Origin of the sequence: Dorea amylophila, from assembly GCF_025567265.1 — a bacterium.
Taxonomy (GTDB): Bacteria; Bacillota; Clostridia; order Lachnospirales; family Lachnospiraceae; genus Dorea_A; species Dorea_A amylophila.
In genome coordinates this window covers 57,672-156,954 of the sequence record NZ_JAOQJW010000007.1, presented here as the reverse complement: position 1 = coordinate 156,954, position 99,283 = coordinate 57,672, and the positions used below count along the sequence as shown (strand labels likewise).

The 99,283-nt window shown below is 41.3% G+C and carries 95 protein-coding genes and 1 tRNA gene (1 of these 96 running past the window's edge); 84 read left to right on the top strand and 12 right to left on the bottom strand.

Annotation, left to right across the window (positions count from 1 at the left end):
• Nucleotides 1–167: 167 nt before the first annotated feature.
• A complete protein-coding gene (locus OCV72_RS06175; RefSeq protein WP_055282698.1) occupies nucleotides 168–1,799 on the bottom strand; it encodes an ABC-F family ATP-binding cassette domain-containing protein in 1,632 nt (543 codons plus the stop codon).
• Between the two features lie 190 nt (nucleotides 1,800–1,989).
• Here OCV72_RS06175 and OCV72_RS06170 point away from each other — a divergent pair, with 190 nt between their 5' ends.
• Nucleotides 1,990–2,847, top strand: a complete 858-nt coding sequence (locus tag OCV72_RS06170; protein ID WP_055282695.1) for a patatin-like phospholipase family protein — start codon at nucleotides 1,990–1,992, stop codon at nucleotides 2,845–2,847.
• A 7-nt stretch (nucleotides 2,848–2,854) separates the two neighbouring features.
• Nucleotides 2,855–3,883, top strand: a complete 1,029-nt coding sequence (locus OCV72_RS06165) for a bifunctional HD family hydrolase/N-acetyltransferase (RefSeq protein ID WP_055282693.1) — start codon at nucleotides 2,855–2,857, stop codon at nucleotides 3,881–3,883.
• Between the two features lie 19 nt (nucleotides 3,884–3,902).
• Here OCV72_RS06165 and OCV72_RS06160 read toward each other — a convergent pair whose 3' ends face one another.
• Nucleotides 3,903–4,547: a GntR family transcriptional regulator gene (locus OCV72_RS06160; protein ID WP_055282691.1), complete on the bottom strand. Its 645-nt coding sequence runs from the start codon at nucleotides 4,545–4,547 to the stop codon at nucleotides 3,903–3,905.
• Nucleotides 4,548–4,899: 352 nt separating this feature from the next.
• Here OCV72_RS06160 and garR point away from each other — a divergent pair, with 352 nt between their 5' ends.
• The 7 genes from garR to OCV72_RS06125 all read left to right on the top strand — a co-directional run bounded on the left by garR (nucleotide 4,900) and on the right by OCV72_RS06125 (nucleotide 13,399).
• Entirely contained in the window at nucleotides 4,900–5,796 is an 897-nt protein-coding gene (garR, locus tag OCV72_RS06155; RefSeq protein WP_044925025.1) for a 2-hydroxy-3-oxopropionate reductase, read from the top strand.
• A gap of 13 nt (nucleotides 5,797–5,809) precedes the next feature.
• Nucleotides 5,810–7,243 carry a four-carbon acid sugar kinase family protein gene (locus OCV72_RS06150; protein ID WP_055282689.1) on the top strand — a complete coding sequence of 478 codons (1,434 nt, stop codon included), beginning with the start codon at nucleotides 5,810–5,812 and terminating at the stop codon, nucleotides 7,241–7,243.
• Nucleotides 7,244–7,461: 218 nt separating this feature from the next.
• Complete coding sequence (locus OCV72_RS06145) at nucleotides 7,462–8,766, top strand: four-carbon acid sugar kinase family protein (RefSeq protein WP_055282687.1); 1,305 nt, start codon at nucleotides 7,462–7,464, stop codon at nucleotides 8,764–8,766.
• A gap of 15 nt (nucleotides 8,767–8,781) precedes the next feature.
• Nucleotides 8,782–9,783: a 4-hydroxythreonine-4-phosphate dehydrogenase PdxA gene (gene pdxA / locus OCV72_RS06140; protein ID WP_055282685.1), complete on the top strand. Its 1,002-nt coding sequence runs from the start codon at nucleotides 8,782–8,784 to the stop codon at nucleotides 9,781–9,783.
• An 87-nt stretch (nucleotides 9,784–9,870) separates the two neighbouring features.
• On the top strand, nucleotides 9,871–11,283 hold the full coding sequence (locus OCV72_RS06135) for a GntP family permease (protein WP_055282682.1): 1,413 nt from the start codon (nucleotides 9,871–9,873) through the stop codon (nucleotides 11,281–11,283).
• 192 nt (nucleotides 11,284–11,475) lie between these two features.
• Nucleotides 11,476–12,585, top strand: coding sequence for a cation diffusion facilitator family transporter (locus tag OCV72_RS06130; protein ID WP_055282680.1), 1,110 nt, complete (start codon nucleotides 11,476–11,478; stop codon nucleotides 12,583–12,585).
• A gap of 67 nt (nucleotides 12,586–12,652) precedes the next feature.
• A complete protein-coding gene (locus tag OCV72_RS06125) occupies nucleotides 12,653–13,399 on the top strand; it encodes a DeoR/GlpR family DNA-binding transcription regulator (protein ID WP_055282677.1) in 747 nt (248 codons plus the stop codon).
• A gap of 607 nt (nucleotides 13,400–14,006) precedes the next feature.
• On the opposite strand, the gene truA is transcribed toward OCV72_RS06125, so the two are convergent.
• Nucleotides 14,007–14,744 carry a tRNA pseudouridine(38-40) synthase TruA gene (gene truA / locus OCV72_RS06120; protein WP_055282675.1) on the bottom strand — a complete coding sequence of 246 codons (738 nt, stop codon included), beginning with the start codon at nucleotides 14,742–14,744 and terminating at the stop codon, nucleotides 14,007–14,009.
• Between the two features lie 112 nt (nucleotides 14,745–14,856).
• Between truA and OCV72_RS06115 the strand changes: the two genes are divergently transcribed.
• Nucleotides 14,857–15,327, top strand: a complete 471-nt coding sequence (locus OCV72_RS06115) for an acyl-CoA thioesterase (RefSeq protein WP_226851036.1) — start codon at nucleotides 14,857–14,859, stop codon at nucleotides 15,325–15,327.
• Nucleotides 15,328–15,345: 18 nt separating this feature from the next.
• Here OCV72_RS06115 and OCV72_RS06110 read toward each other — a convergent pair whose 3' ends face one another.
• The 4 genes from OCV72_RS06110 to OCV72_RS06095 form a co-directional block, all read right to left on the bottom strand.
• Nucleotides 15,346–15,675: a hypothetical protein gene (locus OCV72_RS06110; protein WP_055282672.1), complete on the bottom strand. Its 330-nt coding sequence runs from the start codon at nucleotides 15,673–15,675 to the stop codon at nucleotides 15,346–15,348.
• On the bottom strand, nucleotides 15,668–16,144 hold the full coding sequence (locus OCV72_RS06105) for a hypothetical protein (protein WP_055282670.1): 477 nt from the start codon (nucleotides 16,142–16,144) through the stop codon (nucleotides 15,668–15,670). Before OCV72_RS06105 ends, OCV72_RS06110 begins: the two co-directional genes overlap by 8 nt.
• A 98-nt stretch (nucleotides 16,145–16,242) precedes the next feature.
• Complete coding sequence (locus OCV72_RS06100; RefSeq protein ID WP_081021018.1) at nucleotides 16,243–16,542, bottom strand: chorion class high-cysteine HCB protein 13; 300 nt, start codon at nucleotides 16,540–16,542, stop codon at nucleotides 16,243–16,245.
• Between the two features lie 68 nt (nucleotides 16,543–16,610).
• Entirely contained in the window at nucleotides 16,611–17,273 is a 663-nt protein-coding gene (locus OCV72_RS06095; RefSeq protein WP_055282666.1) for a DnaJ domain-containing protein, read from the bottom strand.
• 181 nt (nucleotides 17,274–17,454) lie between these two features.
• Between OCV72_RS06095 and ylxM the strand changes: the two genes are divergently transcribed.
• The 14 genes from ylxM to OCV72_RS06025 all read left to right on the top strand — a co-directional run bounded on the left by ylxM (nucleotide 17,455) and on the right by OCV72_RS06025 (nucleotide 26,861).
• Nucleotides 17,455–17,799, top strand: a complete 345-nt coding sequence (gene ylxM / locus OCV72_RS06090; RefSeq protein WP_028087456.1) for a YlxM family DNA-binding protein — start codon at nucleotides 17,455–17,457, stop codon at nucleotides 17,797–17,799.
• Nucleotide 17,800: 1 nt separating this feature from the next.
• Nucleotides 17,801–19,150, top strand: coding sequence for a signal recognition particle protein (gene ffh, locus OCV72_RS06085; RefSeq protein WP_028087457.1), 1,350 nt, complete (start codon nucleotides 17,801–17,803; stop codon nucleotides 19,148–19,150).
• Nucleotides 19,151–19,272: 122 nt separating this feature from the next.
• Entirely contained in the window at nucleotides 19,273–19,518 is a 246-nt protein-coding gene (gene rpsP / locus OCV72_RS06080; RefSeq protein ID WP_028087458.1) for a 30S ribosomal protein S16, read from the top strand.
• Between the two features lie 24 nt (nucleotides 19,519–19,542).
• Nucleotides 19,543–19,773, top strand: a complete 231-nt coding sequence (locus OCV72_RS06075) for a KH domain-containing protein (RefSeq protein WP_006427257.1) — start codon at nucleotides 19,543–19,545, stop codon at nucleotides 19,771–19,773.
• Between the two features lie 151 nt (nucleotides 19,774–19,924).
• Nucleotides 19,925–20,431: a ribosome maturation factor RimM gene (gene rimM, locus OCV72_RS06070; protein ID WP_055282664.1), complete on the top strand. Its 507-nt coding sequence runs from the start codon at nucleotides 19,925–19,927 to the stop codon at nucleotides 20,429–20,431.
• A gap of 14 nt (nucleotides 20,432–20,445) precedes the next feature.
• Nucleotides 20,446–21,255: a tRNA (guanosine(37)-N1)-methyltransferase TrmD gene (gene trmD / locus OCV72_RS06065; RefSeq protein ID WP_055282662.1), complete on the top strand. Its 810-nt coding sequence runs from the start codon at nucleotides 20,446–20,448 to the stop codon at nucleotides 21,253–21,255.
• A gap of 155 nt (nucleotides 21,256–21,410) precedes the next feature.
• On the top strand, nucleotides 21,411–21,758 hold the full coding sequence (gene rplS / locus OCV72_RS06060; RefSeq protein WP_022415029.1) for a 50S ribosomal protein L19: 348 nt from the start codon (nucleotides 21,411–21,413) through the stop codon (nucleotides 21,756–21,758).
• 113 nt (nucleotides 21,759–21,871) lie between these two features.
• A complete protein-coding gene (lepB, locus tag OCV72_RS06055; RefSeq protein WP_055282660.1) occupies nucleotides 21,872–22,531 on the top strand; it encodes a signal peptidase I in 660 nt (219 codons plus the stop codon).
• Nucleotides 22,532–22,553: 22 nt separating this feature from the next.
• Nucleotides 22,554–23,402 carry a ribosome biogenesis GTPase YlqF gene (ylqF, locus tag OCV72_RS06050; protein WP_028087462.1) on the top strand — a complete coding sequence of 283 codons (849 nt, stop codon included), beginning with the start codon at nucleotides 22,554–22,556 and terminating at the stop codon, nucleotides 23,400–23,402.
• Between the two features lie 17 nt (nucleotides 23,403–23,419).
• The gene (lepB, locus tag OCV72_RS06045; protein ID WP_055282658.1) at nucleotides 23,420–23,989 is read left to right on the top strand and encodes a signal peptidase I; all 570 of its coding nucleotides are present in this window, start codon (nucleotides 23,420–23,422) and stop codon (nucleotides 23,987–23,989) included.
• Entirely contained in the window at nucleotides 23,982–24,641 is a 660-nt protein-coding gene (locus OCV72_RS06040; RefSeq protein WP_055282656.1) for a ribonuclease HII, read from the top strand. Before lepB (OCV72_RS06045) ends, OCV72_RS06040 begins: the two co-directional genes overlap by 8 nt.
• A 57-nt stretch (nucleotides 24,642–24,698) precedes the next feature.
• Entirely contained in the window at nucleotides 24,699–25,076 is a 378-nt protein-coding gene (locus tag OCV72_RS06035; protein WP_055282654.1) for a YraN family protein, read from the top strand.
• A 33-nt stretch (nucleotides 25,077–25,109) separates the two neighbouring features.
• The gene (gene pgeF / locus OCV72_RS06030; protein WP_055282652.1) at nucleotides 25,110–25,964 is read left to right on the top strand and encodes a peptidoglycan editing factor PgeF; all 855 of its coding nucleotides are present in this window, start codon (nucleotides 25,110–25,112) and stop codon (nucleotides 25,962–25,964) included.
• Between the two features lie 3 nt (nucleotides 25,965–25,967).
• Nucleotides 25,968–26,861 (top strand): mechanosensitive ion channel family protein, encoded by an 894-nt coding sequence (locus OCV72_RS06025; protein WP_055282650.1) that lies wholly within the window; start codon nucleotides 25,968–25,970, stop codon nucleotides 26,859–26,861.
• Nucleotides 26,862–26,965: 104 nt separating this feature from the next.
• Here OCV72_RS06025 and OCV72_RS06020 read toward each other — a convergent pair whose 3' ends face one another.
• Nucleotides 26,966–29,419: a glycoside hydrolase family 94 protein gene (locus tag OCV72_RS06020; RefSeq protein ID WP_055282648.1), complete on the bottom strand. Its 2,454-nt coding sequence runs from the start codon at nucleotides 29,417–29,419 to the stop codon at nucleotides 26,966–26,968.
• 181 nt (nucleotides 29,420–29,600) lie between these two features.
• On the opposite strand from OCV72_RS06020, the gene OCV72_RS06015 reads away from it, so the two are divergent.
• From OCV72_RS06015 to OCV72_RS06000, 4 genes are all read left to right on the top strand, one after another.
• Nucleotides 29,601–30,671: a LacI family DNA-binding transcriptional regulator gene (locus tag OCV72_RS06015; RefSeq protein ID WP_262568953.1), complete on the top strand. Its 1,071-nt coding sequence runs from the start codon at nucleotides 29,601–29,603 to the stop codon at nucleotides 30,669–30,671.
• Between the two features lie 17 nt (nucleotides 30,672–30,688).
• Nucleotides 30,689–32,095, top strand: coding sequence for an ABC transporter substrate-binding protein (locus OCV72_RS06010; protein ID WP_055282644.1), 1,407 nt, complete (start codon nucleotides 30,689–30,691; stop codon nucleotides 32,093–32,095).
• Nucleotides 32,096–32,194: 99 nt separating this feature from the next.
• Complete coding sequence (locus tag OCV72_RS06005; RefSeq protein ID WP_055282642.1) at nucleotides 32,195–33,136, top strand: carbohydrate ABC transporter permease; 942 nt, start codon at nucleotides 32,195–32,197, stop codon at nucleotides 33,134–33,136.
• A gap of 1 nt (nucleotide 33,137) precedes the next feature.
• A complete protein-coding gene (locus OCV72_RS06000; protein WP_055282641.1) occupies nucleotides 33,138–34,001 on the top strand; it encodes a carbohydrate ABC transporter permease in 864 nt (287 codons plus the stop codon).
• 65 nt (nucleotides 34,002–34,066) lie between these two features.
• Here OCV72_RS06000 and OCV72_RS05995 read toward each other — a convergent pair.
• A tRNA-Thr gene (locus OCV72_RS05995) sits at nucleotides 34,067–34,139 on the bottom strand.
• 151 nt (nucleotides 34,140–34,290) lie between these two features.
• Here OCV72_RS05995 and OCV72_RS05990 point away from each other — a divergent pair.
• The 11 genes from OCV72_RS05990 (at nucleotide 34,291) to OCV72_RS05940 (ending at nucleotide 47,330) form a co-directional block, all read left to right on the top strand.
• Nucleotides 34,291–35,439, top strand: coding sequence for a ComEC/Rec2 family competence protein (locus OCV72_RS05990; RefSeq protein WP_055282639.1), 1,149 nt, complete (start codon nucleotides 34,291–34,293; stop codon nucleotides 35,437–35,439).
• Nucleotides 35,440–35,473: 34 nt separating this feature from the next.
• A complete protein-coding gene (locus tag OCV72_RS05985) occupies nucleotides 35,474–35,920 on the top strand; it encodes a prepilin peptidase (RefSeq protein ID WP_049947107.1) in 447 nt (148 codons plus the stop codon).
• Between the two features lie 245 nt (nucleotides 35,921–36,165).
• Nucleotides 36,166–38,277 (top strand): NAD-dependent epimerase/dehydratase family protein, encoded by a 2,112-nt coding sequence (locus tag OCV72_RS05980; protein WP_055282637.1) that lies wholly within the window; start codon nucleotides 36,166–36,168, stop codon nucleotides 38,275–38,277.
• Nucleotides 38,274–39,167 (top strand): hypothetical protein, encoded by an 894-nt coding sequence (locus OCV72_RS05975; RefSeq protein WP_055282635.1) that lies wholly within the window; start codon nucleotides 38,274–38,276, stop codon nucleotides 39,165–39,167. The genes OCV72_RS05980 and OCV72_RS05975 overlap by 4 nt, the downstream gene beginning before the upstream one ends.
• The gene (locus tag OCV72_RS05970) at nucleotides 39,155–40,999 is read left to right on the top strand and encodes a DUF2194 domain-containing protein (RefSeq protein ID WP_242859226.1); all 1,845 of its coding nucleotides are present in this window, start codon (nucleotides 39,155–39,157) and stop codon (nucleotides 40,997–40,999) included. The genes OCV72_RS05975 and OCV72_RS05970 overlap by 13 nt, the downstream gene beginning before the upstream one ends.
• A 39-nt stretch (nucleotides 41,000–41,038) precedes the next feature.
• Nucleotides 41,039–42,463 carry a GT4 family glycosyltransferase PelF gene (gene pelF, locus OCV72_RS05965; protein WP_055282633.1) on the top strand — a complete coding sequence of 475 codons (1,425 nt, stop codon included), beginning with the start codon at nucleotides 41,039–41,041 and terminating at the stop codon, nucleotides 42,461–42,463.
• Nucleotides 42,444–43,913 (top strand): exopolysaccharide Pel transporter PelG, encoded by a 1,470-nt coding sequence (gene pelG, locus OCV72_RS05960; protein WP_055282631.1) that lies wholly within the window; start codon nucleotides 42,444–42,446, stop codon nucleotides 43,911–43,913. The genes pelF and pelG overlap by 20 nt, the downstream gene beginning before the upstream one ends.
• Nucleotides 43,900–45,678, top strand: a complete 1,779-nt coding sequence (locus OCV72_RS05955) for a CotH kinase family protein (RefSeq protein ID WP_055282630.1) — start codon at nucleotides 43,900–43,902, stop codon at nucleotides 45,676–45,678. Before pelG ends, OCV72_RS05955 begins: the two co-directional genes overlap by 14 nt.
• Nucleotides 45,668–46,417, top strand: coding sequence for a polyphosphate polymerase domain-containing protein (locus tag OCV72_RS05950; protein WP_155515211.1), 750 nt, complete (start codon nucleotides 45,668–45,670; stop codon nucleotides 46,415–46,417). Before OCV72_RS05955 ends, OCV72_RS05950 begins: the two co-directional genes overlap by 11 nt.
• The gene (locus OCV72_RS05945) at nucleotides 46,414–47,085 is read left to right on the top strand and encodes a DUF4956 domain-containing protein (protein WP_055282628.1); all 672 of its coding nucleotides are present in this window, start codon (nucleotides 46,414–46,416) and stop codon (nucleotides 47,083–47,085) included. The genes OCV72_RS05950 and OCV72_RS05945 overlap by 4 nt, the downstream gene beginning before the upstream one ends.
• Nucleotides 47,086–47,144: 59 nt before the next feature.
• The gene (locus OCV72_RS05940; protein ID WP_055282626.1) at nucleotides 47,145–47,330 is read left to right on the top strand and encodes a response regulator; all 186 of its coding nucleotides are present in this window, start codon (nucleotides 47,145–47,147) and stop codon (nucleotides 47,328–47,330) included.
• Between the two features lie 41 nt (nucleotides 47,331–47,371).
• Here OCV72_RS05940 and OCV72_RS05935 read toward each other — a convergent pair whose 3' ends face one another.
• Both OCV72_RS05935 and OCV72_RS05930 read right to left on the bottom strand, forming a co-directional pair.
• The gene (locus OCV72_RS05935) at nucleotides 47,372–48,259 is read right to left on the bottom strand and encodes an ABC transporter permease (RefSeq protein WP_242859224.1); all 888 of its coding nucleotides are present in this window, start codon (nucleotides 48,257–48,259) and stop codon (nucleotides 47,372–47,374) included.
• Nucleotides 48,231–49,025, bottom strand: coding sequence for an ABC transporter ATP-binding protein (locus tag OCV72_RS05930; RefSeq protein WP_028087695.1), 795 nt, complete (start codon nucleotides 49,023–49,025; stop codon nucleotides 48,231–48,233). The genes OCV72_RS05935 and OCV72_RS05930 overlap by 29 nt, the downstream gene beginning before the upstream one ends.
• 143 nt (nucleotides 49,026–49,168) lie before the next feature.
• Here OCV72_RS05930 and OCV72_RS05925 point away from each other — a divergent pair, with 143 nt between their 5' ends.
• From OCV72_RS05925 to OCV72_RS05730, 40 genes are all read left to right on the top strand, one after another.
• The gene (locus OCV72_RS05925; RefSeq protein WP_055282624.1) at nucleotides 49,169–49,825 is read left to right on the top strand and encodes an epoxyqueuosine reductase QueH; all 657 of its coding nucleotides are present in this window, start codon (nucleotides 49,169–49,171) and stop codon (nucleotides 49,823–49,825) included.
• A gap of 146 nt (nucleotides 49,826–49,971) precedes the next feature.
• Nucleotides 49,972–51,348 carry an argininosuccinate lyase gene (argH, locus tag OCV72_RS05920; RefSeq protein ID WP_055282623.1) on the top strand — a complete coding sequence of 459 codons (1,377 nt, stop codon included), beginning with the start codon at nucleotides 49,972–49,974 and terminating at the stop codon, nucleotides 51,346–51,348.
• Nucleotides 51,349–51,375: 27 nt separating this feature from the next.
• Complete coding sequence (asd, locus tag OCV72_RS05915) at nucleotides 51,376–52,461, top strand: aspartate-semialdehyde dehydrogenase (RefSeq protein ID WP_055282621.1); 1,086 nt, start codon at nucleotides 51,376–51,378, stop codon at nucleotides 52,459–52,461.
• A gap of 385 nt (nucleotides 52,462–52,846) precedes the next feature.
• Complete coding sequence (ppk1, locus tag OCV72_RS05910; protein WP_055282619.1) at nucleotides 52,847–54,985, top strand: polyphosphate kinase 1; 2,139 nt, start codon at nucleotides 52,847–52,849, stop codon at nucleotides 54,983–54,985.
• Between the two features lie 71 nt (nucleotides 54,986–55,056).
• Entirely contained in the window at nucleotides 55,057–57,102 is a 2,046-nt protein-coding gene (locus OCV72_RS05905) for a DNA topoisomerase (protein ID WP_055282618.1), read from the top strand.
• Nucleotides 57,103–57,117: 15 nt separating this feature from the next.
• Entirely contained in the window at nucleotides 57,118–57,795 is a 678-nt protein-coding gene (locus OCV72_RS05900) for an acyltransferase (protein ID WP_055282616.1), read from the top strand.
• A gap of 22 nt (nucleotides 57,796–57,817) precedes the next feature.
• The gene (locus OCV72_RS05895) at nucleotides 57,818–58,693 is read left to right on the top strand and encodes an NAD(P)-dependent oxidoreductase (protein WP_055282615.1); all 876 of its coding nucleotides are present in this window, start codon (nucleotides 57,818–57,820) and stop codon (nucleotides 58,691–58,693) included.
• Nucleotides 58,694–59,078: 385 nt separating this feature from the next.
• Nucleotides 59,079–59,804, top strand: coding sequence for a CpsB/CapC family capsule biosynthesis tyrosine phosphatase (locus OCV72_RS05890; protein ID WP_055282613.1), 726 nt, complete (start codon nucleotides 59,079–59,081; stop codon nucleotides 59,802–59,804).
• Between the two features lies 1 nt (nucleotide 59,805).
• Nucleotides 59,806–60,594 (top strand): YveK family protein, encoded by a 789-nt coding sequence (locus tag OCV72_RS05885; protein ID WP_055282611.1) that lies wholly within the window; start codon nucleotides 59,806–59,808, stop codon nucleotides 60,592–60,594.
• A gap of 5 nt (nucleotides 60,595–60,599) precedes the next feature.
• Nucleotides 60,600–61,310, top strand: coding sequence for a CpsD/CapB family tyrosine-protein kinase (locus OCV72_RS05880; RefSeq protein ID WP_055282609.1), 711 nt, complete (start codon nucleotides 60,600–60,602; stop codon nucleotides 61,308–61,310).
• Between the two features lie 12 nt (nucleotides 61,311–61,322).
• A complete protein-coding gene (locus OCV72_RS05875; protein ID WP_055282605.1) occupies nucleotides 61,323–62,054 on the top strand; it encodes an immunoglobulin-like domain-containing protein in 732 nt (243 codons plus the stop codon).
• Between the two features lie 16 nt (nucleotides 62,055–62,070).
• Complete coding sequence (locus tag OCV72_RS05870) at nucleotides 62,071–63,510, top strand: LCP family glycopolymer transferase (RefSeq protein ID WP_242859223.1); 1,440 nt, start codon at nucleotides 62,071–62,073, stop codon at nucleotides 63,508–63,510.
• Between the two features lie 65 nt (nucleotides 63,511–63,575).
• Nucleotides 63,576–64,835 carry a sugar transferase gene (locus tag OCV72_RS05865; RefSeq protein ID WP_081021017.1) on the top strand — a complete coding sequence of 420 codons (1,260 nt, stop codon included), beginning with the start codon at nucleotides 63,576–63,578 and terminating at the stop codon, nucleotides 64,833–64,835.
• Nucleotides 64,836–65,470: 635 nt separating this feature from the next.
• Nucleotides 65,471–66,730, top strand: coding sequence for a sugar transferase (locus tag OCV72_RS05860; protein WP_242859222.1), 1,260 nt, complete (start codon nucleotides 65,471–65,473; stop codon nucleotides 66,728–66,730).
• Nucleotides 66,731–66,964: 234 nt separating this feature from the next.
• Nucleotides 66,965–67,471, top strand: a complete 507-nt coding sequence (locus OCV72_RS05855) for an LbetaH domain-containing protein (protein ID WP_055282600.1) — start codon at nucleotides 66,965–66,967, stop codon at nucleotides 67,469–67,471.
• A gap of 71 nt (nucleotides 67,472–67,542) precedes the next feature.
• Nucleotides 67,543–69,486 (top strand): polysaccharide biosynthesis protein, encoded by a 1,944-nt coding sequence (locus tag OCV72_RS05850; RefSeq protein WP_055282599.1) that lies wholly within the window; start codon nucleotides 67,543–67,545, stop codon nucleotides 69,484–69,486.
• Between the two features lie 30 nt (nucleotides 69,487–69,516).
• Nucleotides 69,517–70,800, top strand: coding sequence for a DegT/DnrJ/EryC1/StrS family aminotransferase (locus OCV72_RS05845; RefSeq protein ID WP_055282597.1), 1,284 nt, complete (start codon nucleotides 69,517–69,519; stop codon nucleotides 70,798–70,800).
• Nucleotides 70,801–70,822: 22 nt separating this feature from the next.
• Nucleotides 70,823–71,569: a sugar transferase gene (locus OCV72_RS05840; RefSeq protein WP_055282594.1), complete on the top strand. Its 747-nt coding sequence runs from the start codon at nucleotides 70,823–70,825 to the stop codon at nucleotides 71,567–71,569.
• A complete protein-coding gene (locus OCV72_RS05835) occupies nucleotides 71,569–72,333 on the top strand; it encodes a glycosyltransferase family 2 protein (RefSeq protein WP_055282591.1) in 765 nt (254 codons plus the stop codon). The genes OCV72_RS05840 and OCV72_RS05835 overlap by 1 nt, the downstream gene beginning before the upstream one ends.
• A 2-nt stretch (nucleotides 72,334–72,335) precedes the next feature.
• Entirely contained in the window at nucleotides 72,336–73,493 is a 1,158-nt protein-coding gene (locus tag OCV72_RS05830; protein ID WP_055282590.1) for a hypothetical protein, read from the top strand.
• Entirely contained in the window at nucleotides 73,490–73,987 is a 498-nt protein-coding gene (locus tag OCV72_RS05825; RefSeq protein WP_055282588.1) for an acyltransferase, read from the top strand. Before OCV72_RS05830 ends, OCV72_RS05825 begins: the two co-directional genes overlap by 4 nt.
• 12 nt (nucleotides 73,988–73,999) lie before the next feature.
• The gene (locus OCV72_RS05820) at nucleotides 74,000–75,307 is read left to right on the top strand and encodes a glycosyltransferase family 4 protein (RefSeq protein ID WP_055282586.1); all 1,308 of its coding nucleotides are present in this window, start codon (nucleotides 74,000–74,002) and stop codon (nucleotides 75,305–75,307) included.
• A gap of 38 nt (nucleotides 75,308–75,345) precedes the next feature.
• Nucleotides 75,346–76,569, top strand: a complete 1,224-nt coding sequence (locus OCV72_RS05815; protein ID WP_055282583.1) for a hypothetical protein — start codon at nucleotides 75,346–75,348, stop codon at nucleotides 76,567–76,569.
• Nucleotides 76,562–77,986: a lipopolysaccharide biosynthesis protein gene (locus OCV72_RS05810; protein ID WP_055282582.1), complete on the top strand. Its 1,425-nt coding sequence runs from the start codon at nucleotides 76,562–76,564 to the stop codon at nucleotides 77,984–77,986. Before OCV72_RS05815 ends, OCV72_RS05810 begins: the two co-directional genes overlap by 8 nt.
• A gap of 12 nt (nucleotides 77,987–77,998) precedes the next feature.
• Entirely contained in the window at nucleotides 77,999–79,138 is a 1,140-nt protein-coding gene (locus tag OCV72_RS05805; RefSeq protein ID WP_055282580.1) for a polysaccharide pyruvyl transferase family protein, read from the top strand.
• 3 nt (nucleotides 79,139–79,141) lie between these two features.
• Complete coding sequence (locus OCV72_RS05800) at nucleotides 79,142–79,942, top strand: DUF2334 domain-containing protein (RefSeq protein WP_055282578.1); 801 nt, start codon at nucleotides 79,142–79,144, stop codon at nucleotides 79,940–79,942.
• A gap of 1 nt (nucleotide 79,943) precedes the next feature.
• The gene (locus OCV72_RS05795) at nucleotides 79,944–81,080 is read left to right on the top strand and encodes a Coenzyme F420 hydrogenase/dehydrogenase, beta subunit C-terminal domain (RefSeq protein ID WP_055282576.1); all 1,137 of its coding nucleotides are present in this window, start codon (nucleotides 79,944–79,946) and stop codon (nucleotides 81,078–81,080) included.
• A 1-nt stretch (nucleotide 81,081) separates the two neighbouring features.
• A complete protein-coding gene (locus tag OCV72_RS05790; protein ID WP_055282575.1) occupies nucleotides 81,082–81,720 on the top strand; it encodes a hypothetical protein in 639 nt (212 codons plus the stop codon).
• Between the two features lie 371 nt (nucleotides 81,721–82,091).
• Nucleotides 82,092–82,712: an acetyltransferase gene (locus OCV72_RS05785; protein ID WP_055282573.1), complete on the top strand. Its 621-nt coding sequence runs from the start codon at nucleotides 82,092–82,094 to the stop codon at nucleotides 82,710–82,712.
• A 2-nt stretch (nucleotides 82,713–82,714) separates the two neighbouring features.
• A complete protein-coding gene (gene neuB / locus OCV72_RS05780) occupies nucleotides 82,715–83,746 on the top strand; it encodes an N-acetylneuraminate synthase (RefSeq protein WP_055282571.1) in 1,032 nt (343 codons plus the stop codon).
• Complete coding sequence (locus OCV72_RS05775; protein ID WP_055282569.1) at nucleotides 83,739–84,419, top strand: acylneuraminate cytidylyltransferase family protein; 681 nt, start codon at nucleotides 83,739–83,741, stop codon at nucleotides 84,417–84,419. Before neuB ends, OCV72_RS05775 begins: the two co-directional genes overlap by 8 nt.
• Nucleotides 84,420–84,431: 12 nt before the next feature.
• Entirely contained in the window at nucleotides 84,432–85,574 is a 1,143-nt protein-coding gene (gene neuC, locus OCV72_RS05770) for a UDP-N-acetylglucosamine 2-epimerase (protein ID WP_055282566.1), read from the top strand.
• A gap of 42 nt (nucleotides 85,575–85,616) precedes the next feature.
• Nucleotides 85,617–86,855 carry a nucleotide sugar dehydrogenase gene (locus tag OCV72_RS05765; protein ID WP_055282563.1) on the top strand — a complete coding sequence of 413 codons (1,239 nt, stop codon included), beginning with the start codon at nucleotides 85,617–85,619 and terminating at the stop codon, nucleotides 86,853–86,855.
• Nucleotides 86,856–86,882: 27 nt separating this feature from the next.
• On the top strand, nucleotides 86,883–87,059 hold the full coding sequence (locus tag OCV72_RS05760) for a hypothetical protein (RefSeq protein WP_155515210.1): 177 nt from the start codon (nucleotides 86,883–86,885) through the stop codon (nucleotides 87,057–87,059).
• A gap of 106 nt (nucleotides 87,060–87,165) precedes the next feature.
• On the top strand, nucleotides 87,166–87,483 hold the full coding sequence (locus OCV72_RS05755) for a serine O-acetyltransferase (protein WP_172677210.1): 318 nt from the start codon (nucleotides 87,166–87,168) through the stop codon (nucleotides 87,481–87,483).
• Nucleotides 87,484–87,517: 34 nt separating this feature from the next.
• Nucleotides 87,518–89,386 (top strand): glutamine--fructose-6-phosphate transaminase (isomerizing), encoded by a 1,869-nt coding sequence (glmS, locus tag OCV72_RS05750; protein ID WP_055282560.1) that lies wholly within the window; start codon nucleotides 87,518–87,520, stop codon nucleotides 89,384–89,386.
• Nucleotides 89,387–89,464: 78 nt separating this feature from the next.
• Nucleotides 89,465–89,788, top strand: coding sequence for a hypothetical protein (locus OCV72_RS05745; RefSeq protein WP_055282559.1), 324 nt, complete (start codon nucleotides 89,465–89,467; stop codon nucleotides 89,786–89,788).
• Nucleotides 89,757–90,488: a helix-turn-helix domain-containing protein gene (locus OCV72_RS05740; RefSeq protein WP_055282558.1), complete on the top strand. Its 732-nt coding sequence runs from the start codon at nucleotides 89,757–89,759 to the stop codon at nucleotides 90,486–90,488. Before OCV72_RS05745 ends, OCV72_RS05740 begins: the two co-directional genes overlap by 32 nt.
• The gene (locus OCV72_RS05735; protein ID WP_055282557.1) at nucleotides 90,457–90,990 is read left to right on the top strand and encodes a VanZ family protein; all 534 of its coding nucleotides are present in this window, start codon (nucleotides 90,457–90,459) and stop codon (nucleotides 90,988–90,990) included. The genes OCV72_RS05740 and OCV72_RS05735 overlap by 32 nt, the downstream gene beginning before the upstream one ends.
• Before the next feature lie 82 nt (nucleotides 90,991–91,072).
• On the top strand, nucleotides 91,073–91,366 hold the full coding sequence (locus OCV72_RS05730; protein ID WP_055282555.1) for a hypothetical protein: 294 nt from the start codon (nucleotides 91,073–91,075) through the stop codon (nucleotides 91,364–91,366).
• A 75-nt stretch (nucleotides 91,367–91,441) separates the two neighbouring features.
• Here OCV72_RS05730 and OCV72_RS05725 read toward each other — a convergent pair whose 3' ends face one another.
• Entirely contained in the window at nucleotides 91,442–92,509 is a 1,068-nt protein-coding gene (locus tag OCV72_RS05725) for a helix-turn-helix domain-containing protein (protein WP_055282553.1), read from the bottom strand.
• A 648-nt stretch (nucleotides 92,510–93,157) separates the two neighbouring features.
• Here OCV72_RS05725 and OCV72_RS05720 point away from each other — a divergent pair.
• The 5 genes from OCV72_RS05720 to OCV72_RS05700 form a co-directional block, all read left to right on the top strand.
• Nucleotides 93,158–93,403, top strand: a complete 246-nt coding sequence (locus OCV72_RS05720; protein WP_147364210.1) for a hypothetical protein — start codon at nucleotides 93,158–93,160, stop codon at nucleotides 93,401–93,403.
• Nucleotides 93,404–93,553: 150 nt separating this feature from the next.
• Nucleotides 93,554–94,006 (top strand): helix-turn-helix transcriptional regulator, encoded by a 453-nt coding sequence (locus OCV72_RS05715; protein WP_055282548.1) that lies wholly within the window; start codon nucleotides 93,554–93,556, stop codon nucleotides 94,004–94,006.
• A 188-nt stretch (nucleotides 94,007–94,194) separates the two neighbouring features.
• Nucleotides 94,195–94,332 carry a hypothetical protein gene (locus OCV72_RS05710; RefSeq protein WP_172677209.1) on the top strand — a complete coding sequence of 46 codons (138 nt, stop codon included), beginning with the start codon at nucleotides 94,195–94,197 and terminating at the stop codon, nucleotides 94,330–94,332.
• Between the two features lie 107 nt (nucleotides 94,333–94,439).
• Nucleotides 94,440–95,165, top strand: coding sequence for an RNA polymerase sigma factor (locus OCV72_RS05705; RefSeq protein ID WP_055282546.1), 726 nt, complete (start codon nucleotides 94,440–94,442; stop codon nucleotides 95,163–95,165).
• Between the two features lie 471 nt (nucleotides 95,166–95,636).
• On the top strand, nucleotides 95,637–99,283 hold the 5' portion of the coding sequence (locus OCV72_RS05700; RefSeq protein ID WP_055282544.1) for a SpaA isopeptide-forming pilin-related protein. 2,248 nt of this gene lie beyond the right edge of the window; the window shows 3,647 of its 5,895 coding nt (coding positions 1–3,647); its start codon is at nucleotides 95,637–95,639; its stop codon lies off the right edge, out of view.

Here is a 99,283-nt window from a genome sequence, read left to right as displayed (position 1 = left end):
GTGTTTGAGGCGAACGCCGAGTTTGAGCGTAGTTCCTTTGCTTTTAGGTGATTCTGACTCTCTTAGTGTTTCTTATGGTATGGAACCTGAACAAGAAGCCTTATCTATTGTTTCCTTCATGGACTGAGAGGCCGCTTCCCCGTTCATAAATTAAATTCCAAATCAATTTAATTATCTTCCTCCTGAACAGTATAAGTCTGTCTCTTACGAGCCATCTCATCACTTTCAAGATATTCATCATAAGTAGTGATCTTATCGATCAGTTTACCGCCCGGAACAATCTCCATGATACGGTTGGCAGTAGTCTGTACAATCTGGTGGTCTCTGGAAGAGAAAAGAAGTACACCAGGGAATTTTGTCATTCCGTTGTTCAGCGCGGTGATGCTTTCCATATCCAGGTGGTTGGTAGGCTCATCAAGTATCAGTACATTTGCACCACTGATCATCATCTTGGATAACAGACAGCGTACCTTTTCACCTCCGGAAAGAACACGCACCTTCTTCACACCGTCATCACCGGAGAACAGCATACGACCGAGGAATCCACGTACATAAGTGGCATCCTTTTCTTCGGAATACTGGGTCAGCCAGTCTACGATGCTGTAATCATTGTCAAATTCACTTCCGCTGTCAAGTGGGAAGTAGGCCTGGGTTGTTGTGATTCCCCATTTATAAGTACCCTCATCCGGTTCCAGCTCTCCGGCAAGAATCTGGAAGAGTGTTGTCTTTGCGAGCTCATTGCTTCCGACAAATGCAACCTTGTCATCGTGGTTCAGAGTAAAGGAAATGTTATCCAGAACTTTTTCGCCGTCGATTGTTTTGCTTAATCCCTCTACCGTAAGGACTTCATTACCGATCTCGCGGTTTGGACGGAAGTCGATGTAAGGATATTTACGGCTGGATGGCTGGATGTCATCAAGCTGGATCTTTTCCAGTGCACGTTTTCTGGAAGTAGCCTGCTTGGATTTTGAAGCATTGGCACTGAAACGAGAGATGAATTCCTGCAACTCTTTGATCTTTTCTTCCTTTTTCTTATTGGCTTCTTTCATCTGACGGATCAGAAGCTGGCTGGATTCATACCAGAAGTCATAGTTACCGGCATAGAGTTTGATCTTGCCATAATCGATATCTGCGATCTGTGTGCAGACCTTGTTCAGGAAGTAACGGTCATGGGATACAACGATGACAGTATTGTCAAAGTTGATCAGGAATTCCTCGAGCCATGCGATCGCATCAAGGTCTAAGTGGTTGGTAGGCTCGTCGAGGAGCAGGATATCAGGATTACCGAACAGTGCCTGTGCAAGCAGGACTTTTACCTTTTCCGGACCATTTAAGTTCTTCATCATCTCATAATGCATCTCAACCGGAATGCCGAGACCATTTAACAAAGTTGCGGCATCGGATTCTGCTTCCCATCCGTTCATGGCTGCGAATTCGCCTTCCAGTTCGCTGGCTTTCATACCATCTTCATCGGTGAAATCCTCTTTTGCATAGATGGCTTCTTTTTCTTTCATGATCTCATAGAGTCTTGCATTTCCCATCATAACAGTATCCAGTACCGGATATTCATCATATTTGAAATGATCCTGCTGCAGGAAAGAAAGACGCTCACCTGGTGTGATGATAACTTCACCGTTCGTTGGTTCAAGCTGTCCGGACAGGATTTTTAAAAATGTAGATTTACCTGCACCGTTTGCTCCGATCAGACCGTAACAGTTTCCTTCTGTAAATTTAATATTAACATCTTCGAACAGGGCTTTTTTACCAACCCGTAATGTTACATTACTTGTACTAATCATATTGGTTTATATTCTCCTTGTCGTTTGAATCTCTGTTGATAGTGACTGCGTCCGGATTTGCAGACGCCGACTAGCATATAGTATCAAATATATGGGAAAATAGCAAGGGAAGTTCCTCTTTTCCTTCTATGAAAAAGGGTATATAATGGTAACTACGAAGAATAGAAAGCAAAAGAGAGGTATGAAGTTTATGATAAAAGCAACATTAGTATTGGAAGGCGGAGCCAACCGCGGAGTATTTACATCGGGAGTCCTTGATTATCTGATGGGAAAAGAACTTTATATGTCCAATGTGATCGGTGTATCTGCAGGTGCCTGCAATGCAGTTGATTATGTATCAAAACAGGCTGGACGGAGCAGGGAATGCGTGATTCACCGTGAGAAAGAATATGATTATGTATACGGATTGAAGAAGACATTGAAAGAAAAAGCACTGATGGATATGGATATGTTGTTTGATAAATTTCCGAATGAAATCTATCCATTTGATTTCGAGACGTATTTTGCATCCGAGATGGAATGCGAACTGGTTGTTACGAATTGCATCACAGGAGCTGCAGAGTATCTGTCAGAAGATAAGGATCCGGAACGTCTGATGAAGATCTGCCGTGCATCAAGCAGTATGCCGCTTGCAGCACCGATTGCAAATGTAGACGGAATTCCGTATATGGACGGGGGACTTGCAGACTCCATTCCGATCGAGTATGCATTGGAAAAAGGGAATGACAAGATCGTTGTAGTGCTGACGAGAAATCCGGGCTACCGCAAGAAGAGAGCGCTAAAAGCAACAGAACAGCTTTATAAAAGAGCCTATAAAAAATATCCGAATCTGGTACGTGCGATCATGACAAGAAATGCGGTATATAACAGGCAGATGAAGCTGATCGAAAAGCTGGAAGAAGAAGGGAAGATTTTTGTGATCCGTCCACTGATCCCGACCGTATCACGTATGGAGAAGGATTACGATAAGCTGCAGCATTTCTATATGCATGGAAACAGATTAATGAAAAAAGAATATCAGGGCCTGTTGGAATATCTGAACGAGTAGAGGAAGAATGAGACCAGAAACATTATTAGACTTTATGGGTGTGGCAGAACACCTGAAATGTAATATGCGCCATTCCAGAATGACAGATCACAGGCGGGAAAGCGTGGCAGAACACACGTATCGTCTATGTGTATTTGCGTGGCTGGTAAAAGAAGAATTTCCGGATTGTGACATGGATAAGGTGATGAAGATGTGCCTGTTCCATGATCTGGGGGAAGCGCTAACCGGTGATATTCCGGCATTTGTGAAGACGGATGACGACCGGGAAACAGAAGGAGATGCGCTCACACTGCTGACCGCAATGCTTCCGGGAAAAGAGCGGCAGGAGTTGGATGAATTGTTCGGGGAACTGGAAAGAGAAGAGACAATGGAAGCGAAGATCGTGCATGCCCTGGATAAGATGGAGACTTTGATCCAGCATAACGAGGCGGATATTGCAACCTGGCTTCCACTGGAATATGATCTTCAGATGACTTACGGGGAAAAAGAATGTATGGCAGATCCATATCTTACGAAGCTGCGTGAAGTGATCCGGCAGATATCGGAAGATAAGATCACCGCAGAAGGAGAAGACAGAGAATCGTCTTACTATATCAGAAAAGATATAGAGAATATGCATCTGTCGGAAGTGACAGATCTCTTACGGAGTACAGAATGGGCAGAAGACAGAACGGAAGAGATGATCCGGAAAAGTATGGAGAATTCTTGTCCATATGGTCTGTTTCTGAAAGCCGGCACCGGTGAAGGCAGAATCAAGGAAAGCAGTATGGCCGGAAAAGACAGACAGATTGGATTTGCAAGGGTTCTGACAGACGGCGTCACGACGTTTTATCTGATGGATTTCGTTATAGAAGAAAAGTACCGCAGTCAGGGATTCGGAACCATTTTGATGGATCGGATCATGAAAGAGAATGGGCACCTGTATGGAATGCTGCATACAAAAGATGCAAAAGCCTTTTATGAAAAATATGGCTTCCGTGCAATCGGAGATACAAAGAAAACAGAAGAAATATATATGGAAAAACCGTGCAGTTGAAAATAGCTGCGCGGTTTTTTTACAGATCTTCCAGATTGATATCACGCGGTGTTTCCATATGTTTCAATGTAATCTCATAGATGCGTGAAGTATCGCCATTCTTCATACAATCCAAAATAGCCATATGTTCCTCGTATGTCTGTTCCATACGTCCTTTATGTGCAAGAGAAAGTTCTGCCAGACGTTTCATACGGTACATGAACATGGCAAATACATTTGAAAACTGTATATTTTCCAGATAATCTATGATTTTTGTGTGGAACTGAAAATCATATTCGGAAAATTCTTTGATGGAATGTGTGGTTTCCATAATATCTTTCATACATTCCATGATCCAGTCAAGATCTTTAAAAAGCTTTTTTGCCTTACGGGAAGAGAACTCTTTACAGATCTGGACGGTACAATATGTTTCCAGCGCGGAACGTACCTGAAATGTTTCGTTTACATCTTTGCGGTTCATCTGATGCAGCATAAATCCTTTGCTGGGAATGATATCAATATAACCTTCCTGCGCAAGCCGGTGCACGGCATCTCTTAACGGAGTGCGCGAAATTCCAAGTTCTTTTGATAATTTTGTCTCGGAATAGACTTCCTGATAAGAAAAATGATTCTCCAGGATGAGCTTCTGGAGATAATTGTAGGCCTGTTCATTGAGTGGTATCATAGTAACTCCTTATACTTCATGATAATTATTTATTTAACAAAAATCATACATTTTTTCTATCAATATCATACAATACAGTCGCAAAATGGTCAAGAGAAAAGGAAAATAAGGGCTAAAAAAATTGTATATAATGTTAAGAAAATAACAAAAAGAAAATCGACTATATGTTAAAAATACACAAAAATAAAACGAAAAAACTGTTGAAATAAGAGAAAGATAAATAGCACCTTGACCGGTATACCGGTATGTAGTAAAGTGAAGACAGAAACAAGAAAGAACGATACATTTCGATGATACAAACAGAAATGAACATATGTGAAAATGTCATGTGAAATGGAAAAAGAAAGGATGTATGAAAATGAAAGTAGGATTTATTGGACTTGGTATCATGGGAAGACCGATGGCAAAGAACTTATTGAATGCAGGTGTAGAACTTATGGTATCAGACCTGAACAAAGAGGCAGTTGCAGATGTTGTGGAAGCAGGAGCAAAAGAAGCTTCTTATGCAGAGATTGGTGAACAGTGTGAAAGAATCATTATCATGGTTCCAAGCGGTGCAATTTCAAAATCTATCTTATTTGATGAAGATGGTGTTGCATCTACGATCAAAGAAGGAACTGTTGTGTGTGACATGAGTTCCGTAACACCGGTAGAATCCAAAGAATGCTATGAAGGATTAAAAGCAAAAGGTGTAGGATTTGTAGATGCACCGGTATCCGGTGGCGAGCCCGGAGCTGTCGCAGGAACACTTGCGATCATGGCCGGTGGAGATCAGAAAGACTTTGATGCAATGAAAGAGTATTTTGATATTCTCGGATCTTCTGCACTGCTGATCGGCGGAAGCGGAAGCGGAAGTGTTACAAAGCTTGCCAACCAGGTTATTGTTAATAACACGATCGCAGTAGTATCCGAAGCATTTGTTCTGGCAACAAAAGCGGGCGCTGATCCGGAGAAAGTATACCATGCGATCCGCGGCGGACTCGCAGGAAGTGCAGTACTGGATGCCAAGATCCCGATGATCATTGAACGTAACTTCAAACCGGGCGGACCGATCAGAATCAACCATAAGGATATCAAGAATGTCGTAAATACAGCACATTCGATCGATGTACCGATTCCATATACAGCGCAGCTTTATGAGATCCTTCAGACACTGAAGATCCATGGACATATGAATGATGACCACGGCGGAATTGTTCAGTATTTCGAAAAACTTGCTGATGTAGAAGTAAAAAAGACGGAAGAGTAAAGGAGAAGGAAACATGGCATTGAACGCAGAAGTATTAACTTCGTATAAGCAGATAGACGAAGCTTATATCGATGAACTGTTAAAGAAAGAAATTGAAAAAAATAATAAAAAGATTGTTGTTTTAGACGATGATCCGACTGGTGTCCAGACAGTGCATGATATTTCCGTATACACAAACTGGGAAAAAGATACCATCCGTCAGGGATTTGATGAGGAGAATAATTTGTTCTATATCCTGACTAATTCCAGAGGATTTACAGCAGAACAGACAACCAAAGCACACAATGAGATTGCCGCTGTGGTTGATGAAGTTGCAAAAGAGACCGGAAAAGAATATATATTCATCAGCAGAAGCGATTCCACTCTCCGTGGACATTATCCATTGGAGACAGAACTTCTGAAGAAAAATTACGAAGCCAATACCGGAAAGACGATTGACGGAGAGATCCTCTGCCCGTTCTTTAAAGAAGGCGGAAGATTTACGATCGATAATGTACATTATGTAAGATACGGCGAGGATCTGATTCCTGCAAATGAGACAGAATTTGCCAGAGATAAGACATTCGGTTACAGCGCAGCAACGATGCCGGAATATGTAGAAGAGAAGACAAAGGGAGCATACAAGGCTTCCGATGTTACATGCATTTCACTGGAAGATATCCATGATATGAATATCGACAAGATCGAAGAAGCATTGATGGCGGTGAAAGATTTTAATAAGATCATTGTAAATGCTGTGGACTATGCCGATGTGAAAGTATTCTGCGTGGCACTGTACAGAGCAATGGCAAAAGGCAAGGTATTCATGTTCCGTACGGCAGCGGCTATCGTAAAAGTTATGGGCGGAGTAACCGATCAGCCGCTTCTTAGCAGAGAACAGATGGTAGTAAAAGAGACAGATAACGGAGGAATCATCGTTGTAGGTTCTCATACGGATAAGACGACAAAACAGGTAGAAGAACTGAAAAAATTGACAGATATTGAATTCATTGAACTGGATGCAACACTTGTAAAAGACGATGAAGCATTTGAAAAAGAAGTAAAAAGATGTCTGGATCTGGAAGAAACATGTATCAAGGCAGGAAAGACGGTCTGCTGCTATACGACAAGAGCACTGATCACTGCAGATACAGGAGATAAAGAAGATGAATTAAGATTATCCGTAAAAATCTCAGATGCAGTACAGTCGCTGGTCGGCCGTTTAAGTGTGACACCAAGCTTTGTAATTGCAAAGGGTGGAATTACATCCAGTGATGTGGGAACAAAGGCACTGGCAGTAAAGAAAGCCAACGTTCTTGGCCAGATCAAACCGGGAATTCCGGTATGGCAGACAGGAGAAGAAAGCAAATTCCCAATGACACCATATGTGATCTTTCCGGGAAATGTAGGTGAGATCACGACATTAAGAGAAGCAGTAGAAGTATTAACATCCGACAAGCTTGCGTAAAGAATATCTGGAATCCTTTCATAGATTTATATACTTATATACGAAATGAACTGACTGAGAATGAAAAAATAAACAAAAACGAACACGATATACTGTGGAAATAAACAAAAAGATTGATAAAAAATAGATTATATTGACAAAAACGAACAATAGATGTAACATGTAAACATAACAGAACAACAATAAATGTTTGAAAATGTGAAAAAAGGAGAATGATTATGCCACAGTGTGTTGTGATCGCAGATGACCTGACCGGGGCTAATGCGACGGGAGTACTACTGAAAAAGATGAATTATAAAGCATACACAGTCATGAATACAGAACGGATCGAACTGTCGACCTTATCGGATTGTGACTGCGTATTATATCCGACAGACAGCAGAGGAGTGGATGCACAGATCGCATATAACCGGGTACACAATGTCTGTAACCTGCTTAAGAATGATAATGTAAAAGTGTATGCCAACCGGATTGACAGTACACTTCGCGGAAATCTCGGAAGTGAGACGGATGCGATGCTGGACAGCCTGGGAGAAGATTACATAGCAATTGTTGCACCGTGTTTTCCGGCTTCGGGAAGGATCATCTGTGGAGGATATATGCTGGTAGATGGGCTGCCGTTACATAAGACGAATATCGCCGTGGATCCGAAGACACCGGTAAAGATATCGGAAGTAGGGGAACTTTTCAGACAGCAGAGTAAATATCAGGTGTCAACGATCTGTATGAAAGATCTGATGTATGGGAAGCATTATCTTGCGGATCTGATGAAAAAATGCGTTGAAGAAGGGAGCAGGATCATTACACTGGATTGTATTACACAGGAAGATCTGGATCTGATTGCAGATGCAGTGATCACCAGCGGATTAAAAGTCATCGCCGTAGATCCGGGAGTATTTACCGCAACGCTATCCAGAAAACTGATCACTCCGAACAAGAAAAAGCAGAAGACAAAGATTCTTGCAGTGGTAGGAAGCGTGAATGCCAATACCACAGCCCAGATGGAAGAACTGTGGCTCTCACAGAGAACACATAATGAATTTGTTCATACAAGAGAACTTCTGGAAGGTGAAAAACGCAGAGAACTGGAGATACGCAGAGTGGTCAATTCTATCCTTGGTGAATGTGACAGAAATAACATTTCAACAGTAACCGGAGACGGAATCTATCCGGAGAACAGAATTGATTTTGCTCCATATATGGAGAGATACCAGTGTTCATTAGATGAAGTAACAGGAATGATCAACAGCGCATTTGCGGAGATCACATACCGGATCTTCAAGGCAGAAGACACATTCAAGGGACTGTATACTAGTGGCGGAGATGTCACGGTTGCTGTCTGCAAAAGGTTTGATACCGCAGGATTAAGTCTGCAGGATGAAGTACTTCCGCTTGCCGCTTACGGACAATTCTTAAAAGGCGAATTCGAAGGTGTACATATCATTACAAAAGGCGGAAGCCAGGGAAATAAAGATGCAATCAATAAGTGTATTACTTATTTGAAAGAAAAATTATATATCTAAGAAAGGATGAGAGAAATGAAGAAACCAGTTATTGCAATTCCAATCGGGGATCCGGCAGGTGTAGGACCGGAGATCGTGGCGAAATCCATTGCATCCGATGAGGTGTTCCAGATTGCAGTCTGCGTCATTGTCGGTGACAGAAAGATTTTGGAAAAAGCAATCGAGATCACAGGAGAGAACTTAAAGATCAATGAGATAAAAGAGCCGGATGAGGCAGTGGATGAAAAGGGAGTGCTGAACCTGATCGATCTTGACAACGTGGATATGGATACATTTGCTTACGGAAAAGTAAGCGGCATGTGCGGAAAAGCGGCATATGAATATATCGCTAAGAGTATCGAACTGGCAAATGCGGGCCAGGTTGATGCAGTTGCAACGACACCGATCAACAAGGAATCTCTTCATGCAGCAGAAGTTCCATATATCGGTCACACAGAGATATTCGGGGCACTGACACATACGGAAGATCCGCTGACTATGTTTGAGACGAATGGAATGAGAGTATTCTTCCTGACACGTCATGTATCACTGAGACAGATGTTAGATATGATCAAAAAAGACAGAATCATTGATTATGTCAAACGATGCACAAAAGCATTGGAAAGACTTGGCGTGAAAGAAGGGACTATGGCAATTGCAGGATTGAATCCGCACAGTGGAGAACACGGACTCTTTGGCTGGGAAGAAGTTGAAGAGATCATGCCGGCAATTGAAGAACTGAAAGCAGAAGGCTATGATGTGGCAGGACCGATCGGGGCGGATTCGGTATTCCATCAGGCTGCGCAGGGCAAATATACCAGTGTATTATCGCTCTATCATGATCAGGGACATATTGCAACAAAGACGCTGGACTTTGAAAAAACGATTGCGATCACAAATGGTATGCCGATCCTTCGGACATCTGTGGATCACGGAACCGCTTTCGATATTGCGGGAAAAGGAATTGTAAGCGCAGTCAGCATGATCGAGGCAATCAGACTTGCAGCGAAATATGCACCGAATTTTACCGGAAAATAAGTAAAAGAAAACAAAAAAACAAAACGTAAAAAAGGATGGCAGCAAAAACTGCAAAAACAAAAAGAGAGAACGTAGGAGGTCTGAATTATGGTAAACGGACTTAGTGGGGAAAGAATGCTTATCGGACTGGCAATAGGTATCGCAGTCCTGATATTTTTAGTATTAAAGACAAAGATCCAGGCATTTCTCGCCTTGATCATCAGTACAGTTGTAGTCGGCGTGATTGGCGGCATGCCGCTTACAAATATTACAATTGAAGTAGACGGTGTCGAGAAGACATTTGGTATCGTGAATTCGATCACTTCAGGGTTTGGCGGAACTCTGGGAAGTATCGGAATCATCATTGGATTCGGTGTTATGATGGGCCAGATCTTTGAAGTGACAGGTGCGGCCAAGAGAATGGCACATACATTCTTAAAACTCTTCGGTAAGAAGAGAGAAGAAGAAGCCCTTGCACTGACAGGATTCCTGGTATCGATTCCAATCTTCTGTGATTCCGGATTCGTTGTACTGGCACCGATTGCAAAGGCAATCTCCAAAGCAACGAAGAAATCTGTGATCGGACTCGGAACAGCACTGGCAGCAGGTCTTGTAATCACACACTCCCTGGTACCACCGACACCTGGCCCGTTAGGAGTCTGCGGAATCTTTGGAGTAGACGTAGGAAAATTCATCCTGCTGACACTGGTACTTGCACTTCCGATGGCAATTGCATGTATCGCATATTCAAGATTATATCTTTCAAAGAAATACTACAGAATCCCGAACGAAGAAGGCGAGATCGTAGAGATGCCTTACCAGGAGCCTAATTACGAAGCAGCATTTTCAATGGATATGACAGGTGTTCCGGGAGCATTGGAATCCTTTATGCCTCTGATCATCCCGATCATTCTGATCCTGATCAATACCGTGGCAACAGCGATGGGCAAGACAGAAGGATTCATGAATGTACTTGTATTCCTCGGCCAGCCGATCGTAGCAGTCGGACTGGGACTGATCGTAGCAATTCTGACACTTGGAAGAAGCCTTGACAGACATGAAGCTCTTACAGAAATGGAAAAAGGAATGGCTTCAGCCGGAATCATCATGCTGGTAACAGGCGGAGGCGGAGCTCTTGGACAGATCATCAAAGATTCAGGACTTGGAACATTCATGGCGGAAGGACTTGCAAAGACAGCAATCCCGATCATTATCCTGCCGCTTCTGATCGCGACAGCAATGAGATTCATCCAGGGTTCAGGAACAGTAGCAATGACAACAGCAGCAAGTATCACAGCACCGATCATCGCAGCATCAGGTGTAAGTCCGATCCTCGGAGCAGTAGCATGCTGTGTGGGCTCTCTGTTCTTCGGATACTTCAATGACAGTTACTTCTGGGTAGTAAACAGAACGCTGGGCGTGAGTGAAGCGAAAGACCAGCTCCGCATCTGGTCTGTGACATCAACGGTGGCATGGGCAGTCGGAGTAGTAGAAGTGTTGATACTGAATATATTCATGTAATGTATACGGATTATATAAGGATCATAGAAAATAATAAGAAAAGCCTGAGACGGCTGGAAGGAGCGTGTACCGGTTCTTCCAGCTGTTTTTGCATGCCGGAGAATGTAAGAGAACGAACATTCTGTGTTATCTTGTAAATGAAATGCCGGCATGTTATCATAAATACAGAAAAAAAGAAGGAACAGGTGTATTATGAATGAATCAAGCCGTCAGGAACGGATAATCAGAACGTCTGTGATCGGAATATTAGTGAACTTACTGATCGCAGCAGTGAAAATAATGATCGGGACACTGGCATCGTCCATTGCGATCGTGTCGGAAGGTATCAATAATGCAACGGATGCGGGATCTTCGTTTCTGACTTATATAGGAACAAAACTTTCCGGGAAACATCCGGATGAAAAGCATCCATTTGGGTATGGAAGAATAGAGTATCTGACAGGTATGGTGGTCGGCGTCCTGATATTATATGCCGGACTGGGGATGCTTAAGGAGTCTGTGGAAGGAATCCTTCATCCGTCAGATATGAATGTCAGTATACTGACGGTACTGATCGTTGCAGGAACAGCCGTAACCAAATTTATTCTGGGAATGTATACGATAAAAGTAGGAAAATCCGTAGAATCAGAAGTATTACTGGCAGTGGGGGAAGATGGAAGAAATGATTCGTATTTCTCAGGTCTGACAATCCTGTCATCTGTGATATTTTTATTTACAGGTTTCTCGCTGGATGCTTATGCAGGTATTGTGTTTTCTTTTGTCGTGATAAAGAGCGGAGTGGACACGCTTAAGAATACGGCATCCGATTTGATCGGACGTTCAGGGAAAGAAGAACTTGCGAGAAAGCTTTATAAAGAAATCCGTGCAACAGATGGAGTGATCAGTGCGATCGATATGATGCTGCACGATTATGGACCGGACCGCTATTCAGGTTCAGTGAATATCGAGATCGATCATAAAAGAAGCATCGGAGAAGTCTATGAAGAGATTCATAGATTGCAGCTTCGGATCATGGAAGAGTATCATGTGACGATGGTGTTTGGAATCTATGCGGTCGATGAAGATACTGCGGCTATCGTTGATATCCGCAGATACATTGGGAAATTCGTACGCGTAAATGAGCACGTGAAGAGTTTTCATGCGTTATATCTGAGCAAAGAGACCGGTACACTCTACTGTGATCTCATCGTGGACTATGCACTCAGAGACTGGGAAGAGTTGAGGGAATCTTTTGTAGAATACATGAAGAAGCAGTATCCGGAATATGAGATATCACTGACAATAGAGACAGAATTTGTATGATTTTTATAAAGTGGAAGAATAAAAGGACTGCAGGTAGCAGATCCGGCATAAGTTAGGAGGGAATAATATGCTTGCGGCAGAAAGACAGGCCATGATCGTTGAACTGATCAGAGAGAACGGAAGTGTGCAGGTAGACGAACTGGCCAGAGAACTAAATGTAAGCTCCATGACGATCCGAAGAGATCTGGTAAAGCTGGAAAACAGCAATATGATCGAACGATGCCATGGAGGTGCGGTTGCAAAGCAGGAAGTGGCTTATGAGAAAAAGCAGACTAGCAACAAAAAAAGCAAAGCAGCAATTGCAGGAAAATGTACGGAATTCGTACATCCGGGAGATTCGGTATTCCTGGATGCCGGAACGACAACCTGTGAGATCGCAAAACGGATCTGTGACATCCCGGATATCATCGTTGTGACAAATGATCTGGAGATTGCACAGGTATTAAAAAACAGCAATGCGAAAGTATATATCTGTGGCGGTATGCTGCAGAAAGAAACGGGCAGTCTGTTCGGCAGATATGCTACAGAGATGTTAAAGGACTTCCGGTTTGATGTGGGATTCTTTGGAGCGGCTTCCATTAACGAAGACTTCCAGGTGACGACACCGACACATGAAAAAATGTGGCTGAAACGGCAGGTGCCAAAGCAATGCGCAAGATCCTATCTGGTAGTAGATCAGTCGAAATTTGGCAAACAATCTATGACCTGGATCAACCAGCTGGAAGACTACACCGGTGTAATTACGGACCGGCAGTTCACATCGGAGGAAATAGAAGTATTAGAGATGCGGGGAGTAAGGATTATTGGGATTTAATTCAGGAAGGCTGTGGATACCCGAACCGGAATAAAGCTTGGAAAGGCGTTCCTGCTCAGGTTCCATCGGCGGGTCAATTCTAAAGGGGCAAAATTCTGCTAAAAGCAGGCTTTCAAAATTTGAAACTCGGCATACGCCTCAGACAGTCAAATTTTGAAAACCTAACGCAGAATTTTACCCCTTAAGAATTACCAACGCCTCTTTCACATTCACTGGAACGCCTTTCCAAGTTTTATTCCGTGTGTATCAAATGCCTTACGAATGAATGGCAAATACGTAACCGTAGTGGCTTCCACCGGGTTACACTTCCGGGCATTTCATTTATTAACATCCGCTGCCAGTCACGACTTGAAGAAAACAGTATAAAGTGGTTCTGGTGAATGTGAAATGCTCTTAGAAAAAGTTAGAGAGTCAGAATCTCCGTTAAAGGAACGAAGCGAACGTGTTTGAGGCGAACGCCGAGTTTGAGCGTAGTTCCTTTGCTTTTAGGAGATTCTGGCTCTCTTAGTTTTTCTTAGAGCGTGGAACCTGAACCAGAACCACTTTATACTGTTTTCTTCAAGGATCGAGAGGCCAACTACGTTAATAAATCAAATCCCAAATCAAATTAATAGGTAACCTCCTGCAAATACAACCCCTTCGGATCGCAAGGCGCACTGGCTTCCAGGATTCCGGCAAAGATATCATCGATATCCTGCACAGAGCGGTTGCCGAGTCCGATATCCATCAGTGTACCAACGATGATGCGGGCCATGTTGTGAAGAAAATCATCAGCATGGATCAGGATCTGCATTTCCTCAATGTCTCCATAGATATCAATATCAAAGATCTCTCGGACTGTAGATTTCGTCTTCTTCGCACTGGAGAAATTGCGGAAATCGTGACGTCCGGTGAGTTTCTCGGCAGCCTGCTGCATCGTGCGTTTGTCCGGGATACGGTAGCAGTGGTAGGTATATTTACGGTCAAAGACACTTGGCACATCATCAATAGTCATGCGGTATACATAAGTCTTGGATGTAGCATTGAGCTGTGCGTGGAAACGTTCCGGCACTTCTTCCACTTCGATGATCGCAATATCCATCGGAAGATAACGGTTCAGATAGTGCTTGATGTTCTGTGTGCTGATAGAACAGGATGTCCGGAAGTTGGCAATCTGCGCATAAGCATGTACGCCGACTTCGGTACGGCATCCACAGAAAAGTTCCAGATCATCTTCTTCTGTCATTTTCTTTAAAACTTCTGTGATTTTATTCGATATGGTATTGCCGGATTCGTCTTTTCCCAGTCTTGTCCATCCCTGGTAACGGCTTCCATCGTATTCGATCGTTAATTTTATATTTCTCATGAGAACTCCATTCCGCTGTGAAACAGCTTTTATTGAAATTAGTTTAAGTATAACAAATACGGTGCTATAATAAAAGAGTTTAAAAAGAAAAGAGAGGTGTTTTTTTGTGGAAATGGAAAAAAGAAAGGTATCGGATTCAATTGTAGAGACGGTTCATATGGTAAGACCGCAGCACCTGAATGCGTCTGACCGTTTGTTCGGAGGGGCACTTATGCAGTGGATCGATGAAGTGGCAGGTATGGTGGCAAAACGCCACACAAGGAGAAATGTGATCACAGCATCTGTAGACAGTCTGAGTTTCCTTAGGGGTGCATATGTCAAAGATACAGTTGTGATCATTGGAAAAGTGACTTATGTCGGGAATACCTCTATGGAAGTAAAGGTAGATACTTATGTAGAGGCATTGAGCGGGGAACGTACGCCGATCAATCATGCGTATTTTACAATGGTGGCACTGGACAAGAATGACAGGCCGGTAAGAGTACCGAGACTGGAACTTGAGACAGAAGAAGAAAAAGAAGAGTGGGATAAGGGAGAAAAGAGAAGAGAACTCCGTATGATGCGTAAAGAAGAAGGACTTTAAAGCCCTTCTTCTATTTTGTTATGTATGATTCTTCATATGTGTGCGGACCATCTGCACCATCTGGTCAATCTGCTCCTGCTCTTTGGCGGGGCGTCCCTCTTTCAGGATGTCGAGGATGAGAGACATTTCCTGAGGAGTGAACTGGATTCCTTTTTTGTTTGCGCTGGTGATGAGTGCCATCATCACAGGAGCCAGTGATCTTCCGCTTTTGCCGGCAGTCTGTTTTGCGGCGAGCCGGATCAGCTCCAGTTTGACAGGATCCATTCCATTTATAGCCGGATGATCCATCCAGCTGTTGCCGGTGTTGTTTCCGGAAGAGTCCGTTGTATGAGTGGTTCTTTCATTCATGTGAAGAGTCTCCTTTCTTTGCCGGTGTTCCAGATGCGGAAAGTTCCTCGTCGAATAGTTCCATGTAATTCTGGAACATTTCCATATCTTCGCCGGACATCATTGCTTTCATAAGATCAACAGGGTTTGCAGGACCGGAAGCACCGGGATCTCCGGTTGTGGAACCGGCCTGCGCCATCGCCATCATTTCCGCCATCTGCATCACAGAAGTCATCTGATTCATCATATCCCGTTCATTTTCATCCATATAAGGCGCAAGCTCGCTGATCGATTGAAAAGAAAATGCATGGAAAGGAAGTCCCCGGAAATAGTCCATCGTATACCGGAATTCGGTAAATTTGATGTAGACGGCAAGAAAGCGCTGAATGGAAGGAGGCAGGAAGGCAAGAAACAGCTTCCATTTATATAAATAGGAGGGTGTGACAGATTTATCGAAGGGTGTCATTGGTTTAGAAGGTTTTCCGGCCATGGTGACTCCTTCCGGTATCAGCGTTATAAATATATATGAAAAAAGAGACGGGAAAATGACTCCGTCTCTTAAGTCCTATACAGGAAAATGTAAGTTGTCTAGCATCCACATCCACAGCCGTTGCCGCAACCATTGCCAAAGCCGCCGCAGCAGCAGAGAAGAAGGATGATCCACAGGCAGCTGTCGTTACCATTGCCCCATCCACATCCATTGCCGCATCCATTGCCAAAGCCGCCGCAGCAGCAGAGAAGAAGGATGATCCACAGGCAGCTGTTGTTGCCGAAGCCGCATCCGCTGTTACTGCATCCACAACTGCATCCGCCGCATCCACAGTCCCCGCCGAATCTGTCGCGTCCTTCGCATCCGCATCCACAGTTTGCTGTACTCAAATCGCTCATATTGAATCCTCCAATAATGATGTTTACAGTACATAATATGCAGACGGTGCAGATGTGTGAGCGGAATATTAAGTATAACTGACCAGCCGTTTCAGAGAATACTGGAAATGAAGCAGTTCTTTCTGAAGCTTCACACGTTTGAATCCACTGAGTTCTTTTTTTGAATAATCATCGTAAACCTTCAATAGATAAGATACCGGGAGATTCCGGTTCTTATACCAGGTGAAAAGCAGCCAGTCCATGATCGGAGGCAGCCAGTACTTTTCGGGAATCTCTGCCTCTCGCAATGTTATGGCATAGCGGAGTGCCTGAGAGGAAAGATCCGACAGCCGGTCCGCTGCCTGTTTCTTATTTTTTTCTTTGAAAAGCTGTTCGCTTTCCAGCGTGATATCATATAAAGAATCAGCTGCCCGCCAGTAATTCACAAATGGTGTACCGGTGACCGGCGCTGTTTCTTCCATATTATGAAGATTGAACAGATCAAAGTTCCGGTCTGCACCTGCAGATGGCTTTCCGAATACTTTGCGGTCATAAGAAGCACGTTTCTTCGGATCGGAAAGTATTCGGTAGGCTTCCAGGATCTGCTGCATTTTTCTGGTTGTATCGATACCATTCTTCATGTTGGCATCGGGATGATATTTTTTCGCAAGTCTGTTCTTGGCGGCAGAGATTTCTTCAGGAGAAGCCGTTCTTGACACACCAAGCATCTTGTAATAATTCTTTTTTGCCATTATATTCTCCCCTTATAATATATGGACATGATCGGAAGATACTGCATCCGGCAATATCTCCCATCAGATATATTACGACAAAGCCGGTGGGAAATCAATTTTATTTTGAAAAAACAAAGGTGTAAAGAAAAAATACTTGACACCCATCCGGAAGTGTTATATGATATCGGAGGTGAAAGACATGAATGAAATATTAGAACAGGCATTATTATATGATTTTTATGGAGAACTTCTTACGGATCATCAGAAAGAAGTGTATGAGCAGTTTGTCCTGGAAGATTTATCACTCGGCGAGATCGCAAGAGAGGAAGGAATCAGCAGACAGGGTGTACATGATCTGGTAAAGAGATGTTCCCAGACACTGAAAGGCTACGAAGAGAAACTTCATCTGGTAGAGAAATTCGTGTCGGTCAGAGAAAAAGTAAAGCAGATTGATGAATTGCTGGATGGATATGAGAAGGAGAATGCAGAAGAACTTGTTGCAGACATCCGGAAGATATCCGATGAAATTATAGAGGAGTTATAGCATGGCATTTGACAGCTTGACAGAGAAACTTCAAAACGTATTTAAGAACCTGCGAAGCAAAGGACGTCTGACAGAAGATGATGTCAAAGAAGCTTTAAAAGAGATCAAGCGCGCATTACTCGCAGCGGATGTTAACTTTAAAGTGGTAAAAGATTTCATCAAGAGCGTGCAGGAGCGTGCGATCGGTCAGGATGTAATGAATGGTCTGAATCCGGGACAGATGGTGATCAAGATTGTAAATGAGGAACTGATCAACCTGATGGGTTCGGAGACTACAGAGATTCAGCTTCAGCCTGGAAAGGCCATCACGGTCATCATGATGGCAGGTCTTCAGGGAGCAGGTAAGACGACCACGACAGCAAAGCTTGCCGGAAAGTTCAAGTTAAAGGGCAAGAAACCACTGCTGGTTGCATGTGACGTCTACAGACCGGCTGCGATCAAGCAGTTACAGGTCAATGGTGAGAAGCAGGGTGTGGAAGTCTTCTCCATGGGAGAGAACCACAAGCCGGCGAATATCGCCAGGGCGGCGATCGAACATGCGCAGAAGAATGGCAACGACCTCGTGATCCTCGATACAGCCGGACGACTTCACATCGATGAAGATATGATGGCAGAGCTTGAAGAGATCAAAGAGGAAGTAGAAGTACATCAGACCATACTTGTTATTGATGCAATGACCGGACAGGATGCCGTGAATGTGGCAAAAGAGTTCAATGAAAAGGTCGGCATCGACGGTGTGATCGTTACCAAATTAGATGGTGACACAAGAGGTGGTGCGGCACTGTCCGTAAAAGCAGTTACCGGAAAGCCGATCCTGTATGTAGGTATGGGAGAAAAACTTTCGGATCTGGAACAGTTCTATCCGGACCGTATGGCATCAAGAATCCTCGGAATGGGAGATGTCCTGTCACTTATCGAGAAGGCAGAGGCCGAGATCGATGAAGAGAAAGCCAGAGAGATGACCCAGAAGCTTAAGAAGAACCAGTTTGATTTTGACGATTATCTGGAAAGCATTAAGCAGATGAAGAATATGGGTGGTCTTGGAAATATCATGAACATGCTGCCGGGTCTTGGAGGCATGGGCAGTAAGATGAAGGGATTGGACGACGAGCAGACAGCGGAAGCCGAGAGGAAGATGGGAAGGATGGAAGCGATCATTCATTCCATGACACCGGCGGAAAGAGCTAATCCGGATATTCTTTCTCCATCCAGAAAGCACAGAATTGCCAAAGGTGCAGGGGTGGACATCAGCGAAGTGAACCGCATGATCAAGCAGTTTAACGAGATGAAAAAGCTGATGAAACAATTTGGCAAGCCGGGAAAGAAGAAAAAATTCGGATTCCCGTTTTAAACATGATATACCGCGGATCCCGCGTTATATAGATTCCAGATTATACATTAGAAGATGCCAAAGGCAGGTTCTGGGTATAAGAATAAACTATGAATATTATAATTTTACGGAGGTAAACTAACATGGCAGTAAAAATGAGATTAAGAAGAATGGGACAGAAGAAGGCTCCTTTCTATAGAATCATCGTAGCAGATTCTAGAGCACCAAGAGACGGAAGATTCATCGACGAAATCGGAACATACGATCCGAACTGTGATCCAAGTGCTATCAAAGTTGACGAAGAAGCAGCTAAGAAATGGCTTGCAAACGGAGCACAGCCTACAGAAGCAGTTGCAAAGATTTTAAAGGCAGCAGGCATCGAGAAATAATTATGCCACTGGAGGTGTGCATTTATGAAGGAATTAGTTGAAGTAATTGCGAAAGCATTAGTCGACGATCCAGAAAGCGTTGTTGTAAATGAACGCGAAGAGAAGAAGACGACAGTTCTGGAAGTACGGGTTGCTGAATCTGATATGGGAAAAGTAATCGGAAAACAGGGCCGTATTGCGAAGGCGATCCGCTCAGTTGTGAAAGCCGCAGCAGCGAAGGAAGATAAGAAAGTTATCGTAGATATCATGGACTAGAATAATAATGGGGATTCCCATTTTGTCCCGGGACAGGCCCGTTTGTGGTCTGTCCCGCTTATCTTATATCAGAGTATGTGAACAGTATCTGTTATGAAAGAGGAAAAGAGCGGTATAGAAATGCCCGCAACATATAAGAAAAGGAGTATCTATGGAAGAATTGTTACAGGTAGGCGTCATCACTTCGACACACGGAGTGCGCGGGGAAGTCAAAGTATTTCCGACTACAGATGACCCGGAGCGTTTTAAGACGTTAAAGCATGTGCTGTTAGACACCGGGAGAGAAAAAAAACCTCTGGAGATTCAGGGGGTCAAATTCTTTAAACAGTTTGTGATCCTGAAATTCAAAGGAATTGATAATATAAATGATATTGAGCGTTACAAGAGATGCCCGCTTCTGGTAGAACGAAAAGATGCGGTGGCACTGGAAGAAAATGAATATTTTATCGCCGATATGATCGGTATCCAGGTTGTAACAGAGGACGATGAACCATTCGGAACATTAAAAGATGTCATGGAGACCGGTGCGAACGATGTCTATGTGATCGATACCGAGGAACATGGAGAAGTGCTGGTTCCGGCAATCCGCGAATGTATCCTGGATGTTGATATAGAGAATCAGAAGATGAAGATCCACCTGATGGACGGGCTGATCTAGAAAGAGGATAGTATATGAATTTTTATATTATGACATTATTTCCGGAGATGGTCATGGACGGGCTGAACACCAGTATCATCGGGCGTGCGGTGAATAAAGGACTTCTGTCTATAGAGGCTTTGAATATCAGGGATTATGCGTTCAATAAGCATCACAGCGTGGATGACTATCCGTATGGCGGCGGTGCAGGGATGCTGATGCAGGCGGAGCCGGTATATCAGTGCTATGATGCACTTGCAAGACAGATCCGGGAAAGGAAAGCCGGGGAAGAAGAAGGATCCGGAGAACAGCCGGACATGGCGTGCGGAAAGAAACGCACAAGAGTCATCTATCTGTCCCCGCAGGGGAAGACATTCAACCAGTCTATGGCAGAAGAATTCGCACAGGAAGAAGATCTTGTATTCTTATGCGGACATTATGAAGGGATTGACGAACGTGTGCTGGAGGAGATCGTGACCGATTATGTATCCATCGGGGATTATGTCCTGACCGGGGGAGAACTTCCGGCGATGATCATGATCGATGCGATATCCAGACTGGTTCCTGGAGTCCTCCATAACGATGTATCTGCCGAATTCGAAAGCTTTCAGGATAATCTGCTGGAATACCCGCAGTATTCCAGACCGGAAGTGTGGCATGACAAAAAAGTACCGGAGATATTGATGTCCGGTCATCATGCCAATATTGAAAAATGGAGACGCGAACAGTCTGTGATCCGCACTGCGAAGAACCGGCCGGATCTGCTTGAAAAGGCAGAGCTTACCGAGAAAGAAAAAAAGCTGGCAAAGGAAATACAAAGAGACGGGCAGCCGGTTACAGAGTAGGATCATATAAAGCAGAAAAGAGTGCAAAAAACAAGAAAAAATCCTTGTAATTTTGCACCGGGTATGATAGAATATAGCGTGTTGTGAAGAAAAATAGATGGTCCTCTGGTACAAATGTATTAAGAACATCCAAGTAAACAAGGAGGTCACACATAATGAACGATATTATTAAAAACATTGAAGCTGCTCAGTTAAAAGAAGTAGCACCAGAATTCCACGTTGGAGATACTGTTAAAGTTTACGGAAAGATCAAAGAAGGAAACCGTGAAAGAGTACAGATTTTCGAAGGAACAGTCCTGAAGAGACAGGGTGGCGGAGCAAGAGAGACATTTACAGTTAGAAAGTTTTCTAACGGAATCGGTGTTGAGAAGACTTGGCCGGTACACTCACCAAACGTTGAGAAGATCGAAGTAGTAAGAAGAGGTAAAGTAAGAAGAGCAAAACTGAACTACTTAAGAGACCGCGTTGGTAAGAAAGCTAAAGTAAAAGAATTAGTAAAATAATCAGGAAAATGAATGTAAAAAGGACAACTACATAATGTAATTGTCCTTTTTTGATATTGCCATGTATTTCGCAAGGAGCTGCCCGTGGCAAGTCATGAAGATAAGGGGATTATATGAGACGCAGAAGTAATCTGGATTTTGAAAGACGAAGAAGATCCCGGAGATCAAGTTACCGCAGACGTCAGGCAAAAAAGAAACTGTTGGGAAAACTTCCGAAGGAGAAGAAAAAGATTCATCTGAATCTGGAAAAGATCGTATCCGGCATAAGCTGGGTGTTTAAGATCGCAGTCACCTGCCTGATCGCATTTGTCGCAGTATGGTACTGGGGACAACAGGTGAGTACCGTGGGAGATTCTATGAGACCGGTACTTAAGAATGCGGATAAAGTGCTGGTAAACCGTATTGTATATAATGCATCTTCTCCAAAGCGTGGAGATATCATTGTCTTTAAGCCGAAGGGCAATGAAAGTTCGCATTATTATACGAAGAGGATTGTTGGACTTCCGGGAGAAACGGTACAGATCGTAGAGAACCGGATTTATATCAATGGAGAGAAACTGGAAGAAGATTATACAACCACGAAGATCGATACCGCAGGCATCGCAGCCGAGAAGGTTAAGCTTGGCGGGGATGAATATTTTGTGATGGGTGATAACAGAAAGAACAGCGAAGACAGCCGGAGTGCAGATATCGGAGCGGTAAAACGGTCTTATATTTACGGAAAGGCCTGGTTTGTGGTATCACCGAAGAAGAATTTCGGATTCGTGAGATAATAGATAAGAGGAGAACAAAGATATGCATTTTCAATGGTATCCAGGGCACATGACGAAAGCAAAGCGCATGATGCAGGAGAATATCAAACTAATAGATCTGGTCATTGAGCTGGTTGATGCCAGAGTACCGATTAGCAGCAGGAACCCGGACATTGACGAACTTGGAAAGAATAAAGCAAGGCTGATCCTTCTGAACAAGTCAGATCTGGCAGAAGATAAATGGAACGATGCCTGGTCGGAATATTTCCGCGAAAAAGGGTTCTCCGTTGTAAAAGTGAACTCTAAAAAAGGCGGGGGGATCAAGTCTATCAACGGCGTGATCCAGGAAGCATGTAAAGAAAAGATTGAAAGAGACAGAAAGCGCGGTATCCTGAACCGTCCGGTCAGAGCCATGGTAGTAGGAATCCCGAATGTCGGAAAGTCAACATTCATCAATGCACTGGCAGGAAAAGCCTGTGCGAAGACGGGCAACAAGCCGGGTGTGACCAAGGGAAAACAGTGGATCAGACTGAACAAGAATGTAGAACTTCTTGATACACCGGGAATCTTATGGCCAAGATTCGAAGATCAGGCAGTAGGTCTTAAGCTTGCATTTATCGGTTCGATCAAGGATGAGATCCTGCAGACGGAAGAACTGGCAGCAGAACTTGTGACATTTATGAACAAGAATTATCCGGGAGTTTTGGAGAGTAAATATAACGTAGAAGAAGATGCGGATCCATACGGCATGATTGCAAGGATCGCTGAAAGCAGACATTGCCTGGTGCGTGGAAATGAACTGGATACAGAGAAAGCATCTGTCCTTCTGATGGATGATTTCCGTAACGGACGCCTGGGAAGACTGACTCTGGAATATCCGGATGCATATTAGAAAGGATACGCACGAATATGTCCAGACATTCAAAGAGAGAGGAAGAAGAAAGAGACATCCTGGGGGAACTCGGCGGATGGCTTGTGTATATACTGCTTATCATCGGTCTGACCTATCTGATCATCACCTTTGTCGGACAGCGGACGATGGTAAGCGGATCTTCCATGGAGACGACATTACAGGATGGAGACAATCTGATCGTTGATAAGATCAGTTACCGGTTCCGGGATCCGAAACGCTATGATATTATTGTATTTCCGTATAAATATGAAGAAGATACATATTATATCAAACGTATCATCGGAATGCCGGGTGAGACTGTGCAGATCCGGGACGGATATGTGTATATCGATGGAAAACGCCTGACCAGTGATATCTATGGGAAGGAGAAGATCAAGGATCCGCAGACGGCTGCAGAGCCGGTTACGCTGGGAGATGATGAATACTTTGTGATGGGAGATAACCGTAATCACAGTATGGACAGCAGAGATCCGGGGGTAGGAGTGCTGACCCGGAAGGATCTGATCGGCAGAGCCTGGGTGCGTATCTATCCATTTGACAATATAGGAGTGATCCGACATGAATAAACGAGAAGAAGAAAAACTGAAAAAACAACAGGAAAAGCTTCAAAAAGAACTGGAGCGTACCGAAGCAATGAGCGTCTATGAAAAAGAATACAGCGACTGTACCTATATCTGTGGGATCGATGAAGTCGGCCGCGGTCCATTTGCCGGTCCGGTGGTAGCGGGAGCAGTCATTCTGCCAAAAGATGATCCGATCCTGTATCTGAATGATTCGAAAAAGCTTTCGGAGAAGAAGAGGGAGGCACTTTACGATGAGATCATGGAGCGTGCAGTGGCGACAGGAATAGGGATCGTAAGTCCGGCAAGGATTGATGAGATCAATATCCTGCAGGCGACTTATGAGGCGATGCGCATGGCGATAGGGAACCTGAAGGTAGAGCCGGATCTGCTTCTGAACGATGCTGTGACGATACCGGGCGTCGATATCCGGCAGGTGCCGATCATCAAAGGAGATGCCCAAAGTGTGTCCATTGCAGCGGCAAGCATCATTGCCAAAGTGACCAGGGACCGCCTGATGGTAGAGTATGATGCAGTGATGCCGGGGTATGATTTCGCTGCCAATAAAGGATATGGCACGAAGAAACATATCGAAGGCCTGAAAGAATTAGGACCATCACCGATCCACAGAATGACATTTATAAAAAAATACATATAAAAATATATCACAGACAGCAAAGTTGTAAGAATGTTTGCTAAAATGAACGGGAGGACTATGGCCGGAGATACAGGAAGAGAACGGAAGAATAACCGGGAGACCGGAAGCCATTATGAACGGCTTGCCGGTGCATATCTGGAGCAGGAAGGATATGAGATCCTGGAGTATAATTACCGGTGTAAGACCGGAGAGATTGATATCATAGCAAGAGAAGCGGGATATCTGGTCTTCTGTGAGGTGAAATATCGCGCTTCAGATAAAAAAGGACATCCGGCGGAGGCTGTAAATCCAGCCAAACAGAGAACCATTTCCAAAAGTGCACTTTGCTATATGACGGTCAACGGAATCGATGAGGTACCATGCAGATTCGATGTGGTGAGCATCGAGAATCATGAGGTGACACTTTACCGGAATGCATTTGATTATACAGGATAGGAAGAGATCCGGAACAGAAAGGATGAATATGGCATGAATCTGGGCTTACATTATAAAAATCAGGACCATATATTTGATGAAAAAGAAGTGAACGGTGTCCCGTTCTTAAGTTATCCGATGCTGGAAGAGACCGGAATCGTGAATCATGGATTCTCGACCAGACTTGGCGGTGTCAGCAAAGGATGCTGGGCAACGATGAATATCAGTACAACCAGAGGTGACGATCCGGAAGATGTCAGGGAGAATCAGAGAAGGATTGCCGGAGCTATCGGTGTACAGCCGGAAGATATGACATTCACCAATCAGACCCATACGACCAATGTAGCGGTAGTAAAAGCCGGAGACAGGGGAAAGCGTTTTCAGGAGACCGATGGAATGATCACAGATGTGCCGGGAATCTGTCTGGTTACATTTTACGCAGACTGTGTGCCGTTGTATTTTGTTGATCCGGTGAAGAAGGCGATCGGTCTTTCACATTCCGGATGGCGAGGAACCGTCGGTAAGATAGGAAAAGTTACCATAGAACTGATGCAGAAGACATATGGCTCTGATCCGGAAGATATCATTGCGGCAATCGGTCCGTCCATCTGCCGGGACTGCTATGAAGTGAGCGGGGATGTGATACAGCAATTCAGGGAAAGCTTTGACGAAGCGTACTGGCCGGAGCTGTTTTATAAAAAAGAAAACGGGAAATACCAGTTGGATCTCTGGCGTGCCAATGAACGGATATTCACAGAAGCCGGAATACGCGAAGATCATATTGCGGTAACCAATGTATGCACACACTGCAATCCGGATATTCTGTTCTCGCATAGAACTACCGGAGATAAAAGGGGAAATGTAAGCGCATTTCTTGCGCTGAAACAGATGACAACAAGAGGAGTATAACATATGACAGATACAACAATTGCAGATACGACGCAGGAAGTAACCGATGCGACCCAGGAAGCGGTCAAACAGGTTAATCAGCTGACACAATATGTACAGGACAGCATACCGGGACTGATCACGTTCGGATTGAAAGTGCTGGCGGCACTGGTGGCATTCTTTATCGGCCGGCTGGTGATCCGGTGGATCCGGAAGATCGTCAGACGTTCCTTTGAGCGCTCCGGTGCGGACAAAGGAGTGGAGCAGTTTGTAGATTCCCTGCTAAAATATGGACTGTATGCCCTGCTTGTCTTCAGTCTGATCTCCAGTCTTGGATTCGATACAACGTCCGTAGCGGCAGTACTGGCATCCGGTGGTGTGGCAATCGGTCTTGCATTACAGGGAAGCCTTTCGAACTTTGCAGGCGGAGTCCTGATCCTTTTATTAAAACCGTTTGTAGTCGGAGATTATATTATCGAGGATACCAACGGAAAAGAAGGAACCGTAAAAGAGATCCAGATCTTCTATACCAAACTCAGTACAATTGATAACAAGACGATCGTAATCCCGAATGGAATGCTGACCAACAACAGTATTACCAATGCAACGGCAAAAGATGAAAGGCAGCTGGATCTGCGTGTGAGTATTTCTTATGATGCGGATATCCGACAGGCAAAATCAGTGATCGAAAATCTGCTGATCAAAGATGAATGTATCATCAAGAACGAACAGATCAATGTATTTGTTCATGAGCTGGCAGACAGTGCGGTTGTACTGGGAATCCGTGCATGGGTGAAGAATGAGGAATATTGGGAAACCAGATGGAGACTGCTCGAAGAGATCAAGCTTTTACTGGATGAGAACGGTATCGAAATTCCATATCCGCAGATGACTGTACACATGCAGAAGAACACATAGAAACATATCGAAACATATAAAAAAATATGCCATACAATACAGGAAGCAGATCAGCAGGCAATATGCCTGCGGCAGGCTTCTATATTGTATGGCGTATTTTGTAATTATCCTAAGACAACCTCTACCTTACAGGTCTTCTTGCCGGCATCGAACGGAATAAGAGTTCCTGTTACCGGCTGTCCGTCAACCGTGACAGACGCGACTCCGGACTCTACATGTGCACTGTTATCAATCGTAATATCGTAAGAGACACCACGGTAAATACGGCGGCAGGTATAGCCGCTCCAGTCAGACGGAATACATGGATTGATACGCAGTCCCTGTAAAGTCGGCTGGATACCGAGAATATACTGGCTGATACAGGTAAATGTCCAGGCGGCTGTTCCGGTAAGCCAGCTGTTCTTGCCTTCTCCGTGAGTCGGAGCATCCCGGCCGGCCATCATCTGACAGTAGACATACGGCTCGGTCCTGCGGATCTCACTTTGATCTTCCAGATAAGCAGGACAGGTCTTTTTGAAGACCTCGAAAGCCCGGCTGCCATGACCGAGAACCGTCTCGGCACAGCTGATCCATGGATTATTATGGCAGAAGATTCCGGCATTTTCCTTATATCCCGGCGGGTAAGAAGAGATCTCTCCAAATTCTACATGATAGGTTGTATAAGCAGGAGTCTGCAGGATAATGCCGTATCTGGTATCCAGGCGTTCTTCCACACTTCTGAGCGCACGGGCAGCAGCAGACGGACTTCCATCTTCCGTAATATCCGTGCCGATTCCGGCCATCACACACATTCCCTGTGGTTCGATAAAGATCTGGCCTTCTTCGCAGACCTTGCTTCCTACCGGATTGGACATGGCATCATAAGCACGCAGGAACCAGTCGCCGTCCCAGCCGGCATCCATAACAGTCTCTTCCATAGCAGCCACTTCTTTTAATACAGCATCCCGCTCATCGTTCAGGCGGAGGGCATCACAGATCTCTGCATATTCCCGTCCGTATTTTACGAACATACCGGCGATGAATACACTTTCGGCTACCGGTCCGTCGTTCGGTCCTGTCGTCTGGAAACTCTCACCCGGTTCTTCGGAAAAGCAGTTCAGATTCAGACAGTCATTCCAGTCTGCACGTCCGATGAGCGGCAGTCCGTGAGGACCTTTATGGGTTGCGGTATACTGAAAACTCCGTCTTAAGTGTTCCATCAAAGGAGCAGTGTTATTCTCGTCATTATCGAATGTACAAGGTTCCTCAAGGATAGAGAAATCCCCTGTTTCGCGCAGATAAGCAGCAGTTCCCGCAATCAGCCACAAAGGATCATCGTTGAACCCGCTTCCGACATCCATGTTACCGCGCTTGGTGAGCGGCTGATACTGGTGGTAAGCGCTTCCGTCAGGAAATTGCGTGGCTGCAATATCCAGGATACGCTGGCGGGCGCGTTCCGGGATCAGATGGACAAAGCCGAGCAGATCCTGGCAGGAATCGCGGAATCCCATCCCGCGTCCCAGTCCGCTCTCGTAGTAGCTTGCACTGCGGCTCATGTTAAATGTAACCATGCACTGATACTGGTTCCATATATTCACCATACGGTTCAGTCTGACATCTTCGGTCTGAACCGTATAAGCGGATAGAAGCGTTGTCCAGTAATCTTTCAATTCCTGAAATGCGTTCATTACCTGTTCCGTTGTCTGGTATCTGGCAAGCAGTCTGTCAGCAGGTTCTTTATTGATGACGCCAGGTGCACTGAACTTTTTATCCTTTGGATTCTCGCAGTATCCCAGGACAAAGACCAGAGATACCGAATCGCCGGGGCTTAGCTTCAGGTGGATATGGTGGCTCGCAACAGGAGCCCATCCATGTGCAATGCTGTCGGAGCAGGAGCCGTTTCTGACGGCCTGCGGATCAGCAGGACTGTTATACAGTCCGATAAAGGCATCTCTGGAAGTATCAAATCCGTTGACCGGATGATTGACCGAATATACCGCATAGTGATTGCGGCGTTCCCGGTATTCCGTCTTGTGATAAATGGTACTTCCGGCAACCTCCACTTCACCCGTAGAAAAATTCCTCTGGAAGTTCGAAGAATCGTCCGCTGCATTCCAGAGACAGAATTCAATATAGCTGAAAAGATCGAATTCCTTTTCCACATCCGTATAATTGGTCAGTGTAAGAAGATTGATCTCACAATTGTCATGGACGGGAACGAAAGCAAGAAGCTTCGCATACAGGCTGTTCTTTGAACTTTCAAAGACGGTATATCCGAGTCCGTGGCGGCACTGGTAAGAATCTAACGGTGTCTGGACCGGCTGCCATCCGGGATTCCAGATGGTATCTCCTTCTTTGATATAGTAATAGCGGCCGTTCTGATCCATCGGACTGTTGTTATAACGGTAGCGCGTCAGCCGGAGAAGCTTGGCATCTTTATAGAATGAATAGCCGCCGGCAGTATTGGATATCAGGCTGAAAAAGTCCTGAGTACCAAGATAATTGATCCAAGGCAGCGGTGTCTTAGGTGTGGTGATGACGTATTCTTTGTTGACATCATCGAAGTAACCGAATTTCATATAATAGCCCCTTTCTAATAAAAATATTCCGAACACGATTTCGTAATCTATTTTTATTATAAGAGCGTTGTAGTCAAAATGTAAACAAAAATAATAGTATAAAAGAAACCTTTGTGCAAAATACACAAGAAAAATGTGAAAAAATTGTGTATTTAAAAGGATTGACGAAATTGTATAGACGATTTATTATAAAACTACGAAAACGTATTCGGGACGTTCGAAAAACCGGGAAAGGAGGAAACGCATGGTAACGATCAAGGATATATCGAAGCGCTGCAACGTGTCACCTGCTACCGTTAGTAAAGCACTGAATGGTTATGAAGATATCAGTAAAGAGACAATAGAGCTGGTAAAGCGGACGGCACAGGAGATGCACTATATGCCGAATGCAGCAGCAAGACAGTTGAAGACGAATTTTTCACATAATATCGGAGTACTGTTCGTAGATGATACCATGTGTGGACTGACACATGAATATTTCTCGGCAATCTTAAACAGCACGAAAGAAGAAGCAGAACGGCTTGGGTATGATATAACATTTATCAGCCAGAACATAGGAGGTGAAAAGATATCATTTGCCGAACATTGCCGGTACCGCAAGTGTGACGGAGTGGTAATAGCAAGCGTAGATTTTTATAATCCGGGAGTTGTCGAACTGATGAGGAGCGACATCCCGACTGTTACTATTGATTTCGCAGCAGATAATCTGAACTGTGTCATGTCGGATAATGTTGACGGCACATGCAGTCTGGTGAATTATCTGGCAGGAAAGGGACACCGCAAGATCGCATTCATCCATGGAGAACATACATCCGTTACAGAAAAGAGACTGCTCGGATTCTACAGAGGATGTGAACAGAACGGAATAGAGGTTCCGGAAGAATATGTTATAAAAGCGGTGTATCATGATCCGAAATCCAGTGCAAGGGCGACAGAGTATCTGATGCAGCTTGACGATCCGCCGACGGCGATCATGTATCCGGATGATTTTTCTTATATTGGAGGGATGAATCAGTTAGAAAGAATGGGGCTTTCCATTCCAGATGATGTAAGTGTGACAGGATATGACGGAATTACATTATCTGAAGTGTTGCGGCCGAAGCTGACAACTTATTATCAGGATGCAGAAGCGATCGGAAGAGAATCGGCAAGAAGACTGGTGGATGTAATTGAGAATCCAAAGACCAGCATACCGGAGAAAATAATGGTAACAGGACGGCTGATAGAAGGAAAAAGTGTAAAACAAATTTGAAAGGGAGGTACATCTTTATGAAAAAAAGAACAAAAAAACTCATTAGTATGTCATTGGCATCTATCATGGCACTTTCTCTTGCAGGATGCGGAGGTAGCAGCGGTGGAAGCGACAGCTCGAAAAAAGACGATTCGGGCGATGCCGGCAAGACCTTGAACATCTGGTGCTGGAACGATGAATTCCAGAGCAGGTTCAATGATTACTATCCGGAAGTGAAGAAAGTTGCAAAGGATAAGTCCACAACAACATTAAAGGACGGAACCGTTGTAAAATGGACGATCAATCCGAATGAGAACAACAACTATCAGAACAAACTGGATGAAGCTCTCCTGAATCAGGAGAAAGCATCTGCAGACGATAAGATTGACATATTCCTGATCGAAGCAGACTACGCATTAAAGTATGTAGATTCTGATTACACAATGGATATCAAGGATCTCGGACTTACAGACGATGATCTGTCAGAACAGTATCAGTATACAAAAGATATCGTAACTGTAGACGGAACACAGAAAGGTACGACATGGCAGGCAACACCTGGACTGTTCGCATACCGCCGTTCCATTGCCAAAGATGTTCTCGGAACAGACGATCCGGAACAGGTACAGGCAGCAGTTGCTGACTGGGATAAGTTCAACGCAGTTGCTGAAAAGGCAAATGAAAAAGGATACAAGATGTTATCCGGATATGACGATGCATACCGTACATTCTCAAACAACGTAGCTGCTCCTTGGGTAGATGGCAAGACAGTAAAAGTTGATGAGAACATTATGAAATGGGTAGACCAGACCAAGACATTTACAGATAAAGGTTACAACAATAAGACATCTCTGTGGGATGACGCATGGGCAAAAGATCAGGGACCAGAAGGAAAGGTATTCGGATTCTTCTATTCAACATGGGGAATCAACTTCACACTTCTTGGCAACTCTCTTGCAGATCCTGACGGAGAGAAAGAAGTCGGAAATGGTATCTATGGTGATTACGCAGTATGCCAGGGACCGGAACCATATTACTGGGGCGGAACATGGATCTGTGCAGCAACAGGAACAGACAACAAAGACGAAGTTGCTGATATCATGAAGAAACTGACATGTGACAAAGATATCATGAAACAGATCACACTTGATACAGAAGATTATACAAATAACAAATCAGCTATGAAAGAGATCGCTGACGATCCGGATTATGGCTCAGCATTCCTCGGTGGACAGAACCACATCAAACTTTTCGCAGAACAGGCTGAAAAGATCGATATGAGCAATGCAGGCAAATACGATCAGGGATGTAACGAAAAGATTCAGGCTGCATTCAAAGATTACTTCGATGGCAAAGTAGATGAAGATACTGCTAAGAAGAACTTTGAGAAGGCAATCACAGAGCTTTATCCAAATCTGGAAAAAGTTGAGTGGCCATCTAACTAACAGTAAGACCGGACAGGGTGGGCATCATCGCCCACTCTGTTTTGCTTAAAAATGGAAAGAATATTCATATTTTATATACGGCAAGAAAGGAGGATGCACATGAAGGCAACAGCAACGAAAAAGAAAGTAAGTTACGCAAAATGGGGATACCTCTTCATCTTGCCGTTTTTCCTTGTGTTCCTTGTGTTCCAGCTGATACCACTGGTATCTACATTCTACTATAGTTTTTTCGAATATTACAGAGACGGACTTACCGTAGTAGGACCGAATTTTGTAGGACTTAAGAATTATCAGGAACTTCTGTCCGCGGATCTGCCGAAATACATCGGTAATACGATCATCATGTGGCTGGTCGGATTCATTCCACAGATTATTGTATCACTGGTTCTGGCAGCATGGTTCACGGATGTAAGGCTCCGGATCAAAGGAAAGACATTTTTTAAGGTTGTGATCTATCTTCCGAACCTGATCATGGCAAGTGCATTCGCAATGCTGTTCTTCGCTCTGTTCTCTGTGAACGGTCCGGTAAATGGATTGCTGAAATCTATGGGTGTGATACATACACCGATCCGGTTCCTGTCAACGGTTGCGGGAACGAGAGGTCTGGTAGGACTGATGAACTTCCTGATGTGGTTTGGTAATACGACGATCCTTCTGATGGCGGCAGTCATGGGAATCAGCCCGTCGATGTTCGAAGCGGCAGAACTTGACGGCGCAGATCACAGACAGACATTCTTTAAGATCACACTTCCGCTGATCCGGCCGATCCTGGTATATGTACTGATCACATCCATGATCGGAGGTCTGCAGATGTTCGATATTCCACAGATCCTGACAAACGGAAAAGGAAGTCCGAACCGTACTGCAACAACCGTTATCATGTATCTGAATAACCATTTATATAGTAAGAACTACGGGGCAGCGGGCGCAATATCTGTAGTATTGTTCATCATTTGTGCAATTCTGTGTGTAGGTGTCTACTTCACACTGAATCAGGAAGATGAGAAGAAGAAACATCATCACAAGAAGGGAGGAAAATAACATGGCTGAAAAGAAAACGAACGGAACTAACAGAGTTCATAAAGGAAGAACGACGCTTGCCTATGTTGTGCTGATCATACTTTCCTTCCTGTGCCTGTTCTTCTTCTATGTATTGCTGGTCAATGCGACAAGGAATCATTTCCAAATCCAGAAAGGATTCTCGTTCATTCCGGGAAAATCTCTGATGCGGAATCTGAAAGCGGTTCTGAATGATGCCAACATCCCGGTACTTTCGGGAATTAAGAACAGTCTGATTGTGTCCGTATGCACGGCGGCACTGTCTACATACTTCTCTGCAATGACCGCTTATGGGTTATATGCTTATGATTTCAAATTAAGGAAACCGGCATTTTTATTCATCCTGCTGATCCTGGTAATGCCGACACAGGTATCTGCACTTGGTTTTGTTAACCTGATCACCAAGATGGACTTAATGGACAGTCTGGTTCCGTTGTTTCTCCCATCGATTGCGGCACCGGCGGTATTCTACTTCATGTACAGTTACATGCAGTCATCACTTCCGCTGGAACTGATCGAAGCAGCAAGGATTGACGGAAGCGGAGAATTCCATACATTTAACAAGATTGTAATTCCGATCATGAAACCGGCGATGGCAGTACAGGCGATCTTCACATTCGTTCAGGCATGGAACAACTACTTCCTGCCGGGACTGATCTTAAGCAGCAACGAGAAGAAGACGCTTCCGATCCTGATCGCATCTCTTCGAAGTGCAGACTTCCTGAAGTTCGATATGGGTAAAGTATATATGCTGGTAGCGATTGCGATCGTGCCGATCATTATCGTATATATCCTGCTTTCCAAATATATTGTTGCAGGTGTGACACTTGGCGGTGTAAAAGAATAAGAAATAGAAGAGACGTTGTGGATAACAACAAAAAAGGAATCCTGATCAAAGGATTCCTTTTTTTAAGCTGGAAATCGGATTTGAACCGACGACCCCTTCATTACGAGTGAAGTGCTCTACCGACTGAGCTATTCCAGCATGTGTCTGTGACAGCCACGAATATAATTATACTGCATTTTGCCAGATTTGCAAGTGTTTTTTTAAAATATTAAATGGGATATGAAATGATGTGAAATGGCAGGAGATTTTGTGTATAATAGCAATGTGGGTGTGAAAGGGGAAAGATAAAATGATACAAGTATTAAAGAAAACATGGAGACAGAGACTGATGTCCCTGCTGCTTCCGGTCCTCCTGGTATTTGCAATGGCAGGTGTGGGAATGAAGGTTCCGGTACAGGCCGCCGGGAACACGGCAGGAGCGCAGACAGGAGAGATGAAAGTACATTTTCTGGATGTGGGTCAGGGGCTGTCCATTCTGGTACAGTCGGAAGGAAAGACGATGATCTATGACGGCGGTGACAAAAAGACATCGAGATTCGTCGTGGCTTATCTGAAAGAACAGGGAGTGACAGAGATTGATTATCTGATCAGCAGCCACTATGATGCAGACCATATGGCGGGACTGATCGGATGCCTGAACGTATTCGACGTGAAGAACGTCATATCCAGCAACTATGTCCACACAAGCAAATTATATAAATCTTTTGTGAAGGCAGTAAAGGCTGACGGGCTGAAGATGAAGCATCCGGCAGTCGGAAAGACGTATGAATTCGGAAGCGGATCATTTGAGATCCTTGCGCCGGCAGTTATCGAGAAAAACGGAAGTAATAACAACTCGGTAGCAATCAAGCTTACAAATGGCGGAAACAGCTTTGTATTTACCGGAGATGCCGAACATGAAAGTGAAGAAAGGATGTGCAGTTCAGGGGTAGACTTAAGCTGTGACGTGCTGGTTCCGGGGCATCACGGATCGGCGACAGCAACGTCCTGGGATTTCCTGCAGAAGACGGTTCCGGAGTATGCGGTGATAAGCTGCGGGGCAGATAATAAATACGGCCATCCGGATAAAGATACCATGGATAAATTAAAGAGTATGGAGATCCAGGTATACAGAACGGATAAGCAGGGAACCATCACCGTGACCAGCAACGGGACAGATCTGAGCTGGAGCGCATCGCCGTGCAATGATTATACGCCGGGAGATGCATCGGATCAGGGGACACAGGTACAGCAGACAGAAGCACAGAGCGTGCAGGGGCAGGCTGGACAACCGGCTGCATCACAGGCGGCGGAAGGAGAGAAAGTATGGGTTTCGGCAACCGGTTCCAAATATCATAAGACGAACCATTGCGGCAGCATGAATCCGGACACAGCGAAGCAGGAGACGGAAGCAGAAGCCAAAGCCCAGGGACTTGAACCATGTAAGAAATGTTACTAAATGAGATAAACAGTGAGAAAACGGAAAGGAATGTTTGAAAATTACAGAGTATGGAATTACGGTTGTTTACCTGATGATCTTATGCCGTATTGCTTATGCGGACTGGAAATATCAGATCATTGAGCCGTGGACACATATAGGAATCCTGACACTTGCCTGTATGGAAATGTTATTCCGTGTGGGAGTGTCTGTCCAGGAACGGTGTCTGGGTGCTGTGGTCATTGCAGTACCAATGCTGGTGTTGACAGTTCTGTTAAAAGGCGGATTTGGAGGCGGCGATATAAAGCTGATGGCGGTATCCGGTTTCCTGAACGGCGTGAAAGTTATCACATATGCAGGAATGCTGGGAATCATATTGAGCGGTATATATGTAAGCATGATGCTGGCAGCAGGAAAGATGGGACGAAAGGACAGTTTTGCTCTTGGTCCCTTTCTTGTTATGGGAATTATTGGAATGAAATTATGGACTTCAATTAGTTGATATGGTAGTATATTATATTGGAGAATATATTTTTAGACACAATTAGAGGAGAATATAGATAAATGGGAGCGTTAAGTATCAAGCGTGGGACAAAGATGCAGAGGAAAAGAATCTGCCGGAGCTGATCCATTGTGCTGCCGAGAAGATGTATAAAGACAAAAAGAGGATAAAAGAAAATACACCTTCTGCATAAATGATAGTTTGGAAATGATAGAAATGCGCAATGTATGATTACGAGGTGACGTATGAAATTACTGGTGACCGGAAATATCGGATATATTACAACAGAATTTATCGAGGAGGCTTTCCCTGAGTGTCAGATCCTTCTTCTTGGAGAGACTGAACAAAAGTCAAATCGTAATAAGAGCTTATCGGTATACCCGATGCCGAAGACGGAGGAAGAATTCAAAGACATTTTCAAGACGTATGAATTTGAGGGAGTGATTTATTTTTCTAATTATCTTACATTTCATGGGACGATGGAGGGTGAGATTGAGACTTTACGCAAGCTATTACATTACTATAAGGGGAATCTGAATTCCAGGCTTCTGTATATTACAGGACCGGATAGTTTATATGAAGATACAACAGGAAAGACGCTGATGGTCCGCTCGGCAGAAGAGTTCTGCAGGCAATACGGTGAGCTGCATCAGATCGCTGTCAAGATTCTGCGTGTGCCGTATCTTTATTCCGGTACTTATGAGGAGGATTATTTTTTCAAGCTGTTCTCAACTGTGATCAATAAGAAGCAGATTACATTTGAAGAAGCACCGGCACAGGAGATGCATTTTCTTGCTTTGAGTGATCTTGGGGATTTATTATACAAGATTTTTGATAACTGGGGAGAGGGGAGCGCCTGTCTTCAGGTTCCGCAGGTATTTCATTTTACTTTTCAACAGTTCGGGGAGAGACTGGCACAGATGTTTCCGGCTGCAAACATTACCTATTTGTCAGAGGTGCTGATCCGGGATGGGATATCTGATGACCACGTTCTGAGAAATGAATACGGTTGGTTTCCGAAGATTTCTCTTTTGGAGGAACTCACAGAAATTTATGAGGATTATTGTGAGAAAACGAACCATAAGACACGGAAGATCGATGTAGTAAAAACTTTTTTGAAAGTACATGATAAAATCGTGAAAATCGCGGAATTGCTGCTCACATTTTTTGTTTTTGAAGCACTGAACCGGGTGGCGGGAAATCAGGTGCAGTTTCAGATGATCGATCTGAGGCTTGTTTACATCGTGCTGTTCAGCAGTCTGTACGGCATTAATTACGGGCTTGCGGCAGCGGGGCTGGAAACACTTTCATTGCTGGCAGCATATACGAAAACCGGGATCGGCTGGACGACACTTTTCTACGAACCTTCGAACTGGATTCCGTTTATCTTCTATTTTGCAGTTGGCGCGATCTGTGGTTACATCCGACTGAAAAACAGAGATAATATTCAATTCATGAAAGAGGAGAATAAACTGATCCTGGATAAATTTCTGTTTATGAGAGAAATGTATCAGGAGACGCTTTCTGATAAACGGCAGTACAAGAAGCAGATTCTGGGAAGCCGTGACAGCTTTGGTAAGATTTTTGATATTACGAAAAAACTGGATATCATTCTTCCGCAGGAGCTTTTTATTGAAACTCTGCATGTGATGGAATCAGTTCTTGAGAATCATACATTTGCGATTTATTCAGTTGGAAAGAATCAGAGCTATGGACGTCTTGAGATCGCATCCCAGGGAATGACAGATGTGTTGAAAAAATCCATTTGTCTGGATGATTATCTGGAAGCGAAAGAGACGATTGTGTCCGGAAAGGTGTGGGTAAACCGGAATTTCCTGGACGGCTATCCGATGTATATGAACGGGATTCACAAAGATGGAGAGCTCGTGATGCTGATTTTCATTCAGGAAGTGGGAAATGAACAGCTTTCCCTCTATTATCTGAATCTGTTCCAGATTCTCTGCGGTCTGGTAGAAACAGCACTTTTGCGCGCATTGGAATATCAGGAGGCAATCAAGAACAGGCAGTACGTGCAGGGTACACGTATATTGAAGCAGGAGTATTTTGAAGAACGGCTGTATTCCTTCCATTCTATGAGGGAGGAGAATCGGGCATCCTATGTGCTTTTGAAGCTGGAGTATCCGAAGATGACACTGGAAGAGGCAGACACAGCGCTACAGGCTTCGGTCCGTGAAAATGATGTCAGGGGGATTTCTGAAAAAGGAGAGCTCTTCCTCATTCTTTCACAGACGGACAGAAGTTCCTTGCCGATCATTCTTGCAAGACTGGAAAATAACGGCTTCGTCTGTCATGAGATCGATACCATGGAGAATGCAAATACAGGAGAAAAATTATGATTCAGACAGTGCTTGGAGTATTCCTGATCCTGTTACATATTGTCTGCTGTGTGCTGGTCTGGCTGGGGATAAAGACACATCTGCTGAAGGTGAAAAAATATCTGATGGCACTTGTGATCTTCGTTCCTTTCTGGGGAACAGTGTGCGTGCTGCTTTTGCATTTGCAAATGCTGACCAGAAGAGACAATAGGATAGAACCGGGAGTGGAAAAGCTTCGTGTAAATGAAGAGATTTATAAAAATATTTTTCAGGCAGTTTCGGATACGGACAAAAAGATCGTTCCGTTAGAGGAAGCACTTTTGATTAACGAACCGGGAGTGCGCCGTGAACTGATCATGGATGTGTTAAATGATGATCCGGAAGAATATATGGATCTTCTGAAACAGGCCCGCATGAATGAAGATGTAGAGGTTGTCCATTATGCGATCACAGCCATGGTTGAACTTTCCAAGGAATATGATTTTCGTTTGCAGAAGATGGAGAAGCTGTATGCGGCATCACCGGACGATCCGGAGATCCTGGAGCAGTACTGTGATTTTATGGAAGAGTATCTGAATCAGGGGATTCTGGAAGCCCAGATGGAGAGAGAACAGAGAAAACGTTATATCCGTCTTTTAAGACAAAAGCTGAAGGTGAAAACGACGCTTTCCACATGTGTGCGTCTGTTCCAAAATCTGATGAAAACAGGAGATTATGTTCAGGCGGAAGAGATTCTAGGGCTGATGGATCAGAAATGGCATCGGAAAGAGGAGTTCTGGATTTTGAAGATCCGGTATCTGGCAGAACGAAAAAAGGGAGCGGAGTTGCAGCAGTGTTTAAGACAGATGAAAGAGGAGCAGATCTATCTGTCGTCTAAGAGTAAGGAGGTATTGGCTTTTTGGCTGGATTAAAATCATTGAAAACATTTCCGTTTAAAAGTATGCTGGTGATCCTGGGTGTATTTCTGATGATCGCGGTCTTCCTTTTTGCTGAACGAAGTGGAATTCAATATACTGAAAAAAACAGAAAAGTCGCATATCTCAGTCAGGAAGAAGTGGTTACGGAACAGATGGCTGCGAAATCACTGCCGAAGACCTGTCTGGTACTTCGTAACAGTGAAGATGAGGCGAGTGTGGCTGCATGGGAGCAGTTTCAACAAATTTTTAAAGATATGAAGGTTGGAACAGATGTGGTAGACCTGCAGAGTGCATCCTCTATTCCAGATTATCATGCTTATGAAACGGTTGTTGTATTACTGAGCGATGTAAGTCCGTTGAAAGAGAATCTTATGGAACTGTGTGATTGGGTGTCAGAGGGTGGGAATGTACTTTTTGCCCTGACACTTCAGAAAACAGCGTATTCATCAGTGATTGAGCAGAAGCTTGGAATCGTTTCTTCCGGATATGACAATATACGTGTAGACAGTATTTATTTTGAACCGGAATTTATGCTTGGCGGCGGACAGGCTTATGCAATCACGGATCCGTATGACTCTGCCTGGGCAGTGCAGCTGAGTGAGAATGCGAAGGTTTATGCGCGTGTTAATGAAAAAAACGGTCAGCCTGTCATTTGGGAGAACCAATATGGAAAAGGGAAGTTTGTAGTAGACAACTTTGGACTGTATGAGAAAGCGGTGCGTGGATTCTATGCGGCTTCCTACAGTCTCCTTACTGATGTGGGGGTTTATCCGGTGATCAATGGATCAGCATTTTATCTGGATGACTTTCCGTCACCGGTTCCGGAGGGAGATGGTACTTATGTGAAGCGGGACTATGGAATGAGCATTAGTGATTTCTATATGGATGTGTGGTGGCCGGATATGCAGGAGCTTGCATCTGATCACAACGTTCGCTATACCGGTGTGATTATTGAAAATTATGAGGATGCGACGGATGGAACGATTAAGAAACAGAAGGATACCAGACGTTTTCAGTATTTTGGAAATATGCTGCTTCATCAAGGTGGAGAACTCGGGTATCATGGATACAATCATCAGCCGTTGAGTCTTTCAAATGTAGATTATGGTGACGCGCTTCCGTATGATACATGGAAAAATGAGGCGGCCATGAAAAAGGCTGTAAAAGAATTGATCCATTTTGGAGAGGATACATTTCCCGGTGTATCAATGTCAGTCTATGTACCGCCGTCCAATGTATTGTCAGCAGAAGGAAGGGAGATGCTCGCGAAAGATTTCCCGGAGATCCGGACGATCGCCAGTAATTATTTCACCGGTGAGTTTGCGTATGTGCAGGAATTTGAAGTTGCAAAGGATGGGATTGTAGAACAGCCGCGTATCATCTCCGGTGCAATTATCGATAATTATATGAAGATGGCGGCACTGTCGGAATTAAATATGCATTTTGTGAACAGTCATTTTATTCATCCGGATGATCTTCTGGACGAAGACCGCGGTGCGGCGCTTGGCTGGGAAAAGATGAAGGGCAACCTCGCTGATTATATGGACTGGCTGGTGGATTCGGCACCGTCCTTGAGACAACTCACCGGTTCAGAACTATCCGGTGCGATCCAGCGTTATGGAGCGGTTACATTCACAAAGACAGTGACAGAGCGGTCTATAGAATTGAAGCTTAAAAACTTCTATGATGAAGCATATTTTATGGTGAGGATCAATGAAGGAACACCGGGTGAAGTTTCGGGAGGAAAACTTACACATCTGACAGGAAATCTCTATCTGCTTCAGGCAAAGGAACCAACAGTAACTATTGAGAAATTAGAAGATTGAAATACAAAGCGGTAACACGCGACAGATAAGGAGTTAATTGTGAGAATCTGTCTCATATTGGAGGGGTGTTATCCCTACATATTTGGAGGTGTATCCACCTGGATGCACCAGTATATCAATGAAATGAAAGAGCATGAGTTTGTTCTGTGGGTGATTGGGGCAAATGCGAAGGATAAAGGGAAATTTGTCTACGAGCTTCCGAAAAATGTTGTAGAAGTTCACGAGGTCTTTCTGGATGACGCTTTGCGGCTGAAGGATTCTGGAAAAATGCTTCATGCCTTTACAGAGGAAGAGACGAACAGCCTGAAAGAGCTGATGCTGTGTAGACGCCCGAATTGGGAAATCTTGTTTCGGCTCTATCATGACCAGAAGCTGAATCCTATGTCTTTTTTAAGAAGTGAGGAATTCCTGAATATATTGACGGAGTGCTGTATAAAAGATTATCCATATACTCCGTTTGCGGATGCATTTCACACAATGCGTTCTATGCTGCTTCCGGTCCTTTATCTAATGGGAAGTGAAGTGCCCAAGGCAGATGTCTATCATGCAATCTGTACAGGATATGGCGGACTTCTTGCATGCCTGGGCGGGCATGTTTATAAGAAGAAAGTGCTGCTGACAGAGCATGGAATATACACAAGAGAGCGTGAAGAAGAGATCATTCGTGCAAAATGGGTACAGCCGGCATTTAAAAAGCAGTGGATTTCTTTCTTCTATATGCTGTCGGATATTATTTATACGAGAGCGTTTCTAGTCTCAGCATTATTTACCAATGCCATGCATGCACAGATCCAGATGGGATGTGACAAGGGGAAATGTCGTGTCATTGAGAATGGAATCAACTATGAAAGGCTTTCCCCTATTCCATTGAAAGAGGAAGACGGATGGGTTGACATCGGTGCGATCGTGCGTCTGGCACCGATCAAGGATATCAAGACGATGATCTATGCGTTTTATGAGCTTTGCACGACAAGAGAGCATGTGCGTCTCCACATTATGGGAGGCGTCGATGATGAGGAGTATGCGCAGGAGTGCTATGCGCTGGTCGATCAGCTTCATCTGGAAAATGTGATCTTTACAGGACGAGTGGATATCATCTCTTATATGGAGAAGCTGGACTTTACAATTTTGACGAGTATATCGGAAGGACAGCCGCTGTCTGTTTTAGAATCATTTGCTGCAAGGCGGCCTTGTGTGACTACAGATGTAGGATGCTGCAGGGAACTTCTGAATGGTAACGAGGAGGATCGATACGGAAAAGCAGGATATTGTGTTCCACCGATGTATCGAGAGGGGCTCGCGCAGGCAATGGATCGTATGTGCGCTTCCAGAGCTCGGAGACTCCGCATGGGGGAGAATGCACAGAAACGAGTGAAAGCATATTATCGAAAAGAAGAAATGATTGAAAAGTACCGGAAGATGTATCAGGAGGTGGAAGAGGCAGATGGCCGGAATCGGATTTGAGTTAAAAAAGTTATTCCAGAAGCGCGGACTTGCAGCGACGGCAAAAGCGTATGGGTATGCAGGAGTGATCTGTACAGGTCCGATGCTGCTCGGTATCGTGCTGTTGGTAGGAATCGCTTTTATCTGCGATCATACCGGTGCGACGAGACATAACCGGGAACTTCTGAACTGTATGATTACTTACACACTTCTCGCTTCGTTGACCGTGACCAGTTTCTTCTCTATGGTCGTGACGAGATATATTGCGGATATGCTGTATGAAGAACGCCACGAGGCGGTGCTTTCTTCTTTCTGGGGCTCAACAGCGCTCCTGCTTGTAGTCGGCGGAATCATGTATGGGATTTTTCTTCTGTTTTCAGGAATCAATCTGATCGATCAGTTTTTGTGCCTGGAGTTTTTCGGAGAATTGATCGTCACCTGGAATGCGATGAGTTATCTGACAGCGATCAAGGATTACAAAGGGATTCTTATTTCATTTATTACAGCGGTAGCGGTATCATTGTTGGTCGGATTCCTATTGATCCTGATTGGGATTCCACATGTAGAGGCGTTGATGATCGCAGTTACGATCGGTTATGGAATCATGCTGCTTTGGGATGTGACGCTGTTGTACCGTTATTTTCCGCAGAGAGAGATCAGTGCATTTTTCTTTTTACGCTGGGTGGATCAGTTCCTTCCGCTTGCGTTTACAGGCTTGTTCACAAACATCGGACTATTTGCACATCTTGTTATCATGTGGTGCGGACCGATCCGTGTACATGTTCAGGGATTATTTTATGGTGCACCGTATCATGATGTACCTGCGATGATCGCCTATTTGACGATTCTTATTACAACCGTTAATTTCGTTGTATCTGTGGAAGTGAATTTCTATCCGAAATATCGGAATTATTATAGTTTGTTTAATGACAAGGGAGAAATCAAGGATATCCTGCAGGCGGGAAATGAGATGAGAAAGGTCTTAAACATGGAGCTGAAATATACGGCGTTAAAGCAGCTACTTACAACGGCACTGGCTATTTCGATCGGACAGCTGCTTTTGACATATCTTCCGCTTGGATTTAATGATCTTATGGAAGGATATTTTAGGACACTCTGTGTCGGCTATGGACTCTATGCAATTGCTAACACAATGATGTTGATCTTACTTTATTTTACAGATTACAAGGGAGCATTATTTGCAACAGGAATGTTCGCCGCATGTACGACGACATTTACCTGTGTGTCTTTATTCTTCCCACAGGTGTATTATGGGTTTGGATTTTTACTGGGAAGTGCAGTGTTCTTTTTGATCTGTACACTGCGTCTTGGATATTTTATAAAAAAACTTCCGTATTATATTTTGAGTGTACAGCCGATTGTGGCAGAGGATAAAACAGGTTTCTTCACACGGCTTGGATGCTTTTTGGAAGAGAAAATAGAGAGGGGAGATAAGCTTGAAAAAATATAAATTACTTGCGTTGGGATGTGCCCTTTTATTAGGAATGTCCTGTTGCCTGACGGGATGTACCACCCCGGAGAAAACAGGGGATACTTCAAAGAAACAGACAGAACAACAGGAAGAGATAAAAAAGGCAGAGACACAGGATATCAACGACGTTCACCTCAGGGATAAGGATAGGCTCTATGAAAATGATGACGAGACAAGTGTTGTGACGATGTATCTCACCGTTTCCCGCGGAAATTCTTCAGAGGGTACGGATCACACCTGGAAGGAGATCAACAGTTATTCGGCCTATGATTATGACAAGATGGGAGTAGACCGTTACCAGACAGCGGCGCTTCTTCAGGTTGGTGATGAGTCAGGTCCGCAGAGCGGGGAGGTTGGATATGGTGAAAATGTGCCGAATGCTACCGTGCAGATCAGAGGACAGACATCGAGCCGTAATTCGCAGAAAAACTATAAGATTGAGCTGAAGAAGAATAAGGGAACTTGGCGTGGACAGCGCACGATCAATCTGAATAAACATCAGACAGATGGAATGCGTTTCCGTAATAAGCTGTCCTACGATCTTCTGAAAGGGATACCGCAGCTGATGTCACTTAGAACCCAGTTCGTACATTTATATGTAAGAGATCTTACTGAAGGAAACAGCGCAGAGTTTCAGGATTATGGATTGTACACACAGGTAGAACAGCTGAACAAGACAGGAATGGAGAATCACGGAATGGATTCGAAAGGACAGTTATATAAGATCAATTCGTTTGATTTTTTCCGTTATGAAGATGTAATAAAAAAAGAAGACGATCCGACCTATGACCAGAAAGCCTTTGAAAAGCTCCTGGAGATCAAAGGAAATTCAGATCATACGAAACTGATTCAAATGCTGACAGATCTGAATGATATTTCTCAACCGATTGCGGATATCCTGAATCAATATTTTGACAGAGAAAATCTGACGTACTGGATGGCGTATCAGATACTGACCGGAAATGTAGATACACAGAATCGTAATACATATTTATATAGTCCACAGAATTCGGACACATGGTATCTGATCGCGTGGGATAATGACGGCTCTTTCATGAGAACCGAATACAACATTCAGAATCGTTTCGATCAGGGAAGTTGGGAATGTGGAGTCAGCAATTACTGGGGAAATGTTCTTTTTCAAAGATGTCTGCAGTCCGAGGATTTCCGTGAGGAACTTGACGCGGCGATCCAGGATCTGAGATCCTATCTCAGTGTGGATCGGATCAGTAGTATGATAGAGGAATATCGTACAGTTACTCAGAAGTATTTAAATCAGATGCCGGACCAGATGTATGCACCGTTGACTGAAGCGAAGTATGAAACAATTGCATCGGCAATCCCTTCAGAGGTAGAACAAAATTATAAACTTTATAAGGAGAGCCTGGAAAAGCCAATGCCGTTTTATATCGGAAAACCGGTGATCAAGGGAAATATTTTGAAGTTCAACTGGGACGCATCGTATGACTTTGATGCAGAGACGATCACTTACACAGTTGAACTGGCAAAAGATTATAAGTTTAATGAGATTGTATTTCGTAAGGATAATATTCAAATTCCGGAAGCGGAGACTACAGTTCCGGCAGATGGTCAGTATTTTGTGCGTATCCGTGCGACAAATACATCTGGACAGACGCAGGATGCTTTTGATTATTATGTAACAGACGCTGGAAAGAATTATGGTATGAAATGTTTCTACATTACAGGCGGCCAAAATGTTGAGGAAGATATTTATGAGGAATGATTTATCAAAAGAACGCTTCCGTAATGAATGGAAATATCTGATCAGTACCAGTGAGAAAGAATTGCTGGAGCTGAGGATGAAGCATTTGCTGAAAAAGGATCCAAATGCAAAGGGAAATGGCTACATGATCCGCAGTCTCTATTTTGATGATTATTTCAACAGTGCCTATGCGGAAAAGGAGTCAGGTGTTCTGATGCGTAAAAAATACCGAATCCGTATATATGACTGTAGTGACCGTTCGATCAAGCTGGAGCGGAAGAAGAAATTCGGAAGTTATATTTATAAAGAAAGTGCTCCGCTGACAAAGGAAGAATTCTATAAGATCCTTGATGGAGATTATAAATTTTTGTTAAGCAGTCCGTATTCATTGTGCAGAGAATTTTATGTGGAATGTGTCAGCAATCTCATGCGTCCATGCACGATCGTTGACTATGACCGTGTACCGTGGATCATGGATGAGGGGACAGTCAGGATTACATTTGACAGTGATGTGAGGGCTGCGGTCGGAAGTTATGACATCTTTGATCCGTCCCTTCCGACACTTCCGGTGCTTGAACCGGGAAAACTGGTTATGGAAGTGAAATTCACAGAGATGCTTCCACAGATCGTGCGTGACTTGCTTCCACCAAATGCACAAGAATTCACAGCAGTATCAAAATATGTACTTTGTTATGAAAAATCGCAGTATTTGCATGGATTTGAATATTGGAATGAAACACAGGAGAGAAAACTATTATGAGTATACAAGATATGATTAAGAAGTCGGTGCTGGAATCCGGCGTATTTGACAGCTTTAATGCACCGAAGATGGCAATTTCGCTGATCGTGGCGTTGCTTCTCGGAGCAGTGATCTATATGGTTTACAGCAAGTTTTATGTAGGGGTGATCTTCTCTCGGAGCTTTGCAGTTACGTTGGTCGGCATGACACTTCTCACTTGCATGGTTACTCTGGCAATCAGTACGAATATCGTGATTTCCCTTGGTATGGTCGGTGCATTGTCTATCGTACGTTTCCGTACGGCGGTGAAGGATCCGATGGATCTGCTCTATCTTTTCTGGGCAATCACGACAGGTATCACGACTGGAGCGGGAATGTATCCGTTGGCACTGATTGCAGCAGCGGTTATGATCATTATGATTTATCTGTTTTATCATAAGCAGCAGAAAGGCAGAATCTATATCGCCGTGATCCATTATCAGGGAGATGAAGCCGGTGATGAGATCATCCGCAGCTTTGGCAGAATGAAATACTTCATAAAGTCAAAGACGATGCGTGGGGAGAAAACAGAGATGGCAGTTGAGGTATTCTGTCGGCAGAATGATCTCGATTTCACAGAGAAGATCCGGAAGATCACAAATGTAGAAGATATTACATTGATCCAGTATAATGGAGAGTATCACGGATAAAATGAAAAGACTATAACTGGTTGATTCATTAAGAATATATATTCCCTTTCGTGGACAGAATGGATGGAAGTGCAATCCGGTCACTGAAACATCCAGATGCTGAGACGATCCCGATTGTTGCCATGACTGCCAATGCTTTTGAGGAAGATAGAAAAAAGGCATTTGAAAAAGGAATGAACGGACATATTGCAAAGCCTGTTGATGCAGAAAAGGTTAAGAAAACCATTCTTTCAGCTATACGATGAGATGAAGGGAATGAGGAGAAATAAGAGATGAACGGAGAGGCTCATCTCTTATTTCTTTTTAGGTAGCAGGATTCAAGTTGATTGATGAGTGCATACAAACACATGGCAAACAGGCAGAGAAGACAGATGCTCATGAGGAGCCAATCCATTTTGAACACCTGACTGGAATAAATAATCAGATACCCCAGCCCTTCTTTCGCAGCAAGAAATTCCCCAATGATCACCCCGACCAGACACAATCCGATATTTACCTTCATATTGCTGATGATCGCTGGAATCGAACTTGGAAGCACAACTTTAGTCAGTACCTGATGCCGTTTCCCGCCAAGTGTATAGATCAGCGTCATCTTTCCCGGGTCCGCGGACATAAAACTGGTATACAGATTCAGGATGCTTCCGAAGATAGCCACCGACATACCGGCAACAATGATGGTGGTACGTGTGGCACCGAGCCATACGATGAGAAGCGGGGCCAGGGCGGATTTTGGCAGACTGTTTAGAACAACCAGATACGGCTCCAGGATCTCTGAAAGCTTCTTACTGAACCACAGAAGCACCGCCGTCAGGATACTGAAGACGATAACCAGAAGGAAACTTACGATCGTCTCATATAAGGTGACGCCAAGGTGCAGGAAGATGCTGCGGTCTGCGACCATGTCGAGAAAACACCGGGCAATCTTAGAAGGACTGCTAAAGATAAATGAATCGATGATTTGATGTGAGGCGGTCAGTTCCCAGACAGACAGGAAGGCAACCAGAAGGAGAACCCGGGCAGCAGCTATGAACTTTTTGTGCAGCCGGTACTTTGATAAAAAGGTTCTTTGCGCTGTAGAAGATGAGGCGGCGGTAGAGATGGCACTTGCATTGGAAGTGATATTTGTGCCAGAGGCAGCAGGAATCTCAGTCTTTGACATTCGGTTCATCTTCATTTAACTCCTTCCATATCAGATTAAAATAATTCTTGAATTCCGGCGCACTTCTGCGGTTCAACGGAGTATCGTGCTCCAGATGGAACAGCAGAGGAATCGTTTGTTTGATTGTTGCAGGACGATTAGAAAGGACAATGACACGGTCGGCAAGTGAGATCGCTTCCGACAGGTCGTGCGTGACCAGAAGTGCAGATTTTCCTTCATTCCGGATGATCTGCCCGATGTCATCGCCAACCTGAAGCCTGGTCTGATAGTCCAGGGCGGAAAAAGGTTCATCCAGAAGAAGAAGCTCTGGCTCCAGGACGAGTGTGCGGATCAGGGCAGCACGCTGCCGCATCCCGCCGGACAACTCCGAAGGCCTTGCATTCTTAAAGTCACCGAGTCCATAGATGTCAAGAAGCTCATGTGCCCGTTGCTTCGTACGCGCTGTCAGTGCGTGCTGGACTTCCAGCCCAAGGATTACGTTATTATAAATCGTGCGCCATTCAAAGAGTTCATCGTGCTGCAACATATAGCCGACATTTGTCGTGCTCTCTTTCAAAGGCTTTCCGTTGATCTTAATCTGCCCCTCTGTACAAGGCAGCAGTCCGCAGATCAGCGAAAGCAGTGTGGATTTGCCACACCCGGAGGGTCCCACAATGGCGGCAAATTCGCCCTTTTTCAATGAAAATGAGATATCAGACAGAGCCAGGGTCTCCCCTTGCAGAGTATGATACGTGTAAGAAATGTGCTGTAGATTTAATATCTGTTCCCGAACCGGTTCCATAGAAGACCTCCTACAAGCGAAAAATAACCTATATAAGTAAGATATGCCGCAGACAGAAAACAGGTGAATAAATGTGGTGTGTGTGGTAAAATGCTGATATGGAAATGCTAGAAAGACATTAACACACCAGGAGAGGTCATTACATGTTACAAAAAATAAATTATCAAAAAGAACTGGATAGATTAATCACGGATCTGCAAAAAGAAGAAAAAGTCCCGACGCTTCTGCTTCACAGCTGCTGCGCCCCGTGCAGCAGTTATGTGCTGGAATACTTAAGCAATTACTTCAAGATCACGGTACTTTATTACAACCCGAACATTTACCCGGAGAGTGAATACAGCAAGCGCATCATCGAACAGCAGACACTGATCGGGGCGATGCATACGAAATATCCGGTGCAGTTCATTGCGGGCAGCTATGAGAAAGAGAAATTCTATGCGATGGCAAAAGGACTGGAAGAAGTAAAAGAAGGCGGCGTGCGCTGCTTCAAATGCTATGAACTCCGCTTAAGAGAGGCCGCAGAGATTGCAAAAGCCGGAGGATATGAGTACTTCACGACGACGCTCAGCATCAGCCCGCTTAAGAATGCAGCAAAATTGAATGAGATTGGATTAAAACTTGCAGAAGAGTATGGCGTGGCATATCTGACGTCAGATTTCAAAAAGAAGAACGGATATAAGCGGTCCGTAGAATTATCCGCACAGTACGGGCTTTACCGGCAGGATTACTGTGGCTGTGAATTCTCCATGCGTCAGCGTCTGGAAGAACAGCAGGCGGAAAAAAACAGTGAAAATGCATAAATCAAATTAGAAAATTGCATGGATTAAGAAAAAAATCACGTTTCAGGGTGAATAAATATGTAAATTTCTGTAATAATATTTGCTTTTACGCGGAAATGTGTTAAAATCGGAAACAGTAAACTTAAAAATGAAAGGAAGAAATCCATATGGCACAGTTATGGGGAGGCCGTTTCACAAAAGAAACAGACCAGTTAGTATATAATTTCAACGCTTCCATTACATTTGACAAGAGATTCTATAAGCAGGATATCAAAGGCAGTCTTGCACATGTAGCAATGCTTGCAAAGCAGGGAATCTTAACGGAAGAAGAAAAAGAACAGATCACAGACGGACTGAATGGCATCCTGGAAGATGTAGAATCCGGGAAATTAGAGATATCAGATAAATATGAAGACATCCACAGCTTTGTGGAAGCAACACTGATTGACCGCATCGGCGATCCGGGAAAGAAGCTTCACACCGGACGGAGCAGAAATGACCAGGTTGCATTAGATATGAAACTTTTCACCAGAGACGAGATCCATGAGATCGATGCCCAGGTAAAGGAACTTCTGGAAGTGATCCTTCACGTGATGGAGGAAAATGTCGAGACATACATGCCTGGATTCACACACCTTCAGAAAGCGCAGCCAATCACACTGGCCCACCACATGGGAGCATATTTTGAAATGTTCCGCAGAGACCACGAGAGACTGCAGGACATCGCAAAGCGTATGAATACCTGTCCGCTCGGTTCCGGAGCACTTGCGGGGACAACCTATCCGCTGGACCGTGAGTACACAGCCGAATTACTTGGATTCGACGGACCGACACTGAACAGCATGGACGGGGTGTCTGACAGAGATTACTTATTAGAACTGTTATCTGCACTCAGCATCATCATGATGCACCTGAGCAGATTCTGTGAGGAAGTCATCATCTGGAATTCGAATGAATACCAGTTCGTGGAGATCGATGACGCATACAGCACCGGAAGCAGTATCATGCCGCAGAAGAAGAACCCGGATATCGCAGAACTCGTAAGAGGTAAGACAGGACGCGTATATGGTGCATTAAATGCACTGCTTACAACGATGAAAGGTATTCCTCTTGCATACAATAAAGACATGCAGGAAGATAAAGAATGGGCATTCGATGCCATGGATACCGCAAAGGGATGCATCACATTATTTGCCGGTATGTTAAAGACCATGCAGTTCAACAAAGATCGCATGGAAGAAAGTGCAAAACACGGATTCACCAACGCAACAGATGCAGCAGACTATCTGGTAAATCACGGTGTACCATTCAGAGATGCACATGGCATCGTAGGAAAACTAGTGCTGACCTGTATCGAGAAGAAGATCCCGTTAGATGCACTTCCGCTGGAAGAGTACAAGAAGATCTCACCGGTATTTGAAGAAGACATATATGAAGCAATTGATCTTGAGACATGTGTGAATAAGCGTATCACGATCGGAGCACCGGGAAAGGATGCGATGGAGAAGTCGATCGCAGCTTATAAGAAATATATGGCTGAATAAAAAACAAAAGAAAGGGAGAGAAAGAAGATGGAGAAGAAATTAAGAGTAGGTATTTTAGGAGCAACAGGAATGGTTGGACAGCGTTTTATCTCATTGCTTGAAAATCACCCTTGGTTCGAAGTAGTAACAGTAGCAGCAAGCCCGCGTTCAGCAGGAAAGACATACGAAGAGGCAGTCGGCGGACGTTGGAAAATGGATACACCAATGCCGGAAGGCGTTAAGAAACTGATCGTAAAGAATGTAAATGAAGTAGAAGAAGTATCTTCTACCGTAGATTTCGTATTCAGTGCCGTAGATATGACAAAAGACGAGATCAAAGCAATCGAAGAAGCATATGCAAAGACAGAGACACCGGTTGTATCAAACAACAGCGCACACCGTTGGACAAAAGATGTACCGATGGTAGTACCTGAGATCAACGCAGCGCACTTCGACCTGATCAAGACTCAGAAAGAGCGTCTCGGAACAACACGCGGATTCATCGCAGTAAAACCAAACTGCTCAATCCAGAGCTACACACCTGCACTTGCAGCATGGAAAGAATTCGGACCAAAAGAAGTTGTTGTTACAACATATCAGGCAATCTCCGGAGCAGGTAAGACATTCAAAGACTGGCCGGAAATGATCGAGAACATCATCCCGTACATTGGCGGAGAAGAAGAAAAGAGTGAGAAAGAACCTCTGCGTGTACTCGGAACACTGGAAAATGGTGAAATTAAACTTGCAGAAGAGCCAAAGATCACATGCCAGTGCTTAAGAGTACCTGTACTGAATGGACATACAGCAGCTGTATTCATCAACTTCGAGAAGAAGCCAACCAAAGAACAGCTGATCGAGAAACTGGAAAGCTTCAAGGGATTCCCACAGGAAGCAGAACTTCCAAGTGCTCCAAAGCAGTTCATCCAGTACCTGTCAGAAGACGACAGACCGCAGGTAAAAGCAGATGTTAACTACGAAAACGGAATGGGTGTATCTATCGGACGTCTGAGAGAAGACAGCATGTATGACTACAAATTCATCGGACTGTCACACAATACTGTCCGTGGTGCAGCAGGCGGAGCTGTGCTTTGTGCCGAAGCACTTACTGCTAAGGGATATATCCAGGCGAAGTAGCCAGGGGGACGGGAAATCCGGCTTTTTTAGTGTCCCTGGTGGTACACTCACCTGCTTAGCATTCATAAGGCGAAGACATAAAAAGGCAAAAACATAAAAAAGATGAAAGCATAAAATATAAAAAGGCGGGAACTGCAACATGTAAAAAGGCGCAGTTCCCGCCCTTTTTATACGTTATATCTCCAGAAAAGAAGCCGGTCCCGCCTGCCGATACAAAATCCGATCACAAGTCTGAACACGATACATCTCAGTGTTGAGAATAAAAGATGGTTTTGCTATAATAAAGTATACAATAAACTCGCTGATTACAAAGTGCCGGTGGGGACACTGAAAAAACCAAAAACACCGTCCCCATGGCCCATGGCAAGAAACGGAGGAAGCCCCTATGGACCGAGAATTATTGAACTACACACAGAACCGAGAACTTTCCTGGCTGAGATTCGATCAGCGTGTATTGGAAGAAGCAAGAGATAAGAGCGTGCCGCTATTAGAACGTATGAAATTCGTAGCCATCTTCACCAGTAACTTAGATGAATTCTTCATGATCCGTGTCGGAAGTCTCTATGACATGGTGCAGACAGACGACAGACACAGAGACAGCCGGTCGGGAATGACACCGCAGGAGCAGCTGGATGCGATCTACGCAGCAGTTGCCCCGTTATATAAAGAACGTGACAAGACCTACGCCGGGATCAAGAAAGAACTGTCCCCATACGGAGTCTGCGGACTGGACTTTAAAGAACTGGAGACAGACGAGAAGAAATATGTTAAGAAATGTTTCAAAGAGCAGATCCTGCCGGTACTGTCTCCGCAGATCGTAGACAGCAGCCACCCGTTCCCGCATCTTATGAATAAAGATATCTACGTAACAGCCAATCTGAAGCATATCAATAGCAGGAAGAATAAAGACGACAAAGAAAAAGAACAGATCCTCGGAATCGTACCGGTTCCGACCTATGTATCCGATATCCTGATGCTTCCGGGACATGACATCCGTTATATCCGCATGGAGAAAGTCATCATGGAATACCTGGATCTGGTATTTGACCAGTACGAAGTATCCGACCCGAACTACATCTGCGTGACAAGAAATGCAGACGTATCTCCGGACGATGAGGCACTGGAGGTTACCGATGATTTCCGGAAACTCATGCAGAGTACCCTGCACAAACGCCGCAGGATGGCGGTAGTAAGATTAGAAACAGCGGAGAAACTGACACCGGAAATGCAGGAATACTTCTGTAAGAAATTCAAGATCACACCGGAGCAGATCTTCCGCACGAAGATGCCGATGAAACTGGATTATATGTTCTCCATCGCAGGAAATCTCCCGGAGTCCATGAAGAAAGCACTGGTCTACGAACCATTCTCCCCGCAAAAATCAGCACATGTACAGGACGGAAACATGTTAAAACAGGTGAAAAAGAATGATATCCTGTTGTTCTACCCATACGAAAGCATGGATCCATTCCTGAAGCTGATCAAAGATGCCGCGGCAGATCCGAACGTTATGACGATCAAGATCACCATCTACCGCCTGGCGAAGAAGGCAAGACTGGTGGAATACCTGTGCGCAGCTGCGGAAAATGGAAAAGAAGTCACCGTGCTGATCGAGCTGCGTGCAAGATTTGACGAGCAGAACAACATCGACTGGTCGGAACGTCTGGAAGAAGCCGGATGCCGTGTAATCTACGGATTCGACGGTTACAAAGTGCATTCCAAGATCTGTCTGATCACATACAGGAACCGCAATGACATCCAGTATATCACACAGGTCGGAACCGGCAATTATAACGAGAAGACAGCTGCCATGTATACCGATCTGTCCTTGATGACTGCTGATCCGCGAATCGGACAGGACGCCGCAGAATTTTTCAAGAATATGTCCATCGGCAATCTGCAGGGCAGCTATCAATACCTGATCGTATCACCGGTCAGCCTAAAAAGCCGTATCTTACAGATGATGGACGAGGAGATTACAAAAGGAAACGAAGGACGCATCATTATGAAGATGAACTCCGTGACAGATGTGGACTTCATAAAGAAAGTATCCGAGGCCTCCTGCGCCGGAGTAAGGGTAGACTTGATTGTTCGCGGAATCTGCTGTATACTACCGGGAGTGCCTGGATTTACGGAAAATGTCAGAGTGATGAGTGTGGTTGGCCGCTATCTGGAACATCCACGTATCTTCAGCTTCGGAACTGGCAAAGAGCAGAAGATCTATATCGGCTCCGCAGACATGATGACAAGGAATACAGAAAAAAGAGTAGAAGTAGCCTGCCCGGTATTAGACGGGCAGATCAGACGCCAGATCAACCATGACCTGAAGATCATGTTAAGTGATAACGTGAAAGCAAGGATCATGCAGAAAGACGGCACATATATGAAACGGACCGGCGGCATAAAAGCTGTGGACTCCCAGGCAGTCTTCATGGAAGAAGCACAGCATGGCGGCCGAGAAGAAGACCAACGGGGACGGGGATTACTGGCTTTTTTCCTGTCCCTCCGGCACAGAAAAAAATAAAAGCCATCAGGGACAGGAAAAAAGCCAGTAATTCCCGTCCCCATCGGCTCACCAAGGAGTAACACAATTACATGGGAAAATCACTATACATTGCCGAAAAACCCAGCGTAGCGCAGGAGTTCGCCAAGGCATTGCATATCAATACACAGAGAAAAGACGGATATCTCGAATCAGCAGAAGCAATCGTAACATGGTGCGTCGGACACCTGGTCACAATGAGTTATCCGGAAGAATACGATCCGGCATTAAAAAGGTGGAGTCTTGAGACTCTGCCTTTTATCCCGCAGGAATTCAAATACGAAGTCATTCCGGCAGTGTCAAAGCAGTTCCGAATCGTATCGGGACTGCTGAACCGCACAGACGTAGACACCATCTACGTCTGTACTGACTCGGGACGGGAAGGAGAATACATCTACCGTCTGGTCGAGCAGCAGGCAGGCGTAAAAGGCAAGAACCGCCGCCGCGTATGGATTGACTCCCAGACAGAAGAAGAGATCCTGCGCGGGATCAAAGAAGCAAAAGACTTAAAAGAATACGACAACCTGGCAGCATCGGCTTACCTAAGAGCCAAAGAAGACTACCTGATGGGAATCAACTTCTCCCGCCTTCTGACATTGAAATACGGCAACAGCATCTCCAATTATTTGAATACGAAATATTCTGTCGTATCCGTAGGCCGCGTTATGACCTGCGTCCTCGGCATGGTCGTGCGCAGAGAACGGGAGATCAGGGAATTCGTAGAGACCCCGTTCTACAGAGTCCTAAGCACCATCGGAGAGAAAGGGGCAACATTCGAAGGCGAATGGCGGGCAGTCAAAGGATCAAAATGGTTCGAATCCTTCGACCTCTATAAGGAAAATGGATTCAAAGAAAAGGAAAAGGCAGAAGAACTGATCCGCTTCCTAAGCAACAGCGAGTCAGACGCCAGCCAGCCCCTGACTTGCCAGATCGTGTCCATAGAAAAAAAGAAAGAAAAGAAGAACCCGCCGTTATTATTCAACCTGGCCGAGATCCAGAATGAATGTTCCAAGCGGTTCAAGATCAGCCCGGATGAGACCCTCCGGATCATCCAGGAACTATATGAAAAAAAGCTCGTCACCTACCCAAGAACGGACGCCCGCGTGCTGTCAACAGCAGTGGCAAAAGAGATCCACAAGAACTTGAACGGTCTGATGCAGTACGAACCGGCAAAGCCATATCTTCAGGATATCGTGAAATTCGGCAGCCACAAAGGACTGGAGAAGACGAGATACGTCAACGACAAACAGATCACAGACCACTATGCGATCATCCCGACCGGACAGGGCATGGGAGCACTAAAAGGACTTCCGAATCTGTCACAGAGGGTGTATGATGTGATTGTAAGACGATTCTTAAGTATCTTCTACCCACCGGCTGTCTATCAGAAAGTATCGATCGTGACGAAAATCAAAGAAGAATCCTTCTTCTCAAGCTTCAAAGTACTGGCAGAAGAAGGCTATCTGAAAGTTACAGGCGTGCCGGGCAGGAAGAACGACAATAACGATAATACAGACAGTACCGAGGACAAAGACACTGATGCAGCCTTCTTCGCCAGGATCCAGAGCCTCAAGAAAGGCATGACCCTTCCGGTGCAGTCCCTGGACATCAAAGAAGGCAAGACCTCGCCGCCGAAGCGCTATAATTCCGGCTCGCTGATCCTTGCCATGGAAAATGCAGGACAGCTCATCGAAGACGAAGAACTCCGCGCCCAGATCAAAGGAAGCGGAATCGGCACCAGTGCCACCAGAGGCGAGATACTGAAGAAATTATTCAATAATAAATATCTGGCCCTCAATAAAAAGACCCAGATCGTCACGCCGACGATGTTAGGGGAAATGATCTACGATGTCGTAGACCATTCTATCCGGCCGCTCCTGAACCCGGAACTTACGGCAAGCTGGGAAAAAGGTCTGACGTATGTGGCAGACGGAGATATCACATCAGATGAATATATGAAAAAGCTGGATGATTTTGTATCAAGACGCACACTTGCAGTCAAAGGTCTGAACAATCAGTATCAGATGCGGGCGTGCTATGATAAGGCAGCGCAGTTTTATAAGAAGCCGGTGAGAAAGACCGGAAAAACTAAAAAATAAAAAAGGAGAACCAACATGTCAGAACAATTAACCATCAAAAACCTCTACAACCACATGGATGAAACCATCGCAAAAGACATCTTCGAAGGAGCCACCTACCCATGGGAAATCCTTCCAAAGATCAGCGGCTTCATCAAAGAATTCGGAAAGACCCTTCCGGCAGATGAATACGATCAGGTCGGCGAAGACGTATGGATCGCCAAATCCGCAACCGTATTCCAGACAGCCTACATCCACGGACCGGCGATCATCGGAAAGAACGCAGAAGTCCGCCAGTGCGCATTCATTCGCGGAAATGCGATCGTCGGCGAAGGTGCAGTCGTAGGTAACTCGACAGAACTTAAGAACGTCATCCTGTTCAACAAAGTACAGGTGCCGCACTATAATTACGTGGGCGATTCCATCCTCGGCTACAAATCCCATATGGGGGCCGGATCCATCACATCCAATGTCAAATCCGACAAAAAACTCGTCGTAGTAAAAGCCGGAGACGAAAGGATCGAGACAGGTCTTAAGAAATTCGGAGCCATGCTCGGAGACGAAGTAGAAGTCGGCTGCGGCAGCGTACTGAATCCGGGAACCGTGATCGGAAGCCACAGCAACATCTACCCACTGTCAAGCGTCAGAGGATTCGTACCGGCACACAGCATCTACAAGAGACAGGGCGAAGTAGTGGAGAAAGTAAAAGAGTAATCAACACACGGAGGAAAAATCAATGAACAAAATAGCATTCATCGGCGTAGGCATCATGGGCAGATCTATGGTCCGCAATCTCATGAAAGCAGGATTCGAATTACACATCTACGCCAGAACCAGATCCAAAGTCGAAGACGTGATCAGCGAAGGAGCCACCTTCCACGACACCATCGCAGACTGCGTAAAAGACGCAGAAGCAGTCATCACCATCGTAGGCTTCCCGACCGACGTAGAAGAAGTCTACTTCGATGCAGGCAACATCTTAGACAGCGCAAAAGAAGGCGCATACCTGATCGACATGACGACCACAAGCCCGATGCTGGACCAGAAGATCGCAGAAGAAGGAACCAAAAGAGGCTTCCACGTACTGGACGCCCCGGTCACCGGCGGTGACACCGGGGCAAAGAACGGTACACTCTCCATCCTGGTCGGCGGTTCCAGAGAAGACTACGAAGCCTGCATGCCGTTATTCGAGGCGATGGGAACCAACATCAACTACCAGGGAGAATCCGGCTGCGGTCAGCACGCCAAGCTTGCGAACCAGATCATGATCGCCGGCACCTTATCCGGAGTCTGCGAGGCACTCACCTATGCGAAGGCAAAAGGCCTGGATCTTCAGACGGTCCTTGATTCCGTATCGACCGGAGCGGCAGGAAGCAAGCAGTTAGATACCTTCGGCCCGAAGATTTTGGCAGGAGATTATGCACCAGGATTCTTCCTGAAGCACTTCGTCAAAGACATGAAGCTTGCCCTTACCGAAGCGAACATGAGCAATCTCAATCTGGACGTATTAAGCCAGGTGCTTGCCAACTACGAACTCCTCCAGGCAGAAGGTTGCGGAGATCTCGGCACCCAGGCACTGATCAAGTACTACGAAGAAGAGATGGACGTATAAAACATGTCGAAAAAAAGGCAAAAAATGGGTAAAATTGTACAAATTGTTGATACATAGTTGAAGCCTGCTTAAAGGTATGATAAAATCATACATGTTTATGAATGGATGAGGGATGTAGGCAAAAAATGATATATAATAATCCCAGTTATTTGTGTTTTAAAGACAGAAAGCCAAATATAGAGATATTACATAACACTTATAAAATGTATAAATATACGAAGAGCTTGAGAGATACCCTTCCTTCCATTGGTATGAAATGATAAGAATACCGGGGGGGGGTATTTTGGTGTGCAAAAAATTGCACAGAGAAGAAAAAGATATAATGAATTTATTCCAACTTATAAGAAACCGATAAAAAAGCAGAGAATAAAGGAGTAACCACCAGATGAAAGAATGTTACATAGATATGCATTGCCACATTCTGCCGGGAGTCGATGACGGGGCGAAAGACCTTGCCGAGACGAAGAAGATGCTTGAGATCGCATACGCAGAAGGAATCCGGTGTATCATAGCAACCCCTCACCACCATCCGCACCGCGGAAAGGCACCGGCAGAGAAGCTCCGTGAAAGGGCAAAGCTTGTGCGCGAAGCAGCACACGAGATCGATGAACGCTTCCGGGTATACCTTGGAACGGAAGTCTATTTCGGACAGGATGCTGCGGACAAATTAAAAGAAGGAAAGATCCTTTCGATGAACCGCAGAGAGTATGTACTGGTAGAATTCCCGCCCTCACAGACATACAGCTACATCAGACAGGGGATCCAGCAGCTGCAGTTCGCAGGATACGAAGTCATACTGGCGCACGTCGAGCGCTATCACTGCATCGCCGAAGATGTAGAGCTTGCGGAAGAACTGTGCGATATGGGTGTGAACCTGCAAGTCAATGCAGACAGCATCACCGGTGGATCCGGACGTAAGATCCGAAAGTTCATCGAAGAGCTGATGAACCGCGACCTGGTATTCTGCGTCGGAACCGATGCACACGATACAAAGCACAGACCGCCGAAGATGAAGAAGGCGGCCACTCACGTAGAAAAACGATACGGAGAAGATTATACAAGGAGGATATTCTACAGCAACGCGAAGGAAATGCTGAAGAAGAGAGATTAAGATGAATCAGGAAAATTATGAAAAGATGAATCCAAGAATCGTGGAAGAAGATGAACTGACGATTGACCTGGGCGAACTGTTCCGGGTACTGCTGTCAAAAGTACATATTATTATACTGGCAGCCATACTGATGGCATTAGTGGCTTTCGTCGGAACAAAGCTCTTCGTTACACCGATGTATACATCGGTGACCAAGATGTATGTACTGGCAAAAGATGAAAACAGTACAACGTCTTCTTCAAATTACAGTGAGCTGACAGCCGGCAGCATGCTGACCAAGGACTACATGGAACTGGTAAAGAGCCGCCCGGTACTGGAGAAGACAATCTCTGTACTGAATCTAAAGATGCAGCCAGCTGAGCTTGCCAACATGATCTCCGTATCTACACCAACCGATACTCGTATCATGACGGTAAGTGTAGAAAGTGCGAATCCAAAACAGGCTAAAGAAATCGCAGATGCAGTCAGAGAAGCAGTCAGTGTACAGATCAAAGAAATCATGAGTGTTGACTCTGTTAATACCGTAGAAGAAGGAAACCTTCCGACTTCTCCGTCTTCGCCAAATACGATGAAGAATATGATGCTTGGTGGAATCCTCGGATTCGTGATCGCAGCCGGCATCATCACACTGATCTATCTATTAGACGATACGATCAAGACACCGGAAGATGTAGAGAACTACCTTGGATTAAATGTACTGACTTCCATTCCAATCCAGTCAGGTGCAGCAAAATCTAAGAAAACAAAACATCAGAGAGAATCCCGAAAAGCAGTTCAGAAGAGGAGATAAGGAACATGGCAGACGTAATTTTAAAAAATCTAAAAGAAATTAATGATTACCGCAGTAACGAATCCTACAAGACACTGCGAACCAATATTGAATTTTCCGGATCGGACAAAAAAGTGATCGTATTCACAAGTTGTACACCGAACGAAGGAAAGAGTACCGTAACATTACAGTTGGCAGCATCACTTGCCGAGGCAGGAAAGAAAGTACTGTTCCTGGATGCCGACCTTCGTAAGTCGGTACTGATGGGAAGACACCGCGTTGCGGGAGAAGTAAAAGGATTGTCACATTTTCTGTCCGGACAGGTTGAGATCAAAGACATTATTCTGAAGACACAGGAGCCAAACTTGTATGTAGCATTTGCCGGAGTCGTTCCGCCTAACCCGTCAGAGCTTCTCGGCAACAGACGATTCGAGGCGTTGTTAAATGGTGCGAGACAGGCATACGATTATGTGATTATCGATGCGCCGCCTCTTGGAAACGTTATCGATGCTGCTGTCATCGCAAAGAACTGTGATGCATCCGTTCTGGTTGTAGCATCCAGAGAAATCAGTTATAAATATGCCCGTGTTGTGAAAGAACAGCTGGAACTGGCAGGATGCCCGATCCTAGGAGTTGTACTGAATAAGGTAGACCTGAAACAGAATAAATATTACGGAAATAAATACTATAGCAAATATTACGGCAAATATTACGGAGAATACAAAAAAGAAGACTAGAGGGTGAACGTTATGAAACAGTGGTTCCTTACAGGAGTGCTGGGAGCCGGATGCATAGCAGTTGCGGCAGTAGGATTTCTTGTGACAATGGGAAAAGATCATACTGCACCGGTGATCACAATAGAAAAAACACAGAAGATACATTACACAGAGGGCGAAGCTTACGATAAGCTCTTAAAAGGTGTCAAAGCAGATGACAACCGTGACGGAGATCTGTCTGACCAGATATTTGTAGACAAGATCATTCCGGTCAGCAAGAAGAAAGCAGTCGTCTATTACGGCGTGATGGATCATGCCAACAATGTAGGCACGGCAAAACGCACGGTATCCTATACGGCGGCAAATGCTGATGCGGAGGAAAATGTAGCAGCAGATGAGAATACTGCACCGAATACCGATGAAGTTGTACAGGAGAATACAGACGACAAGAAGACGGATGCAGAAGAACAGACAGATACAGAAAAGAATGCACAGGATAATCCTTTGCAGGCAGATGGAGAAAAACCGGTGATCGCACTTACAGAACAGACCAAAACCATTACAAGAGGTACTACATTCAATCCGCTCAGCGAAGTGACAGAGGCAGTTGACGACAAAGACGACAGAGATACCTTGTTCAAGAGTCTCCACATCGACGGAGAATATAATGTAAATAAAGCAGGTACATATACTCTGCAGTATTATGTACAGGACAGTGACGGCAACACCTCCGATCCGATCGAATTCACACTGACAGTACAGTAGAAAAAGGAATGAGAAGATGAGTTTAAAACAGTCCATGACAGGAAAAAAGAATATAGCAGGAAAGCTTATTACACTGATCCAACTTGCAGTATCGGTCATCTGTATCGCACTGATCTGGAACAGCGGACTGGCGCCGGTAAAATATCTGGTGCCGCTGATTATTGTATTGCTGATCTTATTCATGATCACACATGCATTACAATATCTGAAAAACAATGTTTCCAGATATCTGGGACAGATCATCAGCCTTCTGATGACGATTATCCTGGCGGTCGGAAGCGTTGCACTTCTGAAAACAGACGATGTACTGAAAGCAGTCGGCGGAGCAACCTATAAGACGGATAACATGGTCGTAGTTGTGAAAAAAGATGACAAAGCGGACAACATCATGGATGCCGAGAATTACCGTTTCGGTTATCAGACTGTTGTAGATCAGAAGAATACCAAGAAAATGGTCAAAGATGTAGAAAAAGTCATCGGAAGGGATCTGAAAGCAGAGACATATGAATCCCTGACCGATGAAGCAAACGGTCTTCTGAACGGAAATATCGATGCTGCAATCTTCAATGAAGGTTACATAAGCCTGATCGATGAGTCGGTTGAAGGGTTCTCTGATCAGGTGAAGATTCTGTATCAGTATGGAATCAAGACAGAGATTAAAGAAGAAAAACAGGCAAGTGTAGATGAGCCTTTCAATGTATTTATCAGTGGTATTGACGTTGCAGGACCGATCACAACGAACAGTCGAAGCGATGTGAATATTATTATGACGGTAAATCCACAGACAAGAAAAATCCTGTTATCAACAACACCGAGAGATTATTATGTAACCATTCCGGATATATCCGGTGAGTCGAGAGATAAACTGACACATGCCGGAATCTACGGCGTGGACAGATCAATGGCAACACTGGAAAATCTGTATGGTATCAATATTGATTATTATGCGAGAGTGAACTTTACATCGCTTGTAAACATTGTGGATGCACTTGGCGGTGTGGATGTGAACTCGGATTATGAATTCACAACACTTCATGGGAAATACAAGATCCAAAAAGGTATGAACCATCTGGATGGGGATATGGCACTGGGATTTGCCAGAGAAAGATACAGCTTTGAAGATGGTGATAATCAGAGAGGAAAAGATCAGGAGATCGTGCTGACAGCTATCATCAAAAAAGCATGTTCTCCGGCAATCTTAAAGAATGCCAATGAGTTGATCGCAGGAGTGAGTGATTCCGTTCAGACCAATATGACAAGTGAAGAAATTTCGAAATTCATCAGTAATCAGATTGCAGATCCGACGAACTGGGATATCGAATCACAGGCAGTCAGCGGAACGGGAGATACACAGACATGCTTCTCATCCGGAAGCCAGTTATTATATGTCATGTGGCCGGATGAAACAGCAGTACAAAATGCGGCGAAGAAGATCAAAGCAGTAGAGAAGAACTAGAGATAAGATTAAAAAAGAAGTAAGAGAAAACATAGTTATAATGTGAGGAAAAGTGAGAAAGATATATGTACAGGAAAGATAATGATGGATGGTTAAAACATGCAGATTTCATTATATGGGATATGATATGCTTACAAGTGGCATTTCTATTAGCTTATATGATTAGCGGAAATGGATTTAATCCGTATATTAATATGTTATATCGAAATATGGCTGTGTTTATTGAATTTATAGATTTGATTATCCTTGTTACATCCAATACACTGAGAGGAGTATTGAAACGAGGACATTATGTGGAATTCATGATCACGATCAAACATTGCATCGTAGTAGGTGTGGTATCTATTATGTTTCTGTTTCTGCTTCAGAAAGGTCAGGAATATTCCAGGCTGGCACTAATTTTATTGATTGTATTGTACATAGTCATATCGTATCCTGTACGTGAACTTTGGAAACATAAGTTGAAGAGTAAGATGGACGAGGGAAGCGAAAGAGCACTGCTTATCGTAGCCACATCCGATATTGCAGAACAGGTTGTACGCAATATCAAGGCAAATAATTATGCAAGATATGTCATTGCCGGTGTTGCAATCATTGACTATGACTGGGTAGGCAGTGTCGTAGATGGTGTTGATGTCGTGGCAGATGCAGAATCGGCTCCAATGTACGTTTGTCGTGAATGGGTAGATGAAGTACTGATTGTTACTTCGGGAACAGTTCCTTATCCAAAAGAATTGATCGAACAGTTCACAGAGACTGGTGTGACGGTTCACTTAAGCCTTGCAAAGATTTCTAATGTACCAGGAAAGAAACAGTTTGTAGAAAAGATTGGGAATTACACGGTTCTTACAACAAGTATGAACTATGCATCGCCCAAACAGTTGATGGCAAAACGTCTTATGGATATTGCGGCTGGACTTGCCGGATGTATCCTGACGGGAATTATCTACATCTTCGTGGCACCGGCAATCTACATCTCATCACCGGGACCAATTTTCTTCTCACAGGAACGAGTTGGAAAGAATGGTAAGAAGTTCAAGATGTATAAATTCCGCAGCATGTACATGGATGCGGAAGCTAGAAAAGCAGAGCTTATGAAAGACAACAAACTCGGGGACGGAAAGATGTTTAAACTGGACTTTGATCCACGAGTGATTGGAAATAAGGTGCTTCCGGATGGAACGAAAAAAACCGGAGTGGGAGACTTTATCCGTCGTACAAGTTTAGATGAATTTCCTCAGTTCTTCAATGTACTGAAAGGAGTCAGCGGTATAATAGAGCCAACCGAGAAAAAGCTTGATTTTACAGGGTTTTCGCTGGCTTAGCTAGGTTCCTTAGTATGATTCTTATGATTTATCATTAGAGGAAACCAATCGTATTTCCAGCGGGAATATATATAATAAAGTGGTTTCCTGGATGCTTATTTTGACCCAATCATAAATAAGTAAATGAGAATCATAAATAATAGGAAGGTAATGGCTGAGCCTGCGAATGTCCCTCGAAAGACGTTCACAGGTTATCTGTCGTTGGAGAAAAATATAAGAAATAAATGAGAAAAAAGAGATAAGAAAGTAGCCCTCGATTTTGTCGGGGGGGGTACAGTAAGGGAGATATGAAATGCTTGGAATATCAAAACGAAAGTGTACGATGGATACCCCAGTACATATTAATGGGAATGAAAAGAAAAAGAAAACTGAATATCGAAATTCTTATATCGCATATCTAAATATTCAAAATGTGATTCTCATGTGCTGCTTACTTGTGTTCGGGGTATGGCTATGGACGGAATTACATATCTTAACAAATCTTAACATATTCCGGATTAATGCTCTTCTTGGTGTAGCAATAATCCTATCTAGTTTTAAATCACTCAAATTTGAAGGCAATTTCTACAATTGTGGGGACGATTGTAGATTAACAAATAGATTACAAAAAAATGGAAGGGGAAAGAAAAAAATCTATGTATAGAAAAGATTCTGAAGGATGGTTAAAACACACAGATTTTATAATCTTAGACATGATCTGTTTGCAATTAGCGTATGTTCTGGCATATGCAATTAGCGGATATGGATTTAATCCATATGAAACAATTATTTATCGCAATATGGCAGTTTTCCTTGAACTGGCAGATCTGGTTATGATTTTTGCGTATGGCACCATGAAAAGTGTATTAAAAAGAGGATACTATCGTGATTTTGTAGTTACGTTAAATCATGCGATTATGGTAGGTGCATTGGCAGTTTTATATTTATTCCTGCTTCAGCAGGGACAGGACTTTTCAAGATTAACATTGATGCTGACCATAATAATTTATTTAGTAATGACGTATATTGTCAGAGAACTTTGGAAAAAACTTCTGCGAAAACAGATGAAGGATGGCGGAGAACGTAAATTACTGATTGTAACATCAGAAGATGTGGCTGAACAAGTAGTGTTAAGTATGCAGGAAAACAATTATGCCAGATTCTCATTGGCTGGTGTAGCTGTAGTTGATGCGGACTGGACTGGAAGAGAAATTCATGGAGTTCCGGTAGTTGCCAACGAAGAGACTGCAGCAATGTATGTATGTCAGGAATGGATTGACGAAGTTCTGGTTGTTGTTTCAGAAGTTCTTCCGTATCCGGCAGAGTTAATTGAGCAGTTATCAGAGACAGGAGTAACCATTCATCTTAATCTTGCAAAGATTACAAGTGTGCCAGGGAAAAAACAGTTTGTGGAAAAGGTTGGTGATTACACAGTCCTTACGACAAGTATCAATTATGCATCAACCAGACAGTTAATGTTAAAACGCTTAATGGATATTGCGGGTGGATTAGTTGGATGTATTTTTACCGGAATCATTTGTATTTTTATCGGACCGGCAATTTATATTGCATCACCGGGACCAATTTTCTTTGCTCAGGAACGAGTAGGAAAGAATGGAAAGAAATTTAAAATGTACAAGTTCCGAAGTATGTATATGGATGCAGAAGAACGTAAAGCAGAGCTTATGAAAGATAACAAACTTGGAGATGGAAAGATGTTTAAACTGGACTTCGATCCTCGTGTTATCGGAAATAAGATACTTCCAGATGGGACACATAAGACAGGAATCGGTGATTTTATCAGACGAACAAGTTTAGATGAATTTCCGCAATTCTTTAACGTATTACGAGGAGATAGCGGTATAATAGGGACAACCAAGAAAAACCTTGATTTTACAAGAGTTTCGCTGGCTTAGTCGAATTTCGTTATGATAATTTTTCTTTGTGTTGTGTCGATTGAGCGGGGGAACAAATATAAAAGAATGGTTTCTTGGATGCTTATTTTGACCCACACTATAAGCTGAAAAATTATGATAAGGAGGTTTGACCTAGCCTGCGAATGATCTTTTTAATAAGAACATTCACAGGCTAGTCGTCGTGTTATAGAACTTACCTAATAAAAACGAATAATTATGAGGAGTGTGTTGAAAATGGGAAGAAAATTATTAATTGTAGCCTCTAAAAGATATGGAGATTATGTAAAAGAGATAGCAGAGTCAATGGGTTGCTTTGAGGAAATCTCCTTTGTAGATAATGACAGAGAAGGAGCTATTGGAAAACTGGAGGATGTGGAAAGTTTTTATCCGGAATATAACTGTGCAATAGCTGCATGTGACGATGGAACAGAAAGACTTGAGTGGAATAAAAAGTTGGAGGCACTTTACAATATTCCAGTTTTATTTCATATGGATTCTACTATTTCTCCATCAGCTAATTTAATGCCTGGCTGTATTGTTGAACCAAGAGCTGTTGTTGGCTGTGGAAGTACTATTGGGCAGGCAACGGTTGTTGGTGCCAACAGTGTAGTAGAGCCATATTGCCTTGTTGGGGATGGCTGTACATTGAAGTCTGGAACAATTGTTAAAAGCACCAGTGCATTGAATATAGGAACTGAAACAGAACAGGGAACTGTTTTGTTTACACCAATTGATAAATAGTAAAACAGATAATTAGAAATAAATATATGAAAGGATGAAACCTCCCCGATTTTCGTGGGGGGGGGTACACGATGAATAGAACGAATGAAAAAAACAGGGAATTAAAACGTACACAACAGAATAGTGCGCCGAATATACGATGGATGTTGGTCGGGTATGACCTGATCGTATATGCAGTAGTAGCAATTATACTACTGGTTATTTATGGTGGAATGGATAAGTTATCGTCTACGGGGATACTTCAACAAGTATGCTTATCTGCACTGTGTATTTTTGCGGCACGTCTTTTGGGTAAGATCTATGAACAGGTATGGAGATATGGTGGAATCCAGTGCTATATCCGTCTGTTATTTACCGACTCTATCGCTTTTATAGTGTATCTATGTCTGGAACTCATGCTTCCGGTTCAAAAAATTACATTTGCCAGAATGCTCTCTTTAGCAAGTTTGAATTTATTAGGTGCTTTAGCATTGCGTATGATGTATCGCTACGCATATAAATGTGGAAACCGGAAAACTGTCGGTGGAAAAATTCTTTCTATATTATTGCGTCTGTTTTCAGGAATGGAAGCTGGAAATGAAAAAGAAGTACAGAAAATTAAAGTTGCGATTATAGGTGCCGGACGAGTAGGAGTTGGTCTTGCAGAAGATCTTTTAAATAACGCTGAGGCGGCATATATACCGAGAGGTTTCATTGATGTCAATAAAGAAAAAGTCGGACGTGAAATACATGGTATTCCGGTGTGGTCAGAGGATGAAGCGACTTTCCAGAAATTAGGAGAGTTTGAGGTACAGGAAATTATTTTTGCAATCCCATCAATGGATGCAGATAAAAAGAAAGCACTTTATGAATATTACAAAAATGCAGGTTATAAATTAAAAGTTTACGATTATCCGACGATGTATGCTGCCGGCGGGAAACGTCATCTTAGAGAATTTGATATAGAAGAACTTTTATTTAGAAAACCTCTGGTTGTTTCGGATGAACGTACCAATGCATATTACAAAGATAAAGTCGTACTGATTACAGGTGGTGGCGGTTCCATTGGGTCAGAACTTTGCAGACAGTTGGCAAAGATGAATCCAAAGAAAATCATTATCTTAGATATTTATGAGAATGGTGCATATGATGTTCAGCAGGAATTGAAGATTGCCTATGGAAATAAACTGGATTTACAGATTGAAATTTGCTCTATTACTCATAGAAAAGCACTGGAAAAAGTATTTGAAAAATATCATCCGCAGATCATCATCAATGCAGCTGCTCATAAGCATGTTCCTTTGATGGAGCATAACTGTGTAGAAGCTATTTACAACAATGTATTTGGTACACAGAATCTGGTAGAGCTTTGTGAGGAGTATGGTGCAGAACGCTTTATGATGGTATCAACGGATAAAGCAGTTAATCCTACAAATGTTATGGGTGCAACTAAAAGAATGTGCGAGATGATTGTCCAGAGTGCAAGCACACACGGAAAAGTAAAATACAGTGCAACACGATTTGGAAATGTACTTGGCAGTGCCGGATCAGTTATTCCGTTATTTAAACGCCAGATCGCTAATGGCGGACCGGTTACAGTTACAGATAAGCGAATCATCAGATATTTTATGACAATTCCGGAAGCATCACAGCTTGTACTTCAGAGCGGTGCGATTGCCAATAATGGAGAACTGTTTGTTCTGGATATGGGACAGCCAGTAAAGATTATGGATCTGGCAGAGAATATGATTCGTCTGTCCGGTGTACAGGGAATTGAAATTATTGAAACTGGATTAAGACCAGGAGAGAAACTGTATGAGGAGCTGTTAGTTAAGACAGAGGAACTGGATAAAACAGACAACAGCATGATCTTCATTGAAAGAGATACTGCACTGAGCCAGGAAGAAATATACCAGAAGATTCAGGTACTTAAAGATGCCTGCGATACAGGGGATGATCTAATTGCAAAAGAAGCACTGAGGAGTGTTGTTCCAACATTCAAAAGACCAGAAGATGTAAATAAAGAAATTGCTTAATATCAAAATGGATGAAAAGAGGTAGGAGTCATGTTTAAAGAAAGTAATAAATTTGAGAAGTTTGAGTCTAAAGTATGGTTAAGCAGCCCGACTATGCACGGTCCGGAGATTGAATATGTGAAAGAAGCATATGAAACAAACTGGATGTCAACAGTTGGAAAAAATATCAATGAAGTTGAAAGAATGGCATGTGAATATATAGGATGTAAATATGCAGTTGCATTATCTGCAGGAACAGCATCATTGCATCTTGCTATGAAATTAGCTGGTATTGAAGCATATGGTATGCCAAAAGTTGGACATGGTGCATTGGAAGGAAAGAAAGTTTTTTGTTCAGATATGACTTTTGATGCCACTGTAAATCCTGTTGTTTACGAGGGCGGTGAACCGGTATTCATTGACACGGAATATGACACATGGAATATGGACCCGGTGGCACTTGAAAAAGCATTTGAAATTTATCCGGATACGAAGGTAGTAGTAGTTGCTCACCTTTATGGAACACCAGGAAAAGTAGACGAATTAAATGCCGTTATCAAGAAACATAATGCAATTCTGGTAGAAGATGCTGCAGAATCTATGGGAGCTACATATAAGGGAGTACAAACTGGCACATTTGGAAAGTATAATACGATTTCCTTTAATGGAAACAAGATTATCACCGGAAGTGCAGGTGGATGTTTCTTGACTGATGATGAAGAAGCTGCAAACAAAGTTCGTAAATGGTCTACACAGGCAAGAGAAAATGCAGCATGGTATCAGCATGAAGAACTGGGATACAACTACCGTATGAGCAATGTAGTAGCTGGTGTAGTTCGTGGACAGTTCCCATATCTGAATGAACATATTGCACAGAAGAAAGCAATTTATGAGAGATATAAAGAGGGATTAAAAGGATTGCCAGTATCTATGAATCCGATGGATCTGGAAAATTCTGAACCAAATTATTGGCTGTCTTGTCTGATTATTAATAAGGAAGCCATGTGCAAACAGGTTCGTGGCGAGCAGGATGTGTGCTATGTAAAAGAAACAGGAAAGTCTTGCCCGACAGAGATTCTGGAAGCAATTGCATCTATTAATGCTGAGGGGCGTCCAATTTGGAAACCAATGCATATGCAGCCGATTTATCGTTTGAATCCATTTGTTGTCAGAGATGGAAACGGACGTGCCAGATCAAATGCGTATATTGCAGGCGGAGTAGCTGATGTAGGTATGGATATTTTTACAAGAGGATTATGTCTGCCAAGTGACAATAAAATGACAGCAGAGCAGCAGGATAGAATTATTAAAGTAATAAAGGCTTGCTTTGAATAAGGAAGTGTTTTAGGAGAGATTTATGAAGAAAGAAAAAAATCATAAATTGTACCGTAAAATGGGATTTTACGAAAGATACATAAAAAGAGCGATTGATATTTTTTGCTCTGGATTGGCAATTATTGTATTCTGTTGGCTGTATGCAATCATCGCTCTGCTGGTTCGAATCAAACTGGGAAGTCCAGTGTTGTTTACTCAATATAGACCTGGACTGATTGATCCGAAAACGGGAAAAGAACGAATTTTTAAAATGTATAAATTTCGGACTATGACAGATAAGAAAGATGCAGAGGGAAACTTGCTGCCCGATGAAGTGCGTCTGACAAAATTTGGTGCATGGCTTAGATCTACCTCTTTGGATGAACTGCCAGAAGCATTTTGCATTTTAAATGGCACGATGACACTGATAGGGCCACGTCCGCAGTTAGTTCGAGATATGGTGTTTATGTCAGAAGAACAAAGAATGCGTCATACTGCAAAACCTGGATTGTCTGGGCTTGCACAGATAAGTGGCAGAAATGCAATTTCATGGGATAGAAAATTGCAGTATGACTTGGAGTATATAGAACATGTTTCTTTTAGGCGTGATTTAAAAATTCTTTTTAAAACTGTTGAAAAAGCATTTATTAAGCAGGAGGGAATTACAGAAGAAGGTAGTGTAACTGCTGCAGATTATGGGGATTATCTTCTCCAAACAAAACAGATAAGTAAAGAAGAATACGATAAAAAACAGAACGAAGCAAAAGAACTACTAAAAGGATTGAAGTAATGAACGAGTTAGTTTCAATAATAATGCCCTCATATAATACTGCGAAATTTATTAGTAAGACAATAGAATCTGTATTAGAGCAAACATACAAAAATTGGGAACTGTTGATAGTTGATGATTGTTCAACTGATAATACAGATGAGATTGTATCGAAGTATGATGATGACCGAATTATTTATTTAAAAAACAAAAAAAATTCTGGTGCTGCTGTATCAAGAAATAAAGCATTAAAAAATGCAAAGGGTAAGTGGATTGCATTTTTGGACAGTGATGATTTATGGTATCCGACTAAGCTGGAAGAACAAATAAAGTATATGAAAAAAAATAAATACTCTTTTTCATATACTAGTTATGAAGAAATTGATGAAAATGATGTGACGAATGGAGTGAAAGTAACCGGACCTAAGAAGATTACGAAAATGGGAATGTATCGTTATTGTTGGCCGGGGTGTTTGACCGTAATGTATGATGCGGAGAAGATTGGCAAAATACAGATTGCAGATATTAAAAAGAATAACGATTATGCCATGTGGCTGAAAGTAATCAAAAAGGCAAACTGTTATCATTATGATAAAGTGCTGGCACAGTATAGAAAACGGTCAGGATCAATATCTAATCATGGCTATTTAAAATTAGTAAAGTGGCACTATAAGTTATTTAAGGAAGCAGATAATAAGAATAGTATTGCATCGTTATTTTTGACTTTACAAAATTTAATTTATGGATGCTGGAAAAAGGTGCGGTACGTTAAAAAGGTGAGTTAATTATGGGTATGAATGATATGCTGCGTAAAATGGCTGTTCTTTTGGAAAGAAGGCAAGACGCATTATTCTCATATGATGTCAGTAAACAAAAAAAATACATTGCTAAATTAGGAAATCCACGAGATGAGATTGAAAGATCGTATTTTCAGTATAAGTGTCAGATGCAGTTTAATGGAAAAGGAATCACTTTTTTGTTAAATCTGGTTTCATTTCCAGTGGCGATTCTCTACTGGTTCAAATATGGAAAAAAGGTTCAGGTGAATCAGCTAGAGCATAAAAACTTGGTATTTTTTAGAGATGGTAAACCGGAAAACATTTTGCCAAAGTCTTTGAAAAAAAGGTATAAAGCAATTGAAAGTAATCCAGTAGAAGGAACTTTATTAACTGCAAAAGATAAAAAGTTTATAAAAGGAATAATATGTAGATATCCATTTTCTTGGCAGTTTATTTTAAAATGTTTGATTAAAATTGGAAGATATAGTTTTGCCATTGAAGAATATTCACCTGAAGCAATAGCGGTTTGTGCGGAATACTCTTTTACGTCTTCAGTACTGACAGCTTACTGTAAACAAAGAAATATCAAGCATATAGATGTCATGCATGGAGAAAAAATGTACTATATGAGAGATTCGTTCTTTAAATTTGATGAATGCTATATTTGGGATGAATACTATGGAAAAATATTAGCTTCTATGAAGGCAGATAAAAATCAGTTTGTTGTTGAAGTTCCGGCTTCTTTGAAATTCGATGGAGAGCTGATCAGAACACAGAAATATGATTATACATATTATTTAGGTGCAGAATCGGAAGAGGTATTAAAGGAAATATCAAAAATATTGGAACAGTTATATAAGAGTGGAAATAAAATTTCAATACGTCCACATCCGAGATATTCTAATATGGATATTGTTAAAAAGATATTTACTTTTGCAGATGTAGAGGATACAACCCAAACTTCGATAGAGCAATCTTTATTACAATCTGGTGCTGCAATTTCGCTTTATTCAACGGTATTGAATCAGGCATTATGCAATTCAATTCCAATAATAATAGATAATATGAGTAATCCTGAAAATTTTAACAAATTGAAAGAATTGGGATATGTTTGTCTTTATAAGGAACATAGACTTTTATCAGAAGTATTGGAGAAAAGCGTATGATAGGAAAAATTATAAAAAAAATACGAACAGGTTTTTATACAAATCTATGTAAAAAAACAGCCAAGCAATATGGAAAGGGATTACATATAAACCATTGGAGTAAATTTACATCTAAGACTTATATCGGAGATAATTGTCATTTTAATGGGATGAAAGTTACAGGAAATGGAAATGTTACTATTGGAAATAATTTTCATTCAGGAGGAGGAATATTGATATTAACCTCTAATCATAACTATGAGGGAAAATCTATTCCTTATGACGAAACGACTATAGACGGTGATGTCGTGATAGAAGATAATGTTTGGCTTGGGCAAAATGTTACAATTTTACAAGGGGTTAAAATTGGTGAAGGGGCTATTATTCAAGCTGGAAGCGTTGTTGTATCGGATATTCCATCATGTTCAATTGCAGGAGGACATCCGGCGAAAGTATTTAAAATGAGAAACGAACAACATTATTATGAATTGAAATCAGAAAACAAATTTTTTTAGGTGACGATATAAATGAAAGTAATGATTATTGCTCCGTATATATATGATGACAATATAATTGAATTTACTAAAAATAAGACTGGATTTGGAATAATGGTTCAAAATATAGTAAGTTCAGTGGCTGAATTAGAAAATGTTATTTTATTAACACGAGTTATTACAAAGGGAAAAAATGAAAAGAATTTTAAAATCCTTTCTCATACATGGGGACAGTTCTTTTCTAATGCAAAATTAAAGGATTGGTTAATAGGAATAAAAGCATTTTTTGCGAATGGTGTTACAGTAAAAGATAAAGCCAGACATGTTTTTTATGAAGTGGATGGCGGATATGTTAGAAAACAAATTCAAAAGGAAAAACCGGACATAGTTCATATACATGGTATAGGAACTATTACAGAAAGCTATATTAGAATTTGTGAGGAAATGAAAGTAAGGTATACAGTTACTTTACATGGTTTAATTGGTTTGAATGATTCAGTTTCTGCACCGGCATACGAAAAGCAGATAGAACGTGATTTTTTAATAAAAGCAGAAAAAAATAATATACCAATTAGTGTGATTAGTAGTGGTATGAAAGCCAGAATAGAAGAAAAGTATTTAGGAAAAAAAGCAAATAATATCACTGTTATCACGAATGGAACGAAAAAAAGCGACGAAAATGATACAAAGTTTATTCGAGAAGAAGGCACTTTAACGCAAGAAAAGTTTCAAGAATATTATAGCGATTGTTTGAAGCAGAATGATTTATATCCAAAGTTGAGTGATACATATGCTTATTTGCAGTATAGCAAAAAAAATGGTAAGAAAATTCTCTTTTTCGTGGGAAATATAACCAAAAACAAAAATCAAATGCAAGCAGTAGAAATATTAAAAAATACAAAAGTATTTGAAAATATCCTGTTGGTGCTTTGGGGAAGAGAAGTAGATAATGGAGAAGTCCGAAAAAAAATTGCGGAATATCAATTACATAAAAATGTTATTTTAGGCGGATTTAATGATCGAATGGATATTTTTTGGAAATTTTGTGATGTAAATTTATTTTTGAGTTTAAATGATGGATTTGGCTTGCCTATTGTTGAGGGATATATGCATGGAGTACCATGCGTTACCTTTGAGGATTTAGATGCAACACAGGATTTATATTATCCGGAGGCAATGTTAAAAGTAAAGGATAGAAGTAATGAATCAGTTACAGATACATTAAAGATAGCATTGGATAAAAATTGGAAATATGAAGAGATTATTGAAATCGGTAATATGTTTTCGATTGATATTATGTCTGAAAAATATGTGAATTGGTACAAAGAGGTCATGGCGTAGTCAAAGCCTTAGAAAGATTATTGATGTGAGGGAAAATAATGAATGAAGGAATAAATAATAGACGAAAAAAGAAGATAAGTTTGATGGAAATTTTTATCCCATTGTTTTGCCTGATCAATCAGTATGAAATTGCAGGTCTTCATTTAGGTTTAATTTGTGTAATTGCTGTTGTAGCTATTTATTTTATAAAGTATAGAGAATTTTATTTATATAAACCTTTATTTATCTTCTTCTTATTTATGATAGTGCATGATTTTTTCAGGATGTTTATAACTGGATTTAATACAGGACTCTGGGTAGAGAGAGTTTTATACTTATTAATATTATCGTGTATATATAAAAAAGTTGATGAGGAAAATTTATTTAGGGTCTGGAAAATTATAGGAATCATTGTTATGGCTGGAATTTTTTACCAATCTTTCCAGGTATATATATTGGGACAATCAGTGTCTACAATTAATATATTTCCATTTTTGCAGTCAAATAGCGAAAATTATTTATTGGGTTATGATAGACCACATTCTTTCTTTTTAGAACCGGCAGCATACTGTACATGGATATTACCGCTTTTATGTATGTGTATGAAAAGAAAAAAGCATATTTGGATGGTATTTATTTCGATAAGCATTTTATTATCGACATCTTCAACGGGAATATTAATGACCGGAGTAATATGGCTGTTTTATTCGTTTGTAAGTGCCAGAAGCGAAGGGAAATATTTTAATTCGTTAATGATAGTAGGTGTTTTGATAATAGGTATAGGAGCATTTTCAAACTTGAGTATTTTTTCAACGGCATTAAATAAGTTGATGAATATTTCGGTTACAAATACATCTAATTCAGTTAGGCTTGTGTTGGGATTTCAATTGTTTTGGGCTGCGCCTTTGATCTATAAAGTATTAGGAATACCATATATGAATGTAGAGAATTATATGCGTTCTGGAGAAGTGGCATTAAGTAAATATAAATTAAGTCTTGATCTTTCATATTTGGGCTTTGTTAATGCTATTGGAAATTGTATGTTAATTTACGGTGTATTTGGATTGCTTTTATATTTGAAACTTTTTTGGAATATATGGAAAGAATCAGATTTATATAGTAAATGTTATGTTTTAACATGTATCATTTCAATATTTGGTCAATCGGTATTTTGGAATAGTCTTTTCGTAACGCAATTTGCGGTGATGTTATGCTCAGTAGAAAGGACATCATTTATTAGAGTGACGTTGGGTCAAGGAGTAACGAGCAATTCATATGAATAAGAAATATAAATATTTATCGAAAAATTTTATTTTATTTGGGATAAGTAGTTTTGGTCCTAAGATAATAGCATTCCTTATGGTTCCTTTATATACTAATTGTTTATCTACAGCAGACTATGGAATCGGGGACATAGTAAGTACTTCTGCCAATTTGGTATTACCAATCATTATCCTTTGCATCGAAAGTGCAATATTAAGATTTTGCTTTGATAAAGAGTATGAATCCGATGAAGTAATATCAAGCGGGTTATTTGTTTGCCTGAAAGGAATGGTATTATGTGCTATTTGTACAATTATAATAGGAATACTTCCTTTCTTTAAAATTAATACATCATATTTAGTTGCATTTTATTTAATGGTATTGTCTACAGGGCTGTATAATGTACTGACTAATTATGCCAGAGGTATTGATAAAGTACAATATATGGTTGAAATGAGTTTGATTACCACAATAGCATCATGTGTATTAAATGTTGTTTTGTTGGTTGTGCTGAAGTGTGGGTTAAATGGATATTTAATAGCTAATTACCTGGGAACCTTTATGGCTGTAGCTTGGGGATCTGTACGACTGAAAATACATAAACACATTAAGTTTAATAAAGTAAATAAAACTACAGTTAAGGAATTGCAAAAATTTGGGTTTCCGTTAATTTTTAATAAAATTGGTTGGTGGATTAATAGTTCATCGGATAGATATATTGTTACATGGATTTTAGGTGCAACTGCGAATGGAATTTATACGGTATCATATAAAATACCGACTATGCTGACTGCATGTAGTGATATATTTACGCAGGCATGGCAGTTATCAGCCATAAAAGATTTTGATCCAGAAGATAGTGATCATTTTGTTGCTGATATGTATGAGGCATATAATGGTTTTTTAGTTTTGTGTTGTTCAATGTTAATTATATTAACTATTCCATTTGCACATATTTTATATGCAAAGAGCTTTTTTGTAGCATGGAAATATGTTCCTCCATTGATGATTTCTTTCGTCTTTGGTGGTTTGGCTGGCTTTTTAGGGAGCATTTTTACAGCAGTAAAAGATACTAAAATATTCTCATATTCAACTATGATAGGTGCAGTCGTAAATACCATATTAAATTTTGTATTAGTGTCTTATATTGGTGTAATGGGTGCTGCAGTTGCAACACTTGTGTCTAACATTGTTATTTGGCTAGTTAGATTACAAAGAAGTAAAAGGTATATACATATACGAGTGAATTTTCTAAAACATACAATAATGTATATCTTGTTAGTTGTACAATTCATAGTCTGTTTAGGTGGATTTACTATAGTGCCTGTAATAATACAATTAATCATTCTTGTTGCTTTGATTGCTGCTAATAGAAAATTGATAATTAATATAATGAGAAAAGGAAAAATAATGTTAGCAAAATATTTAGATCGTTAGGAGAAATAAATTATGAAAACAATAGGAATAATTACATATCATCATTATTATAATTACGGTACAATGCTGCAGGCTCTTGCCTTGCAGGAAAAGGTAGAACAACTAGGCTATCAGGCAGAGTTAATAGATTTTAAACAAGATAATTCTCTATCAAGATATGAAATGCTTAAATTAAGAATAAAAAGAATGCCAGTGTATATTAAAGAAAGAAAAAAATATCGAGCGTTGGCTGATTCGAGAGAAAAAATAAAGGAAAAGAATGAATTATTTGAACAGTTTTATAAAACATATTTGCATGTAGGAAAAAAGAAATATACAACCACACAGCAGTTAATGGAAAATCCACCAGTATATGATGGATATGTAGTAGGTAGTGACCAGACTTGGAATCCTTTTGTTGCGAACTCGCCGGAAGCATTTTTTTTGCCATTTGTTGAAAACAAATCGAAAAAAGGCAGTTATGGTCCGAGCTTAGCGGTAAAATCATTATCTGACGAGAAAGAAAAGGAATATAGAAAAAAATTATCTAATTTTTCCTTTTTATCATGCAGAGAGCAGGATGGAGCGCAATTGTTAAGCCGTATTACACAAAAAGAAGTTAAATGTGTATTAGATCCAACATTGTTATTATCTGCTAAAGAGTGGGGAAAATATTGCGAGTTTGAGATACCTAAAGAGCCATATATTTTGGTTTATTTTTTGGGAGAAAAATCAGAACATAGAAGGGCTGTAGAAAAGATACAAAAATTAACAAATTGGAAAATAATAAGTCTTCCGGCAGCATATTTAGAAATGGAAAATAATGATTATAAAAAAGTATGGGGAGGTCCTAAAGAATTTTTATCATTGATAAGAGGGGCTGCTTTAATTTGTACAGATTCATTTCATGGAACTATGTTTTCGATAAATTTCCAAAGAAATTTTTTCTCTTTTTGTAAAAGCAGTGATTCAGAGGAATCATCTGAAAATTCCAGATTATATAGTGCTTTAAATATCTTTGGATTATCAAATAGAATAATTCATAATATGGATAATTTGACTGCAGAAGATATTTCTATAGATTACAAAAATGTGATTCCGATTTTGGAGGAACAGAGAAGGGATTCGATTGAGTATTTAGAAAACATGTTATTCGAGATGACGAAAGGATAAAAAATGAAAGTTGCTATTCGGGATGATGATACATCATATTTTACAAAACCTAAAGATTTACAAAGAGCATATGATTTTTTAAATGAGGATGATTGTGTATCTCTTTCAGTTGTGCCGTATACGGTTCCAGTTCATAGAGATGATGTGTTTCCATATGGAAAAGAAATTGGAATGGGATATTATGATATAGCTGAAAATACAGAATTATTAGAATATTTAAAGGAAAAATATAAACAGGGAAAAGTTGATATATTGTTACATGGCTATTCACATGAATATCAGCTAAGTGAAAACAAATGGCTTGCTGAAATGAAATGGAAAAGTAGTAGTCAATTAAAAGAGGAAATACCGAAAGGAAAAAAACATTTAGAGAAATTGTTAGGTATGAATATATCAGTATTTGTTGCACCTAATAATAGTATTGATAAAAAAGCTATTTCAGTATTAGAAGATCTTCAAATGAATTACTCTGGCATTATTGGGGTGAGAGATAGAAAAGTAAATTTAAGATATATATATAATTTTATAATTCGTTGGGGATTTAGGATAGTAAAAAAAGTACAGTATCCAGGTATTATGAACTATGGAAAGCATAAAGAACTGAATGCATATACAATAGATAATTATGAACGGCTGATTTATGAGTACCATATTTGCAAAGCAAGAAAAGTGCCATTTGTTATATATACTCATTATTGGCAATTAAATACAGATGAAAAAGCGAAAAAGTTAATTAAACAAATATATAATTATGTAATTAAAGATGGTGCAGAAATAGTTCCTTTAAGTGAGTGTTTTAAATAATATGATAAATTTTGATTTTAAAGAAAAATGTTACTCTTGTTCAGCATGTGCAGAAGCTTGTCCAACCAAAGCAATATCATTTGATGAAAACATACATCCAGAAATTGATTTGCAAAAGTGTATTAATTGCAATAGATGTGAAAGAGTATGTATTGAATTGAATAAACCTGAAGATATAGAAGAACTGAATTGTATTGAGGGATATATAGTTAAAAACAAAAACAATGAAATCAGAAAAGTAAGTTCGTCAGGCGGTGTTTTTTTTCAAATAGCACAAAAAGTATTAGAAATGGACGGATATGTTTGTGGTTGTATATATGATGACGAGTTTATGCCCAAACATATTGTTTCTAATGAGATAGAAATTTGCAAAAAAATGATGGGATCAAAATATGTGAAAAGTGATTTAAATGATTGCATAGTGAAAATCAAGCAGATTGTAGAAAAGGGAAAAATAGTACTTTTTTCAGGAGTCCCATGTCAAGTTGCAGCAGTAAAAAAGTGTGTTAAAAGTGATAAATTAATTACGCTGGCAGTTGTATGTCATGGATCTATAGAACGTAAAATATGGAAAAAATATTTAGCTGAAGAAGAAAGAATGAGTGAAAGTTCAATTATTAAAGTGTCTATGAGAGATAAAACAAAAGGATGCTTAAATTATGGATTGAAGTTTCAATTTAAGAATGGAACTGAACATATAACGTTTAGAAAAAATGATGGTTACTTTTTGAAATGCTTTACAGATGGTTTGTTTGAAAGAAATAGATGTTTGAGTTGCGAATATAAGGGACAGAATATTATGAGTGATCTATTGATAGGAGATGCGTGGGGAATGGAAAAAGTATGTCCCGAATTTACAGATAGTCTTGGGTGTTCGGCAGTATTAGTGTTGACTGAAAAAGGAAAAAAAATTTTTAATGAAGTAGAAAAATACTTTTTAATTAGAAATGTAGATAGCCAAGAAATAATTCGTAATAATCCAAGAATTATATTACCAGCGCCACGAAATACTTTTCAGAAGAGTTTTGAAAAGAAGTTAGAAAAGTCAGATGCGAATATTCATTTCTGGACAGAAAAGTATGCAAAACCAACTATTTTGAATCGTATAAAATGGAAAGTATTGGGAGGAGAAAATTAAAATGTTTAGTATAAAAAAGATGTTGGTAGATTTATATGATAGTAGAACGGCTCAGTCATGTAGTGCTTCTATTGGAGATATAATGAATTTAAGAAGAAATGTAGAACATAATCAGTTTCTAGCTACTACGAGGTATTTGGATATAAAGGATTATGTAGAATATAATAAACAAACATTTGTATGGCAAAATACGGTTAGTAGGGCAGCATATGGTAATAAACATCGGGAGGAAGATGGGAACATGGCTTTCTCAAAATTAATTACATCATATCAAAGCAAAGGATATGATCCGAATTCTTTATTTATAGTAGATAAGGATATGAGGCTTCTCGATGGTAATCATAGAATGGGGATGAATTTATATACAGATCAACATAAAATAAATGTTCGAGTTTTGAAGAGAAAAAGCAAAAATCCAGGTAATTTGGATTGGTATTTACAAAAGAAAATATCGGCAGATTTTTTGAAAAAAGTCTATAATGCATATTTACAAATACAAGAATGGTTAATTGAAACGGGAGATACTTTTTGTTGTATTGTGCCTGAAAATGAAAAATTATCCGAATTGGATTTAATGGTTAATATAAAAAGTGTACACAGATATAGATTACAGAGTCCATTATTCGTGGGGGGGGCATAAAGCTTAATCAAGCAGGAAAACTTATACAGTTTACGTTAGATGAACCAGAATACATGATTGAGGATAGTAAAGCTGTATCAAAAAGGATAAGAGATATAAAAAATATTTTGGAAATGAGATATGGTATGGAATTTGTTTCACAAATTTATTTTTCACAATCTTGTCTTGAGGGTAAGGAAATTTTTGATAAAATAAAGAACGATTTTATAGAATAAAAGTGAGTGGATTAAATGGAAAAGTTTATATTGATAGCCACATGTACATATGTAAAAAATGAATAAAAGAATAGTGTCATCATTTGTTAAAATAGGTATAAAAAATTGGAATAAACTGAGAGAGTATCTTAGAAAATAGATTTGAGGTGATTTTAGATGAAAAAACTGATTTTAATAGGAGCTGGTGGACATGCAAAGTCAGTTGCAGATTCAATTAATAAATCAGAATATGAATTATGTGGATTCATAGATAGCAACAAAAAAGGTATGCATATGGGATTACCAATCTTGGGTACGGGACTTGAAGATATTCCAAATTGTGAAAAATATAGTTATTTTGTTTCTATTGGAGATGTTGGATACCGTAAGTTATGGTTTGACAGAATTAGAGAACGAAGATTGAACATAATCAATATTATTGATTCTTCAGCAATTATATCGGCCAGTGCAAAAATGGGAATAGGGAATTTTGTAGGTAAAATGGCAGTAATAAATGCTGATGCAGAGATAGGAAATAATAATGTTATAAATACAAAGGCTTTGATTGAACACGAATGTAAAGTGGGTGATCACAATCATTTATCAACAAATTCTGTCATAAATGGAAATGTAATTGTAGGAAATAGTGTTTTTTTGGGCAGTTCATCTGTGTGTAACGGTCAATTGAAAATCGGTTCCAATGCAATTATTGGTTCAGGTAGTGTGATTATTAAAGATATACCGGAGAAAGTAACTGTAGTAGGTGTACCTGCTAGAGTTATAAAGAGGAGAGATTAGAAATGAGTGATATTCAAATTGTTGCAGAGATTGGCTGCAATCATAATGGAAGTGTTGAATTGGCAAAAAAAATGATGAAAAAAGCGAAAGAAGCTGGAGCAGATGCAGTTAAATTCCAAAGTTTTGTGCCAGAAAATCTTGTTTCAAGATATGCCCCTAAAGCCGAATATCAGAAAAAAAATGATGGAAATGGTTCACAGCTAGATATGTTAAAAAAATTGGCATTAACGGAAACTGAATACTTGGAATTGGTACAGTATGCTTCTACTTTAGATATTCAGATTTTTTCTACGCCATTTGATTTTGAATCTTTTTCATTTTTGCAAAAAATCGGTCAGAATATATGGAAAGTACCATCAGGAGAGATTACAAATCTTCCTTATTTACAGAGGGTAGCAGCAATTGAATGTCAAAATAAACAAGTAATTCTATCAACAGGAATGTCTACGATTGATGAAGTTAAATATGCAATAAATGTTTTGCAACAAAGTAAAGACACAAGTTTTACGGTATTACATTGTAATACACAATATCCAACAGAGCCGGAAGATATGAATTTGCTTGCCATGAATAAGCTTCAAGAATTAGCACCAGATTGGAAAATCGGACTTTCAGATCATTCAGAAGGAATTGTTGCTTCTCTTGTGGCTGTTGGATTGGGAGCTAAATTTATCGAAAAACATTTTACTTTAGATAAAGCTATGCCAGGACCTGATCATAAAGCGTCTATTACACCAGAAGAACTAAAAGAATTGTGTGTAGGTGTGCATAAAGCTGAAATTATGCTTGGAAATGAAACGAAAGAAGTGACTGAATCTGAACGAAGCAATATATTCGTTGCAAGAAAATCTATTGTAGCAAAAAGAAAAATCATGAGAGGCGAAATGTTTTCCGAAGAGAATATCACTTGTAAAAGACCAGGAAATGGAATTTCTCCGATTCATTGGTATGAGGTGTTGGGAAAAGAAGCTGAAAAAGATTTTGAAATAGATGAATTGATTTCTTGTAAAGGAGTGAATAGAGAAGATGAATAATTTAGCAATAATACCTGCAAGAAGCGGTTCGAAAGGCTTGAAAGATAAAAATATAAAATTATTAAATGGAAAACCGTTAATTGCATATAGCATAGAAGCAGCGAAGAAATCAGAGATTTATTCACACATATTGGTTTCTACGGATTCTGAAAGATATGGCGAGATTGCAATACAATATGGAGCAGAAGTACCTTTTTATCGATCAGAAGAAAATGCATCAGATGTAGCGTCATCATGGGATGTTGTAAAAGAAGTATTGAAAAAATATCAGGAGATGGGAATTGTATTTGATACATTTACGCTTTTACAGCCAACATCTCCATTGCGAAAGTACGAAGATATAAAAAAAGCTTATGAATTATTTAAAGAGAAAGATGCAATAGCGGTTGTATCAGTTTGTGAAATGGAGCATTCGCCATTGTGGAGTAATACTTTACCAGAAAATAATTCGTTATCCGGATTTTTGCGGGCAGACAGTAATAAACAAAGACAGAAATTAGAAACGTTTTATAGGATAAATGGGGCAATTTATATGGCAGATGTGAAGGCTTTTTTGGAAAATACAAATCTGTATAGAGAAGATTGTTACGCATATAAAATGCCGGCAGAGCGCAGTATAGATATAGATACAGAACTTGATTTTAAAATTGCCGAAACTATTATAAATCAGTAAAAGAAGGTTAGTATGGGAAAGTATAGAGTAGCGTATGCGACTGGTTCAAGAGCAGATTATGGAATAGTAAAAAATTTTTTAAGATTATTAGATAATGACAAAGATATTGAGTTTTCAGTATTGGTTACAGGCTCACATTTAGAAGATAAGTTTGGTCACTCTGTAGATATAATACGACAGGATGGATTTAAAATCGATTTGGAGATTCCGCTAAATATAGAGAATGACAGTAATGCGAATGTGATGCATTGCATGGCAACAGCTTTAGATTGTTTTGGAAATTATTTTGAAAATAATAAATTTGATTTATTAATTATACTTGGAGATAGATATGAAATGATGGCGGTTGCGATTGCAGCAGCTATGCAAAGAATCCCAATTTTGCATTTACATGGTGGGGAAGTTACATATGGCAATTATGATGAATTTATACGTCATTCTATTACCAAAATGAGTCAGTATCATTTTACCAGTACAGAAGAATATAGAAAACGTGTAATACAGTTGGGAGAAGATCCTAAAAGAGTATTTTATCTTGGGGCATTAGGGGCAGAAAATTGTTGCAAGATAGATGAAGAGAAAGTAATTGAAAAAGTAAAAGAACTTATTCCACAAAAATATTGGGTTGTAGCTTTTCATCCCGAAACACTAACTGATGTGAAAATGGAAGATCAGGTGAAAGAAGTATTGACTGCATTGCAGGAAAATATGAATGGAATGAGTGTTATTTTTATGGGGACGAATGCAGATACAAAATCTGATATCATACGTTCTTCATGGCTCAATTATGTGGATGAACATGAAAATGCGTATTATTATGAAAACTTGAATGTAGATTCGTTTTTATATTTAGTAAAAAATTCTGTGGCATTAATAGGAAATTCGTCATCTGGAATTATTGAAACACCGTCATTAGGAAGGTATACAATTAATATTGGAGATAGACAAAGAGGACGAGTACATGGTAACAGTGTTATTGATGTCACTTGCGACAGTAGTATGATCGGTCAGGCAATGAAAGAGATTACCGGGAAAAATGAAAAAATAATTAATCCGTATTATGTAGAAAATACTGCAGAAAATTATTATAAAAAGACAAAAGAAATTTTAGAAAATGGAACGTCCATTTTAAAGGAATTTTATGATATAGTCTAAAATTCAGTAGAAACAGAAGTGTAAAGCAGGAGGTATGCGAATATGAAAATTGCAGTTGCAGGAACTGGATATGTGGGATTATCCATAGCTACTTTGTTATCGCAACACCATGAAGTGATGGCAGTAGATATTATTCCAGAAAAAGTAGAATTAATAAACCAAAAAAAATCTCCAATTCAGGATGAATATATTGAAAAATATCTGTCAGAGAAGAAATTGCATCTAACGGCAACATTAGATGCAAAATCAGCGTATAAAGATGCGGACTTTGTAGTTATTGCTGCTCCCACAAACTATGACAGTAAGAAAAATTTCTTTGATACATCAGCAGTAGAAGCTGTGATCAAGTTGGTTATTGAATATAATCCAGATGCGATTATGGTTATAAAATCGACAATTCCAGTAGGATATACAGCAAGTATTAGAGAAAAATTTCATTGTGACAATATTATTTTTAGCCCTGAGTTTTTGCGTGAATCTAAGGCATTGTACGATAATCTATATCCGTCAAGAATTATTGTGGGAACGGATATTCAAAATGCTAGACTTGTAAAGGCTGCGAATACATTTGCCGGATTATTACAGGAAGGTGCTATTAAAGAGAATATTGATACTTTGATTATGGGATTTACAGAAGCGGAAGCAGTGAAGTTATTTGCTAATACATATCTGGCTCTCAGAGTATCATATTTTAATGAGCTTGACACATATGCCGAAATGAAAGGGTTGAACACACAGCAGATCATTAACGGTGTGTGTCTTGATCCAAGAATTGGATCACATTATAATAATCCGTCATTTGGATATGGTGGTTATTGCTTACCAAAGGATACTAAACAGCTTTTGGCTAATTATGAAGATGTTCCACAGAATATGATGTCTGCTATTGTTGAATCAAATAGAACCAGGAAAGATTTCATAGCAGATCGTGTTTTACAGAAAGCAGGGTATTATGCTTATGATGATGAAAATACTTATGATGCTTCTATGGAAAAAGAGGTTGTGATTGGTGTATATCGTCTTACTATGAAATCAAATTCAGATAATTTCCGCCAGTCTTCTATACAGGGAGTTATGAAGAGAATCAAGGCTAAAGGAGCATCTGTTATTATTTATGAGCCAACATTGGAAGATGGAAGCACTTTCTTTGGAAGTAAGGTTGTGAATGATTTGGATAAATTTAAGGAGCAGAGTCAGGCAATCATTGCAAATAGATATAATGACTGTTTAGATGATGTGAAAGATAAAGTATATACAAGGGATTTATATAGACGGGATTGATACTATTTTGCATGGAGGAAGTAAATAATGAACATAGAAATGAATGAAACATACGCAAGAGATACTTCAACCGTATGGGAACATGAGATAATTAGTTCTGCATCGGATTTGAAAGAATGGATTAAATATGAAGGTGCGAAATATCCAAAGAGAACATTAGTGGGGGGGGGTATTTCCGCTAACGGAAAACGATGCTATTTTTAAGTATCAAAAAAGACTTAGAAAAACGGAATATTACCTTAATACTGGAAAAAAATGGATGTACTATTTGAGCTTGGTCAAATTAAATAGATTAAGATTTAAATATGGTATGAAAGTTAGATTGAACAGTTGTGGAAAGGGGTTATGTATAGTCCACTTAGGCTCTATTATAACTAATGGAGATGTTGGTGAAGATGCAAGGCTATTTGTAAATTCTGCAATTGTATCAAATGGTGGTGGCGAAAGAGAACCAAGACTTGGAAATCATGTTACATTATTTACAAATGCAGTAGTATGTGGAGATGTCAAAATAGGAAACAACAATATTATAGGGGCTAATTCTGTTGTGACAAAAAATTTTGAAGAGTCCAATATTATTATTGCAGGAACACCTGCAAAAAAAATAAAGAATAGATTGTTAGAATAATAGAGAATACAATGATAAGAATGGGGAGATTGAAATGTGTGGAATAGTTGGTTTTACTGGAACACAGCAGGCAGCACCTATTTTATTAAATGGTCTGTCTAAATTAGAGTACCGAGGGTACGATTCGGCTGGAATCGCTGTGCGAGATGGGGAGCGTTTGGCACAGGTGGTTAAAGCCAAGGGAAGATTAGGCAATCTGATTGAAAAAACAGATGAAGGAAAAGCACTGATAGGAACATGTGGAATCGGACATACACGTTGGGCAACACATGGAGAGCCAAGTCAGATTAATGCACATCCGCATGTATCTGGAAATTGTACAAGATCAGGTTCTGGAGAAGTAGAATCAGAAGTAGTTGGCGTACACAATGGTATTATTGAAAATTATACAGAACTTAAAGAAAAATTATTAAAGCATGGTTATACTTTTTACAGTCAGACTGACACAGAGGTAGTAATTAAATTAGTGGACTATTATTATAAGAAGTATAATCTCGGACCGATTGATGCGATTGCTAAAACGATGGTTCGTGTGCGTGGTTCATATGCCCTGGAACTTATGTTCAAAGATTATCCGGGAGAAATTTGGGTAGCAAGAAAAGACAGTCCAATGATTATTGGAGTGACAGACGGCGAAACCTATGTAGCTTCTGATGTTCCGGCTATTCTGAAATATACAAGAAATGTTTATTATATTGGTAATCTGGAGTTTGCCAGATTGACACCTGGAGAAGCTCATTTCTTTAATCTTGATGGGGATGAGATTGAAAAGCAGACAACAGAAATTAAGTGGGATGCTGAGGCAGCAGAAAAAGCAGGATTTGAACATTTTATGATGAAAGAGATCCATGAACAGCCGAAAGCAGTTCAGGATACTTTGAGTTCTGTCATAAAAAATAATTGTATTGATTTATCATCAGTTGAAATTACAGAAGAGGAAATTCAGAAATTTGAACAGATATATATTGTTGCATGTGGTTCAGCTTGGCATGTTGGAATGGCAGCACAGTATGTGATTGAGGATTTGGTGGATGTTCCTGTAAGAGTGGATCTTGCATCTGAATTTAGATACAGAAAAATGCCAATAAATAAAAACTCGTTGGTTATTGTTATCAGCCAGTCAGGGGAAACAGCGGATACTTTAGCAGCTTTGCGTTTGGCAAAGGAAAAAGGTATAAAAACTCTGGCAATCGTAAATGTTGTTGGCAGCAGTATTGCTCGTGAGGCAGATAAAGTATTTTATACTCTTGCTGGTCCGGAAATATCAGTGGCAACGACAAAGGCTTACAGCGCCCAACTTGTAGCAATGTATTGTCTTGCTGTTCAATTTGCTAGAGTTAGAAATACCATTACAGAAGAGCAGTATGGCAATTACATTACTGAGTTATTGACAATTCCGGATAAGATTCAGAAAATCCTGCAGGATAAAGAAAGACTTCAATGGTTTGCTGCGAAATATGCGAATGCTCATGATGTGTTTTTTGTGGGCAGAGGAATTGATTATGCAATTTCTCTGGAAGGCAGTTTAAAGCTGAAAGAAATTTCTTATATTCATTCTGAAGCATACGCAGCCGGGGAATTAAAGCATGGTACGATTAGTCTGATCGAGCCAGGAACATTAGTAATTGGTGTATTGACACAGAGTGATCTTTACGAGAAAACCATTAGTAATATGCTGGAGTGTAAGAGTCGAGGTGCGTATTTGATGGGACTGACAACATATGGAAAGTATGAGATTGAAGATCAGGTAAATTTTGCAGTTTATGTTCCGAAGATAGATGAACACTTCGTGGGAAGTCTGGCAGTTGTTCCATTGCAGTTAATGGGATATTATGTCAGTGTAGCTAAAGGGTTAGATGTAGACAAGCCTAGAAATCTGGCAAAGAGTGTTACTGTGGAATAAGGAAAGAATGCTCTGGCACTGACAGGTGCCAGAGTGTTAGTATAATCTGATTGGATTGACACGAAAAAAGGAGAAAGTATGAAAGTATGGCTTAAAGCAGGTGTGATTATATTTTATGTTTTGGGATATTGTTTTTTGAGAAAACGTATGCGGAGAGATATAGTCAAATTATTTAAAGCATACATGCTATTGATGATTTTTTTGCTTTCGCTCTTGCCGGAACCATTTATATTGAAGCATTTAGGAGTAACACTTCGGGCAGACACCCTGGTGCTATGGATGGCAGGCATAGAGGCAGTGGATGCATGGGATGAATATAAGAGAGAGAAGAATAGAAATAAAAGCAATCATGACAGTGGTGTAAAGAAAAATGGGAAGAGCAAAAAAGAAACCAGAGTATGATCAGAACAGAATAATGGAGCAGTTCCAGAATTGTATCGTAGAGGCATATACTTCGGGAATAGCTGATGGAACAGGTATTTCGTTAAGGCAAGTGTCAGAAGAGTTTTGCATTACATTGATGAAAACACGAAAAATATTGATTACTGCAGGTATATATCATACTGAAAACAGTGAGCAGATTAACTCAATGCGAAAGCGGGGAATGAATATTCCGGAAATAATGAAAGCAACTGGTTTGAGTAAGTCATCTGTACACTCCTATCTGCCATATACCAAAATGATCTATAATGTAGATGAACTTAGTCTTTACGCAGAGCGTTGTAGAATGTACAGAAAAAGAAAGCAAGCTATTGAGCAATTACAGATATGCAAGGGAGCTTCCTTGGAATGTGTGGAGAAATATTTGTGGAGTACGATTGAAATTTTTTCAGGATATTCCTTTACAACGGTAAAAGGATTACGATTTCGATATGGTGTAAATGGAAATGAAATACAGATTAATCGAAAGAAAAAATCTATAACGAGAAGTAGTGTGAAAGTTGCTTTAAAAGCGACGTTAGAGAAGAACGGAAATATAAACGGACCGAAAAAATTAGGAGTATTCGGTGCCAGTTATTTGTATCCGATGTTCTTGAGATTTGGATTGATTGATACAGAAAGGAAATTGAATGGACATTTACCAGATATGGACAACATATAATAAGCAATGGTCAAGATATGAAATATTGGCTTTTACAGGAGTATTGATACTGGTATGTACAGCGATGGCAGTGTGTGTACATAGAAAGAAGTTGAATATAATTCAGGTAGCAGCAGTATTGGCGTTGGTGGTGTTCCTGGGAATTGTATTTGGATCAACTGTATTTACCAGGACGGGAACTATTCGTCAGTATAAATTAGTACCATTCTGGTCATGGAGAGATATTATTCGCTCCCATGATTGGACGTTATTAAAAGAGAATTTGCTGAACTGCATATTGTTATTACCTGCCGGAGTCCTGCTTCCCATAATTGCAAATCATAAAGTGAAGTGGTATCAGGCTCTGGCTGTAGGAATATTGGTATCAGCAATAATAGAGGTCAGTCAGTTGATTTTTATGCGTGGTTTATTTGAATGGGACGATATGATTCATAATGGACTGGGATGTATGATAGGCTGCCTTTTTGCAAATATTTTCGTGAAAAAGAAAAATAGAGATTGACGAACGTATGTTCTGGTAGTATAATCATAAATGTGAAAGGAAACAGGAGGTCAGCCCTGTTACCTGGCATGAAATCTATTGGATGAGCAACAGTAAAATACTGTTTCGGGATGGCTCGTCAAAACTCATCAGCGGTTTTCTTTCCCTTATCCGTATGAGTGATTTTATATTACTTGGAGGACTGGAGATGAGATCAGATTTGAAAACAGGTCATACGCAGAAAAATACAGAGAGAGCAGGACAAGCAGAAAAAGCATTATATTTATTGAATACAATCAGTGCTATTACAGATCGGGGAAATAATGCGGAGGTCAGACGCAAAAAGGATGGCTCTTTGACTGTATATGAAGTAAAAAAGAATATTGTAACCGTTTGATAAATTGGTATTGAGCGAAGGACTAATAGGAGTCAGAAACATTCGGAAAAAAGGATGTTCCTGGCTCCTTTTTTGTTATTCTGATTCAGATGTCTCTTTTGGTGCAGTAGGAGCAGTAAGGCAGTTTTTCAGGATGCATGATAACTCACGATCATCTTCGTGAAGAATATGGTATGTTTTTTCAAGGGAAGATATGTTAGATAATTTTGCCAGTTCCTTTATTGATGTTGCCAGCGGAATATCTTCCTTTAATGTGCCTTTCGGTAAAGCATAGTATACTTGAGCAATATTCAAATAATTTTCAAGATTTGTGCGGAAGGCTGGATCAAAAGATCCCTGTTTCAAAAGCGTATCTACAGTTTCTTTTTTAATAATAATATGCTTTTCCTGTATTCTGAGAAGCCCCTCGATTAATGATTGGGTATCAGGATCTATCACAGGATATTGCTGCATATTACATAAACAAAAGCGATGGATAGCTGGATGGCGGATACGTCCGGATGAAGCTGTAGCAGCACAACCTACAACACAGGCAAGTTCTTTGTTGTTGAGATTGCCATGATTGAAAACCATGAACCACATATCTCCGTATTTACTACAAACAAGTCGGCAGAACATCTGACTGTTAGAGGAATAGATTAACGTACCCTCGTAATGCTTGGAAAAAGGAGAACCCTCCGTAGTTAAATCTCCTGAATCAATATCGAGAATTGCAGAACATTCATGCATAGAATTGAAATCGCCCAACTTCAGGACTCCATGTACTAAAGTCTGGTCAGCATGGTCTTCTGGGTAAGCCGATGTTGGCAGATAAAACACATGGTAGTTTCCTGTATAACCGTTGTAAGCGGGATTGTCAATTTCATAGACAAGACGTTGCTGCCCATTCTCTGCTGATGTTTTTGCAATTTCGATGGAATGAAATACCGCATTTAAGTTTAAATCCAAACCATCACATACTTTTAACAAAGTAGATAATGTAGTAGAAGAAGGGGTTTTAAACATTTTGTCAATCGTTCGAGGTGACATTTTTCCTGACTTTTTTGCACATATCTCGGCGAGATCACGAGAGGTCATGGATTTATCGACCATAATGGCTTCAATATAGGCGACGATTTTTTGGAGGATTTCTTGATTGTTCATGGCACAGGACTCCTTTCAGAAAAAGAGAAATTAATGGTTAAATCTATAGTATCACAAACAGAAAGAGATGAAAATAATAAAAGCGCAAAAAATTGCACAAAAAAATATTTAACATGCAATGGACTACGCTGTTAAATGATTGACACGCAAAATAATGTAATTTGCACAAAAAAACGCACCATAACACATTAGTTATAGTGCATATTGACAATAAATGGCAGTAATGCTATAATGTAAAAGACCTACTCCCCTGGCAAGGGAGTAGACCTAAAAACCGCTTATACAGACAAAATCGACATCAACCCTCTGGTCTAGTCCGATTGGCAGTCGGATTTTATGGGCTTGGTGTCGGCTTTATCAGTACTATTTCACGTTGTACAAGACATCCGTCTAGAACCCGAATACTAATGTATCATTACTGAGCAATTGTTGATTCGCTCCCTCTAGCTCTATTTTCCATATGCCCATTTTTCAATGGTTATAGGAAAACTTGTCAAATACAACGCTCATTAGTATATCATGCAAAGAAAATGAAGTCAAGTTTTTTTGATGAGAAACATATTAAATTTGCGTGAAAAATATGTAAAATAGATACAATTTCTAAGGCTAATATAGCTTGGAAGACAGAGAAGAATGCGAGAATACATTATGAAGAAAAAAAAGAAGAAGATAGAAACGGTGCGTCTGATAACATTCGACCAGGCTGTTATCGACGTTGTGGGTGGAACTGTTTTAAGAAGAGAAATACTTGAAAATTTTATAGTAGCAAATAACAAAATGATGACGGTAGTTGGGGGAAACTCTCTGCTAAGATTGGGGAAGAATCTGGCAGCAGGAAGTTATGTGTTAAGGATAAACAGAGAAAGTTCGCTCTGGAAGTACTGTATGAGATGAAACCGTAGATGGTAAAAATCACTACCTTTTTCTAAACGGATAACAGATCTTGAAGGCCGGGATAGAAATGCAAGTCATTTTGTTCCGGCTATAATTCTCTTTATTTTTAAGAGATGAATATTCGAAATCTGTTAGAAGGGGGTGATCAAAATGGCATCTGACTGTGAAGTGCGGACTTTAAGTTCTATTGGAAGCGAAATTAAAAGCTGGTGTAAACAGAATAAAGTGAATCAAACTGAGTTAGCAGCGGCACTTGATGTCAGCACGATGACAGTCAGAAGAGTTTGGAAGGGAACGAAAGAATTAACGTCGGTTCAGATTGCGATAATGTTAGAGGTGATGCCCCATGTGACAGCGGACTTTTTTATTCCAACGGACATGGGGGAACGATGTATTGAGTATGCCCAGAATTTGAATAAAGGGTATCGTACTGAAATGCAACAGAAGGCGATTACCAATATAAAGAGTAAATGTAGTAAAAATGAGGATTTGGAGAGGAGGTTACAAGCAGCTATGAATTCAGTTATGGATATTGAAGATGTTAAAAAGAAAGAAATTATGGTGCAACAGATAGAACTGATGTTAAAAGCTGCTGCTATCTAAAATGAAAAAAATATATTTAAAAAGTTAAGCAATCATTCTGATGTCATATAGAATGGTTGCTTTTTTTATGTGTTTCAGATAGGAATCGAACAAATTTGTTCGGTGTAAAAATCAATTCGAACATAAGAGTTCAGATTTTTGAGGAAAAAATTGATAGGATTAGATCATCAAAAAGGAGGTAACAGATTATGAGCCGAGAAGAATATCTGGAATTTATCACACATCAGCCCTATGACGCAATGGGAGATTTTAGTTTCCTGGTAGATGAAAAGTCTGATAAGGCTGAAAACACTACAATAGAAAATGACAATATGAACACTGATTAATCTGCGTGCAGGGAGTGCCCTGTATAGCTGATTGATACATAAAGCAGCAAGGAGAGGCTTCGCAAGTCGCTCGGTATAAAAAAAACCGGGCAGATCGGAGTCTTTTTTTGCTGCTTTTTTTGTCTACTGACAGCCCGGAGCCGAAAGGCAGAAAGGTGGTTGTCATGCTGACACTTAGAAAACTGAAAGAAATGGTGGAATCTCCAAAGAAAGGCGAAAAGAAACCGAGCTGTAAAAGTTTACGGGAGGGGAAATACCCGGTTGTTGCTCAGAAGATTATTAAGAACGAGGTAGGCGTAGTCACGATCACTGTTTATAAGAACGGATATGTGGTCTATCAGGCACAGAATCGGGTAACAGTATTTCCTATCGAAGATATTTCCGGTTATCGCTATTCTTCTGTGGCTGGAAATGGATATGGATGTAATCTGACGGAATCTTACTTTGAAGAGGCTGAATGGTATCTGCGTTTTGTTCTTCGAGGAGAAGATCGCCTGAGCATCAATCTGGATAGCTGCAATCAGAAACGCTGTATTTCCTTATCTTCTGCTATGGAAGAAATGCAGCTTGGTGAGAGTGTGGCACTAGATATGGAGGAAATGATTGTTCAGCAGATGATGACAGAAAGCATGATGGATATGCTGACCGATAAGCAGAAGGAACTTATTTATGCTCTTTATTTTGAGAAACAGACCTATCAGGAATATGCCGATATTCATGGAATCAGTTCAGCAGCAGTCAACAACATGAGAAATAAGGCAGTTGCCAAGCTGAGAGCCAGCTTGGAAGAACTCGCAGAAAGTACTGAGAAAAAGAAATTGAGAAAAAAATAAAAAAGTTTGCAAAAGGGGGTTGGTAAACACCTTCTGCCGAGCTTTATAGGTGAAGGGTTAATTCTTCAAAAGAAAAAGCCCGGACTTGTACCTTGACAATTTCATATAGATAGCAAGAGGGGATACCCGGAAACTCAGCTACGCATAATAACCAGCGGCCAGGATTCGGAGAGAACGTGAAAGAGAAACGGCTGAAAGGCACTTTTACAAGGAACGGCCTCTTGCGGCTTAAATGCTTGATCCTTATTAAAACTGTTATTTCCATTTTTTATGGAGATGACAGCAGATACCATGTGGCGGTGCTTCGCTTAGTGCAGGTGCCGCTATATGCATGTGCTGTTATCTTTTCAGAAATGTACAGGTATCAGTAACAAAAACATCGGGAGGTGGTTCCAATGATTGAATAGTGCAGGTATAGACCTGCTGAAAAGAAAAACGATGATAAGTGAAGAAAGAGAGGATTAAGTCAAAATGAAAATGAAGTTCAAAAGATTCTTATCAGGAGTCATGGCAGTTGCCACGTTAGCGTCTGTAATCGTTCAGCCAGTAGCTGTTTCTGCATCGGAATTAGAACCGGAAGAAATACCGTTTGAGCAGCAGTATCCGGAATTAAAAGAGGTACAGGATTCGCTTGATCCAGATGAAATTGTAGCAGCAAATGACATTGAACTTGCCTATGGACAGGAATTTGAAGTGGAAGTAGATCTGTCCGGTATTGACGGAGTGGATGAGAGTAAAATAAAAATCATGTTCCATGAAGCAAAAAATGAATCCGGAGCTGATTTCGATACACATACACCGGACACCTACAAGGCAGTATATGCGGTAGAGCCGGTAAGTGGTCATCCATCTTACAGAATCAGCAGAAATATCACTGTAAAAGAACCTGAAACAGAAATGCAATCAGAGAGTTCTTCTGAAATTACAGTGGACGATGATAGTGGCACTGGAGATACAGAGCAGAGTGATGACGATTCAGAGTCGCACCGGGAAAACACAGTTGATACGAAAACTGAACTTACGGTGTCTGAAGTGCTAGAACAGGCAGAGACAAATGGAATTGATCTGTATGCAATGGATGCAGGAGAAACCGTAACCTTTATGGCTTCTGCAGGAAATGCAAGAAGTTCACAGCAGGTTTCTGTTACAAGGGGAACCATGTATCGTTACGCAGATTATGGATATGGTAGTTACCTTACTTATCAGTATACTGTGAAATTTGGTAATGTATCTGCCACAGCATACTGTGTACAGCCATCAAAGCCAGGACCAGGAAGTGGAACTTATACAATTAATAAGGTGGGAGATGGAAAAGCACTTGCTAAGGTATGTTATTATGGCACAAAAGCTTCTGGAGATGATGGATTTTTCACAGAAGAGAATGGATACGGCAATTTAAGTGCCGGAGCCAAATTTATTCTGGTACACCTTGCAGCATCTTATGCAAATGGTAGTGGAGACGCTTTTTCAGGTGCAAACAGCACTGCACAGAATCTTGCAAAGAAACTTTATAATTATTGCGTTTCTCAACCGGATATTCCATCAGTGGCAATGTCTTTTTCAGATGCAAACGTAAAAGCCTATGTAGAGGGTAACAGTCAGAGAACAAAGGATATAACATTTAAGGCAGATGCATTACAGACAATTACTATGAAACTCCCTGCAGGTGTAAAACTTCATAACCTGTCAACAGGAAAAACAAGCAAAGCTGGAGCAAATGTTGAAATCTGCGGTGGTACGAAGTTTTATCTATCAGCACCACTGACACAGGTAAGTGATGTGGCAGAGAGTTGGTCTACAACAATGAAAGGAAGCATTACTAAAGATTATTCAGCTTATAAGATTTCTACAGGATCTGGAAATCAGGATCTGGCATTGGTGTTTGGTGAAGGCGTGGATGATGAAAAATACGTGGATTTTAAAGTATCCTGGATTGAACTTGCAACTGTAGAAGTTATGAAGAAAGATTCAGCAGCAGATGTAAACCTTGCAGGAGCCGTATTTGGTATTTACAGTGATGCAGATTGCAAAAATCTGATTACTACAATGCCGGAAACAGACAGCAATGGCAAATCTTCTGCAACGATTGTAAAAACACAGGATACGGTATATCTGAAAGAAATCACAGCACCGAAAGGTTATGTGGTAAATACAACCGCTTACAATGTGAAGCTGGTAGCAAGTAAGACCACGACAACAACGGTACCGGATAAAGAGCAGCTTGGCGAACTGACTGTATATAAAGAAGGACAGGTTCTTGCAGGGGCAGATGTCAGCGAGAATGGTACAGTATTCCAGTATGAAAACAGACGTCAGAAAGGTGCTGTTTATAATGTATATGCAGGAGAAGATATTATCTCTGCCTATGGTGCGAAGATTTACAGCAAAGGCGATCTTGTGAAAGAAAACCTTTCGACAGACGAAAACGGTGCTTGTATCCTGAAAAATCTGCATCTTGGAACTTATGTTGTCAAAGAAATGCAGGCACCGGAGAACTTTTATAATGCTGGAGAGGAAAAGACAGTTACACTTTCCTATGCTGGACAGAATGTGGAAGTAGTCTTTTCTGATGTGATATTCACAAATGACAGACAGAAGGCAGATGTGAGTGTTGTAAAGAAAGACAAGGATACCGAAAATCCGTTATCTGGAGGTGTGTTTGCCCTGTATGCTGGCAGTGATATTGCCAACGCAGACGGAAATGTAGTAGTGAAGAAAGGCACATTGATTGAAAAATTAACGACAGGAGCAGATGGAAAAGCGGCATTTAACGCAGATCTTCCGATTGGATTTTCTTATGTAGTCAAAGAGGAACAGGCACCACAGGGATATTTGAGAAATTCTAAAGATGTTTATACATTTAAGTTCTCATATACCAGTGACAGTGAGCCGAAAGTTTCATTCACTCATATATTTGTAAATGAGAGAGTCAAAGCAAAGATTTCTCTGGAAAAGAGAGATGCGGAAACAAAACAGGCGGTTGCACAGGGAGATGCGACACTGGAAAAAGCAGTTTATGGACTGTACGCTCGTAATGATATTGTTCATCCGGACGGTATTACCGGTGTGATCTATAAAGCCGGGGAGCAGGTTGCTACTCTTACAACAGATAAGAATGGACAGGCTTCTGTAGATGGCTTGTATCTTGGAGATTACTATGTGAAAGAGATTAGTCCGTCAGTGGGTTATCTGGCAGACGAAACAGAACATGATCTGGTCTGCAATTATGAAGGCGATCTGGTAGCAGAGGTTAAACGTGACTGCACTTCACTGGAGCAGGTAATGAAACAGCCGTTCCAGATCATCAAAGCAGCCAATAATGGAAAAACAGACGCTGATCTGCTGAAAGGTGCCGGATTTACGGCATATCTGGAATCTTCCCTGACAAAGAAAGCAGACGGAAACTATGAGTTTGCTTCTGCAACACCAGTTGTGATCGGGGAAAATGGTGCAACAGAAATGTTCACAGACGAAAAGGGTTATGCTTGCAGTATCGCACTTCCATATGGAACTTATATTGTGCGTGAAACTACAACTCCTCACAATTATACTCCGGTAGATGATTTTACAGTGCGTATCACAGAGAATAATCCGAACCAGCCACAGACGTGGAGAGTACTTCTGGATGATGAGTTTGAAGCAAAGCTGAAAATCATCAAACAGGATGATGAAACTAAGAAACCAGTATTACAGAAAAATACAGAGTTTAAGATTTATGACCTGGATCATAAGAAGTATGTGGAGCAGGTTACAACCTATCCGACAACGGTTAAGCACAAATCTTATTTTACAGATGAGCAGGGATATTTGATTCTTCCGCAGAATCTGAAAATCGGAAATTACCGTATTGAGGAAGTGAATGCCCCGTTCGGTTACACATTGAATAAAAATTATTATGAGGTAACAGTTGATTCTAATACTGCATATCAGATGGATGGAACTTCCGGGGATGTGATCATTGAAGCAATTTATGAGAACCATCCAGTTAAGGGAGAACTGACTATCGTGAAAAAGGGCGAAGTTCTGGACGGATTCAAGGATGATTTTACATATCAGACAGAAAATCTGGAAGGAGCAGAGTTTGCCATTTATGCTGCGGAGGATATTTATACCGCTGA

What these genes read in the sequence shown, in the direction of transcription:
- OCV72_RS05725 (WP_055282553.1), bottom strand. Translation starts at nt 92,509, where the DNA reads ATGAACAATCAAGAAATCCTCCAAAAAATCGTCGCCTATATTGAAGCC.
- OCV72_RS06025 (WP_055282650.1), top strand. Translation starts at nt 25,968, where the DNA reads ATGACAGATACAACAATTGCAGATACGACGCAGGAAGTAACCGATGCG.
- OCV72_RS06145 (WP_055282687.1), top strand. Translation starts at nt 7,462, where the DNA reads ATGCCACAGTGTGTTGTGATCGCAGATGACCTGACCGGGGCTAATGCG.
- OCV72_RS05755 (WP_172677210.1), top strand. Translation starts at nt 87,166, where the DNA reads ATGAAAGTTAGATTGAACAGTTGTGGAAAGGGGTTATGTATAGTCCAC.
- OCV72_RS05890 (WP_055282613.1), top strand. Translation starts at nt 59,079, where the DNA reads ATGAAAGAATGTTACATAGATATGCATTGCCACATTCTGCCGGGAGTC.
- rimM (WP_055282664.1), top strand. Translation starts at nt 19,925, where the DNA reads ATGGAAGAATTGTTACAGGTAGGCGTCATCACTTCGACACACGGAGTG.
- lepB (WP_055282658.1), top strand. Translation starts at nt 23,420, where the DNA reads ATGTCCAGACATTCAAAGAGAGAGGAAGAAGAAAGAGACATCCTGGGG.
- OCV72_RS05980 (WP_055282637.1), top strand. Translation starts at nt 36,166, where the DNA reads ATGAAATTACTGGTGACCGGAAATATCGGATATATTACAACAGAATTT.
- lepB (WP_055282660.1), top strand. Translation starts at nt 21,872, where the DNA reads ATGAGACGCAGAAGTAATCTGGATTTTGAAAGACGAAGAAGATCCCGG.
- OCV72_RS06150 (WP_055282689.1), top strand. Translation starts at nt 5,810, where the DNA reads ATGGCATTGAACGCAGAAGTATTAACTTCGTATAAGCAGATAGACGAA.
- OCV72_RS05860 (WP_242859222.1), top strand. Translation starts at nt 65,471, where the DNA reads ATGTATAGAAAAGATTCTGAAGGATGGTTAAAACACACAGATTTTATA.
- OCV72_RS05785 (WP_055282573.1), top strand. Translation starts at nt 82,092, where the DNA reads ATGAAAAAACTGATTTTAATAGGAGCTGGTGGACATGCAAAGTCAGTT.
- OCV72_RS05825 (WP_055282588.1), top strand. Translation starts at nt 73,490, where the DNA reads ATGATAGGAAAAATTATAAAAAAAATACGAACAGGTTTTTATACAAAT.
- OCV72_RS05765 (WP_055282563.1), top strand. Translation starts at nt 85,617, where the DNA reads ATGAAAATTGCAGTTGCAGGAACTGGATATGTGGGATTATCCATAGCT.
- OCV72_RS06165 (WP_055282693.1), top strand. Translation starts at nt 2,855, where the DNA reads ATGAGACCAGAAACATTATTAGACTTTATGGGTGTGGCAGAACACCTG.
- rplS (WP_022415029.1), top strand. Translation starts at nt 21,411, where the DNA reads ATGAACGATATTATTAAAAACATTGAAGCTGCTCAGTTAAAAGAAGTA.
- neuC (WP_055282566.1), top strand. Translation starts at nt 84,432, where the DNA reads ATGGGAAAGTATAGAGTAGCGTATGCGACTGGTTCAAGAGCAGATTAT.
- OCV72_RS06005 (WP_055282642.1), top strand. Translation starts at nt 32,195, where the DNA reads ATGAAGGCAACAGCAACGAAAAAGAAAGTAAGTTACGCAAAATGGGGA.
- trmD (WP_055282662.1), top strand. Translation starts at nt 20,446, where the DNA reads ATGAATTTTTATATTATGACATTATTTCCGGAGATGGTCATGGACGGG.
- OCV72_RS05715 (WP_055282548.1), top strand. Translation starts at nt 93,554, where the DNA reads ATGGCATCTGACTGTGAAGTGCGGACTTTAAGTTCTATTGGAAGCGAA.
- OCV72_RS05840 (WP_055282594.1), top strand. Translation starts at nt 70,823, where the DNA reads ATGAAGAAAGAAAAAAATCATAAATTGTACCGTAAAATGGGATTTTAC.
- OCV72_RS05835 (WP_055282591.1), top strand. Translation starts at nt 71,569, where the DNA reads ATGAACGAGTTAGTTTCAATAATAATGCCCTCATATAATACTGCGAAA.
- OCV72_RS06110 (WP_055282672.1), bottom strand. Translation starts at nt 15,675, where the DNA reads ATGAATGAAAGAACCACTCATACAACGGACTCTTCCGGAAACAACACC.
- OCV72_RS06040 (WP_055282656.1), top strand. Translation starts at nt 23,982, where the DNA reads ATGAATAAACGAGAAGAAGAAAAACTGAAAAAACAACAGGAAAAGCTT.
- argH (WP_055282623.1), top strand. Translation starts at nt 49,972, where the DNA reads ATGGCACAGTTATGGGGAGGCCGTTTCACAAAAGAAACAGACCAGTTA.
- OCV72_RS05830 (WP_055282590.1), top strand. Translation starts at nt 72,336, where the DNA reads ATGGGTATGAATGATATGCTGCGTAAAATGGCTGTTCTTTTGGAAAGA.
- OCV72_RS05935 (WP_242859224.1), bottom strand. Translation starts at nt 48,259, where the DNA reads ATGAAGATGAACCGAATGTCAAAGACTGAGATTCCTGCTGCCTCTGGC.
- rpsP (WP_028087458.1), top strand. Translation starts at nt 19,273, where the DNA reads ATGGCAGTAAAAATGAGATTAAGAAGAATGGGACAGAAGAAGGCTCCT.
- pelG (WP_055282631.1), top strand. Translation starts at nt 42,444, where the DNA reads ATGGCCGGAATCGGATTTGAGTTAAAAAAGTTATTCCAGAAGCGCGGA.
- OCV72_RS05850 (WP_055282599.1), top strand. Translation starts at nt 67,543, where the DNA reads ATGAATAGAACGAATGAAAAAAACAGGGAATTAAAACGTACACAACAG.
- OCV72_RS05775 (WP_055282569.1), top strand. Translation starts at nt 83,739, where the DNA reads ATGAATAATTTAGCAATAATACCTGCAAGAAGCGGTTCGAAAGGCTTG.
- OCV72_RS05810 (WP_055282582.1), top strand. Translation starts at nt 76,562, where the DNA reads ATGAATAAGAAATATAAATATTTATCGAAAAATTTTATTTTATTTGGG.
- OCV72_RS05760 (WP_155515210.1), top strand. Translation starts at nt 86,883, where the DNA reads ATGAACATAGAAATGAATGAAACATACGCAAGAGATACTTCAACCGTA.
- OCV72_RS05745 (WP_055282559.1), top strand. Translation starts at nt 89,465, where the DNA reads ATGAAAGTATGGCTTAAAGCAGGTGTGATTATATTTTATGTTTTGGGA.
- ylxM (WP_028087456.1), top strand. Translation starts at nt 17,455, where the DNA reads ATGAATGAAATATTAGAACAGGCATTATTATATGATTTTTATGGAGAA.
- OCV72_RS05940 (WP_055282626.1), top strand. Translation starts at nt 47,145, where the DNA reads ATGGATGGAAGTGCAATCCGGTCACTGAAACATCCAGATGCTGAGACG.
- glmS (WP_055282560.1), top strand. Translation starts at nt 87,518, where the DNA reads ATGTGTGGAATAGTTGGTTTTACTGGAACACAGCAGGCAGCACCTATT.
- OCV72_RS05990 (WP_055282639.1), top strand. Translation starts at nt 34,291, where the DNA reads ATGATACAAGTATTAAAGAAAACATGGAGACAGAGACTGATGTCCCTG.
- OCV72_RS05945 (WP_055282628.1), top strand. Translation starts at nt 46,414, where the DNA reads ATGAGTATACAAGATATGATTAAGAAGTCGGTGCTGGAATCCGGCGTA.
- OCV72_RS06020 (WP_055282648.1), bottom strand. Translation starts at nt 29,419, where the DNA reads ATGAAATTCGGTTACTTCGATGATGTCAACAAAGAATACGTCATCACC.
- neuB (WP_055282571.1), top strand. Translation starts at nt 82,715, where the DNA reads ATGAGTGATATTCAAATTGTTGCAGAGATTGGCTGCAATCATAATGGA.
- OCV72_RS06135 (WP_055282682.1), top strand. Translation starts at nt 9,871, where the DNA reads ATGGTAAACGGACTTAGTGGGGAAAGAATGCTTATCGGACTGGCAATA.
- OCV72_RS05925 (WP_055282624.1), top strand. Translation starts at nt 49,169, where the DNA reads ATGTTACAAAAAATAAATTATCAAAAAGAACTGGATAGATTAATCACG.
- garR (WP_044925025.1), top strand. Translation starts at nt 4,900, where the DNA reads ATGAAAATGAAAGTAGGATTTATTGGACTTGGTATCATGGGAAGACCG.
- pgeF (WP_055282652.1), top strand. Translation starts at nt 25,110, where the DNA reads ATGAATCTGGGCTTACATTATAAAAATCAGGACCATATATTTGATGAA.
- OCV72_RS06105 (WP_055282670.1), bottom strand. Translation starts at nt 16,144, where the DNA reads ATGGCCGGAAAACCTTCTAAACCAATGACACCCTTCGATAAATCTGTC.
- OCV72_RS05735 (WP_055282557.1), top strand. Translation starts at nt 90,457, where the DNA reads ATGGACATTTACCAGATATGGACAACATATAATAAGCAATGGTCAAGA.
- OCV72_RS05855 (WP_055282600.1), top strand. Translation starts at nt 66,965, where the DNA reads ATGGGAAGAAAATTATTAATTGTAGCCTCTAAAAGATATGGAGATTAT.
- OCV72_RS05710 (WP_172677209.1), top strand. Translation starts at nt 94,195, where the DNA reads ATGAGCCGAGAAGAATATCTGGAATTTATCACACATCAGCCCTATGAC.
- OCV72_RS05975 (WP_055282635.1), top strand. Translation starts at nt 38,274, where the DNA reads ATGATTCAGACAGTGCTTGGAGTATTCCTGATCCTGTTACATATTGTC.
- OCV72_RS06100 (WP_081021018.1), bottom strand. Translation starts at nt 16,542, where the DNA reads ATGAGCGATTTGAGTACAGCAAACTGTGGATGCGGATGCGAAGGACGC.
- OCV72_RS05730 (WP_055282555.1), top strand. Translation starts at nt 91,073, where the DNA reads ATGAGCAACAGTAAAATACTGTTTCGGGATGGCTCGTCAAAACTCATC.
- OCV72_RS05870 (WP_242859223.1), top strand. Translation starts at nt 62,071, where the DNA reads ATGAGTTTAAAACAGTCCATGACAGGAAAAAAGAATATAGCAGGAAAG.
- OCV72_RS05795 (WP_055282576.1), top strand. Translation starts at nt 79,944, where the DNA reads ATGATAAATTTTGATTTTAAAGAAAAATGTTACTCTTGTTCAGCATGT.
- OCV72_RS05790 (WP_055282575.1), top strand. Translation starts at nt 81,082, where the DNA reads ATGTTTAGTATAAAAAAGATGTTGGTAGATTTATATGATAGTAGAACG.
- ppk1 (WP_055282619.1), top strand. Translation starts at nt 52,847, where the DNA reads ATGGACCGAGAATTATTGAACTACACACAGAACCGAGAACTTTCCTGG.
- OCV72_RS05800 (WP_055282578.1), top strand. Translation starts at nt 79,142, where the DNA reads ATGAAAGTTGCTATTCGGGATGATGATACATCATATTTTACAAAACCT.
- OCV72_RS05720 (WP_147364210.1), top strand. Translation starts at nt 93,158, where the DNA reads ATGAAGAAAAAAAAGAAGAAGATAGAAACGGTGCGTCTGATAACATTC.
- OCV72_RS06035 (WP_055282654.1), top strand. Translation starts at nt 24,699, where the DNA reads ATGGCCGGAGATACAGGAAGAGAACGGAAGAATAACCGGGAGACCGGA.
- OCV72_RS06125 (WP_055282677.1), top strand. Translation starts at nt 12,653, where the DNA reads ATGCTTGCGGCAGAAAGACAGGCCATGATCGTTGAACTGATCAGAGAG.
- OCV72_RS05900 (WP_055282616.1), top strand. Translation starts at nt 57,118, where the DNA reads ATGTCAGAACAATTAACCATCAAAAACCTCTACAACCACATGGATGAA.
- asd (WP_055282621.1), top strand. Translation starts at nt 51,376, where the DNA reads ATGGAGAAGAAATTAAGAGTAGGTATTTTAGGAGCAACAGGAATGGTT.
- OCV72_RS06095 (WP_055282666.1), bottom strand. Translation starts at nt 17,273, where the DNA reads ATGGCAAAAAAGAATTATTACAAGATGCTTGGTGTGTCAAGAACGGCT.
- OCV72_RS05880 (WP_055282609.1), top strand. Translation starts at nt 60,600, where the DNA reads ATGGCAGACGTAATTTTAAAAAATCTAAAAGAAATTAATGATTACCGC.
- OCV72_RS05845 (WP_055282597.1), top strand. Translation starts at nt 69,517, where the DNA reads ATGTTTAAAGAAAGTAATAAATTTGAGAAGTTTGAGTCTAAAGTATGG.
- ffh (WP_028087457.1), top strand. Translation starts at nt 17,801, where the DNA reads ATGGCATTTGACAGCTTGACAGAGAAACTTCAAAACGTATTTAAGAAC.
- OCV72_RS05930 (WP_028087695.1), bottom strand. Translation starts at nt 49,025, where the DNA reads ATGGAACCGGTTCGGGAACAGATATTAAATCTACAGCACATTTCTTAC.
- OCV72_RS05805 (WP_055282580.1), top strand. Translation starts at nt 77,999, where the DNA reads ATGAAAACAATAGGAATAATTACATATCATCATTATTATAATTACGGT.
- truA (WP_055282675.1), bottom strand. Translation starts at nt 14,744, where the DNA reads ATGAGAAATATAAAATTAACGATCGAATACGATGGAAGCCGTTACCAG.
- OCV72_RS05905 (WP_055282618.1), top strand. Translation starts at nt 55,057, where the DNA reads ATGGGAAAATCACTATACATTGCCGAAAAACCCAGCGTAGCGCAGGAG.
- OCV72_RS06010 (WP_055282644.1), top strand. Translation starts at nt 30,689, where the DNA reads ATGAAAAAAAGAACAAAAAAACTCATTAGTATGTCATTGGCATCTATC.
- OCV72_RS06115 (WP_226851036.1), top strand. Translation starts at nt 14,857, where the DNA reads ATGGAAAAAAGAAAGGTATCGGATTCAATTGTAGAGACGGTTCATATG.
- OCV72_RS06175 (WP_055282698.1), bottom strand. Translation starts at nt 1,799, where the DNA reads ATGATTAGTACAAGTAATGTAACATTACGGGTTGGTAAAAAAGCCCTG.
- pdxA (WP_055282685.1), top strand. Translation starts at nt 8,782, where the DNA reads ATGAAGAAACCAGTTATTGCAATTCCAATCGGGGATCCGGCAGGTGTA.
- OCV72_RS05740 (WP_055282558.1), top strand. Translation starts at nt 89,757, where the DNA reads ATGGGAAGAGCAAAAAAGAAACCAGAGTATGATCAGAACAGAATAATG.
- OCV72_RS05885 (WP_055282611.1), top strand. Translation starts at nt 59,806, where the DNA reads ATGAATCAGGAAAATTATGAAAAGATGAATCCAAGAATCGTGGAAGAA.
- OCV72_RS06130 (WP_055282680.1), top strand. Translation starts at nt 11,476, where the DNA reads ATGAATGAATCAAGCCGTCAGGAACGGATAATCAGAACGTCTGTGATC.
- OCV72_RS05815 (WP_055282583.1), top strand. Translation starts at nt 75,346, where the DNA reads ATGAATGAAGGAATAAATAATAGACGAAAAAAGAAGATAAGTTTGATG.
- OCV72_RS05865 (WP_081021017.1), top strand. Translation starts at nt 63,576, where the DNA reads ATGTACAGGAAAGATAATGATGGATGGTTAAAACATGCAGATTTCATT.
- OCV72_RS05820 (WP_055282586.1), top strand. Translation starts at nt 74,000, where the DNA reads ATGAAAGTAATGATTATTGCTCCGTATATATATGATGACAATATAATT.
- OCV72_RS06075 (WP_006427257.1), top strand. Translation starts at nt 19,543, where the DNA reads ATGAAGGAATTAGTTGAAGTAATTGCGAAAGCATTAGTCGACGATCCA.
- OCV72_RS05895 (WP_055282615.1), top strand. Translation starts at nt 57,818, where the DNA reads ATGAACAAAATAGCATTCATCGGCGTAGGCATCATGGGCAGATCTATG.
- OCV72_RS05875 (WP_055282605.1), top strand. Translation starts at nt 61,323, where the DNA reads ATGAAACAGTGGTTCCTTACAGGAGTGCTGGGAGCCGGATGCATAGCA.
- OCV72_RS06160 (WP_055282691.1), bottom strand. Translation starts at nt 4,547, where the DNA reads ATGATACCACTCAATGAACAGGCCTACAATTATCTCCAGAAGCTCATC.
- ylqF (WP_028087462.1), top strand. Translation starts at nt 22,554, where the DNA reads ATGCATTTTCAATGGTATCCAGGGCACATGACGAAAGCAAAGCGCATG.
- OCV72_RS06170 (WP_055282695.1), top strand. Translation starts at nt 1,990, where the DNA reads ATGATAAAAGCAACATTAGTATTGGAAGGCGGAGCCAACCGCGGAGTA.
- OCV72_RS06000 (WP_055282641.1), top strand. Translation starts at nt 33,138, where the DNA reads ATGGCTGAAAAGAAAACGAACGGAACTAACAGAGTTCATAAAGGAAGA.
- OCV72_RS05950 (WP_155515211.1), top strand. Translation starts at nt 45,668, where the DNA reads ATGAGGAATGATTTATCAAAAGAACGCTTCCGTAATGAATGGAAATAT.